Origin of the sequence: Acidovorax sp. FJL06, from assembly GCF_003852545.1 — a bacterium.
GTDB lineage: Bacteria > Pseudomonadota > Gammaproteobacteria > Burkholderiales > Burkholderiaceae_C > Acidovorax.
Window position 1 is genome coordinate 1 of record NZ_QAJR01000012.1, and the last position, 115,343, is coordinate 115,343.

Below are 115,343 nucleotides of genomic sequence, written 5' to 3' on the forward strand. Positions count from 1 at the left end.
TCTTCTTGGCGAAGTAGGCCCGCAAACAGCATTTACCATCCAGTCCAGAGCCTGGCTTTGCATTGGCAGGGCCAGGCTCTTGCACTGTGTGCACAGAGTCCCCATTCACCAGACCTTCTCCCCATGTCCGTATCTGCAGCGCCATCCGAAACTCAGCAGGCTCTGGCAAAGCTCACTCCCTATTTCTGGCGGGCTCTCTGCCTGAGTGTGCTGGCGGGGCTTCTGGTTCTGGCGCCTACGGCCTACATGTTCGAGGTGTATGACCGCGTGGTGAACAGCCGCAACGCCACGACCCTCGCCATGCTGACGCTGGCCGTGCTTCTGGCCATCGGTGTGATGGAGGTGTTGGAATGGGCGCGTTCGGAAACCCTGTGTGAAGCGGGTGCTGCCCTGGACCGGGCGTTGGCCCCCCGTGTGTTCAATGCCATCCATGCCGCGCATCTGAGGCAAGGGGGGGCGGTGGGGGCCCAGCCCATGATCGATTTGCGGACCGTGCGCGACTTTTTCCATGGGCCGGTACTCGGGGCGGTGATGGAGACACCTGTGGCCCTGGTGATGCTGGTGATGCTGTTTGTCATCCACCCCCTGCTGGGCTGGGTCTCGCTTGCTGGGGCCGTGCTGCAGGTCGGACTTTCGTGGCTGAACGAGCGCAGCACCAGCCCCGCCCTGCTGGGTGCCAACCAATCCGACATGGGGGCGCGGGCCTACGCAGATGGAACCTTGCGCCACAGCGACGTGATTGCGGCCATGGGCATGGAGAAAGACATGCGCCACCGTTGGCTGGCGCGGCATGAAGAGAGCCTGGGGCTGCAGTCGCAGGCGTCTGACCGCGCGGGGGTGTTCCAGGCGCTGGGCAAGATGCTGCAGACCACCTTGTCCTCGGCGCTTCTGGGCCTGGGGGCCTGGCTGGTGATGCATGACCAACTGTTCGGTGGGCCGGGGATGCTGATCGTGGGGTCGGTGCTGGGCGGGCGCGTGTTGGCGCCTCTGGTGCAAATGGTGTCCCAGTGGCGTGCCGTGGTGCAGGCGCGGGCGGCATGGGGGCGGCTTGGGCAGCTTCTGGAGCGGTTGCCAGCCTCGGGGCAAGGGATGCCGCTGCCCAAGCCGCGGGGGCGTGTGACGGTCGAGGGCCTGGTCGCAGGCGCCTCTGCGGGTGCCCCGCCGTTTGTCAAAGGGGTTGCCTTCTCGTTGCAACCGGGAGAAATGCTCGCGGTGCTGGGAGCGTCTGCGGCGGGCAAGACCACCTTGGCCCGCATGTTGATGGGGCTGTGGTCCCCGGTGGCGGGCAGTGTCCGGTTGGACGGGGTGGATGTCAGCGTATGGAACAAGGCGGAGCTGGGGCCCTACGTCGGTTATGTGCCGCAGGATGTCGAACTGTTGGAGGGCACGCTGGCCGAGAACATCGTCCGCTTTGGCGAGATGGACGAGAAGGCCATGGTGGATGCAGCACAAGCAGTGGGCGTGCACACCTGGATCACGTCGCTCCCCCAAGGCTACGCCACCCCTGTGGGGGTGGCCGGCGTGATGCTCTCCGGCGGGCAGCGCCAACGGATTGCGCTGGCACGCGCCCTGTATGGCAACCCAGTATTTGTCGTCCTGGATGAGCCCAATGCCAGCCTGGATGAGGTGGGCCATGCCGCATTGAGCAGGGCCCTGCAGGAGTTCAAGGCGCGGGGTACCACCTTTGTGGTCATGACCCATCTGCCGAGTGTGCTGGCGGTGGCGGACAAATTGCTCATCATGCAAGGCGGGGGGCAGCAGGCCTTTGGCCCCCGCGACGATGTGCTGGCGGCACTGCGAAACGCCTCTGCGGGTACGCCGGCCGTTGCCACCGCAGCGCGTGCTGCCTGATCCCCCCTTTTTTGCCAACCCAACTGACACCATGTCCATCAGCGGATTTTTCTCGCGCAGCGAAATCACCCAGGCCCTGCGGAGCCTGCGGCGTGAATGGGCCGTGATCGCGATTTTCAGCATGGTGGCCAACCTGCTCATGCTGGCGCCCACGCTGTACATGCTGCAGATTTACGACCGTGTGCTGGTCAGCCGCAATGAGCTGACCTTGCTGGTGGTCTCTCTGATCATCCTGTTCCTGTTTGCCGCCTTGGCGTTTGCCGAATGGGCGCGGTCCCGCTTGCTGGTGCGCACGGGGGTGCGCCTGGACAGGCTGCTGGGGGAGCGCGTTTTTTCGGCTGGTTTTTCGCGGGGCGTCCGTGAGGGGGGGGGCAACCCTGGCCAGTCGTTTACCGACCTGACGGAGGTGCGCCAGTTCCTCACGGGCCCCAGCATTTTTGCCTTCTTCGATTTGCCATGGACCCCCATCTACATTGGGGTGCTGTTCATGCTGCACCCGCTGCTGGGCGCTGTGGCCGTGGTCTTTGCACTGATCCAGGCGGCCTTGGCGTGGCTGGGGCACCAGCGCACGGTGATACCTTCTGATTCCCTGGCCAAGGCGCAGGGCCGGTCGCATGCCTATTTGAACGGCAAGTTGCGCAATGCCGAGGCCATCGAGGCCATGGGCATGTTGCAGCATCTGCACCCCCGCTGGGCGTTGCTGCAGGCGCGGTATGCCGAACTGCACGCGGCAGCCCAGGGCCTGACGCACCGCGTGACGGCCTGGAGCAAATCTGTGCGCTATGCGCAGCAGTCGCTGTCGCTGGCGGTGGGTGCACTGCTGGTGATCGATGGTCAGCTTTCGGCCGGAGCCATGATTGCCGCCAATGTGCTGATGACCCGGGCCCTCGCGCCGATCGACCAGTTGGTGAGCGCATGGCGGGGTTTTGTCGGAGCCCGTTCGGCCTTTTTGCGGTTGGAGCAACTGTTGGAGGAACATCCACCGCTGCCTGTGGCTTCCCCTGCCCGGCGCCTGCGAGGGGACGTGTGGCTGCGCGATGTGCACGCCACGGCACCGGGGCGGGCGGCGCCGATTCTTCAACATATGGATCTGCATGCACCGCCGGGTTCGCTGACGGTGGTGTTGGGCCCCTCGGGTTCTGGTAAATCCACATTGGCACGTGTGCTGGTGGGTGTCTGGCCTGTGTCTCGGGGCGAGTTGCTGCTCGATGGCCAGCCCCTCACCGCCTGGAGCCACGAGACCTTGGGCCCGCAAGTGGGTTATCTGCCGCAGGATACGGTCCTGTTCAGTGGGACGATTGCCGAGAACATTGCGCGTTTTGCTGCGGTGGATTCTGCCAAGGTCATCGCTGCGGCCCAGTGCGCGGGCCTGCATGAGATGGTGCTGAGATTCCCCAAGGGCTATGACACACCCATCGGCGAGGCGGGGCGCCTGCTTTCGGGGGGGCAACGCCAGCGCATCGGACTGGCGCGTGCCCTGTATGGTGATCCGGCGCTTCTGGTGCTGGACGAGCCCAACGCCCACCTGGACGATGTGGGCGAAGCGGCCTTGCTCGGGGCCATGCGCCAACTCAAGGAGCGCGGCAAGACCATGGTGATGGTCACCCACCGGGCCGGCGTGCTGGCGCTGGCGGACCAGGTGGTGGTCCTGCGTGAAGGCCAGATACAGCTGCAGGGCCCGCGCGATGAAGTCCTGGCACAGCTGCAGGCTGCGCACCACACCCCTTCTCCCTCGCCTGCAGGCTCCTTGCCGGCCCCGCAGCCGCAGCCTGCCTGAACACGTTACGCACATCCGAGACGAGCGGACATTTTCTGAACCCCTGCCCATGGCCCACACTGAACCACTGAAACAAGCACCCGCAGTCTCCTCCTTGCCGGGAGGCCGATCTACTCCCCTGCCTCCATCGGACACCGGGCGCGCGGCGCGTACCGGGTTGTGGGTGCTGGGCCTGGGGCTGGGCGGTTTCCTGCTTTGGGCGGGGCTGGCGCCTCTGGACGAAGGGGTGCCCAGCCAGGGGGTGGTCGCGATCGACACCAAGCGCAAGGCGGTGCAGCACCTCAGCGGTGGCATCGTCAAGAAGGTCTTTGTGCGCGAGGGTGATGTGGTGCAGGCAGGGCAGCCGCTGATCACGCTGGATGACGCGGTGGCCAAGGCCAACTACGAGGCGGTTCGCCAGCGGTATCTGGGCTTGCGTGCCGTGCAGGGGCGGTTGCTGGCCGAGCAAACGGGCGCAGCCGCCATTGTGTTCCACCCCGATCTGCAGGCTGCGGTGACAGACCCGCTGATCCAGCAGCAGATTAAGAACCAGGAGCAGTTGATCCAGTCGCGGCGCGCTGCCCTGCGTGCAGACCTGCAAGGCATTGAAGAAAGCATCCAGGGCCAGCACGCCTTGCTGCAGGCCTATGCGGGCATGCTGACCAGCCGGCGTGGACAGCTGGCGTCGTTGGAGGAGGAGTTGCGCCATACGCGTGAGCTGGTCAAGGAGGGCTATGCCCCCCGCAACCGGCAGCTGGAACTCGAACGCATGGTGGCCGACTCCAGTCTGGCCATCACGGAGCTGCTGGGCAACACGGCACGCACACAGCGTACGGTGGGGGAAATGCGCCAGCGGGCCCTGGCGCGGCAGCAGGAATACCGCAAGGAAGTCGAGACGAACCTGGCCGACATCACGCGGGAGGTGCAGTCGGACGCCGACAAATTCACCGCGCTGAAGGCCGATCTGGACCGCACCGAAATCCGTGCGCCCGCTGCTGGCCAGGTGGTGGGCCTGGCGGTGCAGACCGTGGGGGCCGTGGTCCAGGCGGGGCAGCAGTTGATGGGCATCGTTCCTCCCGACGAGCCTCTGGTGCTGGAAGCCCGTGTGGCCCCCCACCTGATCGACAAGGTGCGCCCAGGCCTGCATGCCGATGTGCGCTTCAGTGCGTTCGCCCATTCTCCTCAGCTCGTGGTGCAAGGGGAGCTGGCCTCGGTCTCCGGGGATCTGCTGACGGATGCACAAAGTAACCAGACCTACTACCTTGCGCGGGTGAAGGTCACGCCGGACGGCATGAAGACGCTGGGTGCACGCCATCTGCAGCCCGGCATGCCTGCCGAGGTGGTCATCAAGACCGGAGAGCGCACCATGCTGACCTATCTGCTGGGCCCCTTGCTCAAGCGGATGTCGGGCTCTTTGAAGGAAGAGTGAACATGATGGCCTTGTTTTCTGCGCCGTCGAACGCCTTGCGGGCGCTCCCGCTTGCCGCCCTTGTTGCATTCAACGGACCTGTCTGGTCCATGGATCTCCAGCAGGCCTACCAGGCGGCCTTGCAGCAGGACGCCACCATCCGCGCTGCCCGGGCAGCCGCTGAAGTGGGCGATGAGCGGGTGGCGCAGGCCAAGGCCTTGCGTTACCCCAATGTGGCATTCAGTGCCGCCCGCAGCCGCAACGACCTGAGCAATACGCAGCGCAATACGTTGGGCCGGTCGGTGACCGTGGATGAGAACTACACCAGCCACAACGCCACCTTGACCCTGCGCCAGCCTGTCTACCGCAAGTCGCTGTCGGTGGGGTTGGAGCAGGCCCACCAGATGCGCGCTGAAGTGGGCGCGCAGCTGGACCGGGAGCTGCAGAACCTGGGTGTGCGCGTGACCGACGCCTACCTGCAGCTGTTGCTGGCGCAAGACCAATTGGCCCTGGCGCGTGCGCAGAAAAACACCACGACGACCCAACTGGACGCCGCGCGCAAGCTGCTGGCGGCGGGCAGCGGCACGCGCACCGACATCGACGAGGCCCAGGCCCGGCTGGACATGGCTGTGGCGCAGGAGCTGGAGATCCGGCAGCAACTGGACTATGCGCGCCGCCAACTGGAGACCCTGGTCAACCAGCCGGTGGAGGCGCTCAGCCCACTGGATGAGGCCAAGTTCGCGGCCTGGGCGCCCGAGCAGCGCAGCGTCCAGGACTGGCTGGGCCTTGCAGAGGACAACAGTCCTGAGATCCGGCAACAGAAAGCACGGCTGGATGTTGCCCGGCTGGAGATTGAGAAGGCCCGCACCGGGCACCTCCCCACCCTGGATGCTGTCGCGCAATGGACCCGCAGCGGTAGCGAGAACGTGACCACCCCCAGCTCCAGCTACACCAACCGGGTGATCGGCCTGCAGCTGAACATGCCCCTGTTTGCGGGCGGCTATGTCAGCTCCACGGTGCGCCAGGCCGTGGCTGAGCAGGCGCAGGCGCGCGAGCTGCTGGAGGCCGCGCGCCGGGACCTCAGCCTGCGCATCCACACCGAGTTCCGGGGGGTCAGCGAAGGCCGCCTGCGCATCCTGGCGCTGGAACAGGCCGCGCGGTCCGCCGCACAGCTTGTGGTGTCGAGCCGCCGCTCGTTTGAAGGCGGTGCCAGAACCCTGGTGGACATCCTGAACGCGGAGCAGCAAAAAGAGCTGGCCTTGCGCGACCTGGCCCGGGCACGCTATACCTACCTGGTGTCCTGCGTTCGCTTGCAGGCCCTGGCCGGGGGGGACAAGGACGGCAGCATTGCTGCTGTGAATGCGCTGCTCAAGACACCCTGAGCCCAACACGCACGGCTTCGCTGGGCGCGGCAGCGTGCCGGGGGGCATCTTCCCGCCGCTGCATGAAAGAAAACCCCCGGCGCCTGGCGGTGCACGGGGGCAAGAACGGGAAGACGTTCTGCGCAGCGCTTGGAGCGCCGCAGAGCCTGCGCTCAGCGGCTGCTCGGAAAGCTGAACACCGCGCCTTCGCGCACGCCTGCACTCGGCCAGCGCTGCGTGATCGTCTTGCGCTTGGTATAGAAGCGCACGGCATCAGGCCCGTAGGCGTGCAGGTCGCCGAACAGGCTGCGCTTCCAGCCGCCAAAGGAGTGGTAGGCCACGGGCACGGGCAGGGGCACGTTCACACCCACCATGCCGACTTGGATGTGGTCGGTGAAGTAGCGGGCGGCCTCACCGTCGCGGGTGAAGATGCAGGTGCCGTTGCCGTATTCGTGGTCGTTGATGAGCTGCATGGCTTCCTGCAGCGTCTTCACGCGCACCACGCCCAGCACGGGGCCGAAGATCTCTTCCTGGTAGATCTTCATGCCGGGCTTGACGTTGTCGAACAGGCAGGCGCCCAGGAAGTAGCCTTCCTCGTGGCCCGCCACCTTCACCGTGCGGCCGTCGACCACCAGCGTGGCGCCTTCGGCCACGCCGCTGTCCACATAGGACTTGACCTTCTCGAAGTGGGGCTTGGTCACCAGCGGGCCCATGTCGTTGCTGTTGTCCGTGCCTGGGCCGACCTTCATCTTGGCGATCTCGGTCTTGAGGCCCGCAATCACGGCGTCACCCACTTCGTCGCCCACGGCCACCAGCAGCGGGATGGCCATGCAGCGCTCGCCGCAGGAGCCGTAGGCCGCGCCCATCAGGGCGCTCACGGCGTTGCCCACGTCGGCGTCGGGCATCAGCACGGCGTGGTTCTTGGCGCCGCCCAGGGCCTGCACGCGCTTGCCGTGTTTGCAGCCTTCGGCATAGATGTACTCGGCAATCGGCGTGGAGCCCACGAAGCTCACGGCCTTCACGCGCGGGTCCTGCAGCAGCGTGTCCACGGCCAGCTTGTCGCCGTTGACCACGTTGAGCACGCCCGGTGGCAGGCCCGCCTCCAGCGCGAGCTGGGCGATGAACAAGGTGGAAGAAGGATCACGCTCCGACGGCTTGAGCACAAAGGTGTTGCCGCAGGCCACGGCCATGGGCCACATCCACAGCGGCACCATGGCCGGGAAGTTGAACGGCGTGATGCCGGCGGTGACGCCCAGCGCCTGGAACTCGGACCACGAGTCGATGTTGGGGCCCACGTTGCGGCTGTGTTCGCCCTTGAGCAGTTCGGGCGCGTAGCTCGCGTATTCCACGTTCTCGATGCCGCGCTGCAGCTCGCCGTGCGCATCCGCCAGCACCTTGCCGTGCTCGGCGGTGATCAGGGCGGCGATCTTGTCGGCGTTTTCTTCGAGCAGCACCTTGAGCTTGCTCATCACGCGCGCACGCTTGAGCGGCGGGGTGTTGCGCCAGGCCGGGAAGGCGGCCTCGGCCGAGGCGATGGCGGCTTCGACCGTCGCCTTGCTGGCCAGGGCCACGCTGGTGGTCGATTGGCCGGTGGCGGGGTTGAACACCGGCTGGGTGCGCTCGGTGTCGGCAACGGTCTGGCCGTCGATCAGGTGGCCGACGGTGGTGGTGACGTTCTTGTCGTGGTTCATGTCAAAAAATCTCAATAAAAATGCCACTACCGCTTGTTGAATGGGCGGTAGCAGCTATCAATATAGGAGCAATCGCAGAGGCAGCCGCCCTGCGCCTGCTGCAACGGATTACGCCGTCTCGGTCAGTGCATCGCCCAGGGCGCTCACCATGCGGTCGATCTCGGCCTCGGTGCTGATGAACGGGGGCGCGAGCTGGATGGTGTCGCCGCCATAACGCACATAGAAGCCCTTGTCCCAGCACTTCATCGCGATCTCGTAGGGGCGGCGGGCGGGTTCGCCCGGCAGTGCGCTGATGGTGATGCCGGCGGCCAGGCCGTAGTTGCGGATGTCCGCCACGTGTTTGGTGCCCTTGAGGCCATGCACCGCGTTCTCGAAATACGGGGCCAGCGCCTTCACGCGGCCGGGCATGTCTTCCTTTTGCAGGATGTCGAGCACCGCGTTGCCGGCCGCGCAGGCCACGGGGTGGGCCGAGTAGGTGTAGCCGTGCGGGAATTCGAGCATGTACTCGGGGCCGCCCTGGCTGATGAAAGTGTCGTAGATCTCCTTGGTGGCGATCACGCCGCCCAGCGGCTGCGCGCCGTTGGTCACCTGCTTGGCGAAGTTCAGGATGTCGGGCGTCACGCCGAAGGCCTCGGCCCCCGTCCAGGCGCCGCAGCGGCCGAAGCCGGTGATCACTTCATCAAAAATCAGCAGGATGTTGTTCTGCGTGCAGATCTCGCGCAGGCGCTCCAGGTAACCCTGGGGCGGGATCACCACGCCGGCCGAGCCGGAGAAGGGCTCCACGATCACGGCGGCGATGTTCGAGGCATCGTGCAGCGCGATCACGTCCAGCAGTTTGTCGGCCAGCGCGCGGCCGCCTTCTTCGGCCATGCCTTTCTGGAAGGTGCCGACCGGCGGCTGGGTGTGCGGAATGTGGTCGGCCTCGACCCCCTGGCCGAAGGTCTTGCGGTTGCCCACGATGCCACCCACCGAGATGCCGCCGTAGTTCACGCCGTGGTAACCCTTTTCGCGGCCGATCAGGCGGGTCTTGCTGGCCTGGCCCTTGGCGCGCCAGTAGGCGCGGGCCATCTTGAGCGAGGTGTCGGCCGACTCGGAGCCTGAGCCGGTGAAGAACACATAGTCCAGGCCGGCGGGCGTGAGGGCCTTGAGCCGGTTGGCCAGCTCGAACGAGGCGGGGTGGCCGAACTGGAAGGCGGGTGAATAGTCCAGCGTGGCGGCGGCGCGGCCGATGGCCTCGGCCACTTCCTTGCGGCCGTGTCCCAGGCCCGAGCACCACAGGCCCGAGAGGCCGTCAAAAATCTTGCGGCCTTCCGCGTCGGTGTAGTAGGCACCCTGGCCGCTCACGATCATGCGTGGCTTGGCCTTGAAGTTGCGGTTGCCGGTGAAGGGCATCCAGTGCGCATCGAGCCATTCGGCGTCCATGCGGGGGGTGTCCGGGCCGGCGGCGGGTTTTTCGATGTGGACAAAGCTCATGGCGGGTCTCCAGGGGCGGGCGTTGATGGCTGGGGGAAGGCTGCGCAGGGGCCAGAGGGGCAAAACCCTGCGGAGCGCCCATTGTTGTGCGGCCTGTTAATCTCTCAAATAATCAAATATCAATGTTTACTTGACGGTTTGTGAAAGTTAAAACCCCCACTCCCCCCCTGCCCGCCGCCCCGGCCAAACACCGTGCCGTGCTGGGCCAGCTCAGCGACATGGACCTGCGCCTGCTGCAGGTGTTCAAGAGCGTGGTCGAGTGCGGCGGCATGTCGGCCGCCGAGCTGGAGCTGAACATCGGCACCAGCACCGTGAGCCGCCACATGAAAGACTTGGAGACCCGCCTGGGCCTTACCCTGTGCCGCCGGGGGCGTGCGGGTTTTGCGCTCACCGCCGAAGGGCAGCGCGTGTACGACGAGACGCTGCGCCTGCTGGCCTCGGTGCGCAGCTTTCGCGACAGCATCGACGACATCCACTCGCGCATGGGCGGGCAACTGGCCGTGGCCATTTTTGACAAGACGGCCAGCAACCCTGCCGCGCGCATTGGCCAGGCGATTGCCGCCTTCACGGCCCAGGCGCCCGATGTGCAGCTGCAACTGCATGTGGGCTCCATCAACGCCATCGAGCGCGGCGTGATGGACGGCAGCTACCAGGTGGGCATCATCCCGGCACACCGCAGCTCGCAAAGCCTGGCCTACGCCGACCTGTTTGCCGAGACCATGCTGCTGTATTGCGGCGTGGGCCACCCGCTGTTCGGGGTGCCAGCCGGGGCCCAGGCCGCCCCGGCCGACTGGCACGCGGTGCGCAGCTACCAGTTTGCGGGGTTGGGCTACCACTCGCCCAACATGGAACTGAGCCACCAGGCGCGGCTCGCGCGCGCGGCCACAGGGTTTGACCAGGAATCCATCGCCACGCTGATCCTGTCAGGCCGCTTTCTGGGGTTTTTGCCCGACCACTACGCCGAGGCGTTCGAGCGCCAGGGCCTCATGCAGGCCGTGAACCCGGCGCTGTTTCATTACAGCTGCCAGTTTGTGAGCCTGATGCGCCGCTCGCCCGCGCCCGCCCGCGCGGCCCAGGCGTTTGCGCAGTGCCTGGAGGATGTGCACCGGCCCGGTCGGTGACAGGGTCATTGCCAGGCCCTGGCTTGCCAGCGGCCACGGCGAGGCGGACAATTCACTTTTTTGCAACATTGTGTGACACCGGGAGCAGCACCCATGGTCAGCATTTCCTCGATTGGCAGTTCCGGCCTGCAGGCCGCGCAGTTGCGGCTCGATGCGTCGGCCAACAACGTGGCCAACATGAACACCGCCGGCTACCGCCGCGAGGTGGTGGCACAGGAGGAAGTGGCCGAGAGTGCCGGTGTGCGCGCCACCGTGCAGCGCGAACAGGACGCCAAGGGCGTGGCGCTGGAGCAGGAGGCCGTGGAGCAGATGTCGGCCACCTACGCGTTCAAGGCCAATCTGCAGACCATCAAGACGCAGGACGAGATGATGGGTTCACTCTTGGATGTCAGGGCCTGAGAAGAATCTGGGAAGGGGCTGGAAAGCGCCTGTGCCCGGGCCTTCGTCCCCCAAACAATGCCCCGCTGGCCGGGGCATTGTTGTTTCTGGCTTGGGTTCAGGCCGCGGTGCCGGTGGTCAACCGGCCGAAGCCCACCCGGCCAGCCGGTGGATCAGCCAGCGCTGAAACGCCAGCCCCGTGGCGGTGCGGCTGCGCAAGGGGATGCTGTACATGGTGGACTCCTTCGGATGGGGGATTCAAGCGGTCTGCAAGGCGATCGGGCTGGGTGCCTGGGCGGCGCTGCCGCTGGCGTTGCGCCGCGCCGCCCGGTCCCAGGCCTTTTCGTGGAAGAAGAAGGCCACGGCCTGCACGGTGGGCTCCAGCAGGCTCAGGGTGAGCGAGGCCCACAGGTTGCCCGTGACCGCATACGCCACCATCGCCGCCACGCAGATGTGGATCAGGTAGTAGCTGCCGGTCTTCATCAGCATGGTTTGGTTGTGGCGTGCGGCGCGGCGGATGTGGGACATGGTGGACTCCTTTTTCTACAGGCTGCGGGGTGTGTGCAGCGATGGGGAAATGGTAGTGATTCGCAATAGCAAAGACCAATTGATCGTTGCTAAAGCAGAGATAGCCACTATCAAGGTGCCGTGACCGAAGGCCCCGTGGCACGGGGCTCGAAACCACCGCTTCTGTGCGTGAACGGATGCACGCAAAGGCGCCGAAAAAAGCTGCAGGCGGCTGGGGCCCCGTTGCTATGATGGCCGCTCTTTTCAACCCCCTTTCTCTTTTGCTTTGGGAGCAGCTATGGCCCTCATGGACTTCATCAAGAAACAGTTCATTGACATCATTCAATGGACCGAAGAGGGGGATGGCACGCTGGCCTGGCGCTTCCCCATGCGCGACATGGAAATCCAGAACGGCGGCACGCTGGTGGTGCGCGAGTCGCAGATGGCGATCTTCGTCAACGAAGGCCAGGTGGCCGACGTGTTCACGCCCGGCACCTACAAGCTCACCACGCAGACGCTGCCGGTGCTCACCTACCTCAAGAACTGGGACAAGCTCTTCGAGTCGCCCTTCAAGAGCGATGTGTACTTCTTCAGCACCCGCCAGCAGATCGACCAGAAATGGGGCACGCCCCAGCCCATCACGATCCGCGACAAGGACTTCGGCGCCGTGCGCCTGCGCGCGTTCGGCAACTACGCGTTCCGTGTGGCCGACCCCAAGCTGTTCCACACCGAGATCTCGGGCACGCGCGAGTTGTATCCCGTGGCCGACCTCGAAGGCCAGCTGCGGGGCCTGGTGCTGCAGAACATCAGCAATGCCATTGCCGGCAGCGGCCTGCCCTTTTTGGACCTGGCGGCCAACCAGGTCATGTTTGCCGATGCGCTGACCAAGGAGCTGGCGCCCCTCTTTGCCAAGATCGGCCTGCTGATCGAAAACCTCACGGTGCAGAACGTCTCGCTGCCCGAAGAGCTGCAAAAGATCCTGGACCAGAAGATCGGCATGGGCATGGTCGGCAACGACATGGGCAAGTTCATGCAGTACCAGACGGCGCAGGCCATCCCGAAGTTCGCCGAAGGCGCGGGCCAGGGCGGAGGCATTGCGGGCGACGCCATGGGCCTGGGGGCCGGTGTGGCGCTGGGCCAGGTGCTGGCGCAGAACCTGCAGCAAGGCCTGCAAGGTGGTGGTGCTGCACAGGCAGCGCCGGCGGCCGCAGCACCGACCGGCGTGAAGCCCGAGGACGTGATGGCCACGCTGGAGAAGCTGGGCGATCTCAAGGCCAAGGGCATCCTCACGCAGGAAGAGTTCGACGCCAAGAAGGCCGAGCTGCTCAAGAAGCTGGTCTGAGTTCGTTTGCTATCATAAAAATAGCTGCTTGCGCTGGAGGGACGGGCGCCAGAGGCCTTAAAGGCCTCAGGGCCGCGTAGTGCGGCGCAGGCAGACAACACCACACGATGGCCACCGAACCCACACAGCGTTCGTACCGCGCGCCCTGCCCGGGCTGCGGCGCACCGGTTGAATTCCGCAGCGCGCAGTCCACCCATGCCGTCTGTGGCTACTGCCAGAGCACCGTGGTGCGCAGTGGCGAGGTGCTCACGCGCCTGGGCAAGATGGCCGAGCTGTTCGACGACCACAGCCCGCTGCAGCTCATGGCCAGCGGCCGCATCCAGCTTGATGGCAAGGATGTGCCCTTCACCCTCATCGGCCGCCTGCAGTACAAGGGCGACGCGGGCGTGTGGACCGAATGGGCCGCCTTCCTGAACGACGGCACCTTGGCCACGCTGGGCGAGGACAACGGTGCCTATGTCTTCACCCGGACCATCGACCCGGGCCGCGAGATGCCCGAGGCCGAGCGTTTCCGCATCGGCAGCACCACCGCCATCAATGGCAAGCCTTACAGCGTGGCCTACACCGGCCAGGCGCAGCTGATCTCGGCCCAGGGCGAGCTGCCCAAGTTGCCGCCGCTGGGCCAGCCCTTCGGCATGGTCGAGTTGCGCAGTGCCGACGGCGAGGTGGTCAGCATCGACTACGGCCACACCCCGCCCAACGTCGAGCGCGGCCGCGCCGTCCTGCTCGAAGACCTGCAGCTCCAGGGCCTGAAAGACGCATCGGCCAAGGACGAAAAAGGCCGCCAGTTCAACTGCCCGCATTGCGGCGCACCCGTGCAGGTGCAGCTGGCGGGCACCAAAAGCATCACCTGCGGCTCGTGCGCCAGCATCATCAGCCTCGATAGCGGCGTGGGCGGCGAGCTGCGCGCGGCCGAGCAGGACGAGCCCGTGCAGCCCCTCATCCCGCTGGGAGCCAAGGGCCAGCTGCAGGGCGTGCACTGGCAGGTGGTGGGCTTTCAGCACCGCATGGGCGTGGAGCCCGGCGACGACGAACACTTCGGCTGGAGCGAATACCTGCTCTACAACCAGAAGCGCGGCTTTGCGTTTCTCGTCGATTCGGAAGAAGGCTGGAGCATGGTGCGCCCCACCACTGGCGCGCCGCAGGTGGCGGCCACGGGGCGCTCGGCCACCTACATGGGCACCAAGTACGACCTCAAGTACAGCTACGAGGCCGAGACCACCTATGTGCTGGGCGAGTTCTACTGGCAGGTCACGCGCGGCCAGAAGACCACCAACCGCGACTTCGCCAGCAGCAAGGGCCTGCTGTCGATGGAGCAAAGCCCGAACGAGATCACCTGGTCCGCCGGTGACAAGCTCGCCAGCGACACCGTGGCCAAGGCCTTCCAGCTCGACGACAAGAAGGACGCGCTCAAGCGCAACGACCCCGGCCCCTTCGTGGCCAAGTCGGGCCTGGGCTGCGGCACCATCATCATCATCGCGATTGTCATCCTCATCCTGTTGCTCTTGCTCAGCCGCTGCACCCGCTGCGACCCCCGTGTGGAGAACTGCTCCTCGTCGTCGTCTTCTTCTTCCGGCTACCGCAGCTCGGGGGGCTCGTACGGCGGGTACTCATCGGGCGGCAGCCACAAGTAGCCGCCAGCCCATTGCGGTGCCACCCGCCCACTTGCCTCGCCCTTTTGCCCCCGCCCCGCACGCACCCGTGAACCCATGTTTTAAGGAGATCCCCTCATGATCGGCATCGAATGGCTCAAGCCCGCAGCGTTCCTCGGGTCCATCCTCTACGCCGTCATCGGCGTGGTCGTCTTCTGGCTGTGTTTTGTCATCGTGGACAAGATCACGCCCTACGACCTGTGGCGCGAAATCGTCGAAAAACAGAACCAGGCCCTGGGCCTGGTGGTGGCTGCGATGTGCCTGGGGATCAGCATCATCGTGGCGGCGGCGATCCACTAGGCGCCCAGCGCCGCCTGCCTGGCGCCGCCAGCGGCGCTGTGGATGCCCTGACCGACCCCGACGGGCTGCCCTCGCACGCGGGCAGCCCGCTTCTTTTGTTTCCATGAACGCCGACATCCAAAAAAACCTCTGGGCCACCGCTGGCAGGCTGCGCTTCCACGTGGACGCTGTCGAGTCGAACTACGGCGAGGCCGACCCGGTCGATCCCGCCTGCATGGAAGCCGGACTGGGTGGCGTGCTGTGTGCATGATCGCTCTGTTTTTGATAGCTAATTGTGCTTATCCAACAAGCGATAGCATTCAACTCGAATCAGATAATTTGGACCAGGAATCCGTGTGATGTTCTCGCCCGCCTCCCTCGAAGACCTGTCCCTGCTGCGCGAAACGGTGGAACTGGAGTGCAAGCTCGCCCAAGGCCACAATGGCCAGGGCGAGGTGCCCAAGGATTTCTGGCCCACCTACTCGGCCATGGCCAACGCCCATGGCGGTGTGGTGTTGCTGGGGGTGCGCGAAAAGGAGGGGGTGTTCTCTGTTGCGGGCATCCCCAACCCGGCCAAGGTGCGGGCGGATTTGTTCAACAACCTGAACAACCCGGGCAAGGTCAGCGTCAATCTGCTGACGGATGCCGATGTGCAGGAGTTGGTGTTGGAGGGGCGGACGGTGGTGCTGGTCCGTATCCCACAGGCCACGCGCAAACAGCGGCCCGTTTTTCTCAACAACCAGCCTTTGGACCACACCTACAAGCGACTGAACGACGGTGAATGGCCCTGTGATGAAGAGACTGTCAAGCGCATGCTGGCCGAACAGGTGGAGGATGAGCGCGATGCCCGCATCCTGGCCCACTTTGGCATGGACGACGTGGACATGGAAAGCCTGCGCATCTATCGCCAGATGCTCAAGGACGAGAAGCCCGGCCATCCCTACTTGGAGCAGGATGACTTTGCGTTGATGCAGAGCCTGCGCGGCTGGCGCCGTGACCGGGCCACGGGTGTGGAAGGATTGACGCTGGCTGGTTTGCTGATGTTTGGCCGCTGGTCGGCCATTCAGGAGGCGGTGCCGCACTACTTTGTGGACTACCAGGAGCGGCCCGAGGCCAAGACAGAGCTGCGCTGGGTCGACCGGTTGGTGCCAGACGGCACCTGGTCAGGCAATCTGTTTGATTTTTACCGCCGGGTGTACCGCAAGCTGGTGGCCGATCTGAAGGTGCCTTTTGGCCTGAAGGATGGGCAGCGGCAAGACGACACGCCGGTGCATGTGGCCTTGCGCGAGGCGCTGGTCAACACGCTGGTGCACGCAGATTACACCGGGCGGGTGTCCGTGCTGGTGGTCAAGCGGCCGGATATGTTTGGCTTTCGCAACCCCGGCGGGTTGAGATTGCCGCTGGAGCAGGTGATCCGGGGTGGCGAGAGCGACTGCCGCAATCGCATCCTGCACCAGATGTTTTTGTTGATTGGCCTGGGTGAGCGCGGTGGCTCGGGCATGCCCAAGATTTTCAGCGGTTGGCAAAGCCGGCACTGGCGCCAGCCCTTGTTGCGTGAAAAGGATGTCCCCGAACAGACTTTGCTGGAGTTGCACATGCTGGATTTGCTGCCCGAGCCTGTGCTGGAAGCATTGCGAACCCGGTTCGGAGTCGCATTTGAGCAAGTGGATGCGTTAGGCCGGGTCATTTTGGCCACAGCCATGATTGAACGCGTGGTGAACCACGCCCGCATGGCCGAGATTTGCACGGACCACCCGCACGATCTGAGCCGGGCGCTGGCCCGGCTGGAGCGGGACGGAATGTTGCTGTCTCAGGGGCAGTCCAAGGGCAAGGTGTACCACCTGCCGGGCGCAGCGCCGGTTTCCCCGGAGCAGGTGTTCGCGTTTTTAGATAGCTCCGGTAGTAACGACCCGAGCTTCGGTAGTAACGCGGCCAGCTCCGGGAGTAGTGAAGACAGCTCCGGGAGTAACGGGGCAAACCTGGCCGATGGCGCACCCGCATTGGCTGAGGCGGGCTTCGGGCAAGCGAGCCGAGACGACAACGGGTGCCTGATCTCCCCGTTGCTGGACGCACCCGTGGTGGACGCGTTGTCCGTGTTGACCCCGCAGCTGCGCGACGAATTGCTTCAGCGCGCGACTTTACCGAGGGCAAAGGCGCGATTGGACAGGGACAGCATGATTTCCGTCATCCTGGCGGTATGTGATGGACGCTATGTCCGCCTGAGTGTTCTTGCCGAGCTGCTCAGTCGAAATGTGGACGGCCTGCGCAAAGGCTACCTGGACGCGCTGGTCAAAGACAACCGTATCCTGCGCGCCTTCCCGGGTACGCCCACCCACGAAATGCAGTCATATCGCGCTGCAGACAGCCGTAGTAGCAAGGGCGCGCACCGTCCATGACCCAGCAATGGTGCCTTCCATTCCTTCGAGGGTTTGGATGCATAAGAAGCCGTATTTTTATACTCATATCGGCCTGAAGGACGCCAATGACAGAAGACCCGCGTGAACAAAACCCCTTGGCCTGGCTGCAAGACATGGGGGGCACCTACCGCCACCAGAACCGGTCCATTGAGACCGCACAGGTGATGGCAGAGCTGGTGGATATGGCCAAGAAGTTCCGCGAGGCCGCAGGCCGGGGCGAGCCGCTGGGGCTGGGTGACGACGAGGTGCGGTTGTATGACGCCTTGGCCGCCAACGAATCGGCCGTGCGTGCACTGACAGACGAGACGTTGAAAAAGATCGCCCACGAGTTGACCGAGAACCTGCGCCAGAACCTGAGCATGGATGGGTCTGAGCGTGAGTGCGTGCGCGCCAAGCTGCGGCTGACGGCCAAGCCCAGTCTGCGCAAGTACCAATGTCCGTGGGACTCCCCGGATGCCGCCGTGGAACGGGTGCTGCAGCCAGCCCAGATGCTGGGTGAAGAGGGGGTGGCGTGATGGCAACTTCGGCCTCCACCGCCCAGCAGGCCCCCCGCCCCATCGACATCGCCCTGCTCACCAGCGTCTTCGTGGTGGCCGCCTGCGGCCTGCTGTATGAGCTGGCGGCGGGGGCGCTGGCGTCCTATGTGCTGGGCGACTCGGTGCTGCAGTTCAGCACCATCATCGGCACCTACCTGTTTGCCATGGGCCTGGGCTCGTGGCTGTCGCGGTATTTCGAGCGGCAGCTGCCTGCGCATTTCCTGCGCATCGAGCTGCTGGTGGCGCTGATTGGCGGCGCCTTGCCCGCCACGCTGTTCCTGGCCAATGCCTACACGCCGGGGGCGTTCCGGTTCCTGCTGTATTCGATGGTGCTCATGGTGGGCACGCTGGTGGGGCTGGAGATTCCGCTGGTCATGCGCATCCTCAAGCGCAACGTGGTGCTCAAGGACCTGGTCTCGCAGGTGCTCACCTTCGACTACCTGGGGGCGCTGGCGGTGTCGCTGGCGTTTCCGCTGCTGCTGGTGCCGCACCTGGGGCTCATTCGCACGGGCCTGGTGTTCGGGCTCATGAATGCGGCCGTGGCGCTGTGGGCGGTGTGGCTGTTCCGCCATGAGCTGCGGCGCGTGAAGGCCCACCTGCTGGCCTGCGCGATGGTGGTGGGCCTGCTGCTGGCCGCTCTGGCGGGCGCCGACCAGATCACGAGTTTTGCCGAGGACAAGTTCTACCAGGACCGCATCGTCTTCACCACGGCCACGCCCTACCAGCGCATCGTGGTCACGCAGGGCCGCTATGGCCACCGGCTGTACCTCAACGGCAACCTGCAGTTCTCCGAATCGGACGAATACCGCTACCACGAGGCCCTGGTGCACCCCGCGATGGCCGCACATGGCGCGCCCAAACGTGTGGCGGTGCTGGGTGGCGGCGACGGCATGGCCGTGCGCGAGATCCTCAAATACCCCTCGGTCGAATCCGTCACCCTGGTCGAGCTGGACCCGGCCATGACCCGCATCTTCAGCGAGAACCCCACGCTCGCGCGCCTGAACGGCCATGCGCTGCAGGACCCCAAGGTCAAGATCGTCAACACCGACGCCTTCGGCTGGCTGCAGCAGGGCGGCGAAGCCCGCGAAGCGGGGGGCCTGGGGGCCGACGACACCTTCGATGTCATCGTGGTGGATTTCCCCGATCCCACGAACTTCTCCATCGGCAAGCTCTACACCAACAGCTTCTATGCGCTGCTGGACAAGCGCCTGGCGGCCAGTGGCTATGCGGTGGTGCAGACCACCTCGCCGCTGGTGGCGCGCCAGAGCTTCTGGACGGTGGTGCAGACCATCGAGTCCGTGGGCCTGCAGACCGCGCCCTACCACGCCCATGTGCCCAGCTTCGGCGAATGGGGCTATGTGATCGCGAGCCGCCGGCCCTGGCGCCTGCCCGAGGCCCTGCCGGACGGTCTGCGCTTTCTGGCCCCCCCCTCGCTGCCGCTGCTGTTTGACTTTCCGCTCGACATGGCACGCGTGCCGGCCGACGTGAACCGGCTGTCCAACCAGGCGCTGGTGCACACCTACGAGCGCGAATGGGGCAAGGTCGTGGCGCATTGAAGGGCGCGGCAGCCCGCCCTGCCCAGGCGCGCGTTGCGGGGTTTTCCGAAGGCCCCGGGCCCGACAATGGGATACAAACGATGGCCATGACCTGAATGCCACAGGCGACTCCCATGCTGGACCAATTTTTTCTCGGCAACGCGCCGGCCTACCCTTTCCTCTGGGCGCAGCACGACCCCTGGCTGGTGGCCCTGTCGGTGCTGATGGCCGTGCTGGCCTCGGTGCTGGCGCTGCAGATGGCCGCGCTGGCCCGGCGTGCGGACACCGGCTTCATGCGCCAGATGGCCCGGGGCTCGGGCGCCATGGCGCTGGGCGGGGGCATCTGGTCCATGCATTTCATCGGCATGCTGGCCTTCACCGTGTTCGCGCGCGGCCAGTTCGATGCCGTCACCACGGTGGTGTCCATGCTGCCCAGCGTGCTGGCCTCGTGGATTGCGCTGGGCCTGCTGATGCGCAGCGAGGTCAGCCGCACCGCCCTGGTGGTGGGCGGGGTGCTGGTGGGCGCGGGCATTGGCGCCATGCACTACATCGGCATGGCCGCGTCGCAGTGGGCCAGCGTGATGCGCTACGACCCCTGGGGGTTTGCGGCCTCGGTGCTGGTGGCGGTGCTGCTGGCCATTGTGGCGCTGTGGGTGCGCTTCGGGCTTGGGCGGGTGCTGCACTGGCGCGCGCCGTTCCTGAACGGGGCGGCCGGCGCGGTGATGGGCCTGGCGATTGCGGGCATGCACTACACGGGCATGGCGGCGCTGCGCTTCACCGATGAACCCGATGCGCTGGAGCTGCTGGCTGCCACCGGGGGCACACCGCTGGCCCTGGGCGTGGCGGTGGTCGCGGTCGTGATCGGGCTGCTGGTGGTGGCCATCAACGCGGGCCTGCGCTACCGGCAGATGTTCATCCAGGTGCGCCAGAGCGAATCGCGCCTGCGCGCCATTGCCGAGACCACGGTGGATGGCATCGTGATGATCGACGCCCGGGGCGTGGTGCAGTCGTTCAACGCGGCGGCCGAGCGCATCCTGGGCTGGCCGGCCGATGCGGTGGTGGGGCGCAACGTGTCCATGCTCATGCCCGAGCCCGACCGCTCCCAGCACGATGGCTACCTGCGCAAGCACCTGGCCGGGCAGGGCGGCAGCATTGTGGGCGCCAACAGCCGCGAAGTGCAGGCGCTGCGGCGCGACGGCACGCTGGTGCCCATCCGCCTGTCGGTGGGGCGCGTGCAGCTCGATGGCGATCCGCTGTTCGTGGGCTTCATCGGCGACCTGAGCCAGCGCCGCGCCATGGAGCAGGAGCTGCAGAACAGCGAGCAGCGCCTGCGTTCGCTGATCGGCAACATTCCGGGCGTGACCTTCCGCTGCCGCTACGACGCGGACTGGAGCATGCTGTTCATCAGCGACGCCGTGGCGGCGCTCACGGGCTGGCAGCCGCAGGATTTTCTGGAGGGCCGCGTCAACTTCACGCAGCTCACCGTGCCCGATGAGGTGCCGCGCCTGTGGAACGAGGTGTCGGCCGCCATCGCGCTGCGCCGCCCGTACCACGTGGAGTTCCGCCTGGTGGACCGTGAGGGCCGCATGCGCTGGGTGTCCGAAAGCGGGCGCCCCATGGTGGGCGAGGACGGCGAGGTGCAGTGGATCGACGGCGTCATCATGGACATGACGGTCTTCAAGGAGCGCAACGCCGAGTTCGAAAGCACCGTGCGCGCCATCGACCGCGCGCTGGCCGTGGCCGAGTTCGACCTGCAGGGCCACGTGATCACGGCCAACGCCAACTTCCGCGAGCTCATGGACTACCGGCTTGACGACATCTTGGGCCAGCACCACCGCATGTTCTGCGAGCCGGCCTACGCCCAGAGCGAGGCGTATGCGCAGTTCTGGGCGCAGCTGCGCGCTGGCCAGCTCGAAGGCGGCGAATACCAGCGCCTGGGCCGGGGTGGGCGGCGCATCTGGATCCAGGCCACCTACAACCCCATCTTCGACGCGCAGGGGCGGCCGTTCAAGGTCGTCAAATTTGCCACCGACCTGAGCCAGCGCCGCGCGATGGAGCAGGAGCTGCGCGCCGCCAAGGATCGCGCCGAGCAGGCCGCCGCCGCGCGCAGCACCTTCCTGGCCAACATGAGCCACGAGATCCGCACGCCCATGAACGCCATCATCGGCTTCACCGAGGCCCTGCTCGACAGCCCCATGGACGCCCAGCAGCGCCGCCACCTCGGGACCGTGCAGCACGCGGCGCGCTCCATGCTGCGCCTGCTCAACGACATCCTGGACACCGCCAAGCTCGAAAAAGGCGCGGTGGAGCTGGAGATCGCCGACTTCTCGCTGCAGGAGGTGTGCGACCAGATCCTGGCCTCGCTGCGCATCCACGCCGCCAAGAAGCGGCTGGAGCTGCAGTGCCTCACCACCCCACAGGTGCCACCCTACCTGCGCGGCGACGCACTGCGGCTGCAGCAGGTGCTGCTCAACCTGCTGGGCAATGCACTCAAGTTCACCCAGCGCGGCCATGTGCAGCTGCGGCTCGACTACCAGGATGGCATGCTGGTGATGGCGGTGGAAGACACCGGCATCGGCATCGCCGCCGAGCACCTGGACCGCATCTTTGACCCCTTCGCGCAGGCCGACGCCTCCACCACCCGGCAGTTTGGCGGCACCGGCCTGGGCACCACCATCTCGCGCCAGCTGGTCGAGCTGATGGGCGGGCGCATCAGCGTGCGCAGCACCCTGGGCGTGGGCACCACCTTCACCGTGAGCCTGCCGCTGCCCCCGGGCCAGGCCCCCGAGGCCGTGGCCGCCACCAGCCACGCCGTGCAGCTGCCCCCGCTGCGCGTGCTGGCGGTGGACGACGTGCCCGCCAACATCGAGCTGCTGCAGATCCATCTGGACAAGGGCCGCCACCAGACCACCGTCGCCCGCGATGGTGAAGAGGCCGTGCAGGCCTTCCGCACGGGCCGCTTTGACGTGGTGCTGATGGATCTGCAGATGCCCGGCATGGACGGCCTGGAGGCCACGCGCCGCATGCGCGCGTTTGAACAGGAACAGCGCCGCAAACCCGTGCCCGTGATCGCGCTGTCGGCCAGCGTGCTGGAGCAGGACCGGCGCAACGCGCGCGCCGCCGGCATGGACGGCTTTGCCAGCAAACCCCTGGAGCCCGCGCGCCTGTTCCGCGAAATCGCCCGCGTGCTCCAGCTGCAGCCCGAGCCCGCCACCTCGGGCTGGGGCGGCCTGACGGCGGCGGCGTCGTCATCGTCGCTGGCCAGCCTGGCCCCTGCGCCCCAGCCCACGGCGCAGGTGCCGGCGCAAATGCACCAGGCCATCGACTGGGAGCGCGGCACCCGCCTGTGGGGCCAGCGCACGCTGCTGCGCGACGCGATTGCGCGGTTCGTGGCAGAGTACGAGGCCACCCCCGCTGCGCTGCAGGCCCTGGTGGCCCAGCCCGACCTGGACGGCGCGCGCGCCCTGGCCCACCGCCTGCGCGGCGCGGCCGGCAACCTGGCGCTGGCACCCGTGCAGACCCTGGCCCAGCGCATCGAAGCGGCAGCGCGTGCGCTGGACCCCACCGCCCTGGGCCCGCTGGTGGCCGCACTGCCCGCCGCCCTGCAGGCCGTGCAGCAGGCCCTGGCCCTGGAGTGGGAGGCCGCCGCCACCCCCGCGCCCGGGGTGGGCCAGCACGCGCCGCTGGCGCCCGCGCAGCGCGCCCAGGCCCATGCCGCCGCCCAGGCGCTGCAGCAGGCCCTGGCCCGCTCCAACTGGCCCAATCGCCCCTGGACCTGCTGGCGCAGCTGCTGCCCGGCGATGCCATGGAGCGGCTGCAGGAGGCCATCGACACCTTTGACTTCGACCAGGCGCTCGCACAGCTGCAGCAGCTGCGCACGCACTGGATCGATGCGCCCACGGAGGACACCGCATGAACCCCGCCCCCGACCTGCGACCCCGCCTGCTGCTGGTGGACGACGAACCCACCAACCTGCAGGTGCTGCGCCACATCCTGCAGGCCGACTACCGCCTGCTGTTTGCCACCGACGGCGAACGCGCCCTGCAGGTGGCGCGCGAGCAGCGGCCCGACCTGGTGCTGCTCGACATCATGATGCCGAACATGGACGGCTATGCCGTGTGCCGCGCGCTCAAGGCCGACGCCGCCACCGCCGCCATCCCGGTGATCTTCATCACCGCCCTCACCGACAGCCAGGACGAAACCGCCGGCTTCGACGCGGGCGCGGTGGACTACATCACCAAACCCGTCAGCCCGCCCGTGGTGCGCGCGCGCGTGCGCACCCACCTGTCGCTGGTGCGGCTGGACGAGTTGCGCGAAACCCGCCTGCAGATCGTGCAGCGCCTGGGCCGTGCGGCCGAATACAAAGACAACGAAACCGGCATGCATGTGATCCGCATGAGCCACTTCGCCCAGCTGCTGGCGCTGGCCGCCGGCTGCAGCCCCGCCTGGGCCGAAGACCTGCTCAACGCCGCGCCCATGCATGACGTGGGCAAGATCGGCATCCCCGACGCCGTGCTGCGCAAGCCCGGCCCGCTGGATGCCGACGAGTGGGCCACCATGCGCCGCCACCCCGAAATCGGCGCCGAGATCATTGGCGAACACCCGGCGGGCCTGCTGCAGCTGGCCCGCGAGATCGCACTGGCCCACCACGAGAAGTGGGACGGCAGCGGCTACCCGCTGGGCCTCGCGGGCGCGGCCATCCCGCTGTCGGCGCGCATCGTGGCCATTGCCGACGTGTTCGACGCCCTCACCACCCGCCGCCCCTACAAGGAGCCCTGGCCCGTGCAGGAGGCGCTGGACCACATCGCTGCCCAGGCGGGCCAGCACTTCGACCCGGGCCTGGTGCCGCTGTTTGCGCCGCTGTTGCCGCAGCTGCTCGAAGTGCGAGCCCGCTGGGCCGACTGAGAAGGTGCAAGGAACGATGGCATGACCGCATGGACTTTGCAGCGCCGCCAGTTTGTGGCGGGCGCTGCCGCCCTGGCCACGGCCGCCCTGGGCGGGTGTGAGCGCACCGCGCCGCCTTTGCTGGGCGGCTTCACCGGCATCGCCATGGCCCGTGGCCACCAGCTGCGCGACCTGCTGACAACCGGCACCCTGCCTGCCCCCGCCGTGGTGCGGCGCGCGCAGGTGGTCATTGCGGGCGGCGGCGTGGCCGGGCTGGCGGCCGCGCGCGCGCTGCGGCTGGCGGGCGTGGAAGACTTTGCGCTGCTGGAGCTGGAGGACAGCCCCGGCGGCAACAGCCGGGGCACCGTGGTGGGCGGCGTGCCCTGCCCGCAGGGCGCGCACTACCTGCCCGTGCCCGGCGACGACGCGCGCGAGGTGCAGGACCTGCTGGAAGAACTGGGCGTGCGACAGCGCGTGGCTGGGCGCTGGCAATACGACGAACGCCACCTGTGCCACAGCCCCCAGGAGCGCTTGTTCTTCGAGGGCGAATGGCAGGAGGGCCTGCTGCCCGTGCAGGGCGTGGGCGAGGCCACGCTGGCGCAGTACCGCCGCTTTGCCCAGGCCGTGGACGCCGAGGCCCGCGCCGCCCCGTTCTCGATGCCGGCCCTCAAGCGCTGGAGCGCAAAACAGCCGCTGGCGCCCGCCCATCAGGCGCTGGATGCTATTACTTTTGATGATTGGCTGGCCGCACAGGGGCTGGATGACGCGCACCTGCGCTGGTACCTCGACTACTGCTGCCGCGACGACTACGGCGCGGGCGCCCACCGCGTGTCGGCCTGGGCGGGCATCCACTACTTTGCCAGCCGCCACGGGTTCCACGCGCCTGGCGAGGCCGTGGACGAGGCGCGCGAAAGTGTGCTCACCTGGCCCGAGGGCAACGGCTGGATCACCCAGCGCCTGGCCGAGCCGCTGCGCTCGGGCGGCCAGTTGCGCACCGCCACCAGCGTGCTGCGCATCAGCGAAGGCCGCCACGGCGTGGAGGTGGATGCGTTCAACCATGCCAGCGGCAATGTCGAGCGCTGGGTGGCGCCGCAATGCATCGTGGCGCTGCCCGTGCTGCTGGCGGCGCGGGTGGTGCAGCAGCCCCCCGTCTTCCTGCGCGACGTGGCGCAGCGCCTGTCGTGGGCGCCCTGGCTGGTGGCCAACATCCACATCGGCCGCCCGCTCACCGACCGCCCCGGCGCCGCGCCTGCTTGGGACAACGTGCTCTATGCCGACCCCACGCCCGGCGGCCTGGGCTATGTGAACGCGGGCCACCAGCGCCTGGACCCGCGTGCCGCCCTCACCGGCCCCACCGTCCTCACCTACTACCAGGCACTGGGCGATCTGCAGGGCGGCCGCCAGCAGCTGGCCACCCAGCCCTGGCAGCACTGGGCCGATGCCGCGCTGGCCGCCCTGTCCGTGCCCCACCCCGAGCTGCGCGAGCGCGCCACGCGCGTGGACATCACCCGCTACGGCCACGCCATGTCCATTCCCACGCGGGGTGTGCAGCAGGTTCTGAGCCAAATCGGCCTGCAGGGCCGGTCCAGCAAGCGCAAGCCGCTATTCAATGCAGAGCGCGCGCCCTGGATTCCCACGCCCACCACCGCGCGCCTGGCGTTTGCGCACAGCGACTGGTCGGGCTACTCGGTGTTTGAAGAAGCCTTCACGCGCGGGCATGGCGCGGGCCTGGTCGCGGCAGCGGGATAGGACGCCCATGGCCCTGGCCCTTCACATCCACCTGGGCCGCCAGGAGCTGTGCCTGCTCGATGGCGGCGTAGTGCAGGCCCGCTATGCGGTCTCAACCGCACTCCACGGCGCGGGCGAACGCAGCGGCAGCGGGTGCACGCCCCGCGGCCTGCACCGCGTGCGCGCCAAGGTGGGCGCGGGCTGCGCGCCCGGCACGGTGTTCGTGGGGCGCCGGCCCACGGGCGAGTGCTATTCGCCCGCGCTGGCCGCCCAGCAGCCGGGCCGCGACTGGATCCTCTGCCGCATCCTGTGGCTTGCGGGCTGCGAGCGCGGCGTCAACCGGGGCGGCGATGTGGACACGCTGCGCCGCTTCATCTATATCCACGGCTGCCCGGATGGCACGCCGATGGGCCGGCCCGCCTCGCACGGCTGCGTGCGCATGGCCAATGCCGATCTGGTGGACCTGTTCGACCGGGTGGCGGTGGGCACGCCGGTGCGCATCGAAGACGGAGCCGGGTGCCCCGGTGCCATGGAGGGACCCGCATGACCGCACAGGATGGGCATGGCAGCGCCACAACGCCCACGCCGTCGCTCAACCGGCGCTTCCTCGTCTTTCTGGGCCCGCTGGTGCTCACCAACATCCTGCAGGCGCTCACCGGCACGGTGAACCATATCTACGTGGGGCGGCTGCTGGGCGCGGGGCCGCTGGCGGCCGTGGCCTCGTTCATGCCGCTGTTCTTGCTGCTCAGTGCCTTCATCTTCGGGCTGGGCACGGGGGCGTCCATCCTCGTGGGCCAGGCCTGGGGCGCACGCAACCCCGCGCGGCTGCGTGCGGTGGCGGGCACCACGCTCTGTGCGGGCCTGTTGCTGGGCCTGGTGCTGTCGGTGGGGGGCCTGCTGATGGCCCCGTGGCTCATGGCCGCGCTGGGCACGCCCGCCGACGTGCTGCCCCAGGCGGTGGCCTATGCGCGGGGAATGATGGCGCTGTTCCCGGTGCTGTTCACCTCCATGCTCGTGGCCGCGCTGCTGCGGGGCATGGGCGACACGGTGACGCCGCTGCGTGCGCTGATGGTGTCGCTGTGTGTCACGGTGGTGTGCGCACCGCTGTGCATCCAGGGCGTGCCCGCCCTTGGGCTGCCGGCGCTGGGCATCCTGGGGGGCGTGGCCGCGCTGCTGCTGGCCACGCTGTCCTCGCTGGGCTGGACCGCCTGGCACCTGCGGCGGCGCGCGCATGTGCTGGCCCCCACGCGCGCGCTGGCGGCGCAGTTGCGGCTGGATGCCGCCTTGCTGCGCACGCTCGTCCGGTTGGGTGTGCCCACGGGGCTGTTCTTCATCACGGGTTCGCTGGCCGACCTGGGCCTGCTGAGCCTGGTCAATGCCCATGGCTCGGCCGCTACGGCGGCCTGGGGGGCCGCCAGCCAGGTCATGTCGTATGTGCTGTTCCCCGCGATGGCCGTGGCCATGGCCGCGTCGGTGTTGGCCGCGCAGGCGATCGGCGCGGGCCAGGGGCCGCAGGTGGCGGCAATCACGCGCGCCGGCATGCGCATGAACCTGCTGCTCACGGGCACGCTGGCCGTGCTGGTGTTCGCTGCCGCGCCCTGGGTGGTGGGCCTGTTCGTGGCCGACGCGCGGGTGATCGACATCGCCGCGCGTGTACTGCACATCACCGTGTGGGGCGCCGTCTTCTTCGGGCTGGCCAGCGTGTATTCGGGCGTGATGCGCGCCAGCGGCACGGTGCTGGTGCCCACCCTCCTGTCGCTCGGTTGCCTGGCCTGCCTCATCGTGCCGCTGGGCTGGGTGCTGGGGCGCCAGTTCGGCCTGGTGGCCACCTGGGCGGCCTACCCGGCCACCTACCTCGCGGCACTGGTGCTGCAGGGGCTGTACTTCCATGGCGTGTGGCGGCGCCAGGCCTTGCAGCGCATGGTGTAAACAAAAATGGCTGTAGCGCTTGATGGATAAGCGCAAGCAGCTATCAAAAGGAGAGTGACCTTGGGGCCCGGCGTTGCACGCGACCATGCGGTCGTCACAGCCCCGTCACGCGCAGGCGGCATCGTGGCCGTTTTACTTTCTGCCCCAGCCACCATGTCCCGATTCTCTGCCCTGGCCGCCTGCGCCGCGCTGGCGTGTGCCGCCGCTTCCCTTGCCTCCTCTGCGAATGCCCAGCAGGCCTACCCCGCCACGCTGGCCGGCCACGCCGTGCTGCCCGCGATGACGCTGATCCCCGCCCCCAAGGACGCCCCGCAGGACCTGCAGGTCAGCGGCAAGTTCACCACCCCCCGCCGCGTGGAGGCCGTGGGCACGGTGATGGGCCAGTCCGGCGGGCGCGACACCGGCATCGCGCTGCCCTTCAAGGGCCAGCCCCTCCAGGGCCACTCGGGCATCAAGCGCATGGCCGACGGTTCGTTCTGGATCCTCACCGACAACGGTGCGGGCGCCAAGGCCAACTCGGCCGACTTCATGCTGTACCTGAACCACTACGCGGTGGACTTTCAAAGCGGCCAGTTCCAGCGCCGCCAGACCGTGTTTTTGCACGACCCCGACAAGAAGGTGCCGTTTCGCATCACCCACGAAGGCACGGACCAGCGCTACCTGACCGGCGCCGACTTCGACCCCGAGAGCTTCCAGTTTGCAGGCGGCGCGCTGTGGATCGGCGAGGAGTTCGGCCCTTACCTCATCAAGGCCGACCTGAGCGGCAAGGTGCTGGGTGTGTTCGAGACCCAGGTGGACGGCAAGGTGGTGCGCTCGCCCGACGCCCCCGGCGTGCTCATGCCCGGCGCCCCCGATGCCAAGCCCACACCGTTCGAGGTCAAGCGCTCCAAGGGCTTTGAAGGCATGGCTGCCTCCAAGGACGGCAGCAAGCTCTATGCGCTGCTCGAAGGCGCGCTGTGGAACGAAGCGGCCAAGGCCTACGAGAACGTGGGCGGCAAGCAGGCCCTGCGCGTGCTGGAGTTCGACGTGAAGAGCGAGCAGTGGACGGGCCGCCACTGGAAGTACGTGCTGGAGGCCAACCACCACGCGATCGGCGACTTCAACATGATCGACGGCACCACGGGCCTGATCATCGAGCGCGACAACGGCGAAGGCACGGCCGACAAGGCCTGCCCCGAAGGCCAAAAGCGCACGGATTGCTTCCACGACCTCGCGAAGTTCAAGCGCGTCTACAAGGTCGAGATGAGCGAGGCCAACGTGGGCGGCGAAATCCGCAAGATCGGCTACATCGACCTCATGAACATCCAGGACCCGAAGCGCCTGGCGAAGAAGCCACTCAACAACGGCGTGCTCACCTTCCCCTTCTTCACCATCGAGAACGTGGACGTGGTGGACGGCACGCACATCGTGGTGGGCAACGACAACAACCTGCCCTTCAGCAGCAGCCGCGAGCCCAACAAGGCGGATGACAACGAGCTGGTGCTGTTGGAGGTGGGCGAGCTGCTGCGCGCGAAGTAGCCGGAACTTGGGTCGCCCATGGGCTGGAGAGGTGGGACAAGCTGGGGCAGGGCCGCATCCCACGGCCGCGCCACCCCCCACCGTTCGGGCTGAGCCTGTCGAAGCCTTGCGCCGGGCTTCGACAGGCTCAGCCTGAACGGCTGTGGAGGGCTTGACCCCGGAGCGCAGCGCTGCGCCGTACTCGGATGGCAAAATCCGCCTTTGCCCATTCACGGGCTCAACCGCCCCTCCCCACCATGTTCACAGGCATCGTCCAAGCCACGGCAGGCATTGCCGCCATCCACGACCGCGCAGGCCTGCGCACCTTCACGCTCGATTTCCCAGAGGGCTTTTGCCAGGACCTGGCCATCGGCGCCAGCGTGTCCACCGACGGCGTGTGCCTCACGGTCACCGAGATCCTCTCGCCCACGCAGGCCAACTTCGACGTGATGCTGCAGAGCCTGAACATCACCACGCTGGGCAGCTACCACCAGGGCGACCGCGTGAACGTGGAGCGCGCGGCCAAGGATGGCGCCGAGATCGGCGGCCACCCGCTGTCGGGCCATGTGGACTTCACGGGCACGCTGGTGCAGCGCCGCGAGTTCGACAACAACCTGGTGTGGCGCGTGGCCGTGCCCGAGGCGTTTCGCCGCTATGTGTTCGCCAAGGGCTACATCGCCATCCACGGCGCCAGCCTCACGGTGGCCGAGGTGAACCGGCAGGAGGGCTGGTTCGAGATCTGGATGATTCCCGAAACGCGCCGCGCCACGGTGTTTGAACACAAGCAGGTGGGCGACGCGCTCAACATCGAGATCGAGCGCAGCACCCAGGTAGTGGTGGACACCGTGCGCGAGGCGGTGCAGGAAAGCCTGGGCCGCCTGCAGCCCGTGCTGGAGGCTCTGCTCAAGGAAAAGGGACTGTCGCTCGACGACTTCGTGCAGGCGCCCGTGCTGCCGCACTGACCCGATGGCTCCCCCGTCCCTGGTGGTGCGCCCGCTGGCGCTGAGCGACCTGGCCGATCTGCTGGCCGTGCAACTGGCCTGTTACGGCGAAGGCTTCGTGGAGAGCGGCGAGGTGTTTGCCCGCCGCCTGGCCAGCCCGGTGAACTGTTCGCTGGTGTTGGAACGGGACGGCCGGGTGTGCGCCTACCTGGCGGCCTACCGCTCGCGCCTGCACAAGGTCACGCCGCTGCACGGCGATTTCGGGGCTCCGCACGCCCCCTCGGGCGCCCTCCCCGGCGACCTCGACACGCTGTACCTGCACGATATGGCCGTGCTGCCCGCGCTGGCCCGCCAGGGCCTGGCCCCGGCCCTGCTGGCGCCCCTGTGGGAGCGCGCGCGGCAAGAGGGGTTGCGCCACACGGCCCTGGTGTCGGTGCAGGGCTCGCAGGGCTACTGGGCGCGCCACGGGTATGCCGAGCAGGCGCTGGCGGACGGGGTGCAGCGCCAGCACCTGGCCAGCTACGGCGACGGTGCCACGTACATGGTGCGCAGCCTCGGCCCCGGCGGCTGACACCGGGGCAGGTGGCCCCGCCGCTGACTGCGGTTACCCCGCGCTGATGCCCCCGGCCTGCGCGCCCTCGTCCACCACCCAGTCGCGGAAGCGCCGCAGCGCGGGGTCGATCAGAGCCTCGGGCCGGTAGACCAGGCGATAGCCCAGGGGCGCGTCCACGGGCGGCACCTGCAGGCCCACCAGGGCGCGGGTGGCCAGTGCGCGCGCGACCCTGGTGCGCGTCGCCAGCGCAAAACCCTGCCCCGCCAGGGCCGCCTCCAGGGCGCCACCGGCGCCCGCGAACACCACGCCCTGGCCGCTGTCCACCCGCGCCAGGCCCTGGGCGCGGCACCACAGGCGCCAGTCGTCGCGTTGCCCGTCGTGCAGCAGCCGGGGGCCGGTGATGTCCGCCAGCTGCGCCCAGGGCCGGGGCGCCACCAGGCGCGGGCTGCACACGGGCACCAGGTCGTCGTCCAGCAGCCATTCGGCATGCAGGCCCGGGTAGGGGCCCAGGCCATGGCGCACCGCGAAATGCATGTCCTCGGCCAGCAGGTCTACCGCGCGGTGGGTGCTGTTCACGTGCACGTCCAGCTCGGGGGCATGCTGCAGAAACAGCTGCAGGCGCGGCACCAGCCACTGGGCCGCGAAGTCGGGCGTGCAGCTCACCCGCACCACGCGGCGCGCACCGGCGGCCAGCCGGGCGGTGGCGTGGCCGATGCGGGCCAGCGCCTCGCCACAGGCCGCCTGGTAGTCCATGCCGGCGGGCGTGAGCGCCAGGCCGCGGGGCAGGCGCTCGAACAGCGCACAGCCCAGGAAGGCCTCCAGGCGCCGCACCTGCTGCGACACCGCGCCGGGGGTCACGTGCAGTTCGCGCGCGGCCTCGCGCACGCTGCGGTGGCGTGCCGTGGCCTCGAAAAAACGCACGGCGATCAGCGGTGGGAGTTTCATTGGATTTTTCCCGGACTGTTCATGAAAACTAAACGGTCGTAGAGGATAAATCGTTTGCCAGCGATGAACATATTTTCAACAATAGCCACCCAGTTCCCGTAGCCCATTGACCGACCTTCCAGGTGCCACCATGCCTTTGCCCAGTTTCCTGCGACTTGTTCTTCTGGCGGCCCTTTGGGGCGGCAGTTTTCTGTTGATGCGCGTGGCCGCGCCCGTGCTGGGCGCCCTGCCCACCACCTTTGCGCGCGTGCTGCTGGGCGCGGCGGGGCTGGCCCTGCTGCTGACGGTGCTGCGCCTGCGCCCGCGTTTTGGGGGCAAGCTCGGCGCCACGCTGGTGCTGGGGGTGGTGAACTCGGGCATCCCCTTCCTCATGTTTGCCATGGCCGCGCGCAGCCTGCCGGCGGGCTACAGCGCCATCCTCAACGCCACCACGCCGCTGATGGGCGTGCTCATCGGCGCGCTGGCGTTTGGCGAGCGCATCACGGCGGCGCGCGTGGGCGGGGTGGTGCTGGGCATGGCCGGCGTGGCCGTGCTGGCCCAGGCGGGGCCGGTGGCGCTCACCCCCGAGGTGCTGGGCGGCATGGGGGCCTGCCTGGTGGCCACGGCCTGCTACGGGCTGGCGGGCTTTCTCACCAAGCGCTGGATCACCGAGCGCGGCGGGCTGGACAGCCGCACCGTGGCCCTGGGCAGCCAGATGGGCGCGGTGCTGGTGCTGGTGCCGGTGGTGGCCTGGGAGCTGCTGCGCCAGCCGGCGGCCGCCAGCACCTGGCTGGCCGCGCCGGCGCCCGTGTGGTGGGCGCTGCTGGCGTTGGGCCTGCTGTGCACGGCCCTGGCCTATGTGCTGTATTTCCGGCTCATCGCCGATGTGGGGCCGCTCAAGGCGCTCACCGTGACCTTTCTGATCCCGCTGTTCGGCGTGGCCTGGGGCTGGCTGCTGCTGGGCGAGCCCGCCACCCTGGCCCATGGGGCTGGGGGCAGCCTGATTGGTGCGGCGCTGTGGCTGGTGCTGCGCCCCGTGCCGGCGGCACCCGTGGCGCTGCAGGGGGCCCGCTGAAAAGCCTGGGTCACAGGGCGTGGTCATAATGCCCGCCATGCCCCACCGCTGGAAACCCAACGTCACCGTGGCCGCCCTCATCGAGCGCGACGGCCGTTTTTTGCTGGTCGAGGAAGAGACCACCGATGGCCTCAAGCTCAACAACCCTGCAGGCCACCTGGACCCGGGCGAATCGCCCATCCAGGCCTGCGCGCGCGAGGTGCTGGAAGAAACCGCCCATGATTTTGTGCCCACGGCGCTGATCGGCGTGTACCTCAACCGCTTCACCAAGACGCGCACGGGCGACGACCTCACCTACATGCGCTTTGCGTTTGCCGGCACGCTGGGCACGCACCATGGCTGGCGCGCGCTGGACACGGGCATCGTGCGCACGCTGTGGCTCACGGCGGACGAAATCCGCGCCTGCCCCGAGCGGCACCGCAGCCCCTTGTTGCTGCGCTGCCTGGAGGACTACCTGGCGGGCCAGCGGTTTCCGCTCACGCTGGTGCATACCGACATCTCGGTCACCGAACCCGCGGCCCAGTAAGAGCGGCTAACAAAACTCTTCTGGCGTCGTTGCCGCGTCTTGTCGTACTACTCGTACTGCCTGCGACGCAGCGCCTAGCCAGAACCGCTTCGCTGAGTTTTGTGAGCCGCTCTCAGCGCATCAACGCTGCGGAGAGCCCGTTGTGCGGGCGCAAGGCGGTCCGGCCTCACTCCACCGTGAGTTTGCGCTCCCTGATGATGGTGGCCCACTGCGTGGATTCCTTCTTCATGAAGGCCGTGAGTTCGGCGCGCGTGGTGGGCTGGGGCGTGAGGCCGTGTTTGTTCAGCGCCTCCTTCACGCCCGCATCATGAAGCACCTTCACGATCTCCTGGTTCCAGCGGTCCAGGATGGCGGGCGGTGTCTTGCCGGGGGCGACGAAGGCATACCAGTTCAGCGCCTCGAAGCCCGGGTAGCCCGACTCGGCCACGGTGGGGATGCCCGGCAGGTAGGCCGGCCGCGTGAGGCCCGTGGTGGCCAGCGGGACCAGCTTGCCCGTCTCGACATGCGGCAGCGCCGTGGGCGGTGCAGCAAAGTAGGACGTGATGCGCTCGCCCAGCAAATCCTGCAAGGCTGGGGCACCACCTTTGTAAGGCACATGGGTCATGTCGATGCCCGCGCGCTGGTTGAAAAGCTCCCCTGCCAGGTGCGATGCCGAGCCGGCTCCGGTGGAGGCAAAGTCCACGCTGCCAGGCTTCTTCCTGGACAGCTGCACAAACTCGGCCAGCGTCTTCACGCCTGCGCCCTTGTGCACCACCAGTACGTTCGGAAAGTTCACCCCACCTGAAATCGCCGCCAGATCCTTGAACGGGTCGTAGGTCAGCTTCATGAGGTGCGGTGCGATGGTCAGCGGCCCCACCGAGCCGAACAGCAGCACCGTGCCGTCGGCCGCCGCGTTGGCCACGAACTGGTGGGCGATGTTGCCACCTGCGCCGCCCTTGTTGTCCACCACCACCGGCTGGCCGATGTTCTCGCCGAGCTTCTTGGCGATCAGGCGCGCGGCGGCGTCGGCCGCACCGCCGGCGGCAAAACCCACGACCAGCGTGACGGGTTTCCTGGGCGGGAAATCCTGCGCGGCTGCGCCAAAGGCCAGGGGGAGGGTTGCCAGCGCCAGGGCGCCATGCAGCAGGGTGCGTTTCTTCATGGGTGTCTCCTTCATCGTGGACGGTGTTGTGATCGTTGGCTCAGTCCGCGTCCAGCCCGATGGGGTGCGGCTGGCGCTTTTCCACCGCGTGGCGCAGCAGGGCGGCGGTGCGGAAGATGCCGTGCGCGAACTTGCCGTAGGGCAGCGTGGCGAACAGCGCCATCACCGCGCCCAGGTGCAGGCACAGCATCAGCGCCAGGGCCGGCGTGCCGCGCGCGGCCCAGAGCAGCAGGCCGCTGGTCGCGGTGAGGAACAGCAGCGCGATGAAACCCCGGTCCATGGGCTTTTGCGCGGCGTCGCCATGCGCGGGGTGGCGGCGCAGGTTCAGCCGCCACAGGCCCGCGGTGCCGAGGGCCAGGCTCACGCCGCCCGCTGCGCCCAGCAGCTTGGGCAGGCTGGGCAGGTCGTACGGTGCCGCCTGGCCCAGCAGGTAGTGGTACAGCGTGGCGACGCTGGTGGCGGCAAAGCACAGCAGGAAGCCGTAGAACGTGAGGTGGTGGAAGCGCCGGCGCGACAGGGTGGTGGTGTCGTCCTCGTTGTGGCAGCCCTCGCCATGGCCGCCGTCCAGGTATTTCAGGCGCAGCACCGCATCGGCGGCCTCGGCCGTGGCGGGGGCGCTCAAAGGCGCGCCGCTGGTGGCGGGGGTCACGTCGCGCCAGAAGCGGCGCACGCCCAGCGCCAGCGCCAGCGTGGCGAACAGGAACACCGGCGCGAACAGGCCCACCAGCAGGTTGTGCGGAAAGATGCCGTAGAAGCCACCCTGCGGCGTGCTCCACAGCGCCCCCAGGCCCTGCCCGTGTTGCACCACGGCCAGCACCAGGAACAGCGCGAGGCCCGCCGCCAGCGCCAGCGAGAGCGTGAGGCCGTTGCGCTGGTAGAGCCGGCCCAGGGCCGGGGGCCAGGCGTAGTCCACATAGGTCTGGCCGCGCACCTGCGCCATGGCCTGCGGGATGTTCACCGCGAATTCGTGCGGCGGCGCGTACTGGCAGGCATGCAGGCAGGCGCCGCAGTTGTGGCACAGGTTGGCTAAAAAGTGGATGTCCGCCTTGGGGAATTCGAGCCGGCGCGTCATGGCCGGGAACACGGCGCAAAAACCCTCGCAGTAGCGGCAGGCATTGCAGATCTGCAGCTGGCGCGCCACCTCGGATTCGGCGCCCGACAAGGGCAGCGCGGGCACCACGTCGCCGTTGGCCAGCGCCCGGGCATCGCGTGTCAGGGCTTCAAGCGCTTGCATGGGGTACTCCTGTTTTTATAGCTGGTTGCGCTGGGTGGGAAAGCGGTAGGGCCTGTTTTGATGCCAAAGCCGCCTGTGCGCCCGCGATGCGGCCGAAGGCCGTGCCGATGCTCATGCCCACCCCGGCCGTGTAGCCCTTGCCCAGCACATTGCCGGCCATCATTTCGCCGGCGATGAACAGGTTGGGGCTGGGCACGTTGCCAAAACGCACGGCGGCCGTGTCGTCGGTGTGCAGGCCCAGGTAGGTGAAGGTGACGCCGGGTTTGAGGGCGTAGCCGTAGAACGGGCCGGTCTCGATGGGCCGCGCCCAGTGGGTCTTGGCGGGTGTGATGCCGGAGGTAGCGCAGTCGTCCAGCGTGGTGTGGTCGAAGTGGCCCACGCGGCAGGCGGCGTTGTAGCTACCGAGCGTGTGCATGAAGCGGTCCACGGGCAGGCCGAGCTTTTCGGCCAGCTCGGGCAGGCTGTCGGCTTTGACGCCCGGGAACACGGGTGGCATGAAGCGGCCGATGGCCTGGCTGTCGATGACCGAGTAGCCGATTTGCCCCGGCTGCTGCGCCACCAGGCGGCCCCAGATCGCGTAGCGCTTGGGCCAGAAGTCCTCGCCCTCGTCGTAGAAACGCTCGCCCTCGCGGTTCACCACCACGCCCAGCGACACGCAGTCGATGCGCGTGCAGATGCCGCCGTCATACAGCGGCGCGCGCGCGTCGATGGCCACCATGTGGGCCTGCGTGGGGTCGCCAATGCGGTCGGCGCCGTGGTCGTCCAGCAGGTGCCGGAGCAAGGTTCCCTGGTTGTAGGCCGTGCCCCGGATCAGGAAGTTGTCCGACGGCCACTCGCCACGCTCGTTCTGGCCCCAGGCCTCGCGCAGCCATTCGCGGTTGGACTCGAACCCGCCGGCCGCGAGCACGCAGCTCTTCGCCGTGATGCGCTCGCCGCTTTGCAGGTGCGCTGCGATGAAGCGGCCGTTGTCGAGCTCGATGCGCTGCACCGGCGATGCGTAGCGCACCTGCACGCCGAGCCGCTCGGCGCTGCGGTAGTAGGCGTTGACCAGCGCCTTGCCCCCGCCCATGAAGAAGGCATTGGTGCGCGCCACATGCAGCGTGCCGGCCAGCGCGGGCTGGAAGTGCACGCCGTGGCGGCGCATCCAGGGCCGGCAGTCCGACGACGCGCGGATCACCAGGCGCGCCAGGTGTTCGTTGGTCAGGCCGCCGGTCACCTTGAGCAGGTCCTGCCAGAACTCTTCCTCGGGGTAGCTGCCCACCAGCACGTCCTGCGGCGCATCGTGCATGCAGCGCAGGTTGCGGGTGTGGGCCGAGTTGCCGCCGCGCCAGGCGCGGGGCGCGGATTCGAGCAGCAGCACGCTGGCGCCGGCCTCGCGCGCCATGAGCGCGGCGCACAGCGCGGCGTTGCCGCCGCCGATGACCAGGACATCGGCGCTCATGCCCGGCGGTCCCGGGCGGTGTGCCGTGCACGGGCGGGTGAAAGGGGGATGGGGCCCATGGGGTGGTGTCTCCTGGCGGTGTGGCCTGGTCGGTCATCAGGGTCAGGACTTGCGCAAACAAGGAGGCACAACGCAGGTGCCCATGGGGCCAACGCATCGCCTGCACCCGTTTTGCGCAAGTCGTAAGGGTGATGGCGACTGTACGGAGGCACGGGCCCGCCGTGCAGCGGGCTCAGGTCATGGGGGTATCACGGATCGAGATACCTGCCCCGGGGGGCGCGGCAGCGCGGTGGTTACGAGGGGATGGCCTTTTCACCGATCCATGCCGTGCCCGGCCACTGGCCGCTGGCGACGAGTTCGCGCGCGCAGTCCGCCATGACCACCCGCGTGGCCAGCGCGGCGGGCGAGAGCTCTTCGTCCGGCAGGCTGCACAGCAGGTTCACGCGGCGCGCGGGGGCGTCGGTGAGCCGCGCGCACTGAAAGCGCTCCGCCGCATCCGGGTAGCGGCCCATGGCGGCCCAGGGCTGCACGGTGGCGCCCAGGCCCGCGTCCACCGCGGCCATCACCATGGCCAGCGAATCCACCTCCAGCACCACATGCGGCGCCACGCGGTCGCGCGCGAAGGCGGTGTCGAGCGTGCTGCGCAGGCCGTGGGGCCCCGTGGGCAGGATCAGGGGCTCGCCCACCAGTTCGGCCACGGCGAGGGTCTCGGGCAGCCGCCGGCCGCCGGGGTTGCCCGGCCCCTGGCGGGCGCAGATGAGGAACAGCGCTTCCTCCAGCAGCGGCGCCATCTCCCAGCGCCGCGTGCCGGCGCCCTGCCGCGCCTGGTGCAGGCGGGTGTCGAACAGCACGGCCAGGTCCAGCTCGCGGGCATTGAGCATGGCCGTCAGGTGGCCCGACATGCCCTCGACCATGTGCAGCCGCACGTCGGGGTAGCGCGTGCGCATGGCCTGCATCAGCGGCAGGCCCAGCACGCTCGACGTGGTGGGCGCCAGGCCCACGGTCACGCTGCCCGACAGCCGCGCCTGCTGCGCCGCGCGCACCGCCTGGTCGGCATGGCGCAGGGTGAGCTGCGCCTCGCGGAAAAAGGCCAGGCCCGCCTCGGTGGGCGCCACGCCGCGTGGCGTGCGCTGCAGCAGGCGCGTGGCCAGCTCGCCCTCCAGCCGCGTGACCTGCTGGCTCAGCGCGGACTGCACCACGTCCAGGTCCAGCGCCGCGCGGCTCATGGAGCCCAGCTCGACGATACGCACGAAGTAGCGGAGTTGTCTCAGTTCCATAGTCCGTTCTTGCGGGCCCGTCCCGCCACCATGTGATGGGGGATGTTCGCACACCGCCAAGACCCCATCGCTGTGCGCAGGGGCCGCAAAAAATACAATCGGCCCGATGACAGCAACCAAAAAACAGCGCGTCGTCGTCGGCCTCTCGGGCGGCGTGGACTCGGCCGTGACCGCCCACCTGCTCAAACAGCAGGGCCACGAGGTGGTCGGCATCTTCATGAAGAACTGGGAGGATGACGACGACAGCGAATACTGCTCGTCCAACATCGACTTCGTGGACGCGGCCGCCGTGGCCGATGTGATCGGCATCGAGATCGAGCATGTGAACTTCGCGGCCGACTACAAGGACCGGGTGTTCGCCGAGTTCCTGCGCGAGTACCAGGCCGGCCGCACGCCCAACCCCGACGTGCTGTGCAACGCCGAGATCAAGTTCAAGGCCTTCCTCGACCACGCCATGCGCTTGGGCGCCGAGAAGATCGCCACCGGGCACTACGCCCGCGTGCGCCAGAACCCGGACACGCAGCTGTTCGAGCTGCTCAAGGGGCTGGACCCGTCCAAGGACCAGAGTTACTTTTTGCACCGCCTGAACCAGGCGCAGCTGGCCAAGACGCTGTTCCCCGTGGGCGAGCTGCACAAGACCGAGGTGCGGCGCATCGCCGAGGAGATCGGCCTGCCCAACGCCAAGAAGAAGGACTCCACGGGCATCTGCTTCATCGGTGAGCGGCCGTTCCGCGAGTTCCTGAACCGCTACATCAGCCATGCGCCGGGCCCCATCCAGGACGACCGGGGCCGCACCGTGGGCAAGCATGTGGGCCTCTCCTTCTACACCCTGGGCCAGCGCCAGGGCCTGGGCATTGGCGGCATCAAGGAGAAAGGTGCCCAGCGCGGCGGCGGCGAGCATGCGCCCTGGTTCGTGGCGCGCAAGGACCTGGCCAAGAACACGCTGCGTGTCGTGCAGGGGCATGACCACCCCTGGCTGCTGTCGCACGCCCTCGATGCGCAGGACGCCAGCTGGACTGCGGGCCACCCGCCGGCACCGGGGGGCTACGCGGCCAAGACCCGCTACCGGCAGCAGGACGCCGCCTGCACGGTGGTCCGTGCCGAAGGGGCGGATTTCCGGCTTGCATTTGCGCAGGCGCAGTGGGCGGTCACGCCCGGCCAGAGCGCGGTGCTGTACGACGGGGACGTGTGCCTGGGCGGCGGTGTCATCCAGGCGGCTACAAGTTGAAACACCTCGCCCCGGGTGGTGCCGGCGGTCGGTGACCAGGCTGTGAATAAACACAATTTCACTATTTGTATTGACTATTGATTTTTTATAGTCAATAGTTGTTGTGATTTTTCTGTGGCGTCGTACCCACAGACATCGGCACAGAGGCCGCCGTTGAATGAAGTTGACCTTTGGATTGCCACCAGAAGGCGCATTCCTTGGGGCAAGCCTCCTAAAATCCACCGGAAACTGTTTGAAACCACATGTATCAGAAGGTGCATGTGCCCTTTCCTCCTGTCCACCCCGCGAAGGCCGTTGAACCGGGCCGATGCTTGACCGTGTGCATGCCATGTCCCCAACGGCTTCCTTGCCTGCCAGTCCCGAGATCACCCAACACCTCGTCCAGCAACAGTGCGCCGTGCAATGGCGGGGCTTTTTCCAGGCCCTGGCGGCGGAGTTCGCGGCGGCACTGCCGCCGGAAGACCTGCGCGCGCTGATGTTCCGGGTGGGGGCGCGGTTTGCGGCAGAACACCCCCTGCCGGCCTGCGCCACCCTGGATGAGCTGCAACGCGGCATGACCGCCGTGTGGGAGCGCATCGACTGGGGCTGGGTGCGTCTGACGCAGGAGGCCGCGCAGCTGGACATCCGCCACAGCCTGTCCCCCGTTTCCGCCGCGTTCGGGCCCAGCCATGTGCTGTGGTCTGGCGGCTTCCTCGAAGGGGTCTACCAGGCCTGGTTCGAGCAGGCGGGGGCTGGCCAGCTCAAGGTGGTGCAGGTCGCCCCTGCGGATGCCTGGGGAGGCGTGCATCTCCAGCTGGCGCGCTGAGCCCTGCGGGTTTCGGTTTTCTACGATTTGGCATTGGCGGTGACCCGTGAAGAACTCAGACGACATCGTGAACCTCTTCCAGCAGTTCGGGGCCAAGGCCGACCCTTACCAGGAGTTGGCCCGCAAGCAGGAGCATCAGCGGTCCAGTGAGCGCTGGCCCCTGGTGTCTGCCGTTCGGGGGGCCGTGGGCGACGATGTGCCTGCCGTAAACCGCCACGTGGGTGCTGCAGTGCAGGCGCCTGCACCCCGGCCACAGCCTGGGCCGGCCCCCACGCCTGCCGCCCCGCCGGCGGCCACGTGGCCGCAACCCACGGACTGGGTGCCGCGCGCTGCACCGCAGACCCCGGCCCCGGACATCCTCGCGCCGATGGGGGCATCTGCGTCCCCGCCTGCTCCCGCGCCGGTGACTCCTCAAGCCTCCCGCTCCCCCCTGGCCAGCCTGGCCGGCCTGCATGCGGGGACAGGGCTGGCCCTGCGCGACGAGCCCGCGCCGCCCCAGGCCGCACTGCCCGCAGATCTACCGTCGGTTTTCGCACGCCTGGCGGGCGACGCGCCCCCCCGGCCGGCCGCAGGCTGGCAGCCTCGCAAGGGCCATCCATGAAAGTGATTGCCATCGTGTCGGCCAAGGGGGGCGTGGGCAAGACCACCCTGACCGCGAACCTGGCCACGGCGCTGCATCGCCAGGGCGTGGCGACGGTGCTGGTGGCCGACCTGGACCCCCAGAACGCGCTGGGCCTGCATTTCGGGGCCGATCCTGCCTCCCTCGCGGGCATCTCCCGCGCCAGCCTGGAGGGCGAAGGCTGGGGCTCGGTCTGCGTGCAAAGCCTGGCGGGGGTGCATGTGCTGCCCTACGGCGTGGTGAACGAGGCCGACCGCGTGGCCTTCGAGCGGCACCTGGACGCGCACCCGGACTGGCTGGCGCAGCAGTTGCACAGCCTGGACCTGCCGCAGGATGCGGTGGTGTTCATCGATACGCCCCCCGGCCCTTCCGTCTACATGCAGCAGGCGCTGACGGCCGCCCAGGTGGTGGTGGTGGTCAGCCTGCCCGATGCGGCATCGTATGCGGCGCTGGCCCTGATGCAGCGCCTGGTGCACGCCTACTGCACGCCGCGCCCTGATTTTTCCGAAACGCTGTACGTGTTGAACCAGGCCGACGGAGCCCGCCAGCTGTCCAAGGACATCAAGCGCGTGATGCAGGACAGCCTGGGCGCGCGCTTGATCGGCGTGGTCCACGAAGACCAGGCCGTGCGCGAGGCGCTGGCCTATGACCAGAGCGTGCTGGAGTACGACACGCATGGCCAGGCGGCCGACGACCTGCGCAAATGTGCGCAGGTGCTGGCGCAGCACCTGGGCCTGCGGCTGGCGGGAGGCGCGCCATGAGCGTGGACCAGCGCCCCCAGGCCGACGAGGTTGCCGACGCGGATTCCCACAGCCCCCAGGCGCACTGGCGTACCGTGGTGCATGCCATCACGGGGTGGGCGCTCTGGACGCACCCCATGGCCCGGGTCGCGGCCGTGGTGTTCAGTGCGCTGCTGATGGGGCTGGTCATCAGCGTGCCGCTGGACCTGGAGGGCCAGATATTCTTCTCCGTGGGCTCGTTTGCGGCGGCACTGCTGCTGAGCAAGACCCCGGGCCGGCTGTCCACGCTGGCCATGATCGTGCTGTCGATCTCGGCGTCGTCGCGCTACATCTACTGGCGCTTCACGGACACCATCGGCTTCACCCACTGGATGGATGCGGCCTTTGGCTACGGGCTGGTGCTGGCCGAGCTGTATGCGTTTGCGGTGTTGCTCATCGGATACTTTCAGACCGCCTGGCCCCTGCAGCGCCGCCCGGTGCCCATGCCCGCCGATGTGAGCACCTGGCCCAGCGTGGATATTTTCATCCCCAGCTACAACGAGCCCCTGGAAGTGGTGCGCCAGACGGTGTTCTCGGCCATGAGCCTGGACTGGCCCGCCGACCGCCTGCATGTGTATGTGCTCGACGACGGCCGCCGCACCGAGTTTCGCGAGTTTTGCGAAGAGCTGGGCGTGGGCTACCTGATCCGCGACAACAACCACCATGCGAAGGCCGGCAACATCAACGCGGCACTCCAGGTCACGCACTCCGAGTACATCGCGATCTTCGACTGCGACCACATTCCCACGCGCTCCTTCCTGCAGGTGTGCATGGGCTGGTTCTTCAAGGACACCAACCTGGTGATGCTGCAGACGCCCCACGTCTTCTTCTCGCCCGACCCCTTCGAGCGCAACCTCGACACCTTCCACCGCATGCCCAACGAGGGCGAGCTGTTCTACGGCATCGTGCAGGACGGCAACGACCTGTGGAACGCCTCGTTCTTCTGCGGCTCCTGCGCCATCATCCGCCGCAAGGAGCTGCTGGAAGTGGGCGGCATCGCCGTGGAAACCGTGACCGAGGACGCCCACACCGCGCTCAAGCTCAGCCGCCTGGGCTACAACACCGCCTACCTCGAAGTGCCGCAGGCCGCCGGCCTGGCCACCGAGAGCCTGTCGGGCCATGTGGGCCAGCGCATCCGCTGGGCGCGGGGCATGGCGCAGATCGCGCGCACCGACAACCCGCTGTTCGGCAAGGGCCTGCATTTCGGCCAGCGGCTGTGCTACCTGAACGCGATGCTGCACTTCTTCTATGGCTTGCCGCGCCTGGTGTTCTTGACCGCGCCGCTGGCCTACCTGTTCTTTGGCGCGCAGGTGTTCCAGGCCACGGCGCTGATGATCACCGCCTATGCGCTGCCCCACCTGGCCCACGCCAGCGTGACCAACTCCCGCATCCAGGGGCGCTTTCGCCATTCGTTCTGGAACGAGGTGTACGAGTCGGTGCTCGCCTGGTACATCATGCGCCCCGTGCTGGTGGCGGCCATCAACCCCAAGCTGGGCAAGTTCAACGTGACGGCCAAGGGCGGGGTGATCGAGAAGGCGTACTTCGACTGGACCATCGCCCGCCCCTATGTGGTGCTGCTGATGATCAACCTGGTGGGCATCGCGGTCGGCATTTGGAAGCTGTTCTCGTCGGACGGCGATGAGACCACCACGCTGGTCATCAACATGGTCTGGACCGTCTACAACATCATCCTGCTGGGGGCCAGCGTGGCCGTGGCCAGCGAGACGCGCCAGATCCGCGGCACGCCGCGCGTGGCGGCCAGCCTGCCGGCCGTGATCCGGTTCGAGAATGGCCGCACCCTGGTGTGCAAGACCGAAGACTTCTCGCAGCATGGCCTGGGGCTGGCGGTGCCGCCAGAGAGCGACATCCCCATGGGCAGCCGCCTGTCGGTGTCGCTGTTCCGCTCGGACGAAGAAGGCGTCTTCCCGGCCATCGTCACGTTCAGCGGCAAGGGGCGCCTGGGCGTGAAGTTCGACAACCTCAGCCTGCACCAGCAGGCCGAGCTGGCGTCGCTGACCTTTGCGCGCGCCGATGCCTGGGTTGCCACCTGGGGCACGGGCCAGCGCGACAAGCCGTTGCGCTCGCTCAAGAGCGTGATCGTGATCGGATTCAAGGGCATGGGGCAGCTGACGGTCTCCGCCGTCAAGTCCCTCAAGCCCCGCTGAACCGGCCTGCGGACCGCTTCGCCCTCCCTGTTTCCTGAGACTCCACACCATGATTTCCAAAAGACATCCGACAGCGCGGCTGCCGCGCAAGCGCATGCTGCCTGCCATGCTGGCCTTGGTTCTGGCAGGGACGGCCGCGCCCGTTTCGCAGCTGGCAGCCGCTCCCGCCCCCGCAGCGGCCCCGGCGATGGCCGCCGTGGCCGCACCGGCCGAGAGCGGTGTGCGTGTGCACCGCACCAGCTTCAAGGACCTGGGGGCGCTGTTCCCGCTGCAGCTGCGCGGGGTGGAGGGCACCAGCGGCGTGGCCTTCAGCGTGCGTGGCGACGAGGTGGTGACCGGCGCCCGGCTCAAGCTCAACTACTCCTATTCGCCTGCGCTGCTGACCAACCTGTCGCACATCAAGGTGCTGGTCAACGAGCAGGTCGCGGCCACCATCCCCGTGACCACGCAACAGGCCGGCGAGAGCCTGCAGCGCGAGATCAGCATCCCGCCGCGCCTGATCACCGAATTCAACCGGCTGAACCTGCAGCTCATCGGCCACTACACGATGGAATGCGAGGACCCGCTGCACTCCAGCCTGTGGGCCAACATCGGCAACGACAGCGTGCTGGAGCTGACGGTGGCGCCCGTGGCGCAGACCAACGATCTGGCGCTGCTGCCCCAGCCCTTCTTTGACCGCCGGGATGTGCGGCCGCTGGAACTGCCCGTTGTGTTCAATGCCGCACCCAATGCGGGCACCCTGCAGGCCGCAGGCACGGTGTCGTCCTGGTTTGGCGCGCTGGCGGGTTTCCGGGGCGCGAAGTTCCCGTCCCTCATCGGCGAGCTGCCCGCGCGCGGCAATGCCGTGGTGATGGTGGCCGGCCGGGCGCAGGCGCCTGCGGGCCTGGCGTTGCCGGAGATCCAGGGCCCCACGGTGGCGGTGGTCAGCCACCCCGCCGACCGCAACGGCAAGCTGTTGCTGGTCATGGGCCGCGACGATGCCGAGCTGGCGGTCGCGGCCAAGGCCGTGGCGGTGGGTTCCTCCACCCTGTCCGGCCCGCTCGCGCGCATCACCGAGGTCACCGAGCTCAAGCCCCGCAAGCCCTACGACGCCCCCCACTGGCTGGCCAGCGACCGGCCCGTGAAGTTTGGCGAGCTGGCCGAGGCCCAGGCGCTCAACGTGTCCGGCTACGCGCCCGACCTGATCCGCGTGAACTTCTTCCTGCCGCCCGACCTGTTCGGGTGGCGCCAGAAGGGCATCCCGGTGGACCTGCGCTACCGCTACACCCCGCGCCCGAACGCGGACAAGTCCACGCTCAACATCAACGTGAACCAGCAGTTCCTGCAGTCCCTGCCGCTGCGGGCCGTGAACCATGAGGAACCGGGCACGCTGGACCGCCTGCTCACCAAGGTGCTGCCCCCGGGCGAAACGGTGCCCGAGCGCGAGAAGTTCCACATCCCGCTGTTCAAGCTGCCGGCCCAGTCGCAGCTGCAGATGCACTACTACTACGACGTGGTCAAGCAAGGCGCCTGCAAGGACGTGCCGCTGGACAACGTGCGGGGCTCGGTGGAGGCCGATTCGACCATCGATATCTCCGGCTTCCCGCACTTCATCGCCATGCCGGACCTGGCCGCGTTCGGCAACGCCGGCTTCCCGTTCACGCGCATGGCCGACCTGTCGGAATCGGCCGTGGTGATGCCGGACAAGCCGGGCGTGCAGGAGCTAGGCACCTACCTGGGCCTGATGGGGATCATGGGGCGCGTCACCGGGTTTCCGGCCCTGGGCGTGACCGTAGCCCAGGCCCAGCAGGTCGATCGCCTGGGCGACAAGGACCTGCTGGTCATCTCCTCCGGCGGCGGCAACCAGCCCTTGCTCAAGCAATGGGCCGGCTCCATTCCTGCGGCGCTGCAAGGCGATGCCAAGAGCTTCCAGGTGGCGGACCTCGCCCACCGCGTGCTGCGCTGGTGGGGCTTTGAGGAAGAGTCGGGCACCCGCGCGCGCCGCAACCAGGTGGCGTTCTCCAGCACCAGCACGGACGCTTTCATTGCCGGGTTTGAATCGCCCCTGCGCACCGGCCGCAGCGTGGTGCTGGTGGCCAGCAACCAGCCTGCGGGCCTCACGCAGGTGATGGACGCGCTGCTCGATGCCGACGCGCTCACCAAGGTGCAGGGCAGCACCACGGTGATCCGGGGCAAGCAGGTGGACAGCCTGGTGGCCGAGAAAAACTACCATGTGGGCCAGCTGGGGCCGCTGCTGTATGCGCAGTGGTTTCTTTCGCGCAACCCGCTGCTGCTGATCCTGCTGGGGGTGTCCGCCGCCGTGCTGGTGGCCATCATCCTGTACCTGTCGCTCAGGGCGCGCGCACGGGCCCGGCTCAAGCAAAAGGGCTAGCAGCAGGGCTGGTGGGCAGGCGCTGAGCGGCCCCCGGCTCTTTCAGAATCACGCAACACATTCCGGGCCGCCAGGGCGGCCGGGAGCCTCGCAGGGAGAAGGAAGGCATGTCCTCCAAACGCCGTCGTCACCACCACACACTCGCCATGGGCCTGCTGGCCTCGCTGATGGCGCCTGCTGCGGCCTGGGCGCAGACCGGGGCCGAACAGACCCTGCTGGACCAGGGCCAGTACTGGCAAGAGCGCGGCGATACCGAGCGCGCCGGTGAGGCCTGGCAGAAGCTGCTGCGCCTGAACCCCCAGAACGCCCAGGCCCTGTATGGCATGGCGCTGGCGGAACTGAACGCCCAGCGCCCCGAGGGCGCGCAGCGCTACCTGACGCAGCTGCAGGCCGCCCACCCACGCAGCCCGCTGGTGAGCCGGCTGCAGGAATCCATCCGCACGGGGCGCAGTGCGCCCCAGATCGAGACCGCGCGCCAGCAGGCCCGCAGCGGCCAGGCCAGCCAGGCGCTGAGCACCTACCAGGCTGCGCTGGGCGAGCGCCCTCCCACCGGGCCGCTGGCCCTGGAGTACTACCAGACCCTGGGCGCCACCGCCGGCGGCTGGGACGAAGCCCGCCGGGGGCTCACCCGCCTGGCGCAGGAGTCGCCCGAAGACCCGCAGATTGCACTGGCCCTGGCGCAGCACCTGACCTACCGCGAATCCACGCGCCGCGACGGCATTGCCCAGCTCGCACGCCTGGCCGGGCGCTCCGATGTGGGCAAGGCCGCCACCGAGAGCTGGCGCAAGGCGTTGGCCTGGACGGGCAACCGCTCGGCCGACATCCCGCTGTACCAGGAGTTCCTGCGTGCGAACCCTGGCGACACGGCCGTGCAGACACGCCTGGCCCAGGCCCAGGCCCTGCAAAAGCAGAGCCAGGCGGCCAGCCGCCCCGTGGCGACAGACCCGCTGCGTCTGCGCACCACCGCCGGGTTCCAGGCGCTGGAAGATGGCGAACTGGACGCGGCAGAAGCCGCGTTCCTGCAGGTGCTCGAAACACGCCCCAGCGATGGCGACGCCTTGGGGGGGCTGGGCATCCTGCGGCTGCGTCAGGAGCGTTTTGCCGACGCGCGCGGCCTGCTGGAGCGGGCCTCGCGCGCCGGCTCGGCCGCCCGCTGGAAGCAGGCGCTGGACAGCGCCACCTACTGGAGCCTGGTCGAGCAGGCCACCAGCGAACGCGAGCGCGGCGACACCGCTGCCGCGCGCCGCACGCTGGAGCAGGCCGTGCGCCTCAACCCCGCAGAAGCGACGGCCGAAACCGATCTGGCCGACCTGCTCGTGGAAGCCGGCCAGTACGACGCGGCCGAAGCCGCCTACCGGCGGGTGCTGGCGCGGCAGGCCGACAACCCGGACGCCGTGCGCGGACTGGTGGGTGTGCTGGCGCAGAACAACAAGGCCGCCGAAGCGCTGGCCCTGGTCGAGAAGCTCTCGCCCTCGCAGCAGGAAAAGGTCGGCGCCCTGGGCCGCCTGCGCGCTGCGCAGGCGCTGGGCCAGGCCCGGGCGGCCACGGAGCGTGGCGACACCACCGCCGCGCGCGTGGCGCTGGAAGATGCCCTGCTCAACGACCCGGCCAGCCCCTGGGTGCGCCTGGACTTGGCCCGCCTGTACCTGCGCATGGGCGCCGTGGCCGAAGCCCGGGGCGTGATGGACGGCCTGCTGCTGTCCAACCCCCACATGCCCGAGGCGCTGTATGCCAGCGCCTTGCTGGCGTCCGAAGCCAGCGACTGGCCCAATGCGCTGGCCCTGCTCGACCGCATTCCTGAAAAGCACCGCACGCGCGACATCGCGGCACTGCAAAAGCGCGTGTGGGTGCATGTGCAGGCCCAGGCCGCTGCCGCCCTGGCGGTGGAAGGCCGCCGCTCGGAGGCGCTGGCCACCCTGGCCCAGGCGGAATCCTTTGCCACGCAGGACACGGAATTGTTCGGCGCGCTGGCCCTGGCCTACGCCGATGCGGGCGAACCCCAGCGCGCGCTGGGCATGGTGCGCCAGGTGCTGGCACGCACGGCCCGGCCCGACGTGGGCCTGCGGCTGCAGTACGCGGCCACGCTGCTCAAGACCCAGCAGGACGTGGAACTGGCCGGCATCCTGCGCCAGCTGCAGACGGCGCCCATGAGCGAACGCGAGCGCCGCAGCTTTGCCGACATCCGCCGGGCCTACATCGTGCGCCAGGCCGACGGCCTGCGCGAAGCGGGCGACCTGGTCGCCGCCTACGACACGCTGGCCCCGCTGCTGGCCGAGCAGGCCGAAGACCCCCCGGTCATGGCGGCCCTGGCCCGCATGTATGCGGCCAACAACGACTACGCCCCGGCGCAGGCGCTGTATGCGCGGCTGCTGGAAAAGTCGCCCAACGACCTTTCCCTGCTCCTGCAGACCGCCGCCATGGCCACGGGTGCCAAGGACTACGGCTATGCGGAGTCGCTGCTGTCCGTGGCGCTGGCGCGCGCACCGCGCGACCCCGAGGTGCTGACCGCTGCAGGGCGGCTCTACCGCGTGCAGGGCAAGAACACCAAGGCCACCGAATTCTTCACGGCGGCCGTGGCGGCCGAGAACGCCCAGCGCGACGCGGTGCTGGCCGCCAGCGGCGTGGCCGCCGGGCCCGCGCGGTCGGGCAACCCGTTTGTCCAGCGGGCCGGTGGCCTGCAGCGCACGGGCGGCGGGCTGGCGGTGCCGGGGGCTGCGAGTGCCGGCGTGGCCCGCTCCCCCGTGGGCTACACGCCCATGCAATATGCGCCCCAGCCCGTGGCGCGCAGCAGCAACAACAACGTGCCATCGGGGCTCTACATTCCAGACCCTGCAGGCGCCAGCCGCTTTGCCCCGGCATCCCAGGCGCTGGTCCAGGCGCCGCCGATGACGCCCGCCAGCTACTACCCCGAGGCCGCCAGCCCGGCCGCAGCGCCATCGGCCGCGCCGGCCGGCACCGCCCGCAGCGCGGCCACGGCGGGGCGCGCAACGGCACCGCTGGCACCGCGCCAGGCCCCGGCGTCGGCAAGCCCTGCCATGGCAACCGCTCCCGTCTCTGCGCCTGCAGCCGCTTATGTGCCTGCGGCCTTGCCCGCACAGCCAGCCGCCGCTGCGGCCGGGTACCTCACCCCGGCGCAAGCCTATGCGGGATATGCCGGCGTGCAGCCGCCTGCCCAGCCTGCGCAGCGCATGCCGGTGGCCCCGCAGCCCTCCGCCTGGGCCACTGCAGGCACCCTGGGCACTGTGCCCGACCCCGCACGGCCGCGCACGGTGCGCGACGAACTGCGCGAGGTGCAGCAAAGCCAGATCTCCACGTTCTCCGTGGGGGTCACGGCCCGTGCGCGCCAGGGCGAGGCGGGCATGAGCCAGCTGTCCGAGATCGAGGCCCCGGTGCAGCTCAAGATGAGCGTGGGCGACGGCCACCTGATCCTGGGGGTGACGCCCACGGGCGCCAGTGCCGGATCGCCCGGAACGCCCTATGGCACCCTGAGCCGCTTCGGCGGCGGCCCGGTCACGGCGCTCGACATGCCGCTGCGCGCGCCCGGTTCGCAAAGCGACAGTGGCATCGGGGTGAGCGTAGGCTATGAATCCGGCGGGCTCAAGGTGGACATCGGCACCACGCCCCTGGGCTTTGGCCAGGCGGACGTGACGGGCGGGGTGCGTTACCGCATGCCGCTCAGCGACGAGCTGACCATGGCCGTGGACTTGTCGCGCCGGCCCGTGAACGACAGCCTGCTGTCGTTCGCCGGGGCCCGCGATGCCCGCACCGGCGACCGCTGGGGCGGTGTGTCGGCCACGGGTGGCCGCGTGGACATGACCTGGGACGACGGCGAGCTGGGCCTGTATGGCTACGGCTCCCTGCACGGCATCACGGGCGAGCGGGTGCGCAGCAATGCGCGCGCCGAGCTGGGGGGCGGCATGTACTGGCATGTGCACCGCACCTCGAACGCCGACCTCACGGCCGGCCTGAGCTTCTCGGGCCTGTCGTACCAGCGCAACCTGCGCTACTTCACCGTGGGCCATGGGGGCTACTTCAGCCCGCAGCAGTTCATGTCCTTCGGCATCCCCGTCGAGTGGGCGCAGCGCAACGGCCGCCTGTCCTACCAGCTCAAGGGTTCGGTGGGCGTGCAGTACTTCAAGGAAGACGCCGCCCCCTACTTCCCCAACAGCCCCTCGCGCCAGGCCTCGGCGGTGCAGGCCGCCAGCGATGCCCTGGCGTTTGGCGAGACCGGCGCCACGGCCATCTACCCCGGCCAGTCGCGCACGGGCCTGGGCTACAACCTGGGTGCGGCCATGGAGTACCAGATGCATCCCCAGGTGTTCGTGGGGGGCCACCTGGCGCTCAACAATGCGCGCAACTACCGCGAATTCGCGGGCGGCCTGTATGTGCGCTATGCGTTCCAGCCCTACAACGGCTTGCAGGTGTTCCCGGTGAACCCGCTGCGCTCGCCCTACGGCAACTGAGCCAGGTCCGGGTTTTGGCCCGGTGGTCCCATGCAAAGAGAAAGGCCCGTTGNNCAACGGGCCTTTCTCTTTGGGCCTTCACCCCCGCGCCACGGGGGGACGCGCGGGGCGGGGGAAGGCTGCGGGGCCGGCCTTTACGGTGCGACCTGCTTGGCGCCCACAAACACCGTGCGTGCGCGTGTGCCGGCCACGGACAGGCCCGCCGTCAGAATGCGCAGGCCGGTCACATTGCCATTGGCATCAAACTGCGCCGATGCCGAGCCGGACTGCGGTGGGCCGGATGCCAGGCCGCAGGTGATGGGGGCATTGGGGCTCTTGAGGTAGCCAAAGGCCTCGACGCGGTACAGGTTCAGGCCGCTGCCCAGCTCGCCCAGGAGCTTGCCGGCCACTTCGCAGCCGCTGGACGTGAGGCCCGTGATCGCGCCATCGGCAAAGACCTTCAGCGTCGTGGTGTCCCCGCCAAAGCCGGCGCCTGCCATCTTGTAGGTGCCCACGATCAGGGCCGTGGTCGCGGCCTTGCCTGCGGGCAGGGCATACAGGGGGTCGGGCATGACGTTGAAACGCGTGGGGAAGCCGCCCGGCTGCGTGGGGTAGCTGAAGCTGCCGCTGAACAGGCTGGCGGTGCTGGAGCCGTTGCTGCTTTGCAAGGTGCCGTCGATCAGCACGCCTTCGTTGTAGGTGCCCGTGTTGCCCAGCAAGCGGTTGAAGAACACGCCGTCGCTGGCGGTGACGAAGCGGTTGTTCGTGGCATTGTTGTCATAGCGGATGAGGCGGCCATACAGCGCGTTGTGGTCCAGGCTGCTGTTGGTGTAGAAGAACAGGCCGCCATCCGGCAGCACGCTGCCCCAGACGGTGGTGTCGCCGATCACGCCCGTCGGCAGCGTGAGCGAACCCTGCCAGTTGCCCGCCACGGACAGCGGCGTGGCCGAAGGCGGCACCGTGGTGCGCGGGTCGGCAATGCCGTTGAGGGTGTAGGTGTTGTCGGTGCCCGTGGCATTGCGGGTGAACACCCAGATGCCGTTGGGCACCCCTGCGGCGTCAAACCGCAGCACGGCGATGCCCGACTGCTGGGTGCCGCTGGCCCCGCACGAGGTCGTGTCGCCGGAGAGGTTCAGCGTCATCGAGTACAGGGGCGAGCCCGCTGCGCGCGGCGTGGCCGAGCCCGTGGCCATGCAGCCGCCAATGCGGCCCGAAAGCTGGCCCTGGGGCGTGACCGTGAGCACCCAGCCGCCGCCGAACAGGCCCGTGCCGCGGTAGGTGCCCTCGATCAGGCTGGCGCTGGCGGTGTGGAAATTGAGGCTGCTGTACGCGAGCTTCAGCGGCACCGTCGCGCCCGAGGCGGCGGCGGTTTGCACCGGGTCGCTGTAGTTGCCGCTGATGGCGTCGGTGCGGCCGATCTTGCCGCTGTTCGAGGCCGTGCCGCGCAAGGTCAGGCCGGCGGCGAATTTGCCGTCCTGCACCGAGAAATACGTCACCCCGGTGGCCAGCACCGCCGTGACGTTGACATTCAGGCGCCCGTAGAGCGCATCAAAGCCCGCCGCGCCCGGGGCTTCGCGGGCGAGGTAGAACTCACCCCCCGTGCCCTGCGGGCCGGGATCGATGTAGCCCACCACCTGGCGCTGCGCTGCGCCGGTGCCCACGGTGCCTTCCCACACGCCACCCGGGTATTGCTGCACGCCCGGGGCGGGGCCCACGTCTTCGCCGTCGGAGGAGCCCCCGCCGCAACTGGCGAGCAGCGCCGCACAGGTCAAGGAAAGCCAGAAATATTTGCGCATGATGGACAAAAAGGAGGTCGATGGGTGATGGTGGTGGGTCGGGAAGCCGCCGTGGCGCACCCGCGCTGCACGGGGCGCCGCGCCTGGCACGCGGAAGCCGGAATGCCAGGTGACGGGCGCAGGGCCTGCAGGCCCCGCCACTGCCGTGGGCTCCCGAGCTGTGTCGAATTGTGCCAGCAGCGGACGCGGCAACGGCAGCTGTGCGGGGGAGCGCGTGGCGGTCAGACCCTGGGGCGGTGCCCAAAAGAAAAGACCAGGGCCGGTGCGGGCTCCTGGTCTTCGTGGGGGCGCGGGGCGCTCCTCGGCGGGAACGCGGACGGATGCGCCTCAATCGTCGTTGGTCGCCAGGCTGATCAGGATGCGCAGCACATACCAGAGCATCAGCGCAATCGACGCAAACAGGTGCAGTGCAGCGCCTGCGGGGCGGTCGGCGGGGTAGTCGTGGATGATGCGCGCGGTGTCATACAGCACGCAGGCGCCCGCGAACAGCACCATGATCCCCGAGAACCAGATGCCGAGCTTGAAGCCAAAGATGGCACCCGCCACGATGGTGCCCAGGGCGACCAGGCCGCCCACCTTGAGGATGCCGCCCAGGAACGAGAAGTCGGATTGGCTGGTGAAGGCTGTCCACGTGAGCGCGGCCACCAGCAGCAGGGTGATGAAGGCGGCGGCACCGATGGCGCCGGGCACCAGCAGCTGCGCGATGCCGAACATCGGGGCGAAGATCAGGCCTTCGGCCAGCACATACAGGCCCAGGCCCATGAGCTGGGTCTGCGGATTCTCGGCGTTGTCGGCCAGGTGGGAGGCAAGCCAGCCCACCAGCATGAAGGCGCCCATGACCCCCAGCCAGATGAACTTGTTGCCGCTGCCCATGAGCATCTTGGCGGCGGTGGTGGAAAAGCCGCTCAGCATCAGCACGGCCGACAGCACGACAAAAGCCAGGATGGCCACGCCCAGGTGCTTGTAGGTCGAGACGATGAAATCACGGCGCTCCATCGGAGCGCCGGCAGGGGTTTGCGGTGAAAGTGCGTTGGGGTTCATGGTGATGTCCTCCGTTGAAAAAGCGTGGTGCCACGCTGTTCGCGGGAGGGGTGCACCGGTGGCGCAGCCCCTCCCTCCCTCTTCTTCTTGAACTGTGGGGGGCATGGGGGGCAGGCGGTAGAACGCCCCGCCCCCCAGCGAGGCCGTGGCGGATTACGCCGCGGCCACCTGCAGGTTCTCGTCCGCCTGGCGCAGCCTGCGGTTGGCCCAGACCCCTGCGGCACCGACCAGCGTCAGCAGGATGGCGAAGATCCACATGCCGGCGCCGCTGAAGGACGCAGCGTTCGACTGGGCTTCCTTCAGCATGCGCTGCTTGGTGCTTTCGTAGGCGATGACGGGTTGACCGTTGGTAACAATTTCGTACGCGATGTCGCTGTCGCTGGCGTCGAACAGGGCCGTGATCTTTTCATCGATGAGGTTGCCGACCAGGGTGGACGGCGTGCCGTGGTCGATGCGCAGCTTGCGCTCGGCACCGCCGGCCTGGGGGGTGACCGTGATCTCGTAGTACTGCTTGGTGGTGCGGCGCTTGCGCTTGACCGTGACCTCGGAGGCGGCGGTCACGGTGCCGGCCAATGTTTCCAACTGCTCGCGGGGCTTGTAGGCGTGGTCGCCCTCGGCCTTCCATTGGCTCCAGACCGACATCCCGATCAGCCCCGGGCCGGCGATCAGCAGCAGCCACGCATACCCCGTAATGAAAATCAGTATCTTTCGGACAAACCCTGGCATAAAACTCCCTCCCTCTGTTGTTGCTGTGTTTTTGCCGCTGGCCCGGTGCTGCTGCCCAGGCTCTGTGGCGGTCGGCGTTTCTGTTTCCTTCTGTGCGAAATGAAACGCAATCCCGGATGATCTGCGACAGCGGCGTATCGATCGTTTCAAAATGTTGCGCGTAGCATGGATGCCGCATCCGTGGCGCACAAGACCTTGCCCGTCCAATGGAAATCGGGTAATAGCCGGTTCAAGATTTTGTCGGGGCTGGGCAGGACGCCCAGAAAAAAAGGCCTGCCCCCCGGAGGGAGCAGGCCTTCGCCCAACCAAAAAGCAGGGGGCTTTTAGAAGGGGATGTCGTCGTCCATGTCGTCAAAACCCGAGGCGGCGCGGGGCGCCTGGGCCGCGGGGGCCGGCGCGGGGCGTGGTGCGGGTGCGGGAGGGCGTGCCTGGGGCGCGGCGCGGCGGGGGGCCTGGTCGTAGCCGCCGCCGTTGTCACCGCCGCCGTAGCCACCGTCGTCATAGCCGCCGCCTTGCTGGCCACCGCCACCCTGGCCGCCACCGCCCATGCCCTGGCGGCTGCCCAGCATCTGCATCTGGTCGGCCCGGATCTCGGTGCTGTACTTTTCCACGCCGTTCTGGTCGGTCCACTTGCGCGTGCGCAGGCTGCCTTCCACGTAGACCTGCGAGCCCTTGCGCAGGTACTGGCCGGCGATTTCGGCCAGGCGGCCGTTGAAGACCACGCGGTGCCACTCGGTGGCTTCCTTCATTTCGCCAGACTGCTTGTCTTTCCACTTGTCGGTGGTGGCAATCGTCACGTTGGCCACCTGGTCGCCACTGGGGAAAGTGCGCATTTCAGGGTCGCGGCCCAGATTGCCGACGATGATGACTTTGTTTACGGATGCCATGGTGCTGTCTTTGCCTTCAAAGGGAAAAAGCGCCGGATTTAAGGAAGTTTCCGGGCGCCAAACGCGCCATTGTGCCGCAACCGGGAGGCAATGGAAGCCCCGGCGGCATGGCGCGGCCCCCGGTTCAGTGCCCGCCGCGCCCCACGGGCCGCAGGGGCCAGGTCAGCACCAGCCACAGGGCCGTGAGGGCGGTGGTGGCCGCAAACAGCCCGGGGGCGCCGGCCCATTTCACCAGCACGCCGCCCAGCGCACCGCCCGCAAACAGGCCCAGCGACTGCAGGGTGTTGTAGGTGCCCAGCGCCGCGCCGCGCAGCTGCGGCGGCGCCATGCGCGACACCAGGCTGGGCTGGCTGGCTTCGAGCGCATTGAACCCGCAGAAAAACACGAACAGCAGCGGCCCCAACACCCACAGCGTGGCGGGCTGGCCGCTGGCCGCCAGCAGGCCCAGCCCCGCCTGCACCGCCAGCACCAGTGCAATCGCCCCCAGCAGGGCGGCGCGCAGGCGGCCAGCGCGTTCCAGCGCAAACAGGCCGCCCATGGCCGCAAACGACAGCACCACGGCAGGCAGGTACACCTGCCAGTGCTGGTCCTTGGCCAGGCCCGCCTGCACCAGCAGGGCCGGCACGGCCACCCACATGGACAGCTGCACGGTGTGCAGCACAAACACGCCCAGGTTCAGGCGCAGCAGGTCGGGCTGTGTCCACACCTCGGCCAGCCGGCCCCGGGGGGCGTTTTGGTGCTGCGCAGGTTCAGGGGGCACCCACCACGCCACCACCGCCACACCGGCCAGCGCCAGCGCGCAGGTCAGCCCAAACAGCCCCGCCAGCCCGATGCGGGCCGTGAGCACCGGCGCCAGCACCAGGGCCACGGCAAACATCAAGCCAATACTGCCGCCCACCAGCGCCATGGCCTTGGTTCGCACGGCGTCGCGGGTCTGGTCGGCCAGCAGGGCCGTCACGGCGGCCGACACGGCCCCCGCGCCCTGCAGCGCGCGGCCCGCCAGCAGCCCGGTGAGCGAATCGGCCAGGGCGGCCAGCAGGCTGCCTGCCGCAAACACCAGCAGGCCCAGCACGATCACGCGCTTGCGCCCGAAGCGGTCGGACGCCATGCCCAGCGGCAACTGCAGCACCGCCTGTGTGAGGCCATAGATGCCCATGGCCAGGCCCACCAGCGCCGGGTCGTCGCCCCCGGGGTACTTGCGGGCTTCGAGCGCAAACACGGGCAGCACCAGGAACAGGCCCAGCATGCGCAGCGCAAAGATGAGGGCCAGGCTGACGCTGGAGCGGCGCTCCAGCGCGGTCATGGAGGTGGCGGGGGCGGGGGGCCGCGTTGCAGCTGCGGCTGACAGGGAGGAAGAATCCGGCACGGTGGTGCGCTAAGGCCCGATAAAGCAAAAGCGGGATTTTCGCCCATTGGCTCCCGGGTCCGCCGATCGGAGCCGACCTGGCGGCCCGGGCTTTCAGTTGGAGTCCTGTTTGGAGCGCCAGTCCAGCCACAGCATCCGGGCTGCGAGAGCGGCCAGAAGGCCCAGCGCCCAGGGGTTGTCGATGGGGGTGGGAATGTGGGAGCCATCGTGGGAGGTGGCGCCATGGGGGGTGTGGGGCCCCGGCGCCGGGGCGGGATGGGGCCTCCGGGCCGCCGGTACGCCCGGGGTGTACAGCAGGGCCACGGCAGTGGCTCCGGGGGGCGGCGCTGGCGGCGGGGCCTCGGCCCGGGCCCCCGCCGACAAGGCCGCGCCCAGGGCCGCCACGGCAGCCCAGGCCCGGAGGTGGGTGGGCGCGGCGGCCCACGGGGCGCGCGGGCGGGGCAGAGGAGGGGTGGCGTTGGGCATGGCGGCAGGTCGGATGCCCCGCCGCCGCCGGGGCTCGAACGGCGGTGGCGCGGGGACACCGCCAATGCTAGGGATGGCCCCTGGCCGTGGCTTGCCCCAGCGTTTGCGTTTTGTTGACCTGGTGTCCCACGTCCACGCCCCGCCCTCGCAACGGCGCGATGGGGTCAGCCAGTGTGGGCGCCTGCCCCTTGCAGACCCCGCACCCAGGCAGCGTACTCGGCGGAGCTGCCCTGCGCCGTGGGCAGGTGCGCCCCCTCTGCACCCCTGCCGCTGGGCGCCCGCACGTCCGACGGCGCGATGCCAAACGCCGCGCGGAAGGCCCGGCTGAAATGCGCATTGCTGGCAAACCCTGCCCGGGTGGCCACCTCGGCCACGCGCAGGCGGTGGTTGGCCGGGTTGGCCAGCGCATGGTAGGCCGCCAGCAGCCGACGCTGCTGCACATGGTGGGCCACCCCGCCCAGGGGTTCAAACAGGCGGTACAGCGCACTGCGCGAGAGGCCAAAGGTGCGGCACAGGGCGTCGGCGCTCAGGTCGGCGCCCAGGTGGCGGTGGATGTGCTGCTGGATGCGCTGCAGCGTTACCCCCTCGATCGCGCTCTGGGCGCCGTGCAGCGTACGGGCGCTGGGCCGCACGCAGGCCGCCAGCATCTGCACGCTGGCCCGCGCCACGGCGGGCGCATCGTCCAGCGCAATGCCCGGCAGGCGGCGCTGCAGCGACAGCAGGTGGTCGCTCAGCAAGCCGCCCAGGGCCGAGCCGCCGCGCAGCACCGTGCCGTGCAGGTCGGAGTCGCGCACCCCCAGGGCCTCGTGGAGCAGTTCGCGCGGCACGATCAGGGTCATCACATGCGAGGGGCGCGCAAAAGTGCGCAGGGTGCGGCCCAGATCCAGGATGGCGATATCGCCCGGGCGCACCTCGATGTCCGTGCCCCCGTCGCGCTGGCCCACGAAGCCGCCCGTGCGGTACCACTGCACCAGGTAGTGGTCGAGCCCGTCGCGCACCACCCGGGGCTGTGCGCGCAGGAATTGCTGCCCCGCAAAGTGCAAGTCGCCCACCAGCAAATGCCCCAGGTGGGTGGCCTGCACGGTGGCCTGGAACGCGGCGATGCCCTCCGGCGCCAGCGGTGCCACGTCAAAAACCACCGAAATGCTGTTGCGCCACGCCTCGAAGCGCGCTTCGCCGGCCTGCTGGTCGGTGGTGAACAGGGTGGAGGGCAGGGGCTGCGGGGTGGTCATGGCGCGCCCATTATGTGGGGGCTGCGCGCCATGGGCGGGTGACCTATCATGGTGGGTTGTCCCGCACCGAGCCCGCCCTGTGACCCTCCCCCCAGTTGCCGACGACCGATCTGCCCGAGCCGATGAGGGCCGCTACCTGGCCCGCGCCCTGCGCGAGCAGCGCATCAGCATCCGCGGCGCGCGCACGCACAACCTCAAGAACATCGACCTGGACATCCCGCGCAACCAGCTGGTGGTGATCACGGGGCTGTCGGGCTCGGGCAAATCGAGCCTGGCGTTCGACACCTTGTACGCCGAAGGCCAGCGGCGTTATGTGGAAAGCCTGTCGGCCTATGCGCGGCAGTTTCTGGGGCGGCTGGACAAGCCGGATGTGGACCTGATCGAAGGCCTGTCGCCCGCCATCAGCATCGAGCAGAAGGCGACCAGCCACAACCCGCGTTCCACCGTGGGCACGGTGACCGAGATCCACGACTACCTGCGCCTGCTGTACGCCCGGGCGGGCACGCCGTTTTGCCCCGACCACGGCCTGCCGCTGGCCGCGCAGACCGTGAGCCAGATGGTGGACGCGGTGCTGGCCCTGCCCGAGGACACCAAGCTCATGATCCTCGCGCCCGTGGCGCGGGAGAAGAAGGGCGAGTTCACCGAGCTGTTTGCGCAGATGCAGGCGCTGGGCTACATCCGCTTTCGGGTGGACGGCCAGATCTACGAACACGAGAGCCTGCCGCAGCTGAAGAAGACCGAGAAGCACGACATTGACGTGGTGATCGACCGCGTGAAGGTGCGTTCCGACCTGCAGCAGCGCCTGGCCGAGAGCATTGAAGCGGCCCTGCGCGTAGGCGGCCACGACGGCAATGGCCGCGTGCTGGCGCTGGAGATGGACACGGGCCAGGAGCACCTGTTCAGCAGCAAATTCGCCTGCCCGGTGTGCAGCTACTCGCTGGCCGAGCTGGAGCCGCGCCTGTTCTCCTTCAACTCGCCCATGGGCGCCTGCCCCGCCTGCGACGGCATCGGCCAGCGCGAGGTGTTCGATGCGGCGCGCGTGGTGGCTTTCCCCACGCTCAGCCTGGCCAGCGGCGCCATCAAGGGCTGGGACCGGCGCAACGGCTACTACTTTGCGATGCTGGAGAGCCTGGCGCGGCACTATGGCTGTGATGTGGAGGCACCGTTCGAGTCGCTGCCGGCCCCGGTGCAGCATGCGGTGCTGCACGGCTCGGGCGAGGACGAGATCGCGTTCAGCTACATCCTCGACAGTGGCGCCAACAAGGGCAAGGTCTACACCAAGAAGCACCCGTTTGAAGGCATCTTGCCCAACATGGCGCGCCGCTACCGCGAGACCGACTCGGTGGTGGTGCGCGAAGACCTGGCACGCTTTCGCAGCACCCAGCCCTGCCCCGAATGCCACGGCGTGCGCCTGCGCCGCGAGGCCCGCCATGTGAAGGTGGGCGAGGGCGAGCAGGCCCGCGCCATCTACGAGGTGAGCCACGCCACGCTGAGCGATGCGCATGCGTGGTTCAAGGCGTTGCAGCTCACCGGTGCCAAGGCCGAGATTGCCGACAAGGTGGTGCGCGAGATCGCCACGCGATTGCAGTTTTTGAACGACGTGGGACTGAGCTACCTGAGCCTGGACCGCAGCGCCGAAACGCTCAGCGGTGGAGAGGCGCAGCGCATCCGCCTGGCGTCCCAGATCGGCTCGGGCCTGACGGGTGTGATGTATGTGCTCGACGAACCCAGCATCGGCCTGCACCAGCGCGACAACGACCGGCTCATCGCCACGCTGCAGCACCTGCGCGACATTGGCAACAGCGTGATCGTGGTGGAACACGACGAAGACATGATGCGCGCCGCCGACCATGTGATCGACATGGGCCCGGGCGCGGGCGTGCATGGCGGGCGCGTGATGGCGCAGGGCACGTACGACGAAGTGCGTGGCAATGCGCAGTCGCTCACGGGCCAGTACCTGTCGGGCACGCGCACCATTGCCGTGCCCGCGCGCCGCACGCCCTGGCTGCCGGTGCTGGACCAGCCTGCACCCGTGGTGGAGGCCAAGACCAAGTCGCGTTTTCCGCAAACCGAGGCCAGCAAGCGCCGCGCCGAGCGCATGGCAGAGCACCATGCGCGCCAGGGCGCCGTGCAGGCGCTGCGCGTGGCGGGCGCCACAGGCAACAACCTCAAGGGCGTGACGGTGGACTTCCCTGTGGGCCTGCTCACCTGTGTGACGGGGGTCTCGGGCTCGGGCAAGAGCACGCTGGTGAATGACACGCTGTATGCCGCCGTGGCGCGGCAGATCCACCGCGCGCACGAAGAGCCGGCCGAGCACGAAGAGATCGTGGGCATCGAGTACTTCGACAAGGTCATCAATGTGGACCAGAGCCCCATTGGCCGCACGCCACGCAGCAACCCCGCCACCTACACCGGCCTGTTCACGCCCATCCGCGAGCTGATGGCCGAGACCAACACCGCCAAGGAGCGCGGCTACGGCCCAGGGCGCTTCAGCTTCAACGTGTCGCAATCCTCCGGCGGTGGCCGCTGCGAGGCCTGCCAGGGCGATGGCGTGGTGAAGGTGGAGATGCACTTTTTGCCCGACGTGTACGTGCCTTGCGACATCTGCCACGGCCAGCGCTACAACCGCGAGACGCTGGAGGTGCAGTGGAAGGGCAAGAACATCGCCCAGATCCTGGAGCTGACGGTGGAAGACGCTGCGGCCTACTTCAAGGACGTGCCATCAATAGCGCGCAAGCTGCAGACGCTGCTGGATGTGGGCCTGTCGTACATCCGCCTGGGCCAGGCGGCCACCACGCTGTCGGGCGGCGAGGCGCAGCGGGTGAAGCTGGCGCAGGAGCTGAGCAAGCGCGACACCGGCCGCACGCTCTACATTCTGGACGAACCCACCACCGGCCTGCACTTTGCCGACATTGACCTACTGCTCAAGGTGCTGCACCAGCTGCGCGACGCGGGCAACACCATCGTCATCATCGAGCACAACCTCGACGTGATCAAAACCGCCGACTGGCTCATCGACATGGGGCCCGAGGGCGGTGCCGGCGGCGGCACCGTGGTGGGCGTGGGCACGCCCGAGGAACTGGCCGCCAACCCGGCCAGCCACACGGGGCGCTACCTGGCGCCGTACCTGCGGCCCCAGCCGCAATAGCTGAATCGAAAAGGCTGGTAGCGCTTTCCCATCAAGCGCTATCAGCTATTGTTTTGGTAGCAAAAAGAAAACCCCTCACCGCAGGCGCCGCGCCACCTCCGGGTCCAGCGACCCCATGAAGGCCTCCACCGCGCGCGTGTAGTCGCTGTCCAGCCCCAGCTGGGCGTTGATCTCGCCGTGGTCCAGGGCCTGGGGCAGCACCTCGGCGCGGCCGTTCTGGGCCTGGATGTGGCGGGCCATGGCTTCGGCCTGCAGGCAGGGGTGGTCGGCCCGCTCGGTGGAGCACACCATCTGCACCGGAGGCGCACCCACCGTCCACTGGTGGTAGGGCGACAGGGCCACCCAGTAGGCGGGGTTGGCGCCGAACGCATCGTCGTACAGCGGCATGTGGGGCGCGCGCATGAGGGTGGGCACATTCATCACCGCGCTGTCGAGCGAGACCGTGCCCAGCCAGGGCCAGGCGCCCTCGCGCAGGGCCTGCGGGGCGCGGGCATTGAGCAGGGCCACCAGGTGGGCACCAGCGGAGTGGCCCATGAGGATGAAGCGGCTCGGATCGCCCCCCCAGGTGCCTGCACGCTGCTGCGCGGCCACCAGGGCGGCCTGCACATCGTGCTCCTGCTGCGCCACGGGGGTGTCGGGCAGCATGCGGTAGTTCACCGAGACGAGGACAAAGCCCTTGGGCACCCAGCGCGCGACCTTCTCCTGCACCACGCGGCCCATGGCCTTGTCACCGATGCGCCAGGCGCCGCCGTGCACCATGAAGATGACCGGCGCCCGCACCGTGCTGGCCAGCAGGCTGTTGGCACCGGTGGCGGGGTTGGTGGGCACATACACGTCCATGCGCTGGCGCGGGTCGCTGCCGTAGGGCAGGTCGGCGATGCGCTCCACGCCCGTGGGCAGCGTGGCCGGTGCGGCGGCGGCCTGCTTTTGCGCGATGAGGGCGCGCAGGCGGCCACCGTTCTGTGCGGTGGTCTGGGCTTGCACACTGGCGGTGGCCAGCGTGAGGGCCGCCAGGGCGGTCACGGTCAGAAGATGGCGCAGGGACATGAGAAGGTTCCTAGAGTGAATACGGTTCTGTTGGGCAGGCATCTGGGAGGCTTGGAATATCCGTTCGGGCTGAGCCTGCCCGGGCCTTGCGCAGCGCTTCGACAGGCTCAGCGTGAACGGTTGAAGTGGGCGACTTCAAGGCCGGGTGGGGCAAGCCATGGCGGTGCCGCTCGCGTCGTAGCAGGTGGCGCTGCGGCTCAAACCGTTGTCCTTGCTGTAGCTGCTTTGTGTCTGCACGCTGTTGCCGTTGGCCGAGCTGGTGGCGGTCGAGGTGCGCGCTTGCGTCACGGTGCCATCGGCGTTGCGGGTGGCACCACCGCTGCTTTGCAGGCTGCCCTGGGCGTTCTGGGCCGACACAGCGCCGCTGTGGCTGGCGCTGCCGTCTGCATTGCGCGTGGTACTGCCCTGGCGCACGGCCATGCCGCCTTGCGCGCCCACGGCAGCGCTGCGGCTCGCCACGCTGCCGTTGCCTTGCCCATCGGTGGTGGCGGTGCGGCCGCGCAGCACGGCGCCATGCGGGCCGCTGCGGGCCACGCCGGTGTGGGAGACTGTGCTGCCGTCGGCGTTGTGCTCCACGTTGTGGCGGGTGCGCGCCTGGGCCTCGGCCGGGGCCGCCAGTGCCAGCACGGCGCTGAGCCCCAGGGCGGTGAGGGCCGAGAACACAAATACACCGGCGGCCCGCACAGGGCGCTGCAGCAGGTTGGGGTCAACGGGGCGGGTCAGCAAAGGCATGGCAGTCAACTCCTTGGGGTGTGGCATGGCGGTGTACTGTGGGCCCCAGGTGTGAGCCATTGATGGCAGAAAGCGGCCGATGTATGACAAACCATGACAAACGCTTGCGGCCCCGTCATGCCTTGTCATGCCCAGGGCGGCATGGCCTGCCGCACCGTCCCGGTAGCGCCTACCATTGCAACCACTCCTCCCACCTAGCTGCGTTGCCCCCAGTCCATGACCGACACCCTGGCCAAGATCCTGGTCGCCGATGACGAGCCCGACCTGCGCGCCCTGCTGCAGCGCTACCTGAGCGACCAGGGCTACACCGTGCGCACCGTGGACGGCGCGGGGCCGCTGGATGTGCTGCTCGCGCGCGAGCGGTTTGACGTGCTGGTGCTGGATGTGATGATGCCGGGCGAGGACGGCCTGGCCATTTGCCGGCGCCTGCGCGCGCAGGGCGAGACCATTCCCATCCTCATGCTCACCGCACGCGGCGACCCGGTGGACCGCATCGTGGGCCTGGAAATGGGCGCGGACGACTACCTGCCCAAGCCCTTCAACCCGCGCGAACTGCTGGCCCGCATCCAGGCCATGGTGCGCCGCCAGCGCATGCTGGGCGCGCACGCCGGGCCGCAGGGCGTGCACGAGCGGCTGGCGTTTGGCGACTTTGTGCTGCTGCCTGCCGAACGGCGGCTGGAGAAGGCCGGTGCGGATATGGCCCTCACCACCGGTGAATTCGCCCTGCTGCTGGCCCTGGCGCAAAACCCGCAGCGCCCCCTGGGCCGCGACCGGCTCCTGGCCCTGGCCTATGGGCCCGACCACACAGCGACCGACCGCAGCATTGATGTGCAGATCATGCGGCTGCGCAAGCTGGTGGAGGCCGACCCGGCCCAGCCGCGCCACATCCGCACCGTGTGGGGCGTGGGCTATGTGTTTGTGCCCGACGGCGCCGCGCCGGCCGGGGGGCGCCAGCCATGACGGCCCCCGCCGCCACCGTCCGCCGGGGGCTCTGGCCGCGCAGCCTGCTCGGGCGCAACCTGCTGCTGATGGCCGCGCTCATCGTGCTGGGCCAGCTGGTGGCGGCCGTGCTGGTGCGGCAGATGATCTTTCAGCCCCGCGTGGCGCAGGTGGCCGATGGCGTGGCGCGCAACGTGGCCGCGCTGCGTGCGGGGCTGCAGGCGCTGCCCCCGGCGCAGCGGGCAGCGTTTGTCGAGGCGTTCAACCAGCAGGCCATGCGGTCGGCACCGCCCGTGGCAGCGGAAAGCGCTGCGCGGCGTGCGCTGCTGTCGCCCATGGAGCGGCAGTTTGTGCAGGCCGTGGCGCGCCGCCTGGGCCTTCATGATGCCGCCACCTCCCCCCAGCCCCTGTGGCGCCGCGACAGCACCGGCATGCTGGCCCTGCGTGTGGAACACCCGGGGGCCGATGGCCCCGAGAGCTACTGGCTCAACCTGCCCAGCGTGTTCCCCACACGCACCTTCACCGGCGCCTGGCTGGCCGCCACGCTGGCCAGCATGCTGCTGGCGCTGCTGGGTGCGTGGTGGCTGCAGCGCCACATCCACCGCCCGCTGGCGCAGGTGGTGGGGGCCGCGCGCCAGCTTGCGCAGGGCCAGACGCCCGCCATGCTGCCCGAGGCCGGGCCGGAGGAAATTGCCACCGTGGCCCGCAGTTTCAACCACATGGCGCAGAGCCTGGCCGCCGCCGACCACGAGCGCGCGCTGATGCTGGCGGGCGTGTCGCACGACCTGCGCACCCCGCTGACCAAGCTGCGCCTGGGCGTGGAGATTGCCGGTGCGCAGGTCGATGCGCCGCTGGCGGCCAGCATGGCGCGCAGCATTGACGAGATGGACGGCATCGTGGGCCAGTTCCTGCAGTTCGCCCGCAGCGGCGAGGCCGAGGCGCCTGCCCCGGCCTCCCTCAACGACCTGGCCCAGGCCGTGGCCGAAGCACAGGCCGACCATGGCCGCGCGCTGGTGCTGGAGCTGGCCGCGTCGCACCACCTGCCCGAAGTGCCCGTGCGCCCCCAGGCCCTGCGCCGCGCGCTGGACAACCTGGTGGAAAACGCCTGGCGCCATGGCCAGCCGCCCGTGGTGCTGCGCACAGGCACCGATGCGGACAGCGTGTGGCTGGAGGTGCAGGACCAGGGCCCCGGCATCGCCCCTGCAGACCTTGGCCGCATCCGCCAGCCCTTTGCGCGCGGCGGTGGCGCGGCGCGCACCGGCGCCCCGGGCGCGGGGCTGGGCCTGGCCATCGTGGAGCGCGTGGCACGCAGCCACGGCGGCCGGCTGGAGCTGCACAGCGCCCCGGGCGCGGGGCTGCGGGCGAGGTTGGTGTTGCCAAACACAAGCAAAGATGCCTGATGAACTACCTACCTCAGACCTCTCACCATCCGTTCGGGCTGAGCCAGTCGAAGCCAGGGCCTGTCCCCGTGCGTGCAAGGCTCGACAAGCTCAGCCCGAACGGATGGAGGGGCCTGAAGTCTGAGGCACGCTGAAAATCAAGCAAAAATGACCTCTAGCGCTTGATGGTAAAGCGCAAATAGCTATCGAAATAATAGCTATTGCGGCGTATGGGCGCCCAGCTTGCGGTACAGCGTCTGCCGGCTGATGCCCAGCTGGCGCGCCGCCTGCGACATGTTGCCGCGCGCGGCCTGCAGGGCCTGGTCGATGGCGGTGCGGGAGAGTTGCTGCAGGTTCAGCGGGGCCGGGCTGGCTGCGGGTTCGTTCTGCGCGGTTGCCGGTGCGGGGGCTGTCGTGAGTGCCTGCACCAGGTCGTCGGGCATGTGCTCCCAGCCCAGGGTGTCTTCGCCCTCGGCCAGCATGGCGCAGGCGGTGCGCAGCACAGTGGCCAGCTGGCGCAGGTTGCCCGGCCAGGCATAGGCGGCCAGGCGGGTGAGCAGGTCGGGGGCCATTTGCACGTCAAAACCCAGGCCCTGTTCCGTCGCCAGGTCGGCCAGCAGGCGCTGCGCCAGGGGCACAAAGTCGCTGCGCTCGCGCAGCGCGGGCAGCTGCACGGTGAGGCCGTTGATGCGGTAGTACAGATCCTGCCGAAAGCGCCCCAACTCGGCCGCCTGCAGCAGTTGCTGGTGCGTGGCGCAAATCAGCGCAAAGTCCACCGGCACGGCCTTGCTGGCGCCCACGGGCGTCACGCTGCGCTCCTGCAGCACGCGCAGCAGGCGGGTCTGCAGGGCCAGCGGCATGTCGCCGATTTCGTCGAGGAACAGCGTGCCGCCCTGGGCCTCGCGCAGGCGGCCCAGGTGGCCCTCCTTGCGCGCGCCGGTGAAGGCACCCGCCACATGGCCGAAGAGTTCGGATTCGATCAGCTGCTCGGGGATGGCCGCGCAGTTGATGGCCACAAAGGGCGCGTCGCGGCGCGGGCCGCTGGCGTGCAGGGCGCGCGCAAACACCTCCTTGCCCACGCCCGATTCGCCCTGCACCAGCACCGCAATCGGCTTGGCCACCACGCGGCGCGCCTTGTCGGCCGCAGCGCGCCAGCGGGCGTCACCGGTGTCGAGCTGGGCCAGTGCATCCTGCGCAGGCATCGCAGCGGCGCTGGCCCGGGCCGGGGCGGCCGCCCACGCGGCGGCATCCACCTGCACCTGGGCAAACAGCAGGGCCCCGCCCAGCACACGCACCGCCTGGGGCTGCTGGGGGCGGCGGCGGTGGTGGGCCAGCAGGTCGTCCAGCCGCGCATCCACCACGCGTTCGAGCAAGGTGGCACCCACATCGCCCGCGCGCAGGCCCAGCTGCGCCAGGGCCATGCGGTTGGCGCCCACGATCCAGCCATCGCCCGACACCGCCACGATGCCCTCGGCCACGCTGCCAATGCCCTCGGGCGCGCTGTGCAGGTGCAGGCGGATGTTGCGTTTGCAGGTGGCGGCCAGCAGGCGGTTTTCGATCATGCGTGCGGCCGTGCTCACCAGGCCCAGGGTGTGGGCGTGGCCGTTGCGGTAGTCGCCCGAGATGTCGAGGATGCCCAGCAGATCGCCCGTGGCCGACAGGATGGGCGAGGCCGCGCAGGTGAGAAATCCGTTGCGCTCCAGGTAATGCTCGCCGCCGTGCACCTCCACCGCGCAGCCCTCGGCCAGGGCGGTGCCGATGGCGTTGGTGCCCCGGTGCGCTTCGTGCCACGACGCGCCGCTGGTCAGCGCCACGCGCTCGGCCTTGTCCACAAAGTGCGGGTCACCCAGCGTGTGCATGAGCATGCCGCGCCGGTCGGCCAGCACCACCACGCTCTGGCTGTGGCGCACCTGCTCGAACAGGTACTCCATCACCGGCCGCGAATGCGCGAGCAGCTCGGGGTTGCTGGCCAGCACCTGGCGCAGCGTGCCGCTGCTGGGGTGGTCGATGCCCTGGGGCCGCCCCGTGGGCACCAGGCCGGCCGCCAGGCTGCGCGACCAGGAGCGGGCCAGGCGCTCGTCCACCAGGCCGCTGGGGCACTGGCCGGAGTCCAGCAGGTGCTGGCGGGCCTGTCGCAGGGCGACGGGGGAGGTGTTGGGGCGCACGTTGTTTGTCTCCGTGCAGGGTCGCCAGGGCGCCCTGCTTGTGTGGTGTGGGGCCAGTATGGCGGGCGGCAGCGCGGGGAGCAAGGGTGGGCGCGCCAGGCCCGCGCCAACTGTTCCATTTCGTGACAGGTGTCGCGGCCCGGCACAGCGCGGGGGTGTCCGCTGCGACAGGTGGGCGCGGTGGTCGCTTTCAAAAACCCAATGAAATCAAAGCTCTGTGCCCCGGAGCAGGCTGGCATGTGTTTTGAGTAGGGGGTGGGTATCGGATTGGCCCAGAGGGCTGGCCCGATGCCCACAACAACCCGCAGGAGACACCGCAATGACCGTTTACGCAGCCCCCGGCGCCCCAGGCGCCAAGATCACCTACAAGCCCCAGTACGACAACTTCATCGGCGGCAAATTCGTGCCACCCGTGAAGGGCCAGTACTTTGACGTCATCACCCCCGTGAGCGGCAAGGTCTATACCCGCGCCGCCCGCTCCACGGCCGAAGACATCGAACTGGCACTCGACGCCGCCCATGCCGCTGCCGACAGCTGGGGCAAGACCGACGCCGCCACGCGCGCCAACCTGCTGCTCAAGATCGCCAACCGCATCGAAGAAAACCTGGAGCGCCTGGCCTACGCCGAGACCGTGGACAACGGCAAGGCGATCCGCGAAACGCTGAACGCCGACATCCCGCTCACCGTGGACCACTTCCGCTATTTCGCGGGCTGCCTGCGCGCGCAGGAAGGCGGCATCAGCGAGATCGACGAGAACACCATGGCGTACCACATCCAGGAGCCGCTGGGCGTGGTGGGCCAGATCATTCCCTGGAACTTCCCCATCCTCATGGCCGCGTGGAAGCTGGCCCCGGCGCTGGGCGCGGGCAACTGCGTGGTGCTCAAGCCCGCAGAGTCCACGCCGATCTCCATCCTCATCCTGGTGGAGCTGATTGCCGACCTGCTGCCGCCCGGCGTGCTCAACATCGTCAACGGCTACGGCCGTGAAGCCGGCATGCCGCTGGCGCAGAGCAAGCGCATTGCCAAAATCGCCTTCACCGGCTCCACCAGCACCGGCCGCGTGATCGCGCAGGCCGCCGCCAACAACCTCATCCCCGCCACGCTGGAGCTGGGCGGCAAGAGCCCCAACATCTTCTTTGCCGATGTGATGGACAAGGACGACGCCTTCCTGGACAAGGCGATTGAAGGCCTGGTGCTGTTTGCGTTCAACCAGGGCGAGGTCTGCACCTGCCCGAGCCGCGCGCTGATCCAGGAAAGCATCTATGACAAGTTCATGGAGCGTGTCTTGAAGCGCGTGGCCGCCATCCAGCACGCCAACCCGCTCGACACCAACAGCATGATGGGCGCGCAGGCCAGCAAGGAGCAGCTCACCAAGATCCTGAGCTACCTGGACCTGGGCAAGCAGGAAGGCGCCGAAGTGCTGGCCGGTGGCGGCCAGGCCCACCTGGGTGGCGACCTGGAAGGCGGCTACTACGTGCAGCCCACGCTGTTCAAGGGCCACAACAAGATGCGCATCTTCCAGGAAGAAATCTTCGGCCCCGTGCTGGCCGTGACCACCTTCAAGGACGAGGCCGAGGCGCTGGCGATTGCCAATGACACGCTGTATGGCCTCGGCGCAGGGGTGTGGAGCCGCAACGGCAACGTGGCCTACCGCATGGGCCGCGCCATCAAGGCCGGGCGCGTGTGGACCAACTGCTACCACGCGTACCCCGCGCACGCAGCGTTTGGGGGCTACAAGGAATCGGGCATTGGCCGTGAGACGCACAAGATGATGCTGGACCACTACCAGCAGACCAAGAACCTGCTGGTGAGCTACAGCGAGAACAAATTGGGATTCTTCTGACCTCGTCGGACGGATGCGAAATCCATGCAAAGGGGGGCTGGCAACGGCTCCCCTTTTGCCTTTGCCAAAACACAAGGAGACACCCATGGTCCAAAAAGTCATCGCCACCCCCGCCGCGCTGGCGCTGGTGGCCTTCCTGCAATCCAAACACGGGCCCGACCTGATGTTTCACCAATCAGGCGGCTGCTGTGACAACAGCGCGGCCAACTGCTACCTGCCCGGCGAGATCACCATGGGCGCGGGCGACGTGTACCTGGGCGATATAGGAGGATGCCCCTTCTACATCGGCCGCGCGCAGTACGAGACCTGGAAGCACACGCAGCTCATCATCGATGTGATCGAGGGCACGGGCGGCACGTTCTCGCTGGAAGGGCCCGAGGGCAAGGCCTTCCACACCCGCTCGCGCGTGTTCACGGCGGCGGAGCTGGCCGCGCTGGGCATTGCAGCGCCGGCGGCCTGAGTGATTTTGAATGAATATGCCGCCAGGGCACGCCTGACAAGCGCAATGCGCTATTGAAGTCGTAGCATTCCGGCGCCGCCTGCACCCCCATCGGCCCCCAGGCGGAACACCGACACCACCTGCACCAGGTCCTCGGCCTGGTTCTGCAGGCTGCTGGCGGCGGCGGCCATTTCCTCGACCAGCGCGGCGTTCTGCTGCGTGACCTGGTCCATCTGCGTCACGGCCTCGCCCACCTGGGACACGCCCAGGGATTGTTCGTGGCTGGCCGCGCTGATCTCGCCCACGATGTCCGTCACGCGGCGGATGGCGCCCACCACCTCGTTCATCGTGGCGCCCGCGCGGTCCACCAGCGCACTGCCCTGGGCCACGCGCTCCACGCTGGCGCTGATGAGCGACTTGATCTCGCGCGCGGCCTCGGCGCTGCGCCCGGCCAGGCTGCGCACCTCGCTGGCCACCACCGCAAAGCCCCGGCCCTGCTCGCCCGCACGGGCCGCTTCCACGGCCGCGTTCAGCGCCAGGATGTTGGTCTGGAACGCGATGGAGTCGATCACGCCGATGATGTCGGAGATCTTCTGCGACGAGGCGTTGATGCCGTGCATGGTGTCCACCACCTGGGCCACCACCTCGCCGCCCTGGATGGCCACGGTGCTGGCGCTGGCGGCGAGCTGGCTGGCCTGCTGCGCACTGTCGGCGTTCTGCCGCACGGTGGCGTTGAGCTGCTCCATCGAGGCCGCGGTTTCCTCCAGCGCGCTGGCCTGGCTTTCGGTGCGGGCCGACAGGTCGGTGTTGCCCTGCGCGATCTGCACGCTGGCCGTGGCCACGCTTTCCGATCCGCTGCGCACCTGGCGCACCACCTGCGTGAGCTGGCTGCGCATCTGCATCAGGGCCTGCAGCAGCTGGCCCACCTCGTTCGTGCCATGGGCGATGGGCGCGCCGCTCAGGTCGCCCTGCGCCACGGCGCGCGACAGGGCCACGGCCTGCGACAGCGGCCCGGTCATGGAGCGCACGAACACCAGGGCCATGCCGCTGGTGGCCGACAGCGTGAGCACCAAGGCCAGCGCCACCCACAGCAGCCCCCGCTGCAGCGCGGCCACGCGGGCCTGCAGGGCCTGGTCCAGGTTGGCCATGGACAGGTTGTTGAGCGCGTTCAGCGCGTCGATGGTGCGCGTGAATGCATCGAAGTAGTCCTTGGACGCGAGCTGCAATTCGGTGGCGTTGATCACATCGCGCTCGGCCATCTGCAGCGACTGCTGGATCTGGGCCTGCACCGCCTGGGCGTTGCTGCCCAGTGCGCTTTGCAGCTGGGCATTGCCTTGCAGCGCGCGGTCCAGGCCACGGAAGGTGTCGGCCTGCAGCTCGGCCACCCGCTGCTGTAGCACCAGCAGCTGGCCCTTGGTCTGCGGCGTGAGTTCGCGCTTGCCCAAAGCGCTGGCGCCCTGGGCGCGCAGCATGCCCAGCTTTTCGCCCAGCATGGGGGCCTGCGTCAGCGAGGCCTGGATGAGGGCATGGGTGTCGGCGTCGGGGTCGATCTGCAGGCCGTAGGCATGCACCAGGGCCTCGTTGAGTTGCAGCAGCGATGCGATGAGCTGGGTGTGCTGTGCGGTGCTCTGCGCCTGCTCGATGCTGCGCGCGCCCACGGTCTGCTCCAGCGTGCGCCAGGTCTGCTGGGCCTGGGTCCAGGGGGCCAGATGGGCGGCGGGCACCTGGGCGGTGGCAAAGCGGGCCGTGACATCGTCCAGCGCCGCGTTGACCGCGTCGCGCGCGGCGGGGCGGCGTGCTGCCAGGGCTTCGTCGCCGCCCAGCATGCCTGCCGACAGGCCGCGGTGCACCTGCACCAGCTGCACCAGGCGCGTGACGGCCTGTGCGGGGGCCACGCCCCGCGCCTCCTGGCGGGCATGCGCGATGGCGCGCAGCGAATCGCTCACCGTCAGGTAGGTGGGCAGCGCGCTCATCATGAGCCCGATGGTCCCCAGGATGAGGAATTTTTCGAGCAGGTTCAACCGGTGCAGAAGTGACATGGCAGTGGGCGCACGGTCAAGGTGTGCGCAAAAAGTAGACCTCAGGGGCGGGGCGTCGGCACCCGCCGACTGGGGTGCGGCCTCAGCACCTGTTCCAGGGTGTTTCCGGCCGCGCGGATGTAACGCAATGTAGGGATCTGACGCGAGTAGGGTTTTGACTCACGTCAAGTCCTGCGGTACTGGGCGCGCGCAGCCTGCGCGCAGCGCGGTGCGGGCACCGCAGCGGCCTTGGGGAGGGGCAAAATAGGGAAACCCTCCCCCACCCCCCCTTCGTTGGAGCACGGCATGCACTCGATCACCCTGCGCTTCCAGGCCTCTCAAAGCACCCTGCCCCAGGCAGGCCGCGTGCCCGGCGGCACGGTGCTGCGCTGGGTGGACGAGGCGGGGTTTGCCTGCGCCAGCGCCTGGGCCCGGGGGGCGTGCGTGATGGAGTTCGTGGGCGGGGCCCATTTTGTGCACCCCATCCGGCCCGGTGACCTGGTCGAGGTGCATGCGCGCTTGGCCTCCACCACCGACACCGCCATGCACCTGGCCGTGGAGGTGCGCAGCGGCGGCGTCCATGGTGAGCCGCAGCGGGAGGTGCTGCACTGCGTGGCGGTGTACACCGCCGTGGACGCGCAGGAGCAGCCCCGCGCCGTGGACACATGGCGCCCCGAAACCCCGGGCGACATTGCGCTGGCCCAGCGGGTGAAGGCCCACATCGACGCAGCGCGCGCCGCGCAGTGAGGGTGCGGTGGAGAGAAAACGGCCGGTAGCGCTTGATGGATAAGCGCTATGAGCTATTTATTTTGTAGCAACGACCTGGTGGGCCCGGGTGCCTACAGCACCTGGCGGCGCGCAAAGCGCACCACCGTGACGCCCGCCCGCGCCTGCCGCACCGAGGGCATGACCAGCACGCAGCCGTCGTAGGGGGTGGCCACGGGCACGCCGTCGCTGCCATCACCATTCCAGCCGATCACCGTGCCGGCCTGGTCAAACAGCTCCAGCCCGGTGTAGGGCGCCACAAAGCGGAAGGCGCTGCTGGTGGCGACCACGGGGCCGGTCACCTCCAGCGCCCATTGGCGCGGCGCGTCGGGCAGGCGCCAGCCGGGCAGCTGCCGGGCCAGCGTGCCGGCGTCCAGCACGCCGGACTGCTCGAGAAAGCGCACACACTGGTCCTGCGCCACGGCGCGGCTGGCGGGGTCGCCGTGGAAGCCGCACTCAATGAGCAGCGAGCGGGTGTCGCCGCCCTCTTCGTCCATGCGCCCAAAGCGGCCATAGTCGCGCATGCGCACGCCGTCCTTGTGGCCCGCGTCCACCACGATGTGCTCGGGCGAGCGCATGGCACGCGCCAGTTGCCGGTTGCGCGGCTGGATGCCGGTGAGCAGCAGGGGCGCCGAGGGCTCGTGCATGGAATGGATGTCGAGCAGCCAGTCGGCCTGCGCCACCCAGGGGCGCAGCGCGGCGGCGCGGCGGCGCTCGGCCGTGTCGGCCGCGTCCATGCGTTCGTCCAGCCACTGGCGGTTGAGGTCTTCGTCGGTGAAGCGCGAGGCATCGTGGTTGGCAGGGTCGAAGCGGTCGAAGGCCTCAAGGTTGCAGAACGCGAGCGTGAGCGTGCCCTGCGCAGGGCGCACACCCGCCTCCAGCAGGCCCAGGAGCGCCCAGGCGCCGCACAGCTCGTTGCCGTGCACCAGGGCGCTGACCATCACATGGCGCCCGGGCTGGCCCGAGTCGAAATGCCACACGCCCTCGGTGCCGGTGTTGCCGGCGCGCCAGGCTCTGATGTCCGGTGCGGGCAGTTCGAAGCGCAAGGGCGGGGTGGGTGTTGCGGTGCTCATTCTTCGATCTTGGCGAACTGGACGATCTTGGCGTACTTGGCGATTTCGTCGTTGATGAACTTGGGCGTGTTCAGCGCGGGCGAGGCCACGGTGGTGCCCGTGGCTTCCATCTTCTTGCGGAACTCGGGCGACTGCAGGGTGTCGGCCAGCGCCTTCTTGAGCTTGTCGGCCACCGGCTTGGGCAGGTTGGCCGGGCCCAGCAGCGCAAACCAGGAGCTGATGTCCACATTCTTGAACTGCGGCAGCTCCGACAGGGCCGGGATGTCGGGGGTTGCGGCCGAGCGCTTGGCCTCGGTGGTGCCCAGGGCCACCACCTTGCCGGCCTTGATGTGCGGCAGGCCGCTGGAGAGCACGAACACCCCGAACTCCAGGTTGTTGCCGATCAGGTCGTTGGTGAGCGGGGCCACGCCGCGGTAGGGAATGTGGGTCATGAACAGCTTGCCCTGCTCCTTCACCATTTCGCCGGCCAGGTGCAGGGCCGTGCCCACGCCCGAGCTGCCGTAGCTGAACTTGCCGGGGTTCTTGGACACCAGCTGCACGAATTCGGCCGCGTTCTTCACGCCGGTCTGCGATGAGGCCACCAGCACCATGGGCTGGGAGCCGATCACGCCGATGGGGGTGAACTGGCCCATGTCGTACTTGACCTTCTTGGTCACCAGCTTGGCGATGGCGATCTCGTTGTTGGCGCCCACCAGCAGGGTGTAGCCGTCGGGCGCGGCATTGGCCACCTTCTGCGCACCGATCGTGCCACCCGCCCCGCCCAGGTTCTCAATGACCACGGGCTGGCCCAGGCGGTTGGACAGCTCGGTGCCCACCATGCGGCCCATGAGGTCGGTGCTGCCGCCCGGCGGGTAGCCCACGACGATGGTGATGGGCTTGCTGGGGTAGCTGTCCTGCGCGAGGGCGGGGGCGGCGAGCAGGGCCAGGCCGCACAGCAGGGCGGCGCGGCGCAGGGGATGGGGGGTGGGCATGGGCGTGGGTTTCCTTGCAAGGAATGGCGAACGGGGAACGGAGGATGGGCCCGATTGTGAAAAGCCCGGGCGCACCCGGTGGTGCCAAAACGGCACCAGGCCGTGCAGAGTTTGTGAGTATGCCCTGGGGAAACCCGGGGCTCAGCGCTGCGCCAGCGCCTTCCACAGCGCTTCGGCCAGGGGGCCGAGGCGGCGCTTGGGGCGGTACAGGCGCACGTCAAAGCGCACCTCCATGCGGGTGTCGCCCGCCAGCGCCAGGCGCTGGGCCTGGCAGTCGGCAAACACCATGGACCAGGGCAGCCAGGCCACGCCCAGGCCCTTTTGCACGTATTCGTAGTGCGCGTCGGCCGAGTCGCACTCCACCACGCGCTGCAGCCGGGGCGCGTGCGGGTTCTGGGCCAGGTGGTCTTCCACCAGCCGCCCCAGGGCCAGCTGCGGCGCATAGGCCAGGTACGGAATCCGCGTGGCGTCGGGCCCGAAGCGGTGCAGCGCCTGCCCCTGCGCGGTGGCGCGCGACACGGGCACCAGGCGGTCCGAGGCCACGGTCACATGCAGGAACTGGCGTGCATCCAGGCGCACGGCGAGTGCCGGGTGGTGGTAGACAAGGGAGAAATCGGCCTCGTTGCGCTCCAGCATGGCCACGGTGTCGGCCAGCGCCCGGGTGCGGATGCACAGCTCGCCACCCTGCAGGAGGGGCTGCAGGCGCACCAGCCAGTCGGCCACCACGGTGCGCGCCAGCGTGCGGCCCGTGGCCAGCGTCACGGTGCGGGCCTGGCGGCCGGCCAGGCTTTGCAGCTCTTCATGCGACTGCGCGAGGTTGCGCGCGAGCTGGCCGGCGGTTTCCAGAAAACTCAGCCCTGCAGGCGTGAGGGTGACGGGGCCGCCGCCCCGCTCCACCAGCGGTGTGCCGGCCCAGGCCTCCAGTGCCCGGATGCGCCGCCCGAACGCAGGGTGGGTGACATGCCGCAGCTCGGCGGCACGGGTGAAGCTGCGCTCCTGCGCCAGCACGATGAAATCTTCCAGCCACTTGAGTTGCATGGGCGGTGCGGGTGGTGGCTGGGGCCGGGGCGGAGCTTGCGCGCGGCGGCGCCGTGGACTTCAGCGGCTGCGCGAGGCTTCGAGCACCGCGCGGGTGTGCTGGGCGGCGGTGCGTGCTGCGGCCGCAAAGTCCGCGCCCTGGGACGCGTACAGCACGGCGCGCGAGGAGTTCACGATGATGGGGCCGTCATGGCGCAGCCCGGCGCGCACTGTGGCGGCGGCGTCGCCGCCCTGGGCGCCGACGCCCGGGATCAGCAGCGGCAGCGTGGGGGCGATGGCGCGCACGCGCTCGATCTCCTGGGGGTAGGTCGCGCCCACCACCAGGCCGAGCTGGCCGTTCTTGTTCCAGGGGCCTTGGGCCAGGCGCGCCACATGCTCGTACATCAGCGGCTGGCCGTCGATGCTGGCCAGGCGCTGGTTTTGCAGGTCGTCCCCGCCCGGGTTGGAGGTGCGGCACAGCAGGAAGGCGCCCTTGCCGTGGTAGGCCAGGTAGGGCTCGATGGAGTCAAAGCCCATGAAGGGCGACAGCGTGACGGCATCGGCGCCATAGCGCTCGAAGGCCTCCTTGGCGTACTGCTCGGCGGTGGAGCCGATGTCGCCGCGCTTGGCATCCAGGATCACCGGCACCTGCGGCGCATTGGCGCGCATGTGCTGCATCAGGCGCTCCAACTGGTCTTCGGCGCTGTGGGCGGCGAAGTAGGCGATCTGGGGCTTGAACGCGCAGACCAGGTCGGCCGTGGCGTCCACGATGGCGGCGCAAAAGTCGTAGATCTTGCGCGGGTCGCCCTGCATCCCTGCAGGAAAGCGCGTGGGTTCGGGGTCCAGGCCCACGCACAGCAGGGAGTTGTTCTGCGCCGTGGCGCCACGCAGCATGTCGGTGAAGTTCATGGGCGTGATTTTAGTGGGCGGCCCCTGCCCTATCCCCTGGGGATGCACCCGGGGTGCTGCGGCTTGCATGGAGAGGGAGGGGGGCGCCATCCCGCAGGCATAAAAAAAGGCCGTCGAAACGGCCTTTCCTCTTGGCAGGCAGGGGGCCTGCGAGCGCAGCAAGCAACTCAGCGTGGCACGGCCAGCAGGCGCTGCACGTCGCGGTCGTTGGGCAGGGCGTAGTCGTGGCCGCGCACGATGCGGCTGTCTTCGGTGCGCACCAGCTTCAGGCTCACATAGGTGTAATTGGCGGCGGCCGAGTAGGTGCCCACCAGCACCATGGAGGCGTTCTGGCTGCGGGCGATGTCCTTGATCTCGCGCGACAGCAGCAACTCGCCCGCACCTTCGCGCACGAACACCTCACCGCGCAGCTTGATTTCCTTCACGTTGAAGCCGTTGGCCGCCATGCTGGTGGCGTATTGCTCCGACAGCGTGCGACCCAGGGGCGCCGCGCGGCTCAGGTCGTTGACGTTGACCACGGTAGCCACGAGCACGGGGCCTGCGCCCAGGGCGTTCATGTCGAAGCCGGTGGTCAGCTTGGTCACTGCGTCGCGGCTGGTCTGGATGAACTGGCTGCTGGCGGCTTCCTGGTAGGTGGGCTCGACGCGCACGGGCGCGGAGTTGTTGGCGCAACCGGCCAGAACCACGCCGGCCAGCACCGTCAGAAGAAGTGCGGGGGTTTTCATTGCGACACAACCTTCATGTTGACGTTCTGGTACGAGGGACGCGTGAACAGCGGGGTGTCGGCGTTTTCCAGGTAGTACACGTCGGTCTTGCGGGCCAGGTACTGGCCGCCCCGGGTGACGGTGGTGGTCAGGATCAGCTCGGTGTTGGTGGGGCCACCGGAGTTGATGCTGTTGGCGTAGTCGGCGGCAACCGTCAGGCCCAGGCCGGCGGCCAACTGGGCGTCGATGTGCTGGTTGCGCAGGCCGTAGGCGGCAAACAGGCCGGCGGCCAGCATGGTGAACTGGCCGGGGATGAAGTGGGGGCGGTCGCTGTTGTGGCGCACCACCTGGATGCCGTAGGAGACTTCCAGGGCCTGGCCGGGGCTTTGCAGCACCACGGCGCCGTTCTGGACCAGCTTGGTGATCAGGAACTCGCGGAACCCGGTTTCAAACTGCGTGGCGTTGGCGGGCAGCGTCACGTGCAGCGGGGTGTTGGGGGCGACGCCCGCCTTGTCCAGCGTACTCAGGGTCTGGCCGACCACATCGCGCGACACCAGGTCCCAGTGGCCTGCGGAGCGCACCTTGGGCTGCGAGGTGTATTCAAAATTTTCCGCAACGGGAATAGGCGCTTTCTGTGCGCACCCAACCAAAGTTGCCACAGCGCCAGCCAATACGGCCAAGCTGATTGCCTTTGAAAACGACATGATTCCCTCCTACGGACTAGATTTGCGAGGATCTGGACAGATGCGGCCCGCACGATTGAAAAATAATTCTGGGCGGGTTCCTCAACAAAAACAAGAAAAAATTACGCTAACTGCGCTCCGCCGTACACAGTTCGTTGTTTTTGGTCACAGTTGTGTGCCACTGCAAGGCATACCGGGCCAAATAACCCGGTTTGCCTTGCATTTGCTTACACGGAAGCGGCTGCGCGCTGCTCCAGGATGGCAAAAGCGGGCAGTTTTTTGCCTTCCAGCACCTCCAGGAAGGCGCCGCCACCGGTCGAGATGTAACCCACCTGTTGCTCGATGCCGTACTTGGCGATGGCGGCCAGCGTGTCGCCACCCCCCGCAATGCTGAACGCGGGCGACTCGGCAATCGCCTGGGCGATGGTGCGGGTGCCGTTCTCGAACGCGGCGAACTCGAACACGCCCACGGGGCCGTTCCAGACAATGGTGCCTGCCGACTTGAGCTGGGCGGCCAGGCGGGCGGCGGTGTCGGGGCCGATGTCCAGGATCAGGTCATCGGGCGCCACGTCGGTGGCGGCCTTCACGGTGGCGGGCGCGTCGGCGGCAAAGGCCTTGGCCACCACCACGTCGGTGGGGATCGGCACCTCGGCACCCCGGGCCTTCATGGCGGCCATCACGGATTTGGCGGCGTCCAGCAGGTCGGGCTCGGCCAGGCTCTTGCCGATGGGCAGACCCGCAGCCAGCATGAAGGTGTTGGCAATGCCGCCGCCCACGATGAGCTGGTCCACCTTGTCGGCCAGGCTTTGCAAAATCGTGAGCTTGGTGGACACCTTGGAGCCCGCCACGATGGCGGCCAACGGGCGCTGGGGCTGGGCCAGGGCCTTGGTCAGGGCGTCGATCTCGGCCGACAGCAGCGGGCCGGCGCAGGCCACAGGGGCAAACTGGGCGATGCCGTAGGTCGTGCCTTCGGCGCGGTGGGCGGTGCCAAACGCATCGTTCACGAAGATGTCGCACAGCGCGGCCAGCTTGCGCGCCAGCTCTTCCTTGTTCTTCTTTTCGCCCACGTTCAGGCGGCAGTTTTCCAGCAGCACGACCTGGCCGGGGGCCACGGTGACGCCGTCCACCCAGTTCGCCACCAGCGGCACCTCGCGGCCCAGCAGCTCGGACAGGCGCTTGGCCACCGGGGCCAGCGAGTCCTCGGGCTTGAACTCGCCTTCGGTCGGGCGGCCCAGGTGGCTGGTCACCATCACGGCGGCGCCCGCGTCCAGCGCCATGCGGATGCAGGGGATCGAGGCGCGGATGCGGGTGTCTTCGGTGATGCGGCCGGCGTCGTCCTGCGGGACGTTCATGTCCGCGCGGATGAAGACGCGCTGGCCTTGGGCCTTGCCTTGGGCACACAGATCGGAAAAGCGGAGGATGTTCATAGCAGAGGTGTATAGGGGAAGGAGGGCTCGCGGCGGCCATTTTAGTAACCGCCGTAGAGGGCACCCTTCTGTCTGTGCCAGTGCACCCGTGGAACTGGCTTTGCCAGGCCACCGGGTGCGTCCCCCTCAGGGGGATGGCGCCGAAGGCGGCTCAGGGGGAACCTATTTTCACCAGCCCCAGACTATGTGCAGCGGCAGATACACCGCCATGCCCACGAGGATGGTGCCCAGGATGCCCCGGCGCCAGAAGTAGTAGGCGCTGGCGCACACCACGGCGGGCAGGCGGGCGTCCATGACGGTGTCGATGAGTTCGCCCTGGGCCATGAGGATTTCGGGCGCGATCACGGCCGTGAGTGCGGCCAGGGGGGCGTATTTGAGCCCGCGCTTGAGCCAGTCGGGCAGCGGCAGCTCGCGCTCGGGGATCATGAAGAAGGCGCGCGACACCAGGGTGATGACCGCCAGGCCCACGATGGCCACGAAGGGTTCGACCCAGGACCAGTTCAAGTTCATCATGGGTGGCGCTCCTCGCGCAGCGGCACCACATCGCCCGCCTCGACATGCTCGCGTTCTTCGGGGGGCATGACGCTGTCGGCGGGCACCAGCAGCAGCTCGGGCTTGTGGCGGCGGCGGTCCACGGCCTCCATCAGGAGCCCGGCTGCCACGGCGGCGGCCAGCGCCACCAGGATGTTGAGCTTGAGCGGCAGCGCAAAGGCGGCAATCGCGGCCGTCGCCGCAACGCCCGTGGCCAGCCAGGTGGCCCGGTCGAACAGCAGCGACAGCAGCACGCCCAGCAGGGCCAGCACCCCGGCAAAACCCAGGCCCCAGGACAGCGGCACGGCGTTGGCCAGCAAGATGCCGGCGATGGACGGCACCTGCCAGGCCAGCCAGTTGGTGCAGGCGGCGCCCCAGAAATACGGCACCTGCTCGGGCGCGGGGCGGGGTTCGGGAAAGCGCTGCATGAAGGCCACGTAGATCACGTCGCCGCTGAAGTACCCCACGGCCAGGCGCTGGCGCAGCGGCAGGTGGGCAAAGTAGCTGCGCCACATGCTGCTGAAGATCACGAAGCGCAGGTTCACACAGCCCGCCGTGAGCCAGATGACCCACAGCGGCGCCCCCACCGACAGCAGCGGGATGACGGCGAGCTGCGCGCTGCCCGCATAGACCAGCAGCGACATGAACACGGCCATGCCGACCGGCATGCCGCTCTTGACCATGGCCACCCCGGTGACCAGGCCCCAGGCGGCAATGCCCAGCGAGGTGCCCGCCATGTCCGTGGCGGCGAGCCGGAAGGCCGGGTGGCGCAGCGTGTTGCGCAGGGGCGCGGGGGGGCTCATGCGGTGGGGCTGCCCAGCACCGTGCCAGGCGGCAGGTCGAAGCCGCGCAGAAAATCGGCCGCAGGCAGCCGCTTGCCGCCCGCGCGCTGCAGCGTTGTGAGGCGCAGGGCCGTGCCTGCCCCGCAGGCCACCACCACCCCGGAGCCGTCTGCACGAAGAATCAGGCCCGGGCGCTGGTCAGGCGTGCCGGATGCGCTATCAATTGTGTAGCTCCAGATTTTGATGGCTTCGCCGCCGGCCTCGGTGCTGGCGCCGGGAAACGGGTCGAACGCCCGGATGCGCTGGCCGATCACGGGGGCGGGCAACGACCAGTCGATGCTGCTTTCGGCCTTCTCGATCTTGTGGGCGTAGGTGATGCCTTCGGCGGGCTGGGGCATGGGCTGCAGGCCGCCGCAGGCCGCCAGCTCCAGCGCCTCCACGATCATGCGCCCGCCCAGGTGGGCCAACCGGTCGTGCAGCGCTGCCGTGGTGTCGTCGGCCGTGATGGCCAGGCGCTCGGTCAGCAGCATGTCCCCCGTGTCCAGCCCCGCGTCCATCTGCATGATGGTGACGCCGGTGTCGGCGTCACCCGCCTCGATGGCGCGGTGGATGGGGGCCGCACCGCGCCAGCGCGGCAGCAGGCTGGCGTGGATGTTCAAACACCCCTTGGGCGGCAGGTCCAACGTCCATTGCGGCAGGATCAGCCCATAGGCGGCCACCACCATCACATCGGCCTGGGCGGCCAGCAGTGCGTCGCGCGCTGCTGCGGCATCTTCGGGGTACTTGCCGTCCAGGCGCAGGCTGCGCGGCTGGGCCACGGGGATGCCGTGTTCTTGTGCGCATTGCTTGACGGGCGATGCCTGCAGCTTCATGCCCCGACCCGCAGGGCGGTCGGGCTGGGTGAGCACCAGGGGGACGGTGAAGCCTGCGGCCAGCAGCCGTTCCAGTGCCACGCGCGCAAATTCGGGGGTGCCGGCAAAAATGACTTTCATGGCGGTATGCGGATGTCTTGGGCGCGCTCCAGGGGGGCTTAGTCGCGCGCGTTGTCAAAATGGGGGAGTTCGTCCGTGAACAGCACCTGCCGCACCACGCCCTGGCGGTCCAGGTGCACATGGGCCAGGCGCAGGTCGGCGTTCTGGCGGAAGCGGTAGGTCCAGATGTCGCCGTCAAACCGTGCGACCTGCTCCACACGCAAAGGTGCGCCAAAATTGCTCTGAACATCGGCCGCAGTCCAGGTGCCGACCGGTATGTTCTCGAAGCGGGCCTGTGTCAGCACCTGCTCGTTGCGCAGCAGCCGACCGCTGGCATCGAAATCCAGGGCATAGGCCGCAAAGCCTGCGGGCAATTCGGAATACAGCAGCCGCTCCCCGCCCGGCGCCAGTGCAAAGGTGGCACTGGGTGGCCCCAGGCGGGCCAGCACCTCGGCGCGCAGCGCGCCAGGTTGTTCGCGGGCCGGCAGTGCGCAGCCCGTGAGCTGAACCACCATCGCCCACAGCGCCACAAGCGCCAGCACTCTGCCACCCCGCAAGGGGCAGAGCGCCGACCGCGTCACTCGCGGGCCTCCCGCTGCTGCTTGATCATCTTGGTCTTGATGCGGTTGCGCTTGAGGGGCGAGAGGTATTCGACGAACACCTTGCCCATCAGGTGGTCCATCTCGTGCTGGATGCAGACGGCCAGCAGGCCGTCCGCCTCGATCACGCGGGACTCGCCCTGGGCATCCAGCGCCCGCACATGCACCGCATCAAAACGCTCCACGCCGTCGTAAATGCCGGGCACCGACAGGCAGCCTTCTTCGTTCATGTGCGTTTCCGCGCTGGTCCAGACCAGTTCGGGGTTGATCAGCACCAGCGGCTGGTCGCGCTCCTCGGACACGTCGATCACCACCAGCCGCTCGTGCACATCCACCTGGGTGGCGGCCAGGCCGATGCCATGGGCGTCGTACATGGTGGCCAGCATGTCGGCCACCAGCGCACGGATGCGGTCGTCCACCGCTAGGATGGGGCCGGCGACCTTGTGAAGCCGGGGGTCCGGGTAACAGAGAATGGGAAGGATTGCCATGGCTGCAGGTAAAAGATGTCGCTATTTTCGCCACTTTTACGATCTGCTGCAGGGTTGCAGACCAATAATCGTTGCCGAATCAAGGGCTTGAGCAGAGAATCTAAGAAGGTTCGTAACGTATTTGCCCAGGCGCTCGCATGCGGCAGGCGCCAGGTTGCCAGTGAGGGGGCATTTCACAATGCATGAGAAAAGGAACAACATGACGGCATTCACCAGCGTGCGGCGGACCGCCCTGGGCGCGCTCACCATCGTCGCTGGCGCCCTGCTGGTCATGCCGGCTCAGGCGCAGAACCACCCCATCTCCAGCAGCCAGCGCGCCACGGCGCAGCAGGTGTCCGAGCGCGGCGTGCCCCTCGAAGAGCTGGCCCCCAATGCGCCCGACACCTACACCGTCAAGCGGGGCGACACGCTCTGGGGCATCTCGGGCATGTACCTCAAGCGCCCCTGGCGCTGGCCCGAACTGTGGGGCATGAACCTCAAGGCCATCCCCAACCCGCACCTGATTTTCCCGGGCCAGACCCTGTATCTGGAAAAAGACGGCGGCTATGCCCGCCTGCGCACCAGCCGCCCGGGGAGCGTCAGCGATCCAGAGACCGTGCGGGTGTCGCCACGCACACGCAGCGACAGCCTGGCCGATTCCGCGCTGCCCACCCTCAAGCCGCATCTGATCGAGCCCTTCCTGGCCGAGCCGCTGGTGGTGGACGAGCAGACCCTGCTGCGTGCACCGCGCGTGATCGCCACGACCGACGAGCGCGTGCTGATGGGGGCCGGCGACCGCGTCTATGTGCGCGGCGATGCCGCGTCGCCCATGCTGGCCGAGGCCGGCGAGCCGCGCCACTACCGGGTCTTCCGCAACGCGGTGGCCCTCAAGGACCCCTTGACAGGCGAAGTGCTGGGCTACGAAGCCCAGTACCTGGGCAAGGCCGAGCTGGTGCGTGGCGAGGCGTTCGAGGAGAGCGCGAACGGCAAGGGCGGCTACACCTCCGAGTACGTGCCTGCAACGGTGGACCTGTCGGCCACCAAGGAAGAAGTCCAGGCCGGCGACCGCTTGCTGCCGGCCCCTGCCCGTGTGTTCATGAGCTACACCCCCCGCGCCCCCGAGGTCGATGTGGACGCCCGTGTGGTGTCCATCTACGGCAGCTCGGCCGTGGCCTACGCCGCGCAGAGCCAGGTGGTGGCGATCAACCTGGGTTCGCAGGACGGCCTGGAGCCAGGGCATGTGCTCAACCTGATGACCAAGGGCGACCGCATCAAGGACATCACCGACCAGTCCAAGGCCATGGTCAAGCTGCCCAGCGAAGTCAACGGCACGGCCATGGTGTTCCGCACCTTCGAGCGGGTGTCCTACGTGCTGCTCCTTGAAATCCGCAACGGCGTGCGCGTGGGCGATCGCCTGGTCAGCCCCAAGTAACCTGTGGCCGGGCATGGCGGCGGGCCGGTCTTCTGACCTGAAGGCTGCCGCAGTTCCCGCCCTGCCTGCCTGAAATCCATGGACCATGAAGAGCTGGGCGCTTGGCTGCGGTTGACGCTGGCGCCGGGCGTGGGCAATGCGGCCGCGCGGCGCCTGCTGGCGCGCTTTGGGCTTCCGCAGGCCATCTTCCAGCAGTCCGAAGCGGCGTTGCAGCACTGTGTGACGGCGGCCCAGGCGCGGGCCTTGTGCGAAGTGCCCTCTGGCTGGGCGCTCTTGTGGGACACCACGGCCCAGTGGCTGGCCGGCGCGGAGCCCGGGGGGCCGGCGCGCACCATCGTCACGCTGGGCGATGACCGGTACCCGCAGGCATTGCTGGACACGGAAGACCCCCCGCTGCTGCTGTACCTCACCGGGCCTGCGCACCTGCTGGCGCACCAGCCCTTTCCCAGCGATCGCTGCCTGGCGGTGGTGGGCAGCCGCAACCCGACCGCCCAGGGGGCCGAAAACGCCCGCCTTTTTTCGCGTGCGCTGCACGGCGCCGGGCTGACGATCGTGTCGGGCCTGGCACTGGGGGTGGATGCTGCGGCCCACGAGGGCGCTCTGGACGCCGCTGCCGCAGACGCCCGCGCGCCCGCCACCATTGCCGTGGTGGGCACGGGCCTGGACCGGGTGTACCCCCGCAAGAACCTCGATCTGGCGCGCCGGATTGCGGCCCGGGGGCTGCTGGTCAGCGAATACCCGCTGGGCACGCCCCCGCTGGCGCCCAACTTCCCCAAGCGCAACCGCATCATCTCCGGCCTGTCCCAGGGAACCCTGGTCGTGGAGGCGGCCCTGGCGTCGGGCTCGCTGATCACGGCCAGGATGGCGGTCGAGCAAGGCCGTGAGGTGTTTGCGATCCCGGGCTCCATCCATGCGCCCCAGTCGCGGGGCTGCCATGCCCTGATCCGCCAGGGTGCCAAGCTGGTCGAGTCGGCGCAGGATGTTCTGGAGGAGCTGCGGCTGCCGGCCACCACGGTGCCGGGCTTGCCGGAGGCGCCCGCCGGGGACGGTGCGGTGTTGGAGGGCAGCGCAGCGCCCGGGCCGCAAAACAACCCGGTGCTGGCGGCGCTGGGGTTTGACCCCCTGGGCCTGGATGCCCTGGTGGCGCGCACCGGCATGGATGCGGCCTCCCTGCAGGTGAAGCTGCTGGAGCTGGAGCTTGATGGCTGCGTGGCGCGCCTGCCCGGGGGGCTGTTCCAGCGCCTGGGGCGGGGCTGACGCCGGGGCCGTCCCAGCGCAGAAGACCCCCAACGCCGGGGGCGTTCACCCACGCGTTGGGTGCGATCACACCTTCTCAGTCCAGCAAGCGTTCGGGGTTGGCGTCCAGCTTGGCCAGGGCATCGCGCGTGGCGCGCAGGGTCAGGCCTTCTTCGTCCTGGGCCACCAGCAGGCCGGCCTGCAGGTAGGCCGCCAGGCGGCGCAGCTGGATCAGGTAGCTGCTGCCGTCCACCGCCGCAAACAGGTGCAGCTGCTTGCGCTGGCTTTGCCATGCGTACTGCACCTGGGCCGAGGCGCCGTTGTGGTCCAGCGTGTACCAGGTGCCGGGCTGCAGCTCTTGCGCCCAGGCCACCATGGCCTCATCGACGGGGGCACCGTTGTCGGCCACCACATGGATGGACGAGGCATCGATGCCCAGCATCATCTCGATGTTGTCGGCATTGAGCGGCATGTCGCCCAGCGTCGCATCGCTCATGAAGTCTTCGAGGTTGGCCAGGCGCTTGGCCATGGCATCGATGTGCGCCTGCGGGATCGAGGCAGTTTTGGACAGGAAGGCATCGGCCAGCGTGTCGGTGAGGGTCTTGACCTGGGCGTCCTGCTCCGCGCCGTTGACGCCAAGCAGTGCCAGGCCCTGGCGCAGGCGCTGCAGCAGGCCCGGCAGGTTCTGGATGACCTGCGCGCGGTCGCTGCGGTTGGGCTTGGCGCTGGCGGCCCAGACCAAGTCGGCCGCCGTGCGCTTGAAGGCGATGGTGTCGGCATGCTGCGGGCCGTCGCGCACCGCCGACAGCGCCAGCACCTCGGCCCAGGTCTTGAAGAGGAACTCCCGGATCTCGTCGCGCACCGGCATGTCCTTGAGCATGGTGCGCAGCTCGATGGTGTACTGGATGGCCAGGGTTTCCCGCTGCTCCACCTGCTGGGCCACGCTCACGAGGCGCGACGTGGCCTGCTTTTCGGTCAGGAACTTGGACAGGAATTTCTCGAACTCGTCGTACACGAGCTGGAACACCCGCCGGCCGGTTTCGGGGTATTGCTCGATCACCTGCACCACGCGGCGGATCTCGGTCTCGAGGGCGCTGCCGTTGATGCTGGTGGCATCAAAGCCCAGCACGCAGGCGCCCATGCGGTCGATCAGCTTGCGGGCGGGGTGGTCCAGGTTGCTGAAGAACTCGGGCTCGGCGAGCGCCACGCGCAGCACGGGCACCTGCAGGCGTGCAAACCACACGCGCACGGCGGGCGGAATGCGGTCTTCGGCCAGGATGCTCTGGAACATCAGCGCCACCACTTCGATGATGGCTTTCTCGCCCGTGGTCGTGGCCTTCTTCTTGAGTTCGGTGGAGCGCTCCCGCACGGCACCGACCAGCTGCACCACAGCGGCCGGGCTGTAGTCCTCCATCAGCGTGGCGACATTGCTGTAGTAGGTGTCGGCATGCACGCGGTGGGCCGTGAGCGCATGGGCCAGCGCCGCCGATGCGGGCGGGGCATTGACCATGTCGAACCCGGTAGCGGGCTGGGTGAGCAGGCGGCGCAGCTGCCCCATCACCCCCTGCGCCCGCTGGCGCGCGCGTGCCAGCGGGGTCATGCCCGTGGCGAAGGCGGTGGGCATGCCATGCCGTGTCGCGTACCCGCCGGGCGGTTGCGGCATGCGCGGTGGCATCTGCGGCGGGAAGGGGTGGTGGTGGGCTGCGCGCGCCGCCGCCATGGCTTCGCGGGTTTGTGCCAGCGCCTGCGAGGCCAACCCCCCGGCGCCGGAGTCGCTGCCACTGCCCGTCACCGTACCGCCCGAGGTGCGCCGCACGCGGGATTTCAGGTCCGTCTGCGGGGTGACGCCCTGCTCCACGTAGAACACGTTGACGGCCTGGTAGTGTTTCTGGATCAGATTGGCCAGGTCGCGCTGAAGCGGGTCCACCACGGTCAGCAGGTCGGTGCGCGGCAGGCCGGATTCCACCCACTGTTCGACCAGTGCCAGGCAGACGGTCTCGGGCCGCAGGATGTCGTTGCTGTCGAGCTCCTGGCCTTCCAGGGACTGGGTGCGCTGGCGCAGGGTGTCGAATTGCGGCCCGACCTGCTCGGTGATGGTCAGGGCCATGCGCGAGGCCAGGATTTTGTTTTCCACCACATCGTCGCTGAGCAGCTCGAACTGGCTGCCCGCTGCGTTGCCTGCAGCCTGGTCCCGGGTGCTGATGTGGGGGGCCAGTGCGTCCTGCCACGCCTTGCCGGTGCGCGCGGTCCAGGTGGTGTGCCGCTGCTGGTACTGCAGCCAGGTGTCGCGGCGCGACTGCATTTCACGCGCCGTGCCGGTCTGGTTCATCAGCGTCGCCAGGAACTCCTGGACGGTGGTGTCCAGCTCCGCGAGCCCGGAGCACAGGCCCTCTACGAACTTCTGGCGCGCCTGGCGGGCCAGACGGCGCTGAGGAACGGAAGAGGGCGTGGGCTGCATGGGCAGATATTAGCGGGTCAAACGGTGGCTCCGGCGTGGGGATCATTCGGATCCCCTTCCTTTTTGGCTGGCTTGACAAGGTCTTCGCGCTTGACACCCAGCCACATGGCGATGGCGGCAGCCACGAACACGGACGAGTAGATGCCGAACAGGATGCCGATGGTCAGTGCCATGGCGAAATAGTGCAGGCTGGGGCCGCCAAAGAAGAGCATCGACAGCACCATCGCCTCGGTTGAGGCGTGGGTGATGATGGTGCGGCTCATCGTGCTGGTAATGGCGTGGTCGATCACCTCATGGGTGCTCATCTTGCGGTACTTGCGGAAGGCTTCGCGGATCCGGTCGAAGATCACGACCGACTCGTTCACCGAGTAGCCCAGCACGGCCAGCACACCGGCCAGCACCGCCAGCGAGAACTCCCACTGGAAGAACGCGAAGAAGCCCAGGATGATCACCACGTCGTGCAGGTTGGCGATGATGGCCGCCACGCCGAACTTCCATTCGAAACGGAAGGCCAGGTAGATCACGATGCCCACCACCACCATGGCCAGCGCCATCAGGCCGCCATGCACCAGCTCCTCGCCCACCTGTGGGCCCACGAACTCGGTGCGGCGCAGCGTGACTTCGGGATCGGCGGCCTTCAGGGCCCCGAGCACCTGCTCGCTTTGCTGCGCAGAGGTCACGCCCTTTTGCACGGGCAGGCGGATCATCACGTCGCGCGCCGTGCCGAAGTTCTGTACCTGCACATCGGCATAACCCAGCCCGGAGACGGTCTCGCGGACCTTGGCCAGCTCGGCCGGCTGGCTGTAGGCCACTTCCATCACGGTGCCGCCCGTGAACTCCACCGACAGGTGCAGTCCCCGGGTGAGCAGGAAGAACACGGCGAGCGCGAAGGTGATGAAGGAGATCGCGTTGAAGACCAACGCGTGCTTCATGAAGGGGATGTCTTTTCTGATGCGGAAAAATTCCATGGCCGCAGTCCTTTAGTTCGTTTTGGCCACAGCGGTGTCGGGTTCAGGCTTCCACACCTGGCCGATGGACACGCTCTTGAGCTTTTTCTGGCGGCCGTACCACAGGTTCACCAGGCCGCGCGAGAAGAACACGGCCGAGAACATGCTGGTCAGGATGCCGATGCAGTGCACCACGGCAAAGCCGCGCACCGGGCCGGAGCCGAAGGCCAGCAGCGCCAGGCCGGCGATCAGCGTGGTCACGTTCGAGTCCAGGATGGTGGCCCAGGCGCGTTCGTAGCCTGCGTGGATGGCGGCTTGCGGCGAGACGCCTTCGCGCAGTTCCTCGCGGATGCGTTCGTTGATCAGCACGTTGGAGTCGATGGCCACGCCCAGGGCGAGTGCCATGGCGGCAATGCCGGGCAGCGTGAGCGTGGCCTGCAGCATCGACAGGATGGCCAGCAGCAAAAGCACGTTCACGGCCAGCGATACGGTGGAGAACACGCCGAACAGCGCGTAGTAGATGCACATGAAGACGGCGATCGCCACCATGCCCCAGACCACGCTGTGGATACCGCGCTCGATGTTGTCGGCGCCCAGGCTGGGGCCGATGGTGTATTCCTCGATGATCTCCATGGGCGCGGCCAGCGAGCCGGCGCGCAGCAGCAGGGCCGTGTCGTTGGCCTCGGCCGTGGTCATGCGGCCCGAAATCTGCACCCGGCCGCCGCCGATTTCGGAGCGGATCACGGGGGCCGTGACCACCTCGCCCTTGCCCTTTTCGAACAGCACGATGGCCATGCGCTTGCCCACGTTCTCTCGCGTGATGTCCTTGAAAATGCGCGAGCCCTTGGCATCCAGCGTGAGGTTCACGGTGGGCTCCTGCGTCTGGCCGTCAAAGCCAGGCTGGGCGTCGGTCAGGTTCTCGCCGGTCAGGATGACCTGCTTCTTCACGATGACAGGCTGGCCGCTGCGTTCCAGGTAACGCTCGGAGCCAAACGGCACGGGGCCCCGGCCGGTTTCGGCGGAGCGGGCTTCGGTGCCTTCGTCCACCATGCGCACTTCCAGCGTGGCGGTGCGGCCCAGGATGTCCTTGGCCTTGGCCGTGTCCTGCACGCCGGGCAGCTGCACCACGATGCGGTCCAGGCCCTGCTGCTGGATCACGGGCTCGGCCACGCCCAGCTCGTTGATGCGGTTGTGCAGCGTGACGATGTTCTGCTTGAGCGCCTGTTCCTGCACGCGGCGCGTGGCCTCGGGCTTGATGGAGGCGCGCAGCTTGAACTCGCTGCCTTCGGGTGTGCTGGTCAGTTGCAGGTCGGTGAACTGGTCGGCAATCAGGTTGCGGGCCGCCGTCATCGTGGCCTCGTCGCGCACCTTGATATCGACGTTCTGGCCTTCGCGGCTGATGCCGCCATGGCGGATGTTCTTGTCGCGCAGCGCGGTGCGGATGTCGCCCGCATACGACTCGGCCTTCTTGGTCAGGGCCGCCTGCATGTCCACCTGCAGCATGAAGTGCACGCCGCCGCGCAGGTCCAGGCCCAGGTACATGGGGTTGGCGTGCAGGGCCTTGAGCCACAGCGGCGAGCGCGATACCAGGTTCAGCGCCACGATGTAGGACGGGTCGTTGGCATCGGGCACCAGGGCCTTCTGGATGGCGTCCTTGGCCTTGAGCTGGGTGTCGGGCGTGTCAAAGCGCGCGCGCACCGAGTTGCCTTCCAGCGCCACGAAGTCGGGCGTCACGCCGGCGGCCTTGAGGGCTTCCTCCACCCGCTGCTGCACGGCGGTGTCCACCTTGATGGTGGCCTTGGCCGACGACACCTGCACGGCAGGGGCTTCGCCAAAGAAATTGGGCAGGGTGTACAAGGCCCCCACCAGCATCACGATCACCAGGATCGCGTACTTCCAGACCGGATAACGGTTCATGTTTACGCCTTTTCCACGCCCCGCCAGCCAACGCCGAGCAAGGGCCGCCCCGCCGCGCAGGTGGCGTCACCCCACCCGCGCACAGCGCGCGGGGCAGGGAAAGGCGCGCAGCGCCTGCGGGGAATGTTCATTGATTACTTGACGGAACCCTTGGGCAGGACCTGGACCACGGCGCTGCGCTGCATTTGCACTTCCACGCCGCTGGCGATCTCGATGTGCAGGAAGCCTTCGGACAGGCGCGTGACCTTGCCGACGATGCCACCGGCGGTGGCCACTTCATCGCCCTTGGCGATGGCGTCGATCATGGCGCGGTGTTCTTTCTGGCGCTTCATCTGGGGGCGGATCATGACGAAGTACAGCACCACAAACATGAGCACCAGGGGCAGCATGCCCGTCAGCGAAGACATGATGTCGCTACCGCCAGCGGCTGCGGCAGGTGCGGTTTGGGCAAAAGCGGAAGAAATAAACACGGACGGGACTCCACAACGGATGGTCAAAATACACAAAAACCGCCAACGGCCGGCGCCAACGCGCCCGCCAGGGCGGAACAGGACATTGTATGCGGCGCTCCGCCTGCGCCCCAAGGGGTAAGACCCAGGCTGGCGGCGGGTGTTTGCGTGGGCAGACAGGGGGGCGAAGAGGGGGCTGGCAATTCATCAAAAAAATGCTTGTAGCGCTTGATGGTAAAGCGCTGTAAGCTCTTCTTTTGATAGTAAAAAGCCCGCGCAAGCGCGGGCTTCTCCGTTCAGATGCAGGCGGGTGGCTGAACTTCAAGCCGCCTGGCGCTGGCTGGGTGCCACCTTGCCGCTGCGCCACTGGGCCATCAGGCCGTCCCACTTGGGGCGCGCCGCTTTCAGGTGGCGCTCCTTCACGTGGCCGTAGCCCCGGATTTCTTCGGGGATGCGGGCGATCTCCACGGCCAGGGCCAGGTTGTCGGCGTTCAGGCGGGCCAGCAGTTCGTCGATAGCGGCGCGGTACTCCACGATCAGGGCGCGCTCCATGCGGCGCTCCTCGGTCTTGCCGAACACATCCAGCGCGGTGCCGCGCAGGCCTTTCATCTTGGCCAGCAGGCCGAAGGCGTTGCGCATCCAGGGGCCAAACGGCTGCTTGACCAGCTCGCCCTTGTCGTTCTTCTTGGCCGTGAGGGGTGGCGCGAGGTGGTGCACCAGCTTGTAGTCGCCTTCGAACATGCCCGCGATCTTGTCCGTGAAGGCCTTGTCGGTGTGCAGGCGCGCCACTTCGTACTCGTCCTTGTAGGCCATGAGCTTGAACAGGTAGCGGGCCACGGCCTCGGACAATTTGGTGCCGGTGCCCAGTTTCGCCTCGGCGGCCTTCACTTTCTCGACAAAGGCCTGGTAGTCGGCAGCGTAAGCAGCATTCTGGTAGCCGGTGAGGAATTCCACGCGCTTGCCGACCATTTCGGTGAGCGAAGGCTTCTTCACGAACTGGATCACCTGCGCGGCGGCAAACAGCGCCTGCACCGAGGCCAGGTCGTGCGCGCAGCGGCGGCCCCATTCAAACGCGGCCTTGTTGTTGTCCACCTGCACGCCGTTCAGCTCCATGGCGCGCATCAGCGATGCGAGCGTGAGGGGCACGCGGCCCTTTTGCCAGGCGTAGCCCAGCATCAGCGGGTTGGTGTAGATGCTGTCGCCCAGCAGCTGGGTGGCCACCTGTTCGGCATCAAAGCTGCCCACACCGCCTGCGCCCACGGCTGCCGCAATCGCGCTGTCGCAGTTGGCACCGGGGAACTGCCAGTTGGGGTTGGTCACGAAGGCCGCCGTGGGCGTGCCGTGCGTGTTGAGTGCCACAAAGGTGCGGCCCGGCTGCATCACGGCCAGCGTGTACTTGTGCGCCGCCACGATGGAGTCGCAGCCGATCACCAGGTCGGCCTTGGCGGTGTCGACCTTGGTGGTGTAGATGGCCTCGGGGCGGTTGGCGATCTGGATGTGGCTCCAGGTGGCGCCGCCCTTCTGGGCCAGGCCGCCGGCGTCTTGCGTGATGACGCCCTTGCCATCGAGGTGGGCGGCCATGCCCAGCAGCGAGCCGATGGTGATCACGCCCGTGCCGCCCACGCCGCCGACCACGATGCCCCAGGCGGCTTCGGCCACCGGCAGCACGGGTTCAGGAATGGAAGGCAGCGCCGACAGGTCGCCCTTCTTCTCCTTCTTGGGCTTCTTGAGTTGGCCGCCTTCCACCGTCACAAAACTGGGGCAGAAGCCGTTGACGCAGGAATAGTCCTTGTTGCAGGTGCTCTGGTTGATGCGGCGCTTGCGGCCGAATTCTGTCTCCACCGGCTCCACGGAAAGGCAGTTCGATTGGGTGGAGCAGTCGCCGCAGCCCTCGCACACCAGCTCGTTGATGACCACGGTCTTGTCGGGCGTGGCCAGGGTGCCGCGCTTGCGGCGGCGGCGCTTTTCGGTGGCGCAGGTCTGGTCGTAGATGATGACCGTGCAACCCTTGATTTCGCGGAACTCGCGCTGGATGCGGTCAAGTTCGTCGCGGTGGAACACCTCGACGCCGGGCGGCAGGTCGTTGAGCAACTCGGGGTGGCCGGCGCGCACGGCGCTGCTGTCCTGATGGTGCGTGCGGCCGTGGTATTTCTGGGGTTCGTCGGTGACCACCACCAGCTTGACCACGCCTTCGGCACGCAGGCTGTGCGCGATCTGCGCCACTGAATGGCCTTCGGGCCGCTCACCCACCTGCTGGCCACCGGTCATGGCCACGGCGTCGTTGTAGAGCACCTTGTAGGTGAGGTTGGCGCCCGAGGCGATGCTCTGGCGGATGGCCAGCAGACCGCTGTGGAAGTAGGTGCCATCGCCCAGGTTGGCAAACACATGGGGCTCGGTGGTGAACGGCGCCTGGCCCACCCAGGTCACGCCCTCGCCGCCCATCTGTGTGAAGGTGCTGGTCTTGCGGTCGGGCATCCAGCTGGCCATATAGTGGCAGCCGATGCCGGCCACGGCGCGCGAGCCCTCAGGCACGCGGGTGCTGGTGTTGTGCGGGCAGCCGCTGCAGAACCAGGGCGCGCGCTCGCCCGTGTCCATCTTGAGTTCGGCCATGCCGCGCTCGCTGGCCTCGATAACGGTGATGCGCGCGTCCATGCGCGCGATGATGTCGCTGGGCACGCCGAGCTTCTTCAGGCGCTTGGCGATCGCCTTGGCGATGATGGCGGGCGTGAGGTCGGCCTTGGCGCGCAGCAGCCAGTTCTGGCTGGGGTTGGGCATGGACCATTCGCCGCCCGTGGCATCGCCCTCGGGCTCGTCGAACTTGCCCAGCACGTTGGGGCGCACGTCGGCGCGCCAGTTGTACAGCTCTTCTTTCAGCTGGTACTCGATGACCTGGCGCTTTTCCTCGACCACCAGGATCTCCTGCAGCCCTTGCGCAAAGTCGCGCGTGATGGTGGCTTCGAGCGGCCACACCACGTTGACCTTGTGCACACGGATACCGAGCTGGCGGCAGGTGTCGTCGTCCAGGCCCAGGTCCACCAGGGCCTGGCGCGTGTCGTTGTAGGCCTTGCCGCTGGCGATGATGCCGAAGCGGTCCTGCTTGCCTTCAATCACGTTGTAGTTGAGCTTGTTGGCGCGCACATAGGCCAGGGCCGCGTACCACTTGTAGTCCATCAGGCGCGCTTCCTGCTCCAGCGGCGCATCGGGCCAGCGGATGTGCAGGCCGCCGGGCGGCATCACGAAGTCCTCGGGCATCACGATCTTCACGCGGTCGGGGTCGATGTTGATGCTGCTGGACGACTCCACCACCTCCTGGATGGTCTTCATGCCCGACCACAGGCCCGAAAAGCGACTCATGGCAAACGCGTGCAGGCCCATGTCCAGGATTTCCTGCACGCTGCTCGGGAAGAACACCGGCGTGCCACAGGCCTTGAAGATGTGGTCGCTCTGGTGCGCGGCCGTGCTGCTCTTGCTGATGTGGTCGTCGCCCGCGATCGCGATCACGCCGCCGTGCTGGGCCGTGCCCGCCATGTTGGCGTGCTTGAACACGTCCGAGCAGCGGTCCACGCCCGGGCCCTTGCCGTACCAGATGCCGAACACGCCATCGAACTTCTTGCTTTGCGGGTACAGATCGAGCTGCTGCGTGCCCCACACGGCCGTGGCGCCCAGCTCTTCGTTCACGCCGGGCTGGAAGACGATGTTGTTGGCCGCCAGGTGCTTCTTGGCGGCCCACAGCGCCTGGTCATACGTGCCCAGCGGGGAGCCACGGTAGCCGCTGATGAAGCCGGCGGTGTTCAGCCCGGCGGCGGCATCACGCTGGCGCTGCAGCATGGGCAGGCGCACCAGGGCCTGCACCCCGCTCATGAAGGCCCGGCCGTGGTCCAAGGCGTATTTGTCGTCGAGCGTGACGGTTTCGAGAGCTTTGCGGATGTGCTCGGGCAGCGGGGCGTTCACAGTGCACCTCCTTCGCAAGCACGCTCGACGCCAAATCCGCTGCGCTCGGCGTTGCCGACCGCTGTGTATTTGTGCCTGCGGCCCAACCCGCCATGCGGGTTGTCGTCGAGCGTGACGGTCTCTAGGGCCTTGCGGATGTGCTCGGGCAGTGGGGCATTCATGGCTATGTCTCCAATGGCTTTTTTGTGGGTCCGCGCCTTGTGGGCCGGTGGGGGGCAGAGTCCATCCGCCCGTTTAGGGCCGCGACTCCAATGTGGGAGAAGTGTATGTCTGTGCCGCTGATATGTCTTTGCGTTCTGTGCCGTGTTTAGGCTATTCTGAGAAAGGATCTTTCTCAATGCAGCCATTTTGTGAACACTCTCGACAAATTCGATATCGCCATCCTCAACGAGCTGCAGGCTGACGCCCGCCTGACGAATGCCGAACTGGCCCAGCGCGTGGGCCTGTCGGCCGCGCCCTGCTGGCGGCGCGTGCGGGCGCTAGAGGAGCAGGGCTTCATCAAGGGCTACCGCGCCGAGATCGACCGGCACAAGATCGGCCTCGGGGTGCTGGCCTTTGTGCGGCTGGACGCCGACCGCAGCACCGGCAACCTCACGCGCAAGATGGAAGAGGCGATCCGCCAGATCCCGGAGGTCGTGTCCTGCCACTACATCAGCGGCACCGGCACCTTCGAGCTGCAAGTGGTGGCGCGCGACCTGGACAGCTTCTCGCAGTTTGCGCGCGACGTGCTGCTCAACCTGCCCAATGTGAAGGACATGCACACCAGCTTCTCGCTGGGCGAGGTCAAGGCCAGCAGCGCCCTGCCGCTCACGCACCTGGCGCGCGCCAAAACCTGATTGCTATCCATTTGATAGCTTTTTGAGATGAAGGGACAAGCGCCAGAGCCCTGTTTTGCCTTCAGCGCAAGCCATGCCCCCTGGCCACTGTCGGACGAGCGCCCCGGCCCGCGCACGGCGCGGCCAACCGCCGCACAATGGGCCCACATGCCCCCTTTGCCGTCCCTCGAAAGCACGCGCAGCGTTGCGCCCACCCCTGAGTTGAAGAGCCCGGGCGCCTCGCCGCAGGATGCTGCCGCCGAGCGCGCCGCCATCGCCCAGGGCACCGAGGAGGCCGTGGCCGCCCAGCTCGACCAGGGCGCGGCGGCACTGGGCCAGGCGGTGTCGCTGTCGCCCCTGGCGCCGCTGTCGGTGCCCGTGTTCCGCATGCTCTGGTTCACCTGGGTGGCGGCCAACACCTGCATGTGGATGAACGACGTGGCGGCCGCCTGGCTCATGACCACGCTCACCACCTCGCCCATCCTGGTGGCGCTGGTGCAGTCGGCCTCCACCCTGCCCGTCTTCCTGCTGGGCCTGCCCAGCGGTGCGCTGGCCGACATCCTGGACCGGCGGCGCTACTTCATCGCCACGCAGTTCTGGGTGGCGGCCGTGGCGCTGGTGTTGTGCGGGTTCATCCTGGCGGGCGGCATGACGGCGCCGCTGCTGCTGGCGCTCACGTTTGCCAACGGCATCGGCCTGGCCATGCGCTGGCCGGTGTTCGCGGCCATCGTGCCCGAACTGGTCAGCCGCCCGCAATTGCCCGCCGCCCTGGCGCTCAACGGCGTGGCCATGAACGCCTCGCGCATCATCGGCCCGCTGCTGGCGGGCGCCATCATCGCCAGCGCGGGCAGCGCCTGGGTGTTCGTGCTCAATGCCGTGCTGTCCATCCTCTCGGGCCTGGTCATCATGCGCTGGAAGCGCACCCATGTGCCCAGCCCGCTGGGCCGCGAAAAGCTGCCCAGCGCCATGCGCGTGGGCCTGCAGTTCGTGCGCCAGTCGCCACGCATGCGCGCCGTGCTGTGGCGCATTGCCATCTTCTTTTTGCACGCCACGGCGCTGCTGGCGCTGCTGCCGCTGCTGGCGCGGGGCCTGGAAGGTGGCGGTGCGGGCACCTTCACGCTGCTGCTGGCATCGATGGGCGCCGGCGCCATCACGGCCGCCATGTTTTTGCCGCGCCTGCGCCAGGCCATGGCGCGCGATGTGCTGGTGATGCGCGGCACGATGCTGCAGGCCGCCGCCACCGGCGTGATGGCCGTGGCGCCCAATGTCTATGTGGCCGTGCCCGCCATGTTCGTGGGCGGCATGGCGTGGATCACCACGGCCAATTCCCTGTCCGTATCGGCCCAGCTCGCGCTGCCCAACTGGGTGCGCGCGCGCGGCATGTCGATCTACCAGATGGCCATCATGGGCTCCACCGCGCTGGGGGCTGCCGTGTGGGGCCAGGTGGCCACGCTGAGCGATGTGCACCTCAGCCTGGGGATTGCCGCCGCCACGGGCGTGGTGGCCATGGCGCTGGTGCAGCGCCTGGTGGCCGACCGCAGCATGGAGGAAGACCTGAGCCCCTCGCGCGCCTTCAAGGCGCCGGTGGCCGACGCGCCTCCTGGTGCCGGGCATGTGGTGGTCACCATCGAATACTTCATCGACCCCGCCCGCGCCGCCGAATTCCGCGCCGTGATGCAGGAGAGCCGGCGCAGCCGCCTGCGCCAGGGCGCCTTGGGCTGGCAGCTGCTGCACGACATCAGCCAGCCTGCGCGCTACGTGGAGCGCATCGAGGACGAGTCGTGGACGGAGCACCTGCGCCGCTTCGACCGCGTGACGGCGTCGGACGTGGCGCTGCGCGACCGCAAGCTGGCCTTCCATGTGGGGGACGCGCCGCCGCGGGTGACAAGGTGGGCGGTGGAGTAGAGGGGGCGCGAGCGCCGCGAAGGCCCCCTGGGTCTTCTACCATCCAGGGGTCCGCTTCACATCCCTGCCTGCCGATCACCTGCCATGAACCGCCTTACGCGCACCAGCATTCTCTTTTTGGCGGCCGCTGCCGCCGGGGCCCACGCCGAAGGGGTTCTGGACCCCGCCCTGCTCGGCTGCTGGCGTGCGGCCAAGATCGTCCTGCACACGCAGGATGGCGCCACGGCCGAGGACATCTCGGGGCGCTGCAGCCTCCACTTCAAGGAAGACCAGTTCGATTCGGTCTGCAAGACCGCCACCGGCATGGCGACCACCACCTACCGCTACCAGATCGTGCGCCCCGGGGTGTATGCCGCCACCATGGCGGGCAGCAGCTTTCGCACGGAGATGGTCGGCTCGACGCGCGAGTACGCGTACCGCATCGACGGCGACCGGCTGCACACCGCCACAGCACCCCCGCCCACGCCCCCTGCCGCACCGGCCGTGGCGCCGCGGGTGGACACCGAGGCCACCAGGACGCCGTGCCCATAACGCAAGGGCCAGGCCGGCGGTTGCTTCTTATTTGATAGCTTCTAGCGCTTGCCCATCAAGCGCTAGCAGGCCAAAACACCCAAATCACCGGGGCCACAGCGCCCACAGCCGCAGGTTCTGCTTGAGCCGCCCGGCAATGTCCCCGGCCTCCGGGCCCCAGCCCGTGAAGTAGTCCGCGCGCACCGCGCCCAGGATGGCGCTGCCGGTGTCCTGCGCGAGCACCATGCGGTTGAGCTGCACCTGCGGGCCGCTGGAGGCCAGCCACACGGGCGTGCCGTAGGGAATGCTCTGGCGGTCCACGGCGATGGAGCGGCCGGGGGTGAGCGGCACGCCCTGCGCGCCACGCGGGCCGAAGCCGGCATCCAGTGCGTTCAGTGGCTCTTCGCGGAAGAACACATAGCGCGGGTTGCTCCACAGCAGCTCGTTGGTGCGCTGCGGGTTGACCGCCAGCCAGGCGCGGATGCCGGGCCAGGTGGCGTCGCGCGTCGCGCCCTGGTCCAGCAGCCAGCGGCCCACGCTCTGGTAGGGCTGGTCGTTGGTGCCCGCATAGGCCACGCGCACCACGGACACCGATCCGTCGGCCTCGGCGATGCGCAGGCGGCCCGAGCCCTGGATGTGCAGCACCATGGATTCGATGGGGTCGCGCAGCCAGGCAATGGCGCGGCCGGCGAGCTGCGCCTGGGCTTCGGGCAGGGTGTCGATCTGCTGGCGCGTGTACCAGGGCTTGCGCGTGCCCAGCCCGGCGGGCACGCGGTAGATGGGCACGGTGAAGCCGTTGCCGGGCTGGCGCGCGGCGTCCATCATGGGTTCGTAGTAGGCGGTGAGCAGGCCCTCGGCATTGCCGTCCGTGGCCTCGACGCGGTAGGGCTGCAGGCGGGCGATGAGCCAGGCGCGCTGCTCGTCGGCGGTGGCGATGCTCAGCTGGCGCACGTCGCCGCACAGCGCGGTGAAGGGCGGCGCGGGCCGTTCGCAGCTCTTGATCCAGGCGTTCCAGGCTTCGTGCAGCGCGTCTTCGGTGAAGCCCGGCAACTCGGCCCAGCGCACCGGCACCCAGCGGCTCTTGGGCTGGGCCAGGGGCGGCGGCAGCGGGCCGGTGTCGCCCGGCAGCACCATGGCGCTGGGCGGCAGCGGGGGCGGGATGGCCCCGGGCCGGGAGGGGCTTGGGGCCGGGGGCGTGGAGCAGGCGGCCAGCGTTCCTACAATCAGCGCCGTCGATACAAGGCGCAGGAGTGTCAATGTCATGGGGCTGATTTTGCTTGAAGCGCTGCTTGCGCTGGTGGTGCTGGTGGCCATCGTCTGGTGGACCATGTTCTCCGGGCGCAAGGGGGGCGAACTGAAGCCGCCTCCTGAGGCTCAAGACCAGGACAAGCCGCCGTCGGCGTGAGTCCTTGCTTGCCTGCGTGCTCGCCTACGCGGGCGTGCGCTGCAGGTGGCGTTCGCGCAGGAGCAGGAACAGGGGGAGCGCCAGCGAGGGGCCGACGCCCAGGCCCAGCAGCGGCAGCCACCAGCGGCGCATGCCCAGCCGGCGCCCTTCGGCCACGATGAAGATGGCCGCCGCCGCCCCCGAGACCAGCACGTCGGACCAGGCAAATGCGGAAAGGGGCGTGGCCAGGGCCTGCTGCACCAGCAGCGGCATGTCCAGCCCGTGGGCGGCCAGCCAGGGGGCAAACTGCGCCAGCGGGAGCACGGTGCCGGCAATGCAAAGAACGGTGTAGACGAGTGGCATGTAATCTTCCGTGCGGCAGGAGGGGCCCGTGTGGGGTTTGCGTCACTGCCCTGTTCGCAGCAGGTTGGCCAGTTCCACGGCCGACTTGACCTGCATCTTGTCGAACACGCGCGAGCGGTGCACTTCCACCGTGCGCACGCTGATGTCGAGCTGGTCGGCGATCAGCTTGTTGGGCAGGCCGGCCACCACCAGGTCCATCACGTCGCGCTCGCGGTCGGTCAGGTCAGCGAGCCGCACCTGCAGGCCGCTGCGCTCGCGCAGCTGCAGCAGGCGTTCAGAGGACTGGGCCAGCGCCTGCTCGATGCGGTCCACCAGCGCGTTGTCGGAGAAGGGCTTTTCGCAGAAGTCGAAGGCGCCGCGCTTGACGGTGTCCACCGCCGTGGGCACGTCGGCATGGCCGGTGAGAAAGATCACCGGCATGGTGGCCAGGTCGCCCCGCGCGGCGAGCAGGTCGAACAGCGCCAGCCCGCTCATGCCCGGCATGCGCACATCCAGCAGCAGGCAGCAGGGCTGGCGCTGGGCCGGGCGGTTTTGCAGCGTGGCGTCGAAGGCCTCGGCGCTGTCAAAGGACTCGCTGGGCAGCCTGCGCGAGCGCAGCAGCCAGGCCAGGGCTTCGCGCACGCTGGCATCGTCGTCCACGATGTACACGGTGGCGTTGGTGATGGGCTCCATAGGTCGGTTCAGTTGTCTATTGCATTGACTGCCACGCGCAGCCCACGAAACCGGCAGGGCCCGCGCGGGGCCGCCGCGAATCGCTTCAGGGGGGGGGCTCATTGTTCACAGGCAGCGTGAAGGTGAATACCGTACCACGCGGCTCATGGGGCGCGAATCCGAGGAAACCACCGTGCTGCTCGATCACGGTGCGGCACATGCTCAGGCCCAGGCCCATGCCCTCGCGGCGGGTGGTGAAGAAGGGGGTGAACAGCCGTTCGGCCACCTCGGGCGGGATGCCGGTGCCCAGGTCGGTCACGGTGAATTCGATCCAGCCACTGTATTTGTTGGAGGCCGCACGCCGCACCCGGATGTCGAGCACGCGGGTGCGCACCGTGGGGTCGTCCATGGCCTGCATGGCGTTGCGCGCCAGATTCAGCAGCACCTGCTCGACCATGGTGCGGTCGCACAGGGTGGGGGCCAGGCCCGGCTCCACGGTGGTGTGCACCCGCACGCCGAGCTTGCGCGCCTGCAGGCTCACCAGCGGCAGGATGGCGTCCAGCAGCTGCTGTGCATGCACTGCCTCGCGCGCCTGGTCGCGGCGGCGCACGAAGTCGTGCACGCTCTTGATCACGCGGCCTGCGCGCTCGGCCTGGCGGGCGATCTGGCGCATGGCCATGCGCACGTCGTCCAGCGCATCGGGCGCGGCCGGGGCGCCGCCGGCAGTGGCCGGGGCCGAGGGCGGCGCGGCCTGCTCCAGCAGGTTCAGTGAGCCGTTGGCATAGCTCGAAATGGCGGCCAGCGGCTGGTTCAGCTCGTGGCTGAGCAGCGAGGCCATCTCGCCCACCGTGGCCAGCCGGGCGGTGGCCTGCAGGCGCTCCTGCGAGGCGCGCGAAAGTTCCTCCACGCGGCGTTGCTCGCTGATGTCCAGGAAGGCGCTCATCCAGCCGGTGTGTTGCCCCTGGGCGTTGATCAGCGGCGCCTCGATGATGAGTACGGGAAAGCGCGTGCCGTCCTTGCGCATGAATTCGGACTCGAATCCTTCGCGTGGCGGCATATAGCCCGCAAAACGGGTGGCCTGGCGCTGCTGGTATTCCTCCACCCGCTCGGGTGGCCAGTAAGGCGCCGACATGCTCAGGCCCAGCAGCTCCTGGGGGGCAAAACCCACCATCTCGCAGAACGCCGGGTTCACATAGGTGATGCGGCCCTGCAGGTCGCGTGCACGCAGGCCGGTGACGAGCGAATCCTCCATCGCCTTGCGAAACGCCAGCGCATCGGCCAGGTCGCGCTCGGCGCGCAGGCGGCGGCGGTTGTCGCGCACCAGCACCACCATCACCGTCACCAGTGCAATCGACATGGCCGTGACCAGCGCCGTGAGCACATTGGGGAACAGGCTGGGCGCGGTGTGCCAGCCGTCCATGCGCAGCACCAGGGTGCCGCCGGGCAGGTCCAGCAGGTGCTGGGCGGTGAACATGCGCGAGCCCCGGCGGGCCGCGCCCATCACGGCCAGGCGCGTGCCGTCGGGTTCGGTGAACGAGGCCTCCTGGCTGCGCGTGAGGTTGTGCGCCACCAGGTTGATGAGCACGTCCTGCAGCGAATAGGTGGCCACCAGGAAACCTGTGGCGCGCCCGCCGGTGGACAGGGGCACGCACAGCTCCATCATCTCCGAGCCCAGGCCGTCGCCATGGGGCTGGAAGTAGCTGCTGGAGTACGCGGGGTTGCCCAGGCGCCGGGCGTTGGCGCAGGCGATGGTGAGGTCGGACTGGTTGCTGTCGCGCAGCCGCATGTCCCAGGCCACCGGGCGGTAGGGCGACTGCACATGGGTGCGCATGCGCAGGTTGGCATCGCGCAATTCGATGCGCACCAGCTCGCGCCGGTTGCGCAGCAGCTCGGAGGCTTCGACCTCCCAGGCCAGCTGGCCCGGGTTGTCGGCCGGCAGGGCCTGCAGGCTTTGCAGGTTGCGCGTGAGCGCGGTGCGGATGTCGGACACCGCGTCGGCCGTGTCGCGCTCCAGGCGCGACTGCACCTGGCTGGCCTCGTAGCGCCCCGCCAGCCACACCATGGTGGCCAGCATCGACACCACCAGCAGCACCAGCGCCGTCCACAGCGACCAGCGCCGCCAGGCGCCGCGCCAGCGCTGCAGCAGGGTGCGTTGTGGTTTGGGAGGGTTCACGGGGTGGTTACAGCACGCGGTGCGTCAGGGCGGGGAGCTGGGCGCGCACCGCGCGCAGCCGCTGCGCGTCCAGCACGCCCGCTACGGTGCCTGGCCCCTGGTCCTGCTGCGCGAGCACCGTGCCCCAGGGGTCCACCAGCATGCTGTGGCCCCAGGTGTGGCGCCCGTTCTGGTGCACGCCGCCCTGGGCGGGGGCCAGCACATAGGCCAGGTTTTCAATGGCGCGGGCGCGCAGCAGCACCTCCCAGTGGGCCTGCCCCGTGGTGTGGGTGAAGGCGCTGGGCACCAGCAGCAGGTCGGCGCGTGCGCGGGCATGGGCCCGGTACAGCTCGGGAAAGCGCAGGTCGTAGCACACGGACAGGCCCACGCGCCAGTGCTGGCCATCGCGCGCGTGCAGGTCGAACTGCACGGGGGCGTTGCCGGCCTCAATCACGCGGCCCTCGTCGTACTGCTCGCGCCCATTGTCGAAGCGGAACAGGTGGATCTTGTCGTAGCGTGCCACGCAGGCGCCACTGGGGTCGAAGACCAGCGTGGTGTTGCGCACGCGGTCCGGCGCGGCGGTTTGCAGCGGCAGGGTGCCGCCCACGATCCACATCTGCAGCGTGCGCGCCGTGTCGGCCAGAAAACGCTGGATGGGGCCGTCGCCCTCGGCCTCGCGCAGCGCGAGCTTGTCGGTGTCCTTGTGGCCCATCAGGCCGAAGTACTCGGGCAGAACGGCCAGCTCGGCACCGCTCCGGGCGGCGTCTTCCAGCAGGGTGCGGGCCGCACGCAGGTTGTCGTCGCGCTGGGGGCCGGACACCATCTGAATGGCGGCAACTTTCATGAGGGCTCTCCGGCTTTGGGGGGGCTGCTGTTGCGGGGCGTGGCGTCGGTGGCGGGGCTGGCCTCGCGGCCTCGGCGTGCCACGCGCACCACGCGGGGGTCGGCCCAGGTGCCGTCCACGCGGAACTCCTGCGTGGCGGCCTCGATGAGCGGCCCGCGCAGGAACACCTGGGCCAGGAAACTGCCCAGGCCGATCACGGGGTTAATGGCCGTGGCCACTAGCGAGGCCGTCATGGCATTGATCTCGGGCACCACCACCACGCGCAGGTCCTGGGTTTCGTGGTCGATGTCGGCGTGGCCTTCCATCAGCACGGCCGCATTCACGCCCTTCATCTGCAGGTTGTTGGTGGTGGCCACGCCGCGCTCGATGCGCAGGTCGCCGCGCACGAAGTCGAACGCAAAGCCCTCGCTGAACACATCGCGGAAGTCCAGCGTCAGGCGGCGCGGCAGCGACTGCAGGCTCAGCACGCCCAGCAGCTTGGCCAGTCCCGGGTCGGCCTTGAGGAACTGGCCGGACTCGACGTTGAGGTTGATCTGCCCGCTCATGCTGCGGTAGTCGGGGCTGAACGGGGCGCCGATCCAGGCCACCTGCCCTTCCATGCGGCCCTTGCCGCGCCGCACCACATTGGCCATGCCCATGCGGGTCAGCAGGTCCCCCGAGTCGCGGATGTCGAGCTTGAAGCTCAGCACGGTGCGCCGCTCGGCCGAGCGGGCGCTGGCGGCCGCTGCATTCAGCACGGCCCAGTTGCCGCTGGCCGTGAGGCTGGCCTCGGGGGCGGTGATGTTGAACTTGGCGAGGCGCCATTCGCGCTGGGCGCCCTCGCCGCCCCGGTTCTGTGCCTCGATCTCCACGTGCCCCAGGCGCTTGCCGCGCAGCTCGAACTCGTCCACCACGATGTCGAGGGCCGGCAGGGCACCGGGCTGTTCGTTGAGCAGCTCTTCGACCTGGGCCACATCGCTTTGGGGCAGGCTCGCGCGCGACAGGCGGGCATATACGCGGCCGTTGGCGGCGTCGGGCGAGCCGGGCGGGCGGTATTCGAGGTAGCCGTTGAGTTCGGTGGCGTCGAGGTTGGCGCGCCAGGTGGTGCCCTCGCGCAGGGCGCCCGCCACCACGTTGTGCAGGGTGCGGCCCTGCAGGGTCAGCTCGCGCGCACGCAATGCCAGGGTGGTGGGCAGGTAGTCCTGCGCCATGGCGGGTCCGGCGGGGGGGGCTGCGGGGCTGGCCGTGCGGGTGGGGGCTTCGGCTGCGGTGGCCTGTGCGAGCACATCCTCCCAGGCATCCACATCCACCTTGCCCTGGCTGATGTTGGCGGCCACGCCCTGCGCCGGCAGCGGGGCGGATTCGCCGTTGCTCAGCCCCAGTCCAATGGCGCCGCGCAGCACGCGGGGCTGGGGGCCGCTGAGGTCGCGCAGGTAGGTGGCCGAGCCCAGGGCGCCCAGGTCCAGCGTGATCTGGTCGCGCAGCGGTGGCGGGCTGCTGCCATTGCCGTTGTTGCTGCCGTTGGCGGCCAGGCCGGTGAGCGATTCGCGCGCCACCTGGGTCTCGAAGCGCAGCGGCAGGCTGCTGTCGGCGGCTTTGCCCAGCGGGGGCGGCAGCGCCAGCGCCAGGCCCTGCAGCGTGGTGCTGACCTGCAGCTCGGGCACGCCCCGGCGGAACGCCAGGGCCAGGGTGTAGGGGGTGCTGCCGGTGGCGCGGCGCGCCAGCTGCGACAGCATGCCCAGCTGGGGCGTCTGCTGCAGTCCCTCGGCGGTGGCGGTGCCCTGGGCGCGCACCTGCACGGCCGATTCGGTGGCCGGGGCGTTGGGGCCCAGCGCCCGCATGCCGCCTTCGAGCCGCACATTGCCGCCCAGCGCCTGGGCCTGCACGTTGGACAGCGCAAACCCGGTTTCGCTGAACTGCACGGCGCCCCGCACCCGGCTCAGCGCGGGCGTGTCGGGCGTGATGCGCAGTTCGTTGCCCGCCAGCGTGACGCTGCCCTGCACCTTGGACTTGTGGATGTCGCTGATGGGCAGGGCCAGGCGCAGCTGGAAGTCGGCATTGCCGGTGCCGCTGGCCTGGTCGAGGGCGTTGCCGGTCATGCGCCCCAGCGGGGAGGTGGCCATGAGCGTGAGCAGCTCGGCCAGCGGGCCGCGGGCGTCGGCGTTCACGCCCACCACGGTGTGCGCCAGGTCGGGGATCTTGGCGTCCACCTTGGACAGCCGCAGGCCCTTGCTGCCCGCAAAGCCGCCACTGGCACCACGCACCTGCATGGACGAGCGCTCGAAGATCAGCTCGCCGCCCAGGTCCGTCAGCGCGGGCCAGGGCAAGGTGCCTGCAGGCTGTAGCGAGGGGGGCACATAGGCATAGGTCACGCCCTTGACGCGCGCCGCGATGCGGAATTCGCCCAGTTTGGGGTCGTTGAACGGCAGGTCGTGCAGGTCGCCCTTGACGCGGAACTGCACGTTGCTGGCGCTGCCCGCCACCACGGCGTCGCGCACATAGTGGCGCGACTCGGCGGGGATGGACAGGGGCAGGTAGCGGTGCACGCGCGTGCCATCGGCGCGGTTCAGCGCGCCGGTGAGGTCCAGCACCCCCGGAAAACGCGATTTGTGGGGCGCCTTGCTGGCATCGCTGGTGTGCCAGGTGGCGCGGGCTTCGCCCTGGGCGTCGGCGTTGGCGAACTGCACATCGTTGGCCTGCACGGCGATGCGGCCGCCTTCGATCTGCCAGCGCAGGTCGGCGCTGAGCCGGTCCAGCGGCAGCACCGGGTCTTCAAACACGCCCGGCAGCACCAGCGCCCCGGAGGCCATGGTGAGCGCCGCCTTGCCGCCGGCCTGGGTCATGTCGATGTCCACCGTGGCGCCGCGCAGGCCCAGGTGGGTGGGCGCGGTGTTGGTGGGGGCCCCGGCCAGCGCCAGGCCCCGGATGCGGCCCTTGACCTGGTACTGCTGCAGGGCATCCAGGGGGCCTTTCCAGGTGGCCTGGATGTCATCGACCAGGCCCTCCGGGGTGTAGGTGCGCACGGCGTCGTGGGCCGTGGCCCCGAGGGGCAGGCGGCTGGCGATCTGCGCCAGCGCCGCCAGGTCCAGGCGGTCGGCGCGGAACTCGCCCTGCTCCGGGGCCTTGCCCGTGGCCGCTGTGTGGATGAGCCGCAGGTTCCCGCCGGGCCAGGTCAGGCCGTCATTGGTCTGGAACTGCAGGCCCTGGGTGGAGAACTCGAAGCCGCCGTTCAGCCGCCGTGCGCCCAGGCGCCCCTGGATGGAGGGCAGCACCAGCGCCTGCAGGTCGGGGCTGAGGGTGGTGTTCACGTCGGCCAGCGCCAGGTCGGCCGTGCCGCCCACCAACTGGCCGCTGCGCACATCGGCCCAGGCGCGCAGCGCACCACGGCCCTGCGCCACCGCAATGCCTATGTCGGCATGGTGGTGCAGTTGCGAGACATCGACGCGTGTGAAATCGGCAAACACCTGGCCGTTCCAGTGTTTCCAGTTGCCGTCGCGGGCGCGCAGCAGCGGAGCGCGGAACAGGCCCACCACCGAAAAGCGGTCGCCCCAGGCCGGTGGCGGGGTGGCGTCCAGGCGCATGTGGTGGTGCCAGTTGCCGTTGCGCAGCACCAGGTTGACCTTTTCCAGCGCCAGTTCGGGGGCGCCGCGCTGCTCGTCGGTCCAGCGCACGGTGCCTCCCTGGATGAACACCTCGCCCTGTGAGAAAAGCCAGTCGGCCGCATCGTTGTTGTCGCCCTGGTGCTGGGCAAATTCGAGCCCCGCCACATAGATGCGGCCATCGGTGGCGCGGCGCACGTCCAGCTCCGGCCCCTCGACATACAGCTGCTCGAACCCGCCCTTGAGCAGCGAGCGGGGCGACAGGGCCACCACCACCCGGGGCAGGTGCAGGGCCGAGCGGCCCGAGGCGTCCAGCAGTGCCACGTCCGACAGCTCTATCGACGGCACCAGCCCCGTGGTGCGGGCCTCGATGGCGCCGATCTGGACGGGAACCCCCAGAGCCCGTGCGGCATGCGCCTCCAGCTGTGGGCGAAAGTCCCCGATTCGCGGCACAATCCAGCCATGAAGGGCCCCCCATGCGATGGTCAGCAGCAGCCAGAAGGCCAGCAGCAAGCCCAGTGACCACCGCGCAAAACCTGCCACTATCTTGAGCAGGCGTGAGGGGTGCGTGGTGGGATCGATCATGGTGGGATTGAATGTGGCAGGAATTATGACCCGCAGGCCTCGCGCGGGTTCACTACAAACCAGTGTTCTTATGGATGCAGCCTTGGGCTGTGGCTGCCATGACCGCACCGTCCTCTGACCCCCGTTGCAACCCGCCCTTCCCCGAGGGGCCGCTGGCCGAGCACTCGCGCTTCTACCAGCGCCTGCACCGCCGCTACGCGAACGACCTGGCCCTGCTGCCCCCGGGCACCCCGGTGCTGGCCACCATGGAGCAAGCCTACGACGCACTGCGGGCCCGGGGCTGTGACACCGGCACCGCTCTGCGCATGCTGCGCCAGCTGGTCATGGAGCGGCTGATCCAGCTCGATTGCGAGGCCCAGGCGCCGCTGGGCGACATCACCCGCGCCGTGACCGAGCTGGCCGAGCTGGCCCTGGACCGCGCCTGCGCCCAGGCGCGCCGCGAGCTGGACGAGCGCCACGGCGCACCCTGCGGGCCGCAGGGGCAGCCCGTGCAGCTCTGGATCATCGGCATGGGCAAGCTGGGCGCGCGCGAGCTGAACGTGTCCAGCGACATCGACCTGATCTACGTGTACGAACACGACGGCGAAACGGCGGGTATGCCCGATGGCCGGGGCCGCATCTCCAACCACGAGTACTTTGCGCGCGCCGTCAAGGCCATCTACAGCCTGGTGGGCGACACCACCGAACACGGCTTTGTGTTCCGCGTGGACCTGGCGCTGCGGCCCAACGGCAACTCGGGCCCGGCCTCGGTGTCGCTGGCGGCGCTGGAGGAATACCTGCAGATCCAGGGCCGCGAATGGGAGCGCTTTGCCTGGCTCAAGAGCCGGGTGGTGGCGCCGCGCGACAGCATTGGCCGCCCCGAGGTGCAGGCGCTGCGGGGTGTGGTGCTGCCCTTTGTGTTCCGCCGATACCTCGACTACAGCGTGTTCGATGCGCTGCGCTCCCTGCACAGCCAGATCCGCGACCACGCCGCCAAGCGCAGCGCGGGCCACCCGGAGCGCGCCAACGATGTGAAGCTCTCGCGCGGCGGCATCCGCGAGATCGAATTCACCGTGCAGCTGCTGCAGGTGGTGCGTGGTGGGCAGTTCCCCGAGCTGCGCCGCCGCCCCACGCTCGACGCCCTGCGGCGGCTTGCCCATGCAGGCCTCATGCCGAAGGCAACGGCCGATGCACTGGCGCAGGCCTATGTGTTCCTGCGCCGGGTGGAGCACCGCATCCAGTACCTGGACGACCAGCAGACCCATGTGCTGCCCACGCGCGACGACGACCTGGCCTGGATCGCCCAGACCCTGGGCTTCAAGGACTGCTGCGCGTTTTTGCACGAGCTGGACGCCCACCGCGAACTGGTGGCGCAGGAGTTCGACACCCTGCTCGGCGGCGCGGGCAAAAAGCAATGCAACGGGGGCGGCTGCGGCGGGCCCCGTGCCGCCGCGCCCCCCCCGCCCGAGCTGGAGGCCCTGCTGGAGCAACTGCCCCCCGGCTTTCGCGAGCGCGTGGCCGAATGGCGCAGCCACCCGCGTGTGGAAGGCCTGCGTGATGAGGCGCGCGCACGCCTGTTCCGCCTGGTGCAGCGCACCGCACAGTGGCTCAAAGAGGGCCGTGTGACCGAAGAAGCCGCGCTGCGCCTGGCCAACTGGCTCGAACCCCTGCTGCGCCGTGAGAGCTATCTGGCGCTGCTGCTGGAGCGCCCCTCGGTGCACGAGCAGTTGCTGCACCTGCTGGGCGCCGCCAAATGGCCCGCGCGCTACCTGCTGCAGCACCCCGGCGTGATCGACGAGCTGGTGGGTGACCACCTGCTGTCCGAGCGGTTTGTGGTGGCCGACTTCGAGCGCGAGCTGGGCATGCGCCTGGCCTCGCTGCGCTCCACGGGCGAGGACGACGACGAAACCCTGCTCAACCTGCTGCGCCGCGCCCAGCATGCCGAAACCTTCCGCACCCTGGCGCGCGACGTGGAACGCCGCATCACCGTCGAGCAGGTGGCCGACGACCTCAGCGCCCTGGCCGACAGCGTGCTGCGCATCACCAGCCAGTGGTGCTGGAGCCGCCTCAAGAACCGCCACCGCGACGAACCCCAGTTCGCCATCATTGGCTACGGCAAGCTGGGCGGCAAGGAGCTGGGCTACGGCAGCGACCTCGACATCGTGTTTGTGTTCGACGACGACGACGAGCGCGCGCCTGAGGTCTATGCGGCCTTTGTGCGCAAGCTCATCAACTGGCTCACGGTGAAGACGGGTGAGGGCGATCTGTACGAGATCGACACCGCCCTGCGGCCCAACGGCAATTCGGGCCTGCTGGTGACCAGCTTCGAGGCCTATGCCAACTACCAGCAGCAGCGCGGCAGCAACACCGCCTGGACCTGGGAGCACCAGGCCATGACACGCGCGCGCTTTGTGATGGGCAGCGCCGCCCTGCAGGTGCGCTTTGATGCGGTGCGCGAAGCCGTGATCACCTCCACCCGCGACCCGCTGGCCTTGCAGGGCGAGATCGTGACCATGCGCGAGCGCGTGCGCTCGGCCCACCCCACGCCCGCCGGCCGCTTCGACGTGAAGCACAGCGTGGGGGGCATGGTGGACGCCGAGTTCGCCGTGCAGTACCTGGTGCTGTCGCAGTCGGCTGCCCACCCCGAGCTGCGCGGCAATGTGGGCAACATCGCGCTGCTGCAGCGTGCCGAGCAGGTGGGCCTGCTGCCCGCCGGTGTGGGCGTGGCAGCCGCCGATGCGTACCGCGAGCTGCGCCGCGTGCAGCACGTGGCACGCCTGGACGAAGCCCCCATCCATGTCACACCGCCCGCCCTGCAGGCCGAACGCGATGCCGTGCTGGCACTGTGGCGGGCCGTGTTTGGTGCAGGGGCGTAGCGCCCCGCGGGCCTGGGCGGGCCGCCAGCAGCGCCGTTGTGAAGGGTGACAAATGGTTGCACTTTGGTGGGGGTTCCGCCTTCTGAAAATCCGCTAATTCAAACAACTGTTTGAATTCTGGTGGTTTAATCCGGGGCCATGAGTTCCGGTGCCCTTTCCATTCCTGCCGCTGCCCAGCGCACGGCCCGCAGCGACGGCGAAGACACGCGCGCACGCCTGCTGCAGGCCGCGCTGCAGCTCTTTTCCGAAAAGGGCTTTGCCCAGACCTCGGTGCGCGCCATCGCCCAGGCGGCGGGCACCAATGTGGCGGCCATTGCCTACCACTTTGGCGACAAGGCCCAGCTCTACACCGCCACGTTCTATGAGCCCTTTGGCAGCAGCAGCGAACTGATCCCGGTGTTCGCCGATCCGGCGCTGGACCTGCCGTGCGCGCTGCAGCGTTATTTCGCGGGCTTCCTGGAGCCCCTCAAGCACGACGACCTGGTGACACAGTCGCTGCGCCTGCATGTGCGCGAGCTGCTGGAGCCGACCCATGTCTGGCCCGAACTCATCGAACGCGAGTGCCGCGCGCCCCACATGGCCCTCATCCAGGTCCTGTGCCGGCACATGGGCGTGCCGGCGGTGGACGACGACATGCACCGCCTCGCCTTCTCCCTGGCGGGTCTGATCATGCAGCTGTGGACGCAGCGCGACCCCCTGCAGGCCATTGCCCCCCAGCTGGCGACAGCGGCGGCGGTGGACCAGTGGGTGGAGCGGCTCACCGGCTATGCCCTGGGCATGGTGCAAGGGGAAATCATCCGGCGGCAGGCCACACAAGGGCCCGCGCGCCGCGCTTCCAGGACTTCGTACCAGAAGGAATCCAACGCATGACATTGAGCACTACCGTGAGTACGACCCGATGGGCCTGGGCCGTTGTGTTGCCCCTGGCCCTGGGCGCCTGCGCGACCACTGCACCGCCTGCCCAGGTGCCTGCGGCCCCACCCGTGGCCTGGCAGGCCCCGCTGCCGCACCAGGGCTCGCTGGGCGACATGGCCCGGTGGTGGACCCAACTCGGCGACCCGCTGCTGGTCGAGCTGATCGACGCCGCCCAGGCCGTGAGCCCGGGCATGGCCCAGGCCCAGGCACGCCTGGTGCAGGCCCGCGCCACGCAGGTCAGCAGCCGCGCCGCGCTGCTGCCGTCGCTGGACGCGCAGGCCAGCGCCAGCCGGGGCGTGAATGAGCAGATCGGAGGCATTGCCACCACGGCGCAGGCCGGGCTGCAGGCGAGCTGGGAGCTGGACCTGTTTGGTGCCAACCGCGCCACCAGGACCGCCGCCGAGGAGCGGCTGGCGGGCGCACAGGCCTTGTGGCACGAGGCGCGTGTGAGCGTGGCGGCCGAGGTGGCGCAGCAGACCAGCAGCCTGCGCACCTGCCTGGCGCAGCTGCAGGTGGCCGAGCGCGATGCGCAGTCGCGCGGCGAGACCTCGCGCCTGTCCGGCTTGAGTGAGCGCGCGGGCTTCACGGCGCCCGCCACGGCGGCCCTGGCGCGTGCCAGCGCCGCCGAGGCCCAGGCCCGCGTCTCGCAGCAGCGCATGCAGTGCGATGTGGAGGTGAAGGCGCTGGTGGCGCTCACGGGCTGGGAAGAACCCGCCCTGCGCGCGCGGCTGGCCACGCCGGTCGCTGCAGCGACCGACACGCTGTTTGCCATGGCCGCGCTGCCTGCGCAGGTGCTGGCCCAGCGCCCCGATGTCTACAACGCCGAGCGCGAGGTGGCTGCCGCCAGCGCCGAAGTGGGCAGCGCACAGGCGCAGCGCTACCCGCGCCTGTCGCTCAGTGGCTCGGTGGGCACGGCGTGGCTGCGCACGGGCGGCGCGACGACCGACTTCAACACCTGGACCATCGGCCCGCTGGCGCTGAGCGTGCCCTTGTTCGACGGCGGCCGGCGTGCGGCGCAAACCGACGCCGCGCAGGCGCGCTACGACGAGGCCGCCGCGCTGTACCGCGCCAAGGTGCGCCAGGCCGTGGGCGAGGTGGAGCAGGCGCTGGTGCGGCTGCAGAGCACGGCCGAGCGCAATGCGAGCGCGCGCACGGCGGCCGAGGGCTACCGCGCCTCGTTCGATGCGACCGAGGCGCGCTGGCGCGGCGGGCTGGCCAGCCTGGTCGAGCTGGAAGATGCCCGGCGCACCTCGCTCGCCGCCGAGAACGCGCTGGTCGCGCTGCAGCACGAACGCCAGGCCGCCTGGATTGCGCTGTACCGCGCAGCCGGCGGTGGATGGGACGGGCAAACAGCCATCGCCACGGCCACTCCCTCCGCTGCGGCCACCGCTGCACGCTGAGTGAAAACCATGGAGGCAAGGCGGATCGCCGGCCTCCTTTTCCTGACACCGACTGGATGAACGGACAGACCAAAATGACAACGCCAACGCAGAGTTTCAAGTTCTCGCCCACCGCCTTCGCCGTGATCGCCGCCTGCGTGCTGGCCACGGGCGGCGCCCTGGTTTTCTCGGGCGCATCGCGCGCGGCCGATGAGCCCAAGGCCAACCAGCCCCGCCCCGCGCTCACGGTGAGCACGGCCCAGCCGCAGCGCACCTCCGTGCCCCTGCGCCTGGCCGCCAACGGCAATGTGGCCGCCTGGCAGGAGGCCAGCATCGGCGCCGAAAGCAATGGCCTGCGCCTGACCGATGTGCGCGTGAACGTGGGCGACGTGGTCAAGGCCGGCCAGGTGCTGGCCACCTTCTCGGCCGAGACGGTGCAGGCCGATGTGGCGCAGATGCGCGCCGGCCTGCTTGAAGCGCAGGCCAATGCGGCCGAGGCAGCGGCCAACGCCGACCGGGCCCGCGCCTTGCAGGCCACGGGCGCCCTGAGCCAGCAGCAGATCCAGCAGTTCACCACGGCCGAGAAGACGGCCCAGGCGCGGGTGGAGGCCGCCCAGGCCACGCTCAACGCGCAGCAGCTGCGCCTGAAATACACCCAGGTGGTGGCGCCCGACAGCGGTGTGATCTCGGCCCGCACGGCCACCGTGGGCGCGGTGGTCGGCGCGGGCACCGAGCTGTTCCGCATGGTGCGCAAGGGGCGCCTGGAGTGGCGTGCCGAAGTCACCTCGACCGAACTGCGCCGTGTCCAACCCGGTGCCAAGGTCAGCGTGACGGCGGCCAGCGGCGCCACGGCCGAGGGCACGGTGCGCATGGTCGCGCCCACGGTGGACCCGCAGACGCGCAACGCGCTGGTGTATGTGGACCTGCCCGCCAACGCGGACTTCAGGGCGGGCATGTTTGCGCGCGGCGAGTTTGCGCTGGGCAACAGCGATGCGCTCACCGTTCCGCAGGAGGCCCTGGTCGTGCGCGATGGCTTCTCGTACGTGTTTGTGGTGGGGCCCGAGCAGCGCGTGCAGCAGCGCAAGGTGCAGGCAGGCCGCCGCGTAGCCGACCGCGTCGAGGTGCTCACGGGCCTGGACGCCAATGCCTCGGTGGCCGTGCGCGGCGCGGGCTTCCTCAACGACGGCGACCTGGTGCGCGTGGCTGCAGCGACCGCGGCCCCTGCCGCGCCCGTGCAGGCCCCAGTGCCCGCAGATTCAAAGCAAAAACAGCCTTCACCGCGCGATGGTAAAGCGCTGAATGCTATCAATTGAGGAGCAATCGGATGAATGTATCCACTTGGTCCATCAAGAACCCGATACCGGCGCTGATGCTGTTTGTGCTGCTGACCTTCGGCGGCCTGCTGTCCTTCAACGCCATGAAGGTGCAGAACTTCCCGGACATTGATCTGCCAACGATCTCGGTGACCGTGGCGCTGCCGGGCGCATCGCCCGCGCAGCTTGAAAACGACGTGGCGCGCAAGATCGAGAACAGCATCGCCACGCTGCAGGGCCTCAAGCACATCTACACCAAGGTGCAGGATGGTGGGGCCACCATCACCGCCGAGTTCCGGCTGGAAAAGCCCACGCAGGAGGCTCTGGATGACGTGCGCTCCGCCGTGGCCCGCGTGCGCGGCGAGCTGCCGGGCGATGTGCGCGACCCCATCGTGACCAAGATGGACCTGGCCGCGCAGCCCGTGCTGGCGTTCACCATCGCGTCAAGCCGCATGGATGACGAGGCGCTGTCGTGGTTCGTTGACGATGCCGTGGCCAAGAAGCTGCTCACCGTGCGCGGCGTGGGTGCGGTCACCCGCGTGGGCGGCGTGCAGCGCGAGGTGCATGTGGCCCTCGACCCGGTCAAGCTGCAGGCCCTGGGGGCGACGGCGGCCGATGTGTCGCGCCAGCTGCGCCAGGTGCAGACCGAAAGCGCCGGAGGACGCACTGACCTGGGCGGCAGCGAGCAGCCCGTGCGCACGCTGGCCACCGTGCAG

The 115,343-nt window shown here is 68.6% G+C and carries 88 protein-coding genes and 2 pseudogenes (1 of these 90 running past the window's edge); 47 read left to right on the forward strand and 43 right to left on the reverse strand.

The window, feature by feature from the left end; genetic code table 11:
- Positions 1-123 precede the first annotated feature (123 nt).
- The 4 genes from DBV10_RS07325 to DBV10_RS07340 all read left to right on the forward strand — a co-directional run bounded on the left by DBV10_RS07325 (position 124) and on the right by DBV10_RS07340 (position 6,397).
- Positions 124-1,851, forward strand: coding sequence for a type I secretion system permease/ATPase (locus DBV10_RS07325; protein WP_124512103.1), 1,728 nt, complete (start codon positions 124-126; stop codon positions 1,849-1,851).
- Positions 1,852-1,882: 31 nt separating this feature from the next.
- Positions 1,883-3,628 (forward strand): type I secretion system permease/ATPase, encoded by a 1,746-nt coding sequence (locus DBV10_RS07330; RefSeq protein ID WP_124512105.1) that lies wholly within the window; start codon positions 1,883-1,885, stop codon positions 3,626-3,628.
- A gap of 49 nt (positions 3,629-3,677) precedes the next feature.
- Positions 3,678-5,036 (forward strand): HlyD family type I secretion periplasmic adaptor subunit, encoded by a 1,359-nt coding sequence (locus DBV10_RS07335; protein WP_124512107.1) that lies wholly within the window; start codon positions 3,678-3,680, stop codon positions 5,034-5,036.
- 89 nt (positions 5,037-5,125) lie between these two features.
- Positions 5,126-6,397, forward strand: a complete 1,272-nt coding sequence (locus DBV10_RS07340) for a TolC family outer membrane protein (protein WP_233589840.1) — start codon at positions 5,126-5,128, stop codon at positions 6,395-6,397.
- Positions 6,398-6,549: 152 nt separating this feature from the next.
- Here DBV10_RS07340 and DBV10_RS07345 read toward each other — a convergent pair whose 3' ends face one another.
- Positions 6,550-8,067, reverse strand: coding sequence for a CoA-acylating methylmalonate-semialdehyde dehydrogenase (locus DBV10_RS07345; RefSeq protein ID WP_124512111.1), 1,518 nt, complete (start codon positions 8,065-8,067; stop codon positions 6,550-6,552).
- A gap of 108 nt (positions 8,068-8,175) precedes the next feature.
- Positions 8,176-9,540 (reverse strand): aspartate aminotransferase family protein, encoded by a 1,365-nt coding sequence (locus tag DBV10_RS07350; protein WP_124512113.1) that lies wholly within the window; start codon positions 9,538-9,540, stop codon positions 8,176-8,178.
- Positions 9,541-9,758: 218 nt separating this feature from the next.
- On the opposite strand from DBV10_RS07350, the gene DBV10_RS07355 reads away from it, so the two are divergent.
- Both DBV10_RS07355 and DBV10_RS07360 read left to right on the forward strand, forming a co-directional pair.
- Positions 9,759-10,661 carry a LysR family transcriptional regulator gene (locus tag DBV10_RS07355; protein ID WP_124512541.1) on the forward strand — a complete coding sequence of 301 codons (903 nt, stop codon included), beginning with the start codon at positions 9,759-9,761 and terminating at the stop codon, positions 10,659-10,661.
- Positions 10,662-10,754: 93 nt separating this feature from the next.
- The gene (locus DBV10_RS07360) at positions 10,755-11,060 is read left to right on the forward strand and encodes a flagellar basal body protein (RefSeq protein ID WP_124512115.1); all 306 of its coding nucleotides are present in this window, start codon (positions 10,755-10,757) and stop codon (positions 11,058-11,060) included.
- Positions 11,061-11,297: 237 nt separating this feature from the next.
- Here the strand turns inward: DBV10_RS07360 and DBV10_RS07365 are convergent, their stop codons facing one another.
- Complete coding sequence (locus tag DBV10_RS07365; RefSeq protein ID WP_124512117.1) at positions 11,298-11,567, reverse strand: DUF2061 domain-containing protein; 270 nt, start codon at positions 11,565-11,567, stop codon at positions 11,298-11,300.
- A 277-nt stretch (positions 11,568-11,844) separates the two neighbouring features.
- On the opposite strand from DBV10_RS07365, the gene DBV10_RS07370 reads away from it, so the two are divergent.
- From DBV10_RS07370 to DBV10_RS07435, 15 genes and pseudogenes are all read left to right on the forward strand, one after another.
- Positions 11,845-12,888, forward strand: coding sequence for an SPFH domain-containing protein (locus DBV10_RS07370; RefSeq protein ID WP_124512119.1), 1,044 nt, complete (start codon positions 11,845-11,847; stop codon positions 12,886-12,888).
- Positions 12,889-12,995: 107 nt separating this feature from the next.
- On the forward strand, positions 12,996-14,522 hold the full coding sequence (locus tag DBV10_RS07375) for a DUF4178 domain-containing protein (RefSeq protein WP_124512121.1): 1,527 nt from the start codon (positions 12,996-12,998) through the stop codon (positions 14,520-14,522).
- A gap of 96 nt (positions 14,523-14,618) precedes the next feature.
- Complete coding sequence (locus DBV10_RS07380) at positions 14,619-14,840, forward strand: DUF350 domain-containing protein (RefSeq protein ID WP_124512123.1); 222 nt, start codon at positions 14,619-14,621, stop codon at positions 14,838-14,840.
- Between the two features lie 103 nt (positions 14,841-14,943).
- Positions 14,944-15,090 (forward strand): hypothetical protein, encoded by a 147-nt coding sequence (locus DBV10_RS22765; RefSeq protein WP_158616804.1) that lies wholly within the window; start codon positions 14,944-14,946, stop codon positions 15,088-15,090.
- 88 nt (positions 15,091-15,178) lie between these two features.
- The gene (locus DBV10_RS07385; protein WP_124512125.1) at positions 15,179-17,215 is read left to right on the forward strand and encodes an RNA-binding domain-containing protein; all 2,037 of its coding nucleotides are present in this window, start codon (positions 15,179-15,181) and stop codon (positions 17,213-17,215) included.
- 149 nt (positions 17,216-17,364) lie between these two features.
- Positions 17,365-17,751 (forward strand): annotated as a pseudogene (locus DBV10_RS07390) (type I restriction enzyme endonuclease domain-containing protein); the annotation flags it as partial.
- Positions 17,751-19,328 (forward strand): polyamine aminopropyltransferase, encoded by a 1,578-nt coding sequence (locus DBV10_RS07395; RefSeq protein WP_124512129.1) that lies wholly within the window; start codon positions 17,751-17,753, stop codon positions 19,326-19,328. The pseudogene DBV10_RS07390 and the gene DBV10_RS07395, both read left to right, overlap by 1 nt.
- Before the next feature lie 344 nt (positions 19,329-19,672).
- Positions 19,673-22,870, forward strand: a pseudogene (locus tag DBV10_RS07400) (PAS domain S-box protein); the annotation flags it as partial.
- A 349-nt stretch (positions 22,871-23,219) separates the two neighbouring features.
- Positions 23,220-24,212: a two-component system response regulator gene (locus DBV10_RS07405; protein ID WP_124512131.1), complete on the forward strand. Its 993-nt coding sequence runs from the start codon at positions 23,220-23,222 to the stop codon at positions 24,210-24,212.
- 21 nt (positions 24,213-24,233) lie between these two features.
- Positions 24,234-25,940, forward strand: a complete 1,707-nt coding sequence (locus tag DBV10_RS07410; RefSeq protein WP_124512133.1) for an NAD(P)-binding protein — start codon at positions 24,234-24,236, stop codon at positions 25,938-25,940.
- Positions 25,941-25,947: 7 nt separating this feature from the next.
- Positions 25,948-26,466 (forward strand): L,D-transpeptidase, encoded by a 519-nt coding sequence (locus DBV10_RS07415; protein ID WP_199740060.1) that lies wholly within the window; start codon positions 25,948-25,950, stop codon positions 26,464-26,466.
- On the forward strand, positions 26,463-27,848 hold the full coding sequence (locus DBV10_RS07420) for an MATE family efflux transporter (protein ID WP_124512135.1): 1,386 nt from the start codon (positions 26,463-26,465) through the stop codon (positions 27,846-27,848). Before DBV10_RS07415 ends, DBV10_RS07420 begins: the two co-directional genes overlap by 4 nt.
- A gap of 153 nt (positions 27,849-28,001) precedes the next feature.
- The gene (locus tag DBV10_RS07425) at positions 28,002-29,366 is read left to right on the forward strand and encodes an esterase-like activity of phytase family protein (RefSeq protein WP_124512137.1); all 1,365 of its coding nucleotides are present in this window, start codon (positions 28,002-28,004) and stop codon (positions 29,364-29,366) included.
- Between the two features lie 236 nt (positions 29,367-29,602).
- Positions 29,603-30,307, forward strand: coding sequence for a riboflavin synthase subunit alpha (locus tag DBV10_RS07430; RefSeq protein WP_124512139.1), 705 nt, complete (start codon positions 29,603-29,605; stop codon positions 30,305-30,307).
- 4 nt (positions 30,308-30,311) lie between these two features.
- Positions 30,312-30,857 carry a GNAT family N-acetyltransferase gene (locus tag DBV10_RS07435; RefSeq protein ID WP_124512141.1) on the forward strand — a complete coding sequence of 182 codons (546 nt, stop codon included), beginning with the start codon at positions 30,312-30,314 and terminating at the stop codon, positions 30,855-30,857.
- Between the two features lie 33 nt (positions 30,858-30,890).
- Here the strand turns inward: DBV10_RS07435 and DBV10_RS07440 are convergent, their stop codons facing one another.
- On the reverse strand, positions 30,891-31,784 hold the full coding sequence (locus tag DBV10_RS07440; RefSeq protein WP_124512143.1) for a LysR substrate-binding domain-containing protein: 894 nt from the start codon (positions 31,782-31,784) through the stop codon (positions 30,891-30,893).
- A 130-nt stretch (positions 31,785-31,914) separates the two neighbouring features.
- On the opposite strand from DBV10_RS07440, the gene DBV10_RS07445 reads away from it, so the two are divergent.
- Both DBV10_RS07445 and DBV10_RS07450 read left to right on the forward strand, forming a co-directional pair.
- A complete protein-coding gene (locus DBV10_RS07445) occupies positions 31,915-32,838 on the forward strand; it encodes a DMT family transporter (RefSeq protein ID WP_124512145.1) in 924 nt (307 codons plus the stop codon).
- A gap of 37 nt (positions 32,839-32,875) precedes the next feature.
- The gene (locus DBV10_RS07450; RefSeq protein ID WP_124512545.1) at positions 32,876-33,364 is read left to right on the forward strand and encodes an NUDIX hydrolase; all 489 of its coding nucleotides are present in this window, start codon (positions 32,876-32,878) and stop codon (positions 33,362-33,364) included.
- A gap of 166 nt (positions 33,365-33,530) precedes the next feature.
- Here DBV10_RS07450 and DBV10_RS07455 read toward each other — a convergent pair whose 3' ends face one another.
- From DBV10_RS07455 to DBV10_RS07470, 4 genes are all read right to left on the reverse strand, one after another.
- Complete coding sequence (locus DBV10_RS07455; protein WP_124512147.1) at positions 33,531-34,505, reverse strand: tripartite tricarboxylate transporter substrate binding protein; 975 nt, start codon at positions 34,503-34,505, stop codon at positions 33,531-33,533.
- A 40-nt stretch (positions 34,506-34,545) separates the two neighbouring features.
- Positions 34,546-35,739: a tricarballylate utilization 4Fe-4S protein TcuB gene (gene tcuB, locus DBV10_RS07460; RefSeq protein WP_124512149.1), complete on the reverse strand. Its 1,194-nt coding sequence runs from the start codon at positions 35,737-35,739 to the stop codon at positions 34,546-34,548.
- Positions 35,726-37,180 carry an FAD-dependent tricarballylate dehydrogenase TcuA gene (tcuA, locus tag DBV10_RS07465; RefSeq protein ID WP_124512151.1) on the reverse strand — a complete coding sequence of 485 codons (1,455 nt, stop codon included), beginning with the start codon at positions 37,178-37,180 and terminating at the stop codon, positions 35,726-35,728. Before tcuA ends, tcuB begins: the two co-directional genes overlap by 14 nt.
- A 293-nt stretch (positions 37,181-37,473) precedes the next feature.
- Positions 37,474-38,457, reverse strand: coding sequence for a LysR family transcriptional regulator (locus DBV10_RS07470; RefSeq protein ID WP_124512153.1), 984 nt, complete (start codon positions 38,455-38,457; stop codon positions 37,474-37,476).
- A 106-nt stretch (positions 38,458-38,563) separates the two neighbouring features.
- Here DBV10_RS07470 and mnmA point away from each other — a divergent pair, with 106 nt between their 5' ends.
- The 7 genes from mnmA (at position 38,564) to DBV10_RS07505 (ending at position 50,887) form a co-directional block, all read left to right on the forward strand.
- The gene (mnmA, locus tag DBV10_RS07475) at positions 38,564-39,685 is read left to right on the forward strand and encodes a tRNA 2-thiouridine(34) synthase MnmA (RefSeq protein ID WP_124512155.1); all 1,122 of its coding nucleotides are present in this window, start codon (positions 38,564-38,566) and stop codon (positions 39,683-39,685) included.
- A gap of 328 nt (positions 39,686-40,013) precedes the next feature.
- A complete protein-coding gene (bcsD, locus tag DBV10_RS07480; protein ID WP_233589841.1) occupies positions 40,014-40,490 on the forward strand; it encodes a cellulose biosynthesis protein BcsD in 477 nt (158 codons plus the stop codon).
- 46 nt (positions 40,491-40,536) lie between these two features.
- Positions 40,537-41,091 (forward strand): cellulose biosynthesis protein BcsP, encoded by a 555-nt coding sequence (gene bcsP, locus DBV10_RS07485; protein ID WP_124512157.1) that lies wholly within the window; start codon positions 40,537-40,539, stop codon positions 41,089-41,091.
- A complete protein-coding gene (gene bcsQ, locus DBV10_RS07490) occupies positions 41,088-41,870 on the forward strand; it encodes a cellulose biosynthesis protein BcsQ (RefSeq protein ID WP_124512159.1) in 783 nt (260 codons plus the stop codon). Before bcsP ends, bcsQ begins: the two co-directional genes overlap by 4 nt.
- Positions 41,867-44,053, forward strand: a complete 2,187-nt coding sequence (gene bcsA / locus DBV10_RS07495; protein WP_124512161.1) for a UDP-forming cellulose synthase catalytic subunit — start codon at positions 41,867-41,869, stop codon at positions 44,051-44,053. The genes bcsQ and bcsA overlap by 4 nt, the downstream gene beginning before the upstream one ends.
- Positions 44,054-44,102: 49 nt before the next feature.
- Positions 44,103-46,424: a cellulose biosynthesis cyclic di-GMP-binding regulatory protein BcsB gene (gene bcsB, locus DBV10_RS07500; RefSeq protein WP_124512163.1), complete on the forward strand. Its 2,322-nt coding sequence runs from the start codon at positions 44,103-44,105 to the stop codon at positions 46,422-46,424.
- A gap of 107 nt (positions 46,425-46,531) precedes the next feature.
- Positions 46,532-50,887 carry a cellulose biosynthesis protein BcsC gene (locus tag DBV10_RS07505; protein ID WP_233589842.1) on the forward strand — a complete coding sequence of 1,452 codons (4,356 nt, stop codon included), beginning with the start codon at positions 46,532-46,534 and terminating at the stop codon, positions 50,885-50,887.
- Positions 50,888-51,021: 134 nt separating this feature from the next.
- Here the strand turns inward: DBV10_RS07505 and DBV10_RS07510 are convergent, their stop codons facing one another.
- The 7 genes from DBV10_RS07510 to DBV10_RS07540 form a co-directional block, all read right to left on the reverse strand.
- On the reverse strand, positions 51,022-52,662 hold the full coding sequence (locus tag DBV10_RS07510) for a hypothetical protein (protein WP_233589843.1): 1,641 nt from the start codon (positions 52,660-52,662) through the stop codon (positions 51,022-51,024).
- Positions 52,663-52,989: 327 nt separating this feature from the next.
- On the reverse strand, positions 52,990-53,703 hold the full coding sequence (locus tag DBV10_RS07515) for a Bax inhibitor-1 family protein (RefSeq protein ID WP_124512165.1): 714 nt from the start codon (positions 53,701-53,703) through the stop codon (positions 52,990-52,992).
- A 153-nt stretch (positions 53,704-53,856) separates the two neighbouring features.
- A complete protein-coding gene (locus DBV10_RS07520; RefSeq protein ID WP_124512167.1) occupies positions 53,857-54,429 on the reverse strand; it encodes a hypothetical protein in 573 nt (190 codons plus the stop codon).
- Between the two features lie 323 nt (positions 54,430-54,752).
- Entirely contained in the window at positions 54,753-55,316 is a 564-nt protein-coding gene (gene ssb, locus DBV10_RS07525) for a single-stranded DNA-binding protein (RefSeq protein WP_124512169.1), read from the reverse strand.
- A 124-nt stretch (positions 55,317-55,440) separates the two neighbouring features.
- Positions 55,441-56,619 carry an MFS transporter gene (locus DBV10_RS07530; protein ID WP_124512171.1) on the reverse strand — a complete coding sequence of 393 codons (1,179 nt, stop codon included), beginning with the start codon at positions 56,617-56,619 and terminating at the stop codon, positions 55,441-55,443.
- A 156-nt stretch (positions 56,620-56,775) separates the two neighbouring features.
- On the reverse strand, positions 56,776-57,147 hold the full coding sequence (locus DBV10_RS07535; RefSeq protein WP_124512173.1) for a hypothetical protein: 372 nt from the start codon (positions 57,145-57,147) through the stop codon (positions 56,776-56,778).
- A 164-nt stretch (positions 57,148-57,311) separates the two neighbouring features.
- Positions 57,312-58,379, reverse strand: a complete 1,068-nt coding sequence (locus DBV10_RS07540) for a helix-turn-helix domain-containing protein (protein WP_124512175.1) — start codon at positions 58,377-58,379, stop codon at positions 57,312-57,314.
- A gap of 79 nt (positions 58,380-58,458) precedes the next feature.
- Here DBV10_RS07540 and uvrA point away from each other — a divergent pair, with 79 nt between their 5' ends.
- A complete protein-coding gene (uvrA, locus tag DBV10_RS07545) occupies positions 58,459-61,527 on the forward strand; it encodes an excinuclease ABC subunit UvrA (protein WP_124512177.1) in 3,069 nt (1,022 codons plus the stop codon).
- Between the two features lie 75 nt (positions 61,528-61,602).
- Here the strand turns inward: uvrA and DBV10_RS07550 are convergent, their stop codons facing one another.
- Both DBV10_RS07550 and DBV10_RS07555 read right to left on the reverse strand, forming a co-directional pair.
- Positions 61,603-62,574: an alpha/beta hydrolase gene (locus DBV10_RS07550; RefSeq protein ID WP_124512179.1), complete on the reverse strand. Its 972-nt coding sequence runs from the start codon at positions 62,572-62,574 to the stop codon at positions 61,603-61,605.
- 135 nt (positions 62,575-62,709) lie between these two features.
- The gene (locus DBV10_RS07555; protein ID WP_124512181.1) at positions 62,710-63,306 is read right to left on the reverse strand and encodes a hypothetical protein; all 597 of its coding nucleotides are present in this window, start codon (positions 63,304-63,306) and stop codon (positions 62,710-62,712) included.
- A gap of 216 nt (positions 63,307-63,522) precedes the next feature.
- On the opposite strand from DBV10_RS07555, the gene ompR reads away from it, so the two are divergent.
- Both ompR and DBV10_RS07565 read left to right on the forward strand, forming a co-directional pair.
- Positions 63,523-64,266 (forward strand): two-component system response regulator OmpR, encoded by a 744-nt coding sequence (gene ompR, locus DBV10_RS07560; protein WP_124512183.1) that lies wholly within the window; start codon positions 63,523-63,525, stop codon positions 64,264-64,266.
- Entirely contained in the window at positions 64,263-65,645 is a 1,383-nt protein-coding gene (locus tag DBV10_RS07565) for an ATP-binding protein (RefSeq protein ID WP_124512185.1), read from the forward strand. Before ompR ends, DBV10_RS07565 begins: the two co-directional genes overlap by 4 nt.
- 197 nt (positions 65,646-65,842) lie before the next feature.
- On the opposite strand, the gene DBV10_RS07570 is transcribed toward DBV10_RS07565, so the two are convergent.
- Positions 65,843-67,789, reverse strand: coding sequence for a sigma-54-dependent Fis family transcriptional regulator (locus tag DBV10_RS07570; protein ID WP_124512187.1), 1,947 nt, complete (start codon positions 67,787-67,789; stop codon positions 65,843-65,845).
- A 319-nt stretch (positions 67,790-68,108) separates the two neighbouring features.
- On the opposite strand from DBV10_RS07570, the gene DBV10_RS07575 reads away from it, so the two are divergent.
- Entirely contained in the window at positions 68,109-69,632 is a 1,524-nt protein-coding gene (locus tag DBV10_RS07575; RefSeq protein ID WP_124512189.1) for an aldehyde dehydrogenase family protein, read from the forward strand.
- 85 nt (positions 69,633-69,717) lie between these two features.
- Complete coding sequence (locus DBV10_RS07580; protein WP_124512191.1) at positions 69,718-70,092, forward strand: DUF779 domain-containing protein; 375 nt, start codon at positions 69,718-69,720, stop codon at positions 70,090-70,092.
- Positions 70,093-70,142: 50 nt separating this feature from the next.
- Here DBV10_RS07580 and DBV10_RS07585 read toward each other — a convergent pair whose 3' ends face one another.
- Entirely contained in the window at positions 70,143-72,110 is a 1,968-nt protein-coding gene (locus tag DBV10_RS07585) for a methyl-accepting chemotaxis protein (RefSeq protein WP_124512193.1), read from the reverse strand.
- 285 nt (positions 72,111-72,395) lie between these two features.
- Here DBV10_RS07585 and DBV10_RS07590 point away from each other — a divergent pair, with 285 nt between their 5' ends.
- Positions 72,396-72,836 carry an acyl-CoA thioesterase gene (locus tag DBV10_RS07590; RefSeq protein WP_124512195.1) on the forward strand — a complete coding sequence of 147 codons (441 nt, stop codon included), beginning with the start codon at positions 72,396-72,398 and terminating at the stop codon, positions 72,834-72,836.
- A 92-nt stretch (positions 72,837-72,928) separates the two neighbouring features.
- Here DBV10_RS07590 and DBV10_RS07595 read toward each other — a convergent pair whose 3' ends face one another.
- From DBV10_RS07595 to def, 12 genes are all read right to left on the reverse strand, one after another.
- Positions 72,929-73,927 carry a succinylglutamate desuccinylase/aspartoacylase family protein gene (locus tag DBV10_RS07595; RefSeq protein ID WP_124512197.1) on the reverse strand — a complete coding sequence of 333 codons (999 nt, stop codon included), beginning with the start codon at positions 73,925-73,927 and terminating at the stop codon, positions 72,929-72,931.
- Positions 73,924-74,898 (reverse strand): tripartite tricarboxylate transporter substrate binding protein, encoded by a 975-nt coding sequence (locus DBV10_RS07600; protein ID WP_124512199.1) that lies wholly within the window; start codon positions 74,896-74,898, stop codon positions 73,924-73,926. The genes DBV10_RS07595 and DBV10_RS07600 overlap by 4 nt, the downstream gene beginning before the upstream one ends.
- 141 nt (positions 74,899-75,039) lie before the next feature.
- Entirely contained in the window at positions 75,040-75,936 is an 897-nt protein-coding gene (locus tag DBV10_RS07605) for a LysR family transcriptional regulator (protein ID WP_124512201.1), read from the reverse strand.
- A gap of 60 nt (positions 75,937-75,996) precedes the next feature.
- On the reverse strand, positions 75,997-76,824 hold the full coding sequence (pyrF, locus tag DBV10_RS07610) for an orotidine-5'-phosphate decarboxylase (protein ID WP_124512203.1): 828 nt from the start codon (positions 76,822-76,824) through the stop codon (positions 75,997-75,999).
- A gap of 167 nt (positions 76,825-76,991) precedes the next feature.
- Entirely contained in the window at positions 76,992-77,549 is a 558-nt protein-coding gene (locus DBV10_RS07615) for a FlgO family outer membrane protein (protein ID WP_124512205.1), read from the reverse strand.
- Complete coding sequence (locus DBV10_RS07620) at positions 77,546-78,232, reverse strand: hypothetical protein (protein ID WP_124512207.1); 687 nt, start codon at positions 78,230-78,232, stop codon at positions 77,546-77,548. Before DBV10_RS07620 ends, DBV10_RS07615 begins: the two co-directional genes overlap by 4 nt.
- A gap of 206 nt (positions 78,233-78,438) precedes the next feature.
- Entirely contained in the window at positions 78,439-79,638 is a 1,200-nt protein-coding gene (locus DBV10_RS07625) for a phosphoglycerate kinase (RefSeq protein WP_124512209.1), read from the reverse strand.
- Positions 79,639-79,806: 168 nt separating this feature from the next.
- Positions 79,807-80,151 (reverse strand): AzlD domain-containing protein, encoded by a 345-nt coding sequence (locus DBV10_RS07630; RefSeq protein WP_370451117.1) that lies wholly within the window; start codon positions 80,149-80,151, stop codon positions 79,807-79,809.
- On the reverse strand, positions 80,148-80,972 hold the full coding sequence (locus DBV10_RS07635; RefSeq protein WP_124512211.1) for an AzlC family ABC transporter permease: 825 nt from the start codon (positions 80,970-80,972) through the stop codon (positions 80,148-80,150). The genes DBV10_RS07630 and DBV10_RS07635 overlap by 4 nt, the downstream gene beginning before the upstream one ends.
- Positions 80,969-81,943: a methionyl-tRNA formyltransferase gene (gene fmt / locus DBV10_RS07640; protein ID WP_124512213.1), complete on the reverse strand. Its 975-nt coding sequence runs from the start codon at positions 81,941-81,943 to the stop codon at positions 80,969-80,971. Before fmt ends, DBV10_RS07635 begins: the two co-directional genes overlap by 4 nt.
- 38 nt (positions 81,944-81,981) lie before the next feature.
- Positions 81,982-82,464: a hypothetical protein gene (locus DBV10_RS07645; protein WP_233589844.1), complete on the reverse strand. Its 483-nt coding sequence runs from the start codon at positions 82,462-82,464 to the stop codon at positions 81,982-81,984.
- Positions 82,465-82,499: 35 nt separating this feature from the next.
- Entirely contained in the window at positions 82,500-83,009 is a 510-nt protein-coding gene (gene def, locus DBV10_RS07650) for a peptide deformylase (RefSeq protein ID WP_124512217.1), read from the reverse strand.
- Positions 83,010-83,208: 199 nt separating this feature from the next.
- On the opposite strand from def, the gene DBV10_RS07655 reads away from it, so the two are divergent.
- Together DBV10_RS07655 and dprA are read left to right on the forward strand one after the other, a co-directional pair.
- A complete protein-coding gene (locus DBV10_RS07655; RefSeq protein WP_124512219.1) occupies positions 83,209-84,420 on the forward strand; it encodes a LysM peptidoglycan-binding domain-containing protein in 1,212 nt (403 codons plus the stop codon).
- Between the two features lie 78 nt (positions 84,421-84,498).
- On the forward strand, positions 84,499-85,677 hold the full coding sequence (gene dprA, locus DBV10_RS07660) for a DNA-processing protein DprA (protein WP_124512221.1): 1,179 nt from the start codon (positions 84,499-84,501) through the stop codon (positions 85,675-85,677).
- Between the two features lie 76 nt (positions 85,678-85,753).
- Here the strand turns inward: dprA and DBV10_RS07665 are convergent, their stop codons facing one another.
- From DBV10_RS07665 to DBV10_RS22770, 6 genes are all read right to left on the reverse strand, one after another.
- The gene (locus tag DBV10_RS07665; RefSeq protein ID WP_124512223.1) at positions 85,754-88,114 is read right to left on the reverse strand and encodes a DUF1631 domain-containing protein; all 2,361 of its coding nucleotides are present in this window, start codon (positions 88,112-88,114) and stop codon (positions 85,754-85,756) included.
- Positions 88,115-88,131: 17 nt separating this feature from the next.
- On the reverse strand, positions 88,132-89,082 hold the full coding sequence (gene secF / locus DBV10_RS07670) for a protein translocase subunit SecF (protein ID WP_124512225.1): 951 nt from the start codon (positions 89,080-89,082) through the stop codon (positions 88,132-88,134).
- A 12-nt stretch (positions 89,083-89,094) separates the two neighbouring features.
- The gene (gene secD, locus DBV10_RS07675) at positions 89,095-90,978 is read right to left on the reverse strand and encodes a protein translocase subunit SecD (RefSeq protein WP_124512227.1); all 1,884 of its coding nucleotides are present in this window, start codon (positions 90,976-90,978) and stop codon (positions 89,095-89,097) included.
- A gap of 134 nt (positions 90,979-91,112) precedes the next feature.
- On the reverse strand, positions 91,113-91,448 hold the full coding sequence (gene yajC, locus DBV10_RS07680) for a preprotein translocase subunit YajC (protein WP_124512229.1): 336 nt from the start codon (positions 91,446-91,448) through the stop codon (positions 91,113-91,115).
- Between the two features lie 300 nt (positions 91,449-91,748).
- A complete protein-coding gene (locus DBV10_RS07685) occupies positions 91,749-95,378 on the reverse strand; it encodes an indolepyruvate ferredoxin oxidoreductase family protein (protein ID WP_124512231.1) in 3,630 nt (1,209 codons plus the stop codon).
- On the reverse strand, positions 95,375-95,539 hold the full coding sequence (locus DBV10_RS22770) for a hypothetical protein (RefSeq protein ID WP_158616805.1): 165 nt from the start codon (positions 95,537-95,539) through the stop codon (positions 95,375-95,377). Before DBV10_RS22770 ends, DBV10_RS07685 begins: the two co-directional genes overlap by 4 nt.
- Before the next feature lie 189 nt (positions 95,540-95,728).
- Between DBV10_RS22770 and DBV10_RS07690 the strand changes: the two genes are divergently transcribed.
- The 3 genes from DBV10_RS07690 to DBV10_RS07700 all read left to right on the forward strand — a co-directional run bounded on the left by DBV10_RS07690 (position 95,729) and on the right by DBV10_RS07700 (position 98,629).
- Positions 95,729-96,214: an Lrp/AsnC family transcriptional regulator gene (locus DBV10_RS07690; protein WP_124512233.1), complete on the forward strand. Its 486-nt coding sequence runs from the start codon at positions 95,729-95,731 to the stop codon at positions 96,212-96,214.
- A 147-nt stretch (positions 96,215-96,361) separates the two neighbouring features.
- Positions 96,362-98,098 (forward strand): MFS transporter, encoded by a 1,737-nt coding sequence (locus DBV10_RS07695; RefSeq protein WP_124512235.1) that lies wholly within the window; start codon positions 96,362-96,364, stop codon positions 98,096-98,098.
- Between the two features lie 84 nt (positions 98,099-98,182).
- Positions 98,183-98,629, forward strand: a complete 447-nt coding sequence (locus DBV10_RS07700; protein WP_233589845.1) for a hypothetical protein — start codon at positions 98,183-98,185, stop codon at positions 98,627-98,629.
- A gap of 84 nt (positions 98,630-98,713) precedes the next feature.
- Here DBV10_RS07700 and DBV10_RS07705 read toward each other — a convergent pair whose 3' ends face one another.
- Complete coding sequence (locus DBV10_RS07705; RefSeq protein ID WP_124512237.1) at positions 98,714-99,937, reverse strand: murein transglycosylase A; 1,224 nt, start codon at positions 99,935-99,937, stop codon at positions 98,714-98,716.
- Between DBV10_RS07705 and DBV10_RS22870 the strand changes: the two genes are divergently transcribed.
- Positions 99,870-100,013 (forward strand): hypothetical protein, encoded by a 144-nt coding sequence (locus tag DBV10_RS22870; RefSeq protein ID WP_199740061.1) that lies wholly within the window; start codon positions 99,870-99,872, stop codon positions 100,011-100,013. The two genes, DBV10_RS07705 and DBV10_RS22870, sit on opposite strands and share 68 nt — an antisense overlap.
- A 24-nt stretch (positions 100,014-100,037) precedes the next feature.
- Here DBV10_RS22870 and DBV10_RS07710 read toward each other — a convergent pair whose 3' ends face one another.
- The 5 genes from DBV10_RS07710 to DBV10_RS07730 form a co-directional block, all read right to left on the reverse strand.
- The gene (locus DBV10_RS07710) at positions 100,038-100,355 is read right to left on the reverse strand and encodes a DUF2834 domain-containing protein (RefSeq protein WP_124512239.1); all 318 of its coding nucleotides are present in this window, start codon (positions 100,353-100,355) and stop codon (positions 100,038-100,040) included.
- A 42-nt stretch (positions 100,356-100,397) separates the two neighbouring features.
- The gene (locus DBV10_RS07715; protein ID WP_124512241.1) at positions 100,398-101,027 is read right to left on the reverse strand and encodes a response regulator transcription factor; all 630 of its coding nucleotides are present in this window, start codon (positions 101,025-101,027) and stop codon (positions 100,398-100,400) included.
- 85 nt (positions 101,028-101,112) lie between these two features.
- Entirely contained in the window at positions 101,113-103,179 is a 2,067-nt protein-coding gene (locus tag DBV10_RS07720) for a nitrogen regulation protein NR(II) (protein ID WP_124512243.1), read from the reverse strand.
- Positions 103,180-103,186: 7 nt separating this feature from the next.
- Entirely contained in the window at positions 103,187-104,002 is an 816-nt protein-coding gene (locus tag DBV10_RS07725; RefSeq protein WP_124512245.1) for a carbon-nitrogen hydrolase family protein, read from the reverse strand.
- Entirely contained in the window at positions 103,999-108,165 is a 4,167-nt protein-coding gene (locus tag DBV10_RS07730) for a YhdP family protein (protein WP_124512247.1), read from the reverse strand. Before DBV10_RS07730 ends, DBV10_RS07725 begins: the two co-directional genes overlap by 4 nt.
- 98 nt (positions 108,166-108,263) lie before the next feature.
- Between DBV10_RS07730 and glnE the strand changes: the two genes are divergently transcribed.
- The 5 genes from glnE to DBV10_RS07755 all read left to right on the forward strand — a co-directional run.
- Positions 108,264-111,020: a bifunctional [glutamate--ammonia ligase]-adenylyl-L-tyrosine phosphorylase/[glutamate--ammonia-ligase] adenylyltransferase gene (gene glnE / locus DBV10_RS07735; RefSeq protein WP_124512250.1), complete on the forward strand. Its 2,757-nt coding sequence runs from the start codon at positions 108,264-108,266 to the stop codon at positions 111,018-111,020.
- Positions 111,021-111,158: 138 nt separating this feature from the next.
- Positions 111,159-111,890, forward strand: coding sequence for a TetR/AcrR family transcriptional regulator (locus DBV10_RS07740; protein WP_124512252.1), 732 nt, complete (start codon positions 111,159-111,161; stop codon positions 111,888-111,890).
- Entirely contained in the window at positions 111,887-113,335 is a 1,449-nt protein-coding gene (locus DBV10_RS07745) for an efflux transporter outer membrane subunit (protein WP_124512254.1), read from the forward strand. The genes DBV10_RS07740 and DBV10_RS07745 overlap by 4 nt, the downstream gene beginning before the upstream one ends.
- A gap of 74 nt (positions 113,336-113,409) precedes the next feature.
- A complete protein-coding gene (locus DBV10_RS07750; protein ID WP_233589846.1) occupies positions 113,410-114,627 on the forward strand; it encodes an efflux RND transporter periplasmic adaptor subunit in 1,218 nt (405 codons plus the stop codon).
- A gap of 11 nt (positions 114,628-114,638) precedes the next feature.
- Positions 114,639-115,343, forward strand: partial view of an efflux RND transporter permease subunit gene (locus DBV10_RS07755; RefSeq protein ID WP_124512256.1) — the start only. Its footprint extends 2,412 nt past the window's final position; only the first 705 of its 3,117 coding nucleotides appear in the window; it begins with the start codon at positions 114,639-114,641; its stop codon lies beyond the right edge, outside the window.

Coding starts and splice junctions, on each gene's coding strand:
- DBV10_RS07325 (WP_124512103.1), top strand. CDS start 124: ATGTCCGTATCTGCAGCGCCATCCGAAACTCAGCAGGCTCTGGCAAAG.
- DBV10_RS07330 (WP_124512105.1), top strand. CDS start 1,883: ATGTCCATCAGCGGATTTTTCTCGCGCAGCGAAATCACCCAGGCCCTG.
- DBV10_RS07335 (WP_124512107.1), top strand. CDS start 3,678: ATGGCCCACACTGAACCACTGAAACAAGCACCCGCAGTCTCCTCCTTG.
- DBV10_RS07340 (WP_233589840.1), top strand. CDS start 5,126: ATGGATCTCCAGCAGGCCTACCAGGCGGCCTTGCAGCAGGACGCCACC.
- DBV10_RS07345 (WP_124512111.1), bottom strand. CDS start 8,067: ATGAACCACGACAAGAACGTCACCACCACCGTCGGCCACCTGATCGAC.
- DBV10_RS07350 (WP_124512113.1), bottom strand. CDS start 9,540: ATGAGCTTTGTCCACATCGAAAAACCCGCCGCCGGCCCGGACACCCCC.
- DBV10_RS07355 (WP_124512541.1), top strand. CDS start 9,759: ATGGACCTGCGCCTGCTGCAGGTGTTCAAGAGCGTGGTCGAGTGCGGC.
- DBV10_RS07360 (WP_124512115.1), top strand. CDS start 10,755: ATGGTCAGCATTTCCTCGATTGGCAGTTCCGGCCTGCAGGCCGCGCAG.
- DBV10_RS07365 (WP_124512117.1), bottom strand. CDS start 11,567: ATGTCCCACATCCGCCGCGCCGCACGCCACAACCAAACCATGCTGATG.
- DBV10_RS07370 (WP_124512119.1), top strand. CDS start 11,845: ATGGCCCTCATGGACTTCATCAAGAAACAGTTCATTGACATCATTCAA.
- DBV10_RS07375 (WP_124512121.1), top strand. CDS start 12,996: ATGGCCACCGAACCCACACAGCGTTCGTACCGCGCGCCCTGCCCGGGC.
- DBV10_RS07380 (WP_124512123.1), top strand. CDS start 14,619: ATGATCGGCATCGAATGGCTCAAGCCCGCAGCGTTCCTCGGGTCCATC.
- DBV10_RS22765 (WP_158616804.1), top strand. CDS start 14,944: ATGAACGCCGACATCCAAAAAAACCTCTGGGCCACCGCTGGCAGGCTG.
- DBV10_RS07385 (WP_124512125.1), top strand. CDS start 15,179: ATGTTCTCGCCCGCCTCCCTCGAAGACCTGTCCCTGCTGCGCGAAACG.
- DBV10_RS07395 (WP_124512129.1), top strand. CDS start 17,751: ATGGCAACTTCGGCCTCCACCGCCCAGCAGGCCCCCCGCCCCATCGAC.
- DBV10_RS07405 (WP_124512131.1), top strand. CDS start 23,220: ATGAACCCCGCCCCCGACCTGCGACCCCGCCTGCTGCTGGTGGACGAC.
- DBV10_RS07410 (WP_124512133.1), top strand. CDS start 24,234: ATGACCGCATGGACTTTGCAGCGCCGCCAGTTTGTGGCGGGCGCTGCC.
- DBV10_RS07415 (WP_199740060.1), top strand. CDS start 25,948: ATGGCCCTGGCCCTTCACATCCACCTGGGCCGCCAGGAGCTGTGCCTG.
- DBV10_RS07420 (WP_124512135.1), top strand. CDS start 26,463: ATGACCGCACAGGATGGGCATGGCAGCGCCACAACGCCCACGCCGTCG.
- DBV10_RS07425 (WP_124512137.1), top strand. CDS start 28,002: ATGTCCCGATTCTCTGCCCTGGCCGCCTGCGCCGCGCTGGCGTGTGCC.
- DBV10_RS07430 (WP_124512139.1), top strand. CDS start 29,603: ATGTTCACAGGCATCGTCCAAGCCACGGCAGGCATTGCCGCCATCCAC.
- DBV10_RS07435 (WP_124512141.1), top strand. CDS start 30,312: ATGGCTCCCCCGTCCCTGGTGGTGCGCCCGCTGGCGCTGAGCGACCTG.
- DBV10_RS07440 (WP_124512143.1), bottom strand. CDS start 31,784: ATGAAACTCCCACCGCTGATCGCCGTGCGTTTTTTCGAGGCCACGGCA.
- DBV10_RS07445 (WP_124512145.1), top strand. CDS start 31,915: ATGCCTTTGCCCAGTTTCCTGCGACTTGTTCTTCTGGCGGCCCTTTGG.
- DBV10_RS07450 (WP_124512545.1), top strand. CDS start 32,876: ATGCCCCACCGCTGGAAACCCAACGTCACCGTGGCCGCCCTCATCGAG.
- DBV10_RS07455 (WP_124512147.1), bottom strand. CDS start 34,505: ATGAAGAAACGCACCCTGCTGCATGGCGCCCTGGCGCTGGCAACCCTC.
- tcuB (WP_124512149.1), bottom strand. CDS start 35,739: ATGCAAGCGCTTGAAGCCCTGACACGCGATGCCCGGGCGCTGGCCAAC.
- tcuA (WP_124512151.1), bottom strand. CDS start 37,180: ATGAGCGCCGATGTCCTGGTCATCGGCGGCGGCAACGCCGCGCTGTGC.
- DBV10_RS07470 (WP_124512153.1), bottom strand. CDS start 38,457: ATGGAACTGAGACAACTCCGCTACTTCGTGCGTATCGTCGAGCTGGGC.
- mnmA (WP_124512155.1), top strand. CDS start 38,564: ATGACAGCAACCAAAAAACAGCGCGTCGTCGTCGGCCTCTCGGGCGGC.
- bcsD (WP_233589841.1), top strand. CDS start 40,014: ATGTCCCCAACGGCTTCCTTGCCTGCCAGTCCCGAGATCACCCAACAC.
- bcsQ (WP_124512159.1), top strand. CDS start 41,088: ATGAAAGTGATTGCCATCGTGTCGGCCAAGGGGGGCGTGGGCAAGACC.
- bcsA (WP_124512161.1), top strand. CDS start 41,867: ATGAGCGTGGACCAGCGCCCCCAGGCCGACGAGGTTGCCGACGCGGAT.
- bcsB (WP_124512163.1), top strand. CDS start 44,103: ATGATTTCCAAAAGACATCCGACAGCGCGGCTGCCGCGCAAGCGCATG.
- DBV10_RS07505 (WP_233589842.1), top strand. CDS start 46,532: ATGTCCTCCAAACGCCGTCGTCACCACCACACACTCGCCATGGGCCTG.
- DBV10_RS07510 (WP_233589843.1), bottom strand. CDS start 52,662: ATGCGCAAATATTTCTGGCTTTCCTTGACCTGTGCGGCGCTGCTCGCC.
- DBV10_RS07515 (WP_124512165.1), bottom strand. CDS start 53,703: ATGAACCCCAACGCACTTTCACCGCAAACCCCTGCCGGCGCTCCGATG.
- DBV10_RS07520 (WP_124512167.1), bottom strand. CDS start 54,429: ATGCCAGGGTTTGTCCGAAAGATACTGATTTTCATTACGGGGTATGCG.
- ssb (WP_124512169.1), bottom strand. CDS start 55,316: ATGGCATCCGTAAACAAAGTCATCATCGTCGGCAATCTGGGCCGCGAC.
- DBV10_RS07530 (WP_124512171.1), bottom strand. CDS start 56,619: ATGACCGCGCTGGAGCGCCGCTCCAGCGTCAGCCTGGCCCTCATCTTT.
- DBV10_RS07535 (WP_124512173.1), bottom strand. CDS start 57,147: ATGCCCAACGCCACCCCTCCTCTGCCCCGCCCGCGCGCCCCGTGGGCC.
- DBV10_RS07540 (WP_124512175.1), bottom strand. CDS start 58,379: ATGACCACCCCGCAGCCCCTGCCCTCCACCCTGTTCACCACCGACCAG.
- DBV10_RS07550 (WP_124512179.1), bottom strand. CDS start 62,574: ATGTCCCTGCGCCATCTTCTGACCGTGACCGCCCTGGCGGCCCTCACG.
- DBV10_RS07555 (WP_124512181.1), bottom strand. CDS start 63,306: ATGCCTTTGCTGACCCGCCCCGTTGACCCCAACCTGCTGCAGCGCCCT.
- ompR (WP_124512183.1), top strand. CDS start 63,523: ATGACCGACACCCTGGCCAAGATCCTGGTCGCCGATGACGAGCCCGAC.
- DBV10_RS07565 (WP_124512185.1), top strand. CDS start 64,263: ATGACGGCCCCCGCCGCCACCGTCCGCCGGGGGCTCTGGCCGCGCAGC.
- DBV10_RS07575 (WP_124512189.1), top strand. CDS start 68,109: ATGACCGTTTACGCAGCCCCCGGCGCCCCAGGCGCCAAGATCACCTAC.
- DBV10_RS07580 (WP_124512191.1), top strand. CDS start 69,718: ATGGTCCAAAAAGTCATCGCCACCCCCGCCGCGCTGGCGCTGGTGGCC.
- DBV10_RS07585 (WP_124512193.1), bottom strand. CDS start 72,110: ATGTCACTTCTGCACCGGTTGAACCTGCTCGAAAAATTCCTCATCCTG.
- DBV10_RS07590 (WP_124512195.1), top strand. CDS start 72,396: ATGCACTCGATCACCCTGCGCTTCCAGGCCTCTCAAAGCACCCTGCCC.
- DBV10_RS07595 (WP_124512197.1), bottom strand. CDS start 73,927: ATGAGCACCGCAACACCCACCCCGCCCTTGCGCTTCGAACTGCCCGCA.
- DBV10_RS07600 (WP_124512199.1), bottom strand. CDS start 74,898: ATGCCCACCCCCCATCCCCTGCGCCGCGCCGCCCTGCTGTGCGGCCTG.
- DBV10_RS07605 (WP_124512201.1), bottom strand. CDS start 75,936: ATGCAACTCAAGTGGCTGGAAGATTTCATCGTGCTGGCGCAGGAGCGC.
- pyrF (WP_124512203.1), bottom strand. CDS start 76,824: ATGAACTTCACCGACATGCTGCGTGGCGCCACGGCGCAGAACAACTCC.
- DBV10_RS07615 (WP_124512205.1), bottom strand. CDS start 77,549: ATGAAAACCCCCGCACTTCTTCTGACGGTGCTGGCCGGCGTGGTTCTG.
- DBV10_RS07620 (WP_124512207.1), bottom strand. CDS start 78,232: ATGTCGTTTTCAAAGGCAATCAGCTTGGCCGTATTGGCTGGCGCTGTG.
- DBV10_RS07625 (WP_124512209.1), bottom strand. CDS start 79,638: ATGAACATCCTCCGCTTTTCCGATCTGTGTGCCCAAGGCAAGGCCCAA.
- DBV10_RS07630 (WP_370451117.1), bottom strand. CDS start 80,151: ATGATGAACTTGAACTGGTCCTGGGTCGAACCCTTCGTGGCCATCGTG.
- DBV10_RS07635 (WP_124512211.1), bottom strand. CDS start 80,972: ATGAGCCCCCCCGCGCCCCTGCGCAACACGCTGCGCCACCCGGCCTTC.
- fmt (WP_124512213.1), bottom strand. CDS start 81,943: ATGAAAGTCATTTTTGCCGGCACCCCCGAATTTGCGCGCGTGGCACTG.
- def (WP_124512217.1), bottom strand. CDS start 83,009: ATGGCAATCCTTCCCATTCTCTGTTACCCGGACCCCCGGCTTCACAAG.
- DBV10_RS07655 (WP_124512219.1), top strand. CDS start 83,209: ATGACGGCATTCACCAGCGTGCGGCGGACCGCCCTGGGCGCGCTCACC.
- dprA (WP_124512221.1), top strand. CDS start 84,499: ATGGACCATGAAGAGCTGGGCGCTTGGCTGCGGTTGACGCTGGCGCCG.
- DBV10_RS07665 (WP_124512223.1), bottom strand. CDS start 88,114: ATGCAGCCCACGCCCTCTTCCGTTCCTCAGCGCCGTCTGGCCCGCCAG.
- secF (WP_124512225.1), bottom strand. CDS start 89,082: ATGGAATTTTTCCGCATCAGAAAAGACATCCCCTTCATGAAGCACGCG.
- secD (WP_124512227.1), bottom strand. CDS start 90,978: ATGAACCGTTATCCGGTCTGGAAGTACGCGATCCTGGTGATCGTGATG.
- DBV10_RS22770 (WP_158616805.1), bottom strand. CDS start 95,539: ATGAATGCCCCACTGCCCGAGCACATCCGCAAGGCCCTAGAGACCGTC.
- DBV10_RS07695 (WP_124512235.1), top strand. CDS start 96,362: ATGCCCCCTTTGCCGTCCCTCGAAAGCACGCGCAGCGTTGCGCCCACC.
- DBV10_RS07700 (WP_233589845.1), top strand. CDS start 98,183: ATGAACCGCCTTACGCGCACCAGCATTCTCTTTTTGGCGGCCGCTGCC.
- DBV10_RS22870 (WP_199740061.1), top strand. CDS start 99,870: ATGGGGCTGATTTTGCTTGAAGCGCTGCTTGCGCTGGTGGTGCTGGTG.
- DBV10_RS07705 (WP_124512237.1), bottom strand. CDS start 99,937: ATGGTCCACCAGACGATGGCCACCAGCACCACCAGCGCAAGCAGCGCT.
- DBV10_RS07710 (WP_124512239.1), bottom strand. CDS start 100,355: ATGCCACTCGTCTACACCGTTCTTTGCATTGCCGGCACCGTGCTCCCG.
- DBV10_RS07715 (WP_124512241.1), bottom strand. CDS start 101,027: ATGGAGCCCATCACCAACGCCACCGTGTACATCGTGGACGACGATGCC.
- DBV10_RS07725 (WP_124512245.1), bottom strand. CDS start 104,002: ATGAAAGTTGCCGCCATTCAGATGGTGTCCGGCCCCCAGCGCGACGAC.
- DBV10_RS07730 (WP_124512247.1), bottom strand. CDS start 108,165: ATGATCGATCCCACCACGCACCCCTCACGCCTGCTCAAGATAGTGGCA.
- glnE (WP_124512250.1), top strand. CDS start 108,264: ATGACCGCACCGTCCTCTGACCCCCGTTGCAACCCGCCCTTCCCCGAG.
- DBV10_RS07740 (WP_124512252.1), top strand. CDS start 111,159: ATGAGTTCCGGTGCCCTTTCCATTCCTGCCGCTGCCCAGCGCACGGCC.
- DBV10_RS07745 (WP_124512254.1), top strand. CDS start 111,887: ATGACATTGAGCACTACCGTGAGTACGACCCGATGGGCCTGGGCCGTT.
- DBV10_RS07750 (WP_233589846.1), top strand. CDS start 113,410: ATGACAACGCCAACGCAGAGTTTCAAGTTCTCGCCCACCGCCTTCGCC.